At 68.0% G+C, this 112537-nt stretch carries 108 protein-coding genes and 2 tRNA genes (2 of these 110 only partly in view); 58 read left to right on the top strand and 52 right to left on the bottom strand.

Features of this window, described 5'->3' with window-relative positions:
• From nadA to J7346_RS01860, 5 genes are all read right to left on the bottom strand, one after another.
• Positions 1-153, bottom strand: the 5' end (the start) of a protein-coding gene (gene nadA / locus J7346_RS01880) for a quinolinate synthase NadA (protein ID WP_209117167.1). 927 nt of this gene lie to the left of the window's left edge; 153 of the gene's 1080 nt are visible here — the first part of the coding sequence; it begins with the start codon at positions 151-153; its stop codon lies off the left edge, out of view.
• A gap of 142 nt (positions 154-295) precedes the next feature.
• A complete protein-coding gene (locus J7346_RS01875) occupies positions 296-811 on the bottom strand; it encodes a methylated-DNA--[protein]-cysteine S-methyltransferase (RefSeq protein WP_209117165.1) in 516 nt (171 codons plus the stop codon).
• Entirely contained in the window at positions 795-1907 is a 1113-nt protein-coding gene (locus J7346_RS01870; protein ID WP_209117164.1) for an Ada metal-binding domain-containing protein, read from the bottom strand. Before J7346_RS01870 ends, J7346_RS01875 begins: the two co-directional genes overlap by 17 nt.
• A 48-nt stretch (positions 1908-1955) precedes the next feature.
• Entirely contained in the window at positions 1956-3569 is a 1614-nt protein-coding gene (locus J7346_RS01865; RefSeq protein WP_209117162.1) for a serine hydrolase, read from the bottom strand.
• Between the two features lie 52 nt (positions 3570-3621).
• Positions 3622-5511 carry a BCCT family transporter gene (locus J7346_RS01860; protein ID WP_245157550.1) on the bottom strand — a complete coding sequence of 630 codons (1890 nt, stop codon included), beginning with the start codon at positions 5509-5511 and terminating at the stop codon, positions 3622-3624.
• Positions 5512-5633: 122 nt separating this feature from the next.
• On the opposite strand from J7346_RS01860, the gene J7346_RS01855 reads away from it, so the two are divergent.
• Positions 5634-6812, top strand: a complete 1179-nt coding sequence (locus J7346_RS01855; RefSeq protein ID WP_209117158.1) for an NAD(P)/FAD-dependent oxidoreductase — start codon at positions 5634-5636, stop codon at positions 6810-6812.
• Between the two features lie 4 nt (positions 6813-6816).
• Here J7346_RS01855 and J7346_RS01850 read toward each other — a convergent pair whose 3' ends face one another.
• Positions 6817-7449, bottom strand: coding sequence for a LysE family translocator (locus J7346_RS01850; RefSeq protein ID WP_209117156.1), 633 nt, complete (start codon positions 7447-7449; stop codon positions 6817-6819).
• Between the two features lie 161 nt (positions 7450-7610).
• Between J7346_RS01850 and clpB the strand changes: the two genes are divergently transcribed.
• Positions 7611-10199, top strand: a complete 2589-nt coding sequence (clpB, locus tag J7346_RS01845; RefSeq protein WP_209117155.1) for an ATP-dependent chaperone ClpB — start codon at positions 7611-7613, stop codon at positions 10197-10199.
• A gap of 258 nt (positions 10200-10457) precedes the next feature.
• On the top strand, positions 10458-12380 hold the full coding sequence (locus J7346_RS01840; RefSeq protein ID WP_209117153.1) for a DUF87 domain-containing protein: 1923 nt from the start codon (positions 10458-10460) through the stop codon (positions 12378-12380).
• Here J7346_RS01840 and J7346_RS01835 read toward each other — a convergent pair.
• Together J7346_RS01835 and J7346_RS01830 are read right to left on the bottom strand one after the other, a co-directional pair.
• Entirely contained in the window at positions 12311-12925 is a 615-nt protein-coding gene (locus J7346_RS01835; protein WP_209117151.1) for a GrpB family protein, read from the bottom strand. The genes J7346_RS01840 and J7346_RS01835 overlap by 70 nt on opposite strands.
• A gap of 239 nt (positions 12926-13164) precedes the next feature.
• Positions 13165-13521 (bottom strand): endonuclease domain-containing protein, encoded by a 357-nt coding sequence (locus J7346_RS01830; protein ID WP_209117149.1) that lies wholly within the window; start codon positions 13519-13521, stop codon positions 13165-13167.
• A 244-nt stretch (positions 13522-13765) separates the two neighbouring features.
• Between J7346_RS01830 and J7346_RS01825 the strand changes: the two genes are divergently transcribed.
• The gene (locus J7346_RS01825) at positions 13766-14221 is read left to right on the top strand and encodes a YaiI/YqxD family protein (protein WP_209117147.1); all 456 of its coding nucleotides are present in this window, start codon (positions 13766-13768) and stop codon (positions 14219-14221) included.
• Here J7346_RS01825 and J7346_RS01820 read toward each other — a convergent pair.
• The 5 genes from J7346_RS01820 to J7346_RS01800 are packed head-to-tail and all read right to left on the bottom strand — an operon-like array spanning position 14218 to position 17747.
• Positions 14218-14703, bottom strand: a complete 486-nt coding sequence (locus J7346_RS01820; protein WP_245157549.1) for a YetF domain-containing protein — start codon at positions 14701-14703, stop codon at positions 14218-14220. The two genes, J7346_RS01825 and J7346_RS01820, sit on opposite strands and share 4 nt — an antisense overlap.
• A gap of 57 nt (positions 14704-14760) precedes the next feature.
• The gene (locus J7346_RS01815; protein WP_209117145.1) at positions 14761-15465 is read right to left on the bottom strand and encodes a lysophospholipid acyltransferase family protein; all 705 of its coding nucleotides are present in this window, start codon (positions 15463-15465) and stop codon (positions 14761-14763) included.
• Positions 15466-16107 carry a YdcF family protein gene (locus tag J7346_RS01810; RefSeq protein ID WP_209117144.1) on the bottom strand — a complete coding sequence of 214 codons (642 nt, stop codon included), beginning with the start codon at positions 16105-16107 and terminating at the stop codon, positions 15466-15468.
• A 9-nt stretch (positions 16108-16116) separates the two neighbouring features.
• Complete coding sequence (locus tag J7346_RS01805) at positions 16117-17007, bottom strand: ABC transporter permease (RefSeq protein ID WP_209117142.1); 891 nt, start codon at positions 17005-17007, stop codon at positions 16117-16119.
• A complete protein-coding gene (locus J7346_RS01800) occupies positions 17004-17747 on the bottom strand; it encodes an ATP-binding cassette domain-containing protein (protein WP_209117140.1) in 744 nt (247 codons plus the stop codon). Before J7346_RS01800 ends, J7346_RS01805 begins: the two co-directional genes overlap by 4 nt.
• A 90-nt stretch (positions 17748-17837) precedes the next feature.
• Between J7346_RS01800 and J7346_RS01795 the strand changes: the two genes are divergently transcribed.
• Both J7346_RS01795 and J7346_RS01790 read left to right on the top strand, forming a co-directional pair.
• Positions 17838-18785 carry a DUF3426 domain-containing protein gene (locus J7346_RS01795; protein ID WP_209117138.1) on the top strand — a complete coding sequence of 316 codons (948 nt, stop codon included), beginning with the start codon at positions 17838-17840 and terminating at the stop codon, positions 18783-18785.
• A gap of 16 nt (positions 18786-18801) precedes the next feature.
• Positions 18802-19344, top strand: a complete 543-nt coding sequence (locus J7346_RS01790; RefSeq protein WP_209117136.1) for a phosphoribosyltransferase family protein — start codon at positions 18802-18804, stop codon at positions 19342-19344.
• 4 nt (positions 19345-19348) lie between these two features.
• On the opposite strand, the gene lysA is transcribed toward J7346_RS01790, so the two are convergent.
• Genes lysA through argH form a run of 3 tightly spaced genes read right to left on the bottom strand, consistent with a single transcriptional unit; the run spans position 19349 to position 22334 of the window.
• Complete coding sequence (gene lysA / locus J7346_RS01785; protein WP_209117134.1) at positions 19349-20629, bottom strand: diaminopimelate decarboxylase; 1281 nt, start codon at positions 20627-20629, stop codon at positions 19349-19351.
• A 35-nt stretch (positions 20630-20664) separates the two neighbouring features.
• Positions 20665-20907, bottom strand: coding sequence for a hypothetical protein (locus J7346_RS01780; protein WP_209117132.1), 243 nt, complete (start codon positions 20905-20907; stop codon positions 20665-20667).
• Positions 20904-22334 (bottom strand): argininosuccinate lyase, encoded by a 1431-nt coding sequence (argH, locus tag J7346_RS01775; RefSeq protein ID WP_209117130.1) that lies wholly within the window; start codon positions 22332-22334, stop codon positions 20904-20906. The genes J7346_RS01780 and argH overlap by 4 nt, the downstream gene beginning before the upstream one ends.
• Here argH and J7346_RS01770 point away from each other — a divergent pair.
• The gene (locus tag J7346_RS01770; protein WP_209117128.1) at positions 22333-22980 is read left to right on the top strand and encodes a TlpA disulfide reductase family protein; all 648 of its coding nucleotides are present in this window, start codon (positions 22333-22335) and stop codon (positions 22978-22980) included. The two genes, argH and J7346_RS01770, sit on opposite strands and share 2 nt — an antisense overlap.
• 3 nt (positions 22981-22983) lie before the next feature.
• Here J7346_RS01770 and J7346_RS01765 read toward each other — a convergent pair whose 3' ends face one another.
• The 4 genes from J7346_RS01765 to J7346_RS01750 are packed head-to-tail and all read right to left on the bottom strand — an operon-like array spanning position 22984 to position 24371.
• On the bottom strand, positions 22984-23283 hold the full coding sequence (locus J7346_RS01765; protein WP_209117126.1) for a hypothetical protein: 300 nt from the start codon (positions 23281-23283) through the stop codon (positions 22984-22986).
• Positions 23284-23327: 44 nt separating this feature from the next.
• The gene (locus J7346_RS01760; protein WP_209117124.1) at positions 23328-23609 is read right to left on the bottom strand and encodes a hypothetical protein; all 282 of its coding nucleotides are present in this window, start codon (positions 23607-23609) and stop codon (positions 23328-23330) included.
• Positions 23551-24003: a hypothetical protein gene (locus J7346_RS01755; protein WP_209117123.1), complete on the bottom strand. Its 453-nt coding sequence runs from the start codon at positions 24001-24003 to the stop codon at positions 23551-23553. Before J7346_RS01755 ends, J7346_RS01760 begins: the two co-directional genes overlap by 59 nt.
• Positions 24004-24014: 11 nt before the next feature.
• Positions 24015-24371 carry a hypothetical protein gene (locus tag J7346_RS01750; protein WP_209117121.1) on the bottom strand — a complete coding sequence of 119 codons (357 nt, stop codon included), beginning with the start codon at positions 24369-24371 and terminating at the stop codon, positions 24015-24017.
• 847 nt (positions 24372-25218) lie between these two features.
• Between J7346_RS01750 and J7346_RS01740 the strand changes: the two genes are divergently transcribed.
• Positions 25219-25377, top strand: coding sequence for a hypothetical protein (locus J7346_RS01740; protein ID WP_209117117.1), 159 nt, complete (start codon positions 25219-25221; stop codon positions 25375-25377).
• A 54-nt stretch (positions 25378-25431) separates the two neighbouring features.
• Here the strand turns inward: J7346_RS01740 and J7346_RS01735 are convergent.
• A tRNA-Met gene (locus tag J7346_RS01735) sits at positions 25432-25508 on the bottom strand.
• Positions 25509-25681: 173 nt separating this feature from the next.
• On the opposite strand from J7346_RS01735, the gene J7346_RS01730 reads away from it, so the two are divergent.
• The 4 genes from J7346_RS01730 to J7346_RS01715 all read left to right on the top strand — a co-directional run bounded on the left by J7346_RS01730 (position 25682) and on the right by J7346_RS01715 (position 31934).
• The gene (locus J7346_RS01730; protein ID WP_209117115.1) at positions 25682-26947 is read left to right on the top strand and encodes a PQQ-dependent sugar dehydrogenase; all 1266 of its coding nucleotides are present in this window, start codon (positions 25682-25684) and stop codon (positions 26945-26947) included.
• Positions 26948-27101: 154 nt separating this feature from the next.
• Positions 27102-28307, top strand: coding sequence for an acetyl-CoA C-acetyltransferase (locus J7346_RS01725; protein ID WP_209117113.1), 1206 nt, complete (start codon positions 27102-27104; stop codon positions 28305-28307).
• Positions 28308-28324: 17 nt separating this feature from the next.
• Complete coding sequence (locus J7346_RS01720; RefSeq protein ID WP_209117111.1) at positions 28325-30499, top strand: 3-hydroxyacyl-CoA dehydrogenase NAD-binding domain-containing protein; 2175 nt, start codon at positions 28325-28327, stop codon at positions 30497-30499.
• A 130-nt stretch (positions 30500-30629) separates the two neighbouring features.
• Complete coding sequence (locus J7346_RS01715; RefSeq protein ID WP_209117109.1) at positions 30630-31934, top strand: UDP-glucose/GDP-mannose dehydrogenase family protein; 1305 nt, start codon at positions 30630-30632, stop codon at positions 31932-31934.
• 3 nt (positions 31935-31937) lie between these two features.
• Here the strand turns inward: J7346_RS01715 and J7346_RS01710 are convergent, their stop codons facing one another.
• Positions 31938-32111: a hypothetical protein gene (locus tag J7346_RS01710; protein ID WP_209117107.1), complete on the bottom strand. Its 174-nt coding sequence runs from the start codon at positions 32109-32111 to the stop codon at positions 31938-31940.
• Positions 32112-32246: 135 nt separating this feature from the next.
• Positions 32247-32921 carry an OmpA family protein gene (locus J7346_RS01705; protein WP_209117105.1) on the bottom strand — a complete coding sequence of 225 codons (675 nt, stop codon included), beginning with the start codon at positions 32919-32921 and terminating at the stop codon, positions 32247-32249.
• Positions 32922-33160: 239 nt separating this feature from the next.
• On the opposite strand from J7346_RS01705, the gene J7346_RS01700 reads away from it, so the two are divergent.
• Positions 33161-34072, top strand: a complete 912-nt coding sequence (locus tag J7346_RS01700) for an isopenicillin N synthase family oxygenase (RefSeq protein WP_209117342.1) — start codon at positions 33161-33163, stop codon at positions 34070-34072.
• Between the two features lie 105 nt (positions 34073-34177).
• On the opposite strand, the gene J7346_RS01695 is transcribed toward J7346_RS01700, so the two are convergent.
• The 8 genes from J7346_RS01695 to J7346_RS01660 form a co-directional block, all read right to left on the bottom strand.
• The gene (locus J7346_RS01695; protein WP_209117103.1) at positions 34178-36049 is read right to left on the bottom strand and encodes a TadE/TadG family type IV pilus assembly protein; all 1872 of its coding nucleotides are present in this window, start codon (positions 36047-36049) and stop codon (positions 34178-34180) included.
• A gap of 112 nt (positions 36050-36161) precedes the next feature.
• Entirely contained in the window at positions 36162-38072 is a 1911-nt protein-coding gene (locus tag J7346_RS01690) for a M2 family metallopeptidase (RefSeq protein ID WP_209117101.1), read from the bottom strand.
• A gap of 79 nt (positions 38073-38151) precedes the next feature.
• Entirely contained in the window at positions 38152-38895 is a 744-nt protein-coding gene (gene mtgA / locus J7346_RS01685) for a monofunctional biosynthetic peptidoglycan transglycosylase (protein ID WP_209117099.1), read from the bottom strand.
• Positions 38896-38941: 46 nt separating this feature from the next.
• Positions 38942-39907: a WD40 repeat domain-containing protein gene (locus J7346_RS01680; protein ID WP_209117097.1), complete on the bottom strand. Its 966-nt coding sequence runs from the start codon at positions 39905-39907 to the stop codon at positions 38942-38944.
• Positions 39904-40317, bottom strand: coding sequence for a DUF1330 domain-containing protein (locus J7346_RS01675; RefSeq protein ID WP_209117096.1), 414 nt, complete (start codon positions 40315-40317; stop codon positions 39904-39906). Before J7346_RS01675 ends, J7346_RS01680 begins: the two co-directional genes overlap by 4 nt.
• Complete coding sequence (locus J7346_RS01670; RefSeq protein WP_209117094.1) at positions 40317-41390, bottom strand: GTP-binding protein; 1074 nt, start codon at positions 41388-41390, stop codon at positions 40317-40319. The genes J7346_RS01675 and J7346_RS01670 overlap by 1 nt, the downstream gene beginning before the upstream one ends.
• Before the next feature lie 40 nt (positions 41391-41430).
• Positions 41431-42390: a cation diffusion facilitator family transporter gene (locus J7346_RS01665; RefSeq protein WP_209117092.1), complete on the bottom strand. Its 960-nt coding sequence runs from the start codon at positions 42388-42390 to the stop codon at positions 41431-41433.
• 9 nt (positions 42391-42399) lie between these two features.
• Positions 42400-43059, bottom strand: a complete 660-nt coding sequence (locus J7346_RS01660; protein WP_209117090.1) for a hypothetical protein — start codon at positions 43057-43059, stop codon at positions 42400-42402.
• 198 nt (positions 43060-43257) lie between these two features.
• Here J7346_RS01660 and rplU point away from each other — a divergent pair, with 198 nt between their 5' ends.
• The 3 genes from rplU (at position 43258) to J7346_RS01645 (ending at position 44924) form a co-directional block, all read left to right on the top strand.
• Positions 43258-43833 (top strand): 50S ribosomal protein L21, encoded by a 576-nt coding sequence (gene rplU / locus J7346_RS01655; RefSeq protein WP_209117089.1) that lies wholly within the window; start codon positions 43258-43260, stop codon positions 43831-43833.
• A gap of 108 nt (positions 43834-43941) precedes the next feature.
• Positions 43942-44229, top strand: a complete 288-nt coding sequence (gene rpmA, locus J7346_RS01650; RefSeq protein ID WP_209117087.1) for a 50S ribosomal protein L27 — start codon at positions 43942-43944, stop codon at positions 44227-44229.
• Positions 44230-44390: 161 nt separating this feature from the next.
• Entirely contained in the window at positions 44391-44924 is a 534-nt protein-coding gene (locus tag J7346_RS01645) for a GNAT family N-acetyltransferase (RefSeq protein ID WP_209117085.1), read from the top strand.
• A gap of 6 nt (positions 44925-44930) precedes the next feature.
• Here the strand turns inward: J7346_RS01645 and J7346_RS01640 are convergent, their stop codons facing one another.
• The 3 genes from J7346_RS01640 to J7346_RS01630 all read right to left on the bottom strand — a co-directional run bounded on the left by J7346_RS01640 (position 44931) and on the right by J7346_RS01630 (position 46441).
• Complete coding sequence (locus J7346_RS01640) at positions 44931-45125, bottom strand: hypothetical protein (RefSeq protein ID WP_209117084.1); 195 nt, start codon at positions 45123-45125, stop codon at positions 44931-44933.
• A 101-nt stretch (positions 45126-45226) separates the two neighbouring features.
• Entirely contained in the window at positions 45227-45904 is a 678-nt protein-coding gene (locus J7346_RS01635; RefSeq protein WP_209117082.1) for a hypothetical protein, read from the bottom strand.
• A gap of 15 nt (positions 45905-45919) precedes the next feature.
• Complete coding sequence (locus J7346_RS01630) at positions 45920-46441, bottom strand: hypothetical protein (RefSeq protein WP_245157546.1); 522 nt, start codon at positions 46439-46441, stop codon at positions 45920-45922.
• A 173-nt stretch (positions 46442-46614) separates the two neighbouring features.
• Between J7346_RS01630 and J7346_RS01625 the strand changes: the two genes are divergently transcribed.
• Complete coding sequence (locus J7346_RS01625) at positions 46615-47817, top strand: threonine ammonia-lyase (protein ID WP_209117080.1); 1203 nt, start codon at positions 46615-46617, stop codon at positions 47815-47817.
• Complete coding sequence (locus J7346_RS01620; protein WP_209117079.1) at positions 47798-48328, top strand: FKBP-type peptidyl-prolyl cis-trans isomerase; 531 nt, start codon at positions 47798-47800, stop codon at positions 48326-48328. The genes J7346_RS01625 and J7346_RS01620 overlap by 20 nt, the downstream gene beginning before the upstream one ends.
• Here J7346_RS01620 and queG read toward each other — a convergent pair whose 3' ends face one another.
• From queG to J7346_RS01605, 3 genes are read right to left on the bottom strand one after another with little or no spacing between them, the layout of a single operon-like run.
• Positions 48329-49381, bottom strand: a complete 1053-nt coding sequence (queG, locus tag J7346_RS01615; protein ID WP_209117077.1) for a tRNA epoxyqueuosine(34) reductase QueG — start codon at positions 49379-49381, stop codon at positions 48329-48331.
• Positions 49382-49406: 25 nt separating this feature from the next.
• A complete protein-coding gene (locus tag J7346_RS01610; RefSeq protein ID WP_209117075.1) occupies positions 49407-50078 on the bottom strand; it encodes a glutathione S-transferase family protein in 672 nt (223 codons plus the stop codon).
• 50 nt (positions 50079-50128) lie between these two features.
• The gene (locus tag J7346_RS01605; RefSeq protein ID WP_209117073.1) at positions 50129-50875 is read right to left on the bottom strand and encodes a hypothetical protein; all 747 of its coding nucleotides are present in this window, start codon (positions 50873-50875) and stop codon (positions 50129-50131) included.
• A 45-nt stretch (positions 50876-50920) separates the two neighbouring features.
• Here J7346_RS01605 and J7346_RS01600 point away from each other — a divergent pair, with 45 nt between their 5' ends.
• On the top strand, positions 50921-52084 hold the full coding sequence (locus J7346_RS01600; RefSeq protein WP_209117071.1) for a citrate/2-methylcitrate synthase: 1164 nt from the start codon (positions 50921-50923) through the stop codon (positions 52082-52084).
• Between the two features lie 39 nt (positions 52085-52123).
• Positions 52124-52924 carry an undecaprenyl-diphosphate phosphatase gene (locus J7346_RS01595; RefSeq protein WP_209117069.1) on the top strand — a complete coding sequence of 267 codons (801 nt, stop codon included), beginning with the start codon at positions 52124-52126 and terminating at the stop codon, positions 52922-52924.
• Here the strand turns inward: J7346_RS01595 and J7346_RS01590 are convergent.
• The gene (locus J7346_RS01590) at positions 52921-53904 is read right to left on the bottom strand and encodes a complex I NDUFA9 subunit family protein (RefSeq protein WP_245157545.1); all 984 of its coding nucleotides are present in this window, start codon (positions 53902-53904) and stop codon (positions 52921-52923) included. The genes J7346_RS01595 and J7346_RS01590 overlap by 4 nt on opposite strands.
• 135 nt (positions 53905-54039) lie before the next feature.
• On the opposite strand from J7346_RS01590, the gene J7346_RS01585 reads away from it, so the two are divergent.
• From J7346_RS01585 to J7346_RS01570, 4 genes are read left to right on the top strand one after another with little or no spacing between them, the layout of a single operon-like run.
• A complete protein-coding gene (locus J7346_RS01585) occupies positions 54040-55467 on the top strand; it encodes a circularly permuted type 2 ATP-grasp protein (RefSeq protein ID WP_226635207.1) in 1428 nt (475 codons plus the stop codon).
• Positions 55468-55507: 40 nt separating this feature from the next.
• Positions 55508-56449, top strand: a complete 942-nt coding sequence (locus J7346_RS01580) for an alpha-E domain-containing protein (RefSeq protein ID WP_209117067.1) — start codon at positions 55508-55510, stop codon at positions 56447-56449.
• A gap of 4 nt (positions 56450-56453) precedes the next feature.
• Positions 56454-57254, top strand: a complete 801-nt coding sequence (locus J7346_RS01575; RefSeq protein WP_209117066.1) for a transglutaminase family protein — start codon at positions 56454-56456, stop codon at positions 57252-57254.
• A 30-nt stretch (positions 57255-57284) separates the two neighbouring features.
• On the top strand, positions 57285-58022 hold the full coding sequence (locus tag J7346_RS01570; protein ID WP_209117064.1) for a proteasome-type protease: 738 nt from the start codon (positions 57285-57287) through the stop codon (positions 58020-58022).
• Between the two features lie 49 nt (positions 58023-58071).
• Here J7346_RS01570 and J7346_RS01565 read toward each other — a convergent pair.
• Positions 58072-58147 (bottom strand) — tRNA-Ala (locus tag J7346_RS01565).
• A gap of 148 nt (positions 58148-58295) precedes the next feature.
• Positions 58296-58778, bottom strand: coding sequence for a TIGR02300 family protein (locus J7346_RS01560; RefSeq protein WP_209117062.1), 483 nt, complete (start codon positions 58776-58778; stop codon positions 58296-58298).
• A gap of 136 nt (positions 58779-58914) precedes the next feature.
• Between J7346_RS01560 and aroA the strand changes: the two genes are divergently transcribed.
• From aroA to mscL, 6 genes are all read left to right on the top strand, one after another.
• On the top strand, positions 58915-60216 hold the full coding sequence (gene aroA / locus J7346_RS01555; protein ID WP_245157576.1) for a 3-phosphoshikimate 1-carboxyvinyltransferase: 1302 nt from the start codon (positions 58915-58917) through the stop codon (positions 60214-60216).
• Positions 60213-60854 carry a (d)CMP kinase gene (gene cmk, locus J7346_RS01550; protein ID WP_209117058.1) on the top strand — a complete coding sequence of 214 codons (642 nt, stop codon included), beginning with the start codon at positions 60213-60215 and terminating at the stop codon, positions 60852-60854. The genes aroA and cmk overlap by 4 nt, the downstream gene beginning before the upstream one ends.
• A gap of 158 nt (positions 60855-61012) precedes the next feature.
• Complete coding sequence (gene rpsA, locus J7346_RS01545) at positions 61013-62719, top strand: 30S ribosomal protein S1 (RefSeq protein WP_209117056.1); 1707 nt, start codon at positions 61013-61015, stop codon at positions 62717-62719.
• A 245-nt stretch (positions 62720-62964) separates the two neighbouring features.
• Positions 62965-63249: an integration host factor subunit beta gene (locus tag J7346_RS01540; protein ID WP_209117054.1), complete on the top strand. Its 285-nt coding sequence runs from the start codon at positions 62965-62967 to the stop codon at positions 63247-63249.
• Positions 63250-63256: 7 nt separating this feature from the next.
• The gene (locus J7346_RS01535; protein WP_209117052.1) at positions 63257-63733 is read left to right on the top strand and encodes a GNAT family N-acetyltransferase; all 477 of its coding nucleotides are present in this window, start codon (positions 63257-63259) and stop codon (positions 63731-63733) included.
• A 33-nt stretch (positions 63734-63766) separates the two neighbouring features.
• Complete coding sequence (gene mscL, locus J7346_RS01530; protein WP_209117050.1) at positions 63767-64186, top strand: large-conductance mechanosensitive channel protein MscL; 420 nt, start codon at positions 63767-63769, stop codon at positions 64184-64186.
• Here mscL and J7346_RS01525 read toward each other — a convergent pair.
• Positions 64183-65274 (bottom strand): N-acetyltransferase, encoded by a 1092-nt coding sequence (locus J7346_RS01525; protein WP_209117048.1) that lies wholly within the window; start codon positions 65272-65274, stop codon positions 64183-64185. The genes mscL and J7346_RS01525 overlap by 4 nt on opposite strands.
• A 158-nt stretch (positions 65275-65432) precedes the next feature.
• On the opposite strand from J7346_RS01525, the gene J7346_RS01520 reads away from it, so the two are divergent.
• Both J7346_RS01520 and J7346_RS01515 read left to right on the top strand, forming a co-directional pair.
• Positions 65433-66197: a hypothetical protein gene (locus tag J7346_RS01520; protein ID WP_209117046.1), complete on the top strand. Its 765-nt coding sequence runs from the start codon at positions 65433-65435 to the stop codon at positions 66195-66197.
• A 92-nt stretch (positions 66198-66289) separates the two neighbouring features.
• Positions 66290-67054, top strand: coding sequence for a hypothetical protein (locus J7346_RS01515; RefSeq protein ID WP_209117044.1), 765 nt, complete (start codon positions 66290-66292; stop codon positions 67052-67054).
• On the opposite strand, the gene hutH is transcribed toward J7346_RS01515, so the two are convergent.
• Both hutH and hutU read right to left on the bottom strand, forming a co-directional pair.
• Complete coding sequence (hutH, locus tag J7346_RS01510) at positions 67051-68580, bottom strand: histidine ammonia-lyase (RefSeq protein ID WP_209117042.1); 1530 nt, start codon at positions 68578-68580, stop codon at positions 67051-67053. The two genes, J7346_RS01515 and hutH, sit on opposite strands and share 4 nt — an antisense overlap.
• A gap of 2 nt (positions 68581-68582) precedes the next feature.
• Complete coding sequence (gene hutU / locus J7346_RS01505; RefSeq protein WP_209117041.1) at positions 68583-70256, bottom strand: urocanate hydratase; 1674 nt, start codon at positions 70254-70256, stop codon at positions 68583-68585.
• Positions 70257-70280: 24 nt separating this feature from the next.
• On the opposite strand from hutU, the gene J7346_RS01500 reads away from it, so the two are divergent.
• From J7346_RS01500 to J7346_RS01490, 4 genes are read left to right on the top strand one after another with little or no spacing between them, the layout of a single operon-like run.
• Entirely contained in the window at positions 70281-71174 is an 894-nt protein-coding gene (locus J7346_RS01500) for an arginase family protein (protein WP_209117039.1), read from the top strand.
• The gene (gene hutI, locus J7346_RS01495) at positions 71171-72391 is read left to right on the top strand and encodes an imidazolonepropionase (protein WP_209117037.1); all 1221 of its coding nucleotides are present in this window, start codon (positions 71171-71173) and stop codon (positions 72389-72391) included. Before J7346_RS01500 ends, hutI begins: the two co-directional genes overlap by 4 nt.
• Positions 72392-72437: 46 nt before the next feature.
• The gene (locus J7346_RS15100) at positions 72438-72572 is read left to right on the top strand and encodes a hypothetical protein (RefSeq protein ID WP_280636436.1); all 135 of its coding nucleotides are present in this window, start codon (positions 72438-72440) and stop codon (positions 72570-72572) included.
• 58 nt (positions 72573-72630) lie between these two features.
• Complete coding sequence (locus tag J7346_RS01490) at positions 72631-74220, top strand: NAD(P)/FAD-dependent oxidoreductase (RefSeq protein ID WP_209117035.1); 1590 nt, start codon at positions 72631-72633, stop codon at positions 74218-74220.
• Here J7346_RS01490 and J7346_RS01485 read toward each other — a convergent pair.
• Both J7346_RS01485 and J7346_RS01480 read right to left on the bottom strand, forming a co-directional pair.
• A complete protein-coding gene (locus J7346_RS01485) occupies positions 74207-74587 on the bottom strand; it encodes a response regulator (protein WP_209117033.1) in 381 nt (126 codons plus the stop codon). The genes J7346_RS01490 and J7346_RS01485 overlap by 14 nt on opposite strands.
• Positions 74584-76065: a PAS domain-containing protein gene (locus tag J7346_RS01480; RefSeq protein WP_245157544.1), complete on the bottom strand. Its 1482-nt coding sequence runs from the start codon at positions 76063-76065 to the stop codon at positions 74584-74586. Before J7346_RS01480 ends, J7346_RS01485 begins: the two co-directional genes overlap by 4 nt.
• A gap of 139 nt (positions 76066-76204) precedes the next feature.
• Here J7346_RS01480 and J7346_RS01475 point away from each other — a divergent pair, with 139 nt between their 5' ends.
• The 9 genes from J7346_RS01475 to J7346_RS01435 all read left to right on the top strand — a co-directional run bounded on the left by J7346_RS01475 (position 76205) and on the right by J7346_RS01435 (position 92731).
• Entirely contained in the window at positions 76205-77734 is a 1530-nt protein-coding gene (locus tag J7346_RS01475; protein ID WP_209117031.1) for a carboxylesterase family protein, read from the top strand.
• A 183-nt stretch (positions 77735-77917) separates the two neighbouring features.
• Positions 77918-79003 (top strand): LacI family DNA-binding transcriptional regulator, encoded by a 1086-nt coding sequence (locus tag J7346_RS01470; RefSeq protein WP_209117029.1) that lies wholly within the window; start codon positions 77918-77920, stop codon positions 79001-79003.
• Position 79004: 1 nt separating this feature from the next.
• A complete protein-coding gene (locus tag J7346_RS01465; protein ID WP_245157543.1) occupies positions 79005-82034 on the top strand; it encodes a carboxypeptidase regulatory-like domain-containing protein in 3030 nt (1009 codons plus the stop codon).
• Between the two features lie 93 nt (positions 82035-82127).
• Positions 82128-83567, top strand: coding sequence for a glucoamylase family protein (locus J7346_RS01460; RefSeq protein WP_209117025.1), 1440 nt, complete (start codon positions 82128-82130; stop codon positions 83565-83567).
• The gene (locus J7346_RS01455; protein WP_209117023.1) at positions 83564-84841 is read left to right on the top strand and encodes a sugar ABC transporter substrate-binding protein; all 1278 of its coding nucleotides are present in this window, start codon (positions 83564-83566) and stop codon (positions 84839-84841) included. The genes J7346_RS01460 and J7346_RS01455 overlap by 4 nt, the downstream gene beginning before the upstream one ends.
• Entirely contained in the window at positions 84838-85791 is a 954-nt protein-coding gene (locus tag J7346_RS01450; protein WP_245157542.1) for a sugar ABC transporter permease, read from the top strand. Before J7346_RS01455 ends, J7346_RS01450 begins: the two co-directional genes overlap by 4 nt.
• Entirely contained in the window at positions 85788-86609 is an 822-nt protein-coding gene (locus tag J7346_RS01445) for a carbohydrate ABC transporter permease (RefSeq protein ID WP_209117021.1), read from the top strand. The genes J7346_RS01450 and J7346_RS01445 overlap by 4 nt, the downstream gene beginning before the upstream one ends.
• Before the next feature lie 16 nt (positions 86610-86625).
• Positions 86626-89823 carry a discoidin domain-containing protein gene (locus tag J7346_RS01440; RefSeq protein ID WP_245157541.1) on the top strand — a complete coding sequence of 1066 codons (3198 nt, stop codon included), beginning with the start codon at positions 86626-86628 and terminating at the stop codon, positions 89821-89823.
• A gap of 970 nt (positions 89824-90793) precedes the next feature.
• The gene (locus tag J7346_RS01435; protein ID WP_209117019.1) at positions 90794-92731 is read left to right on the top strand and encodes an oligopeptide:H+ symporter; all 1938 of its coding nucleotides are present in this window, start codon (positions 90794-90796) and stop codon (positions 92729-92731) included.
• Between the two features lie 61 nt (positions 92732-92792).
• On the opposite strand, the gene J7346_RS01430 is transcribed toward J7346_RS01435, so the two are convergent.
• Together J7346_RS01430 and J7346_RS01425 are read right to left on the bottom strand one after the other, a co-directional pair.
• Positions 92793-94856: a TonB-dependent receptor gene (locus tag J7346_RS01430; RefSeq protein WP_209117017.1), complete on the bottom strand. Its 2064-nt coding sequence runs from the start codon at positions 94854-94856 to the stop codon at positions 92793-92795.
• Between the two features lie 84 nt (positions 94857-94940).
• The gene (locus J7346_RS01425) at positions 94941-97004 is read right to left on the bottom strand and encodes a TonB-dependent receptor (RefSeq protein WP_209117015.1); all 2064 of its coding nucleotides are present in this window, start codon (positions 97002-97004) and stop codon (positions 94941-94943) included.
• Between the two features lie 103 nt (positions 97005-97107).
• Between J7346_RS01425 and J7346_RS01420 the strand changes: the two genes are divergently transcribed.
• On the top strand, positions 97108-98100 hold the full coding sequence (locus J7346_RS01420; RefSeq protein ID WP_209117014.1) for a TraB/GumN family protein: 993 nt from the start codon (positions 97108-97110) through the stop codon (positions 98098-98100).
• Here J7346_RS01420 and tldD read toward each other — a convergent pair.
• Complete coding sequence (tldD, locus tag J7346_RS01415) at positions 98097-99536, bottom strand: metalloprotease TldD (RefSeq protein ID WP_209117012.1); 1440 nt, start codon at positions 99534-99536, stop codon at positions 98097-98099. The two genes, J7346_RS01420 and tldD, sit on opposite strands and share 4 nt — an antisense overlap.
• A gap of 171 nt (positions 99537-99707) precedes the next feature.
• Between tldD and J7346_RS01410 the strand changes: the two genes are divergently transcribed.
• Positions 99708-99971: a hypothetical protein gene (locus J7346_RS01410; protein ID WP_209117010.1), complete on the top strand. Its 264-nt coding sequence runs from the start codon at positions 99708-99710 to the stop codon at positions 99969-99971.
• 69 nt (positions 99972-100040) lie between these two features.
• Here the strand turns inward: J7346_RS01410 and J7346_RS01405 are convergent, their stop codons facing one another.
• From J7346_RS01405 to J7346_RS01395, 3 genes are read right to left on the bottom strand one after another with little or no spacing between them, the layout of a single operon-like run.
• A complete protein-coding gene (locus J7346_RS01405; protein WP_209117008.1) occupies positions 100041-100823 on the bottom strand; it encodes a head GIN domain-containing protein in 783 nt (260 codons plus the stop codon).
• 22 nt (positions 100824-100845) lie between these two features.
• Positions 100846-101415, bottom strand: a complete 570-nt coding sequence (locus J7346_RS01400) for a DUF1700 domain-containing protein (protein WP_209117006.1) — start codon at positions 101413-101415, stop codon at positions 100846-100848.
• The gene (locus J7346_RS01395; RefSeq protein ID WP_209117004.1) at positions 101415-101786 is read right to left on the bottom strand and encodes a PadR family transcriptional regulator; all 372 of its coding nucleotides are present in this window, start codon (positions 101784-101786) and stop codon (positions 101415-101417) included. The genes J7346_RS01400 and J7346_RS01395 overlap by 1 nt, the downstream gene beginning before the upstream one ends.
• Positions 101787-102102: 316 nt before the next feature.
• Here J7346_RS01395 and coxB point away from each other — a divergent pair, with 316 nt between their 5' ends.
• The 11 genes from coxB to J7346_RS01340 all read left to right on the top strand — a co-directional run bounded on the left by coxB (position 102103) and on the right by J7346_RS01340 (position 112075).
• A complete protein-coding gene (gene coxB, locus J7346_RS01390; RefSeq protein WP_245157575.1) occupies positions 102103-102996 on the top strand; it encodes a cytochrome c oxidase subunit II in 894 nt (297 codons plus the stop codon).
• 24 nt (positions 102997-103020) lie between these two features.
• The gene (gene ctaD / locus J7346_RS01385) at positions 103021-104673 is read left to right on the top strand and encodes a cytochrome c oxidase subunit I (RefSeq protein WP_209117000.1); all 1653 of its coding nucleotides are present in this window, start codon (positions 103021-103023) and stop codon (positions 104671-104673) included.
• A gap of 107 nt (positions 104674-104780) precedes the next feature.
• Positions 104781-105773 carry a heme o synthase gene (gene cyoE, locus J7346_RS01380; RefSeq protein ID WP_209116999.1) on the top strand — a complete coding sequence of 331 codons (993 nt, stop codon included), beginning with the start codon at positions 104781-104783 and terminating at the stop codon, positions 105771-105773.
• Entirely contained in the window at positions 105764-105958 is a 195-nt protein-coding gene (locus J7346_RS01375) for a hypothetical protein (protein WP_209116997.1), read from the top strand. Before cyoE ends, J7346_RS01375 begins: the two co-directional genes overlap by 10 nt.
• Complete coding sequence (locus tag J7346_RS01370; RefSeq protein WP_209116995.1) at positions 105955-106518, top strand: cytochrome c oxidase assembly protein; 564 nt, start codon at positions 105955-105957, stop codon at positions 106516-106518. The genes J7346_RS01375 and J7346_RS01370 overlap by 4 nt, the downstream gene beginning before the upstream one ends.
• 48 nt (positions 106519-106566) lie before the next feature.
• Positions 106567-107463 carry a cytochrome c oxidase subunit 3 gene (locus tag J7346_RS01365; protein WP_209116993.1) on the top strand — a complete coding sequence of 299 codons (897 nt, stop codon included), beginning with the start codon at positions 106567-106569 and terminating at the stop codon, positions 107461-107463.
• A gap of 26 nt (positions 107464-107489) precedes the next feature.
• Positions 107490-107852: a DUF983 domain-containing protein gene (locus tag J7346_RS01360; protein ID WP_245157540.1), complete on the top strand. Its 363-nt coding sequence runs from the start codon at positions 107490-107492 to the stop codon at positions 107850-107852.
• Entirely contained in the window at positions 107845-108516 is a 672-nt protein-coding gene (locus J7346_RS01355) for an SURF1 family protein (RefSeq protein ID WP_245157539.1), read from the top strand. Before J7346_RS01360 ends, J7346_RS01355 begins: the two co-directional genes overlap by 8 nt.
• Positions 108513-109778 (top strand): pitrilysin family protein, encoded by a 1266-nt coding sequence (locus J7346_RS01350; protein ID WP_209117328.1) that lies wholly within the window; start codon positions 108513-108515, stop codon positions 109776-109778. Before J7346_RS01355 ends, J7346_RS01350 begins: the two co-directional genes overlap by 4 nt.
• Before the next feature lie 9 nt (positions 109779-109787).
• Complete coding sequence (locus J7346_RS01345) at positions 109788-110411, top strand: GNAT family protein (protein ID WP_209116989.1); 624 nt, start codon at positions 109788-109790, stop codon at positions 110409-110411.
• A 35-nt stretch (positions 110412-110446) separates the two neighbouring features.
• Positions 110447-112075, top strand: a complete 1629-nt coding sequence (locus tag J7346_RS01340; RefSeq protein WP_209117327.1) for a bifunctional diguanylate cyclase/phosphodiesterase — start codon at positions 110447-110449, stop codon at positions 112073-112075.
• Between the two features lie 4 nt (positions 112076-112079).
• Here J7346_RS01340 and J7346_RS01335 read toward each other — a convergent pair whose 3' ends face one another.
• Positions 112080-112537, bottom strand: the final stretch of a protein-coding gene (locus J7346_RS01335; RefSeq protein ID WP_209116987.1) for a YihY/virulence factor BrkB family protein. The gene runs 781 nt beyond the window's last position; 458 of the gene's 1239 nt are visible here — the last part of the coding sequence; the start codon falls outside the window, past its right edge; the stop codon is at positions 112080-112082.

Below are 112537 nucleotides of genomic sequence, written 5' to 3'. Positions count from 1 at the left end.
GGCGTTTCGCTCAACCTTCAGCCGGTTGATCTCGACGATCAGCTCGGCCTGCGCCGGCCATTCCAGCGGCGTGACATGATCGCGCACCCTGCGCCAGATCGCGGCCGTCGCCCGCTCGGTTTCCGGGGACAGTCCAAAGGCGCCGTCGGCCATCTCTCTCTCCTTTTGCTCAATGTGAGCAAATATGAGGCCCGAAACAGGACGGCGGGATCGCCCCGGCCGCCCTCCTTATGCTCAATCTTAGCATAAGTCGGTATGAACATAGTCCTTCGGCCGCCGAACGCAAGTGAATCCGTCAGCGTCCGTCGCGCTCCAGCGCCAGCAGCCACTGCTTCCGCGCCAGCCCGCCGGCATAGCCGGTCAGGGTGCCGTCACGCCCGATTACCCGGTGGCAGGGCACGATCACGGCGATGGCATTGGCACCGTTCGCCAGCCCGACGGCCCGGACGGCGGTGGGGCGCCCGATGGCCTCGGCCAGCTGGCCATAGGTCCGGGTCTGGCCATGCGGAATGGCGCGCAGCGCCAGCCACACCGACCTCTGGAATTCCGTGCCGCCCGTCTCGATCGGCAGCCGGTCCAGCGCCGTGGCGTCTCCAGCGAAATAGGCCTCGAGCGCCGCCCGGACCGGTCCGGTCTCGCCACCTTCCGACAGGTCCACGGTCCCGTGACGCAGCCGCATCAGCCGGCGCATGCGCGGCTCATAGTCGGCAAAGTCCAGGGCGTGGACCACGCCCTTCGCATCCGTCACGACCAGCAGGGGGCCGAGCGGCGACTCCACCCGGTCCAGCCACAGCTCACGCGCATTTCGCATGATCGGTCTCCTCGTCCATCGTCAGATACAGCGCCGCATAGGCCCGCCAGGGGCGCCAGTTTTCAACCAGCGCCTCGGTGTCCGGATCGGGCCATCGGTCGGCGGGCGCCACGGCCCCATCGTCCAGCACCCACGGTCCTGGCAGGCGAAGACCGGGCCGCGCGGCTACCGTTGGCCCCAACACCGGATCCTCGCCCAGATCGCGCATCAGCGCCTCGGGGTCATGCCCCAGATCGAACACCCGTCGCACCCGCGCCAGCACCCGGGGCAGGGCCTCAAGCCGGTCCGCCTCGACCCGCACCCGCAGGGTGTTTCCCCGGCCTGCTCTCGCCTCGACCCGTCCCTCCGTGCCGTCGTCCTCGCGGTCCAGAGCGCGCGACCAGACGCCGCCCACCACCGTATCGCCCCGCGCGCCCAGCGCGGCCATCAGGGCGTCGAGCTCATAGGGCGGCCGCCAGCTCAGCGACAGCTCGACGCCGGCGCCGGCCTCTTCACCCGCCCCGCGTCGCAGGGCCGATGGCGGCCGGTCATAGAGTGCCTGAAAGGTCTCGTTGAAGCGCCGCACGCTGCCGAACCCCGAGGCCATGGCCACCTCGGCCATCGGCAGGCGCGTCTGGTGCAGCAGGGCCTTGGCCAGCCGTACCCGCCGGGTCTGGGCCACCGCCACGGGCGAGGCACCCAGATGCGCCCGGAACAACCGCCTCAGGTGCCGCTCGCCCACGCCCAGCCGGTCGCACAGCCGCTCCAGCCCGCCCTCGTCCAGCGCGCCTTCATCGATCATCTGCAGCGCCCGGCTGACGGTATTGGCCGTCCCCCGCCATGCGCCCCCCGTCGCGACCTCTCCGCGCCAGGCGGAATAGTCCGGCGCCGTCTCGGGCCGACAGCGCAGGCAGGGGCGATAGCCCCGGGCCTCGGCCTCCGCGGCGCTCGCGACAAACTCCACATTGGCGAACAGAGGCGTCCGCGCCGGGCACACCGGACGGCAATAGATGCCCGTCGTCGTCACACAGGTGTGGAAGCGGCCGTCGAACCGCGCATCGCGTGCGACGACGGCGCGGTAACAGGCTTCAGCCGACAGGGGGGGCGGGCTCTCCATGCCGGGACCATGCCTCGGCGCCCGTCCCCTGTCTCGCGGTTTTCGGACTCAGACCCTGGTCAACCTCAGGTCCTGATAGTCATAGCTGAAGTCGATGTCGGGGCTCACGCCCTTGACCGTCGCCCGCACCGGCTGGCCGTTCTCCAGCTCGAAGGTGACAAAGGCGTCCTCCTCGCGCTTGTCCGGGAAGCGGGTGCGGAAGGTCTCGCCGTCATAGGGCTCCAGCGGGCCCTGCAGCGCGGGGTTATGGGTGAAGCGCAGCCACAGCTGCACATCCCGCCGCTCGATGACGATGTCCCCGTACCAGGGATCGCGCCACGTCCCGGCATAGGCCGACAGCGGCAGGGACGGCGCCGCCCCCGCAGCCTGTTTCGCGTCGATCTCGACGGCGGCGGCCAGCGACCGCTGGGTCGACTGGGCCTCATAGCGTTTGCTGTCGGCGATCCAGTCAAAGCCGGTCTTGTCCATGACGATGTCGGCGATGCCGCTGCGCAGCGCCCTCAGCAGATAGCTCTCCTCGGCGTTCGAGAAGATGGCAAAGCCGGCGTTCCGGCCGGGCAGCAGCACGGTCGCCGAAATCCCGCCGGGCGAGCCGCCGCCATGGCTGATCAGCCGCTCGCCGCGATAGTCCTGTACCGCGAGGCCCATGGCATAGGTCGAGGCGATCGACCGCCCCGGCAGCTCGGCCGTCGGCCCGGGCGAAGACGAACTGATGATGTTCGGGCGATACATCTCCCGCGCCGAGGCGTCGGAAAACAGCTGCGACCCGTCGGGCAGTTTGCCATCCGCCAGTCGCACCGCGATCCATTTGGCCCAGTCATGCGGACTCGCGCACAGGCCACCCGCCGCCGCAGCGGAATCCCAGTTCCACACCTCGGCGATACTGTCGGCGATGCGGCTCATCTCGCCCTGATAGCGCAGCGGCGGTCCGACCCGCGCGTGGGGCAGGGCCGACTTCCCCGGATCCGCGCGGGTCGCCATCACGGCCGTGTCGGACATGCCCACGCGGTCCAGAATGCGCGTCTGGACAAAGTCCTCCCACGCCATGCCCGAGGCCGCAGCCAGCACCTCGCCCGCCACCACGAACATCAGGTTGCAGTAATGGTACCGCGCCCGGAACTGGTCCTCGATCGGCACATGGGGGATGGCCGCCATCACCTCGGCGCGCGTCCGGTTACTGTTCGGCCAGAATAGCAGGTCCCCGGCCCCCAGTCCGAAACCCGCCCGGTGGCTCAGTGTATCGCGCACCGTGATCCGCTCGCCGATGAACGGGTCCGACAGGGTAAAGCCGGGCAGATAGGTCCGTACCGGCTCGTCCCACTTCACCTTGCCCTCATCGACCATGATGGCGAGGGCGGCGGCCGTGACATTCTTGGTGTTCGACGCAATGGCGAACAGGGTGTGTTCGTCTGCCCGCCCCGGCCGGTCCATGGCCTTGACGCCATAGCCACGCGTCAGCGCCGCCTCGCCGTCCTTGACCAGTGCGATCCCCAGCGCCGGTTGATCCGGAAAGGCCGCCATACAGCGGATCACATAGGCATCGACCGCCGCCGCCAGCTCCGAATGGTCCCGGGCCGCTTCCTGCGCCCAGGCCTTCATCGGCACGGCCGCAGCCCCCGCACCGGCAAACAGCGCCGACCGGCGCGACAGGGACAGGCTCATGGGGCACTCCTTGGACAACCGCCCGAACGCTAGCCCCCTGCGGCCGCCTTCGCTAGCCCCGGCGCCACCGCTCCAGCTGCTCCAGGATGGCGGCCTCGATCTGGGTGCGGGTAAAGCCGGTCAGGTCATGCCGGCGCCCGTCCTGCCCGCGCCCGGTCAGCCGCCATTCGCTGGCCCGCCGGCCTTCCGGCGCGTTCAGTGCGGAAAAGGCGGGCAGGGCGCGCGACGTCGCCATCAGCGACCAGCGGAAATCGGTCCAGCCCGGATGGTGCACGACCAGATCGGCCCCGGTGTCGGATGTTACGACTTCGGCTGTCTCCATGCCCTCCGCGGTCAGGGCGGCGGCCACCGCCTCCATGGCCGGCAGGCCGTGCCGTTCGATCTGGCGGTCGATATCCTTGCGGCGCGCCGGCGACAGGATGCGTTTGACCTGTTCACCCAGGGGCGGCGTCTCGGTCTCGATCTCGCGCCCCGCAACGTCGGCGTACATCTGTCGTGATAGCCCCACACACAACAGGATCATGATCACCGCAAACGGCAGGGCCGCCACCAGGGTCGCCGCCTGCAAGGCGCCCAGACCGCCCGCCAGCAGCAACAGCGCGGCCGCCAGACCTTCCAGCGAGCACCAGTAGACCCTCTGCCAGCGCGGGGTCTCGTCCGCCCCGCCCGAGGCGATCGTGTCGATCACCAGCGAGCCTGAATCCGCACTGGTGACAAAGAAGACCGCCACCAGCAGCACCGCCAGTGTCGAGGTGATCGCCGTGCCCGGCAGATACTCCAGGAACCGGAACAGCGCCGTCGACAGGTCCGTCTGCACCGCCTGGGTGATCGCGCCCGCCGCCGTGCCCATGTCGATGGCGATGGCCGTATTGCCGAACACCGTCATCCACAAAAAGGTGAAGCCGGTCGGCACCAGCAGCACCCCGGCGGCGAACTCGCGCACCGTCCGCCCGCGCGAGATGCGGGCGATGAACATGCCGACGAACGGCGACCAGGCGATCCACCACGCCCAGTAGAACAGCGTCCAGCTGGCCATCCAGCCGCGCGGCTCATAGGCATAGAGGTTGAAGGTCCGCTCGAAGAAGTGGTCCAGATACAGGCCGAAATTCTGCACCAGCGCCTTCAGCAGAAACCCGGTCGGCCCTGCCACCAGCACGAACAGCATCAGCCCGACCGCGATCACCAGATTGAGCTCGGACAGCCGCCGCACGCCCCGGTCCAGACCGGTCAGCACCGATACGGTCGCGGCCCCCATGACCAGGGCGATCAGCCCCACCTGTACCCACGGGCTGGACGGCAGTCCGGTCAGATAGTTCAGGCCGCTGTTGATCTGGGCCACGCCCAGCCCCAGCGAGGTGGCGATGCCGAACAGGGTCCCGCAGATGGCAAAGATGTCCACCGCGTCGCCGATCGGCCCGTTGATCCGTCGCCCCAGCAAGGGGTGCAGTCCCGACCGCAACGTCAGCGGCAGGCCCTTGCGGTGGGCGAAATAGGCCAGACTCAGCCCCACGACCGCATAGATGGCCCAGGCATGCACCCCCCAGTGGATAAAGGTGATCACCATCCCCTCGCGCGCGGCGGCAAAGGTCCCGGGCGCGGCGTCCGGCGGGGCGGCATAGTGCTGCACCGGCTCGGCCACGGCGAAATACATCAGGCCGATGCCCATCCCGGCCGCAAACAACATGGCCAGCCAGGACAGATAGGGAAAGTCGGGCTCGGCGTCGTCTGGCCCCAGCTTCAGCCGGCCCGTCGGTCCCATGGCCAGCACCAGAACCACCAGCACGAACCCCGCCACCGAGGCCACATAGAACCAGCCGAAGGTGTCGATCACCCAGGCCTGGGCGTGGCTGAACGCATAGTCCGAGGCGCCGGGCGCGATCAGCGCCGCGACCAGCAATATGCCGATGATCAGGCTGGCGCCCCAGAAGACGCGCGGGTTCATTCTTGACTTGAGCATGGGGGACCAGCGTGACCGTTGGCATCCGGTTCCTCAACCCCCTGTCTTTGTGGCCCCCGCCTTTGTGGCCCATTGTCTTTGTGGCAAGGCGGGACGGGGAGGGGCCGATGACACGCACATTCGACATCGCCGTGGTGGGGGCCGGGCCGGCGGGGCTGGCGGCTGCTACCCTGCTGGCGCGCGCCGGGCACCGCGTTGTCGTCCACGAGCGCTTCGATCAGGCGGCCCCTGTGGGCGCGGGCTTCATGCTGCAGCCGACCGGTCTGGCGGTGCTGGACGCCATGGGGCTGACAGGCGAAGTCGAGGCTCTGGCCCAGCCCATAGACCGCCTGTTCGGGCGAGAGGCCCGGCGCGGCCGGATCGTCCTCGACGTCGGCTATGCGGCCCTGTCGCGCCCCCGCCGGGCGCTGGGCGTCCACCGCGCCACCCTGTTCGACGTGCTGCACCGCGCGGCCCTCGACGCCGGCGTGACGGTCGAGACGGGGCAGGAGATCGTGTCCGCGCAGGCCGGCCGCCTGACCGATACCGCAGGCCGCACCGGCCCCGCCTTCGATCTGGTCATCGACGCCTCGGGCGCGCGCTCGGCCATCGCCGCATCGCTCGGCGCCCGCCGGCACGGGCTGTCCTGGGGCGCCCTGTGGGCCACCGTCCGCTGGCCGGGCGCACCCTTCGATCCGCATGCGCTGGAGCAGGTCTATCACGGCGCGGCAAAGATGATCGGCGTCCTGCCCGTCGGTCGCCAGCCCGGCAAGGACCAGCCGCTCGCCACCTTCTTCTGGAGCCTCAAGACGGCCTCATATGACGACTGGCGCGCGGCGGGCCTCGAGGTCTGGAAGGCCGAGGTGCGGACCCTCTGGCCCGAGGTCGCGCCCGTGCTCGAAAGCCTGACCGACCCGGGCCAGCTGACCCTCGCCCGCTACGGCCATCATACGCTCGCCCGCCCGGTCGCCGACCGGCTGGCGGTGATCGGCGACGCCGCCCATTCGACCAGTCCCCAGTTGGGGCAGGGGGTGAATATGGGCCTGCTGGATGCCTTTGCCCTGTCGCAGGCGCTGGCCGTCCATACGGATCTGGATCAGGCGCTCGCCGCCTATGCCGCCGCCCGCCGCTGGCACATCCGCCTCTATCAGGCGCTCAGCCTCGGCTTCACCCCCTTCTATCAGGCCGACGGCCGGCTGCTGCCGTGGGTGCGCGACCATGTGCTGGGCAAGCTGGCCCGCCTGCCGCTGACCGACCGGCTGCTGGCCACCACCGTCTCGGGCCTGCTGCTCGACCCGCGTCCCTGACGCCTTATCGCGTTTCCCAGGCCATCCAGAGCGCGACCAGCAGGATGCCGCCGCCCATCACCGCCCGCGCGGTCCGCCCCTCCAGCCGCCGCAGGACCGGCCCCCCGGCGCCCGCTGCCGTGACCACGATCACCGCGTGGATGGTGGTCGCCACCGCCAGATGCAGCCCGCCCAGCGTCAGCGCCTGCGCCACCGTCGACCCGGCGCCCGGCCGCATGAAGGTCGGCAGCAGGGCGGTATAGAAGACCGCCGCCTTGGGATTGAGCAGATTGGCTACCAGCCCCTTCAGGAACAGGGTCCGGCGCGAGCCCTCGTCCCCGTCTGCCGGACCGCTACCGGCTCCGCGCCACGCCTCCCACGCCAGCCAGACCAGATACAGCACCCCGGCCCAGCGGATGATCTGGAACAGCCACGGCCACTGGATCACCAAGGCGCTGACCCCGGCCACCGCGGCCAGCATCCACGCCGCCAGCCCCAGCGTCACCCCGGCCACCGCCGCCAGCGCCGCCGTCCGGCCCCGTCCGGCCGCGATCAGCGCCAGCCAGCCCATGTTCGGCCCGGGCGTCAGCTCGACCAGCGCCACCGCCAGCAGAAACGGCAGGATCACGGTCGGCTCGAACAGGGACAGCAGGGGCATGGCGGGGGGTCTCCGGCCTCCTGCATAGCTTGCCCGTGCGTGTCTGCCATCCTCCTCTTGCGTTGCGGATCGGCCACACCCATGTCCGGTCCAGCCGGTTGGCGTGTCGCTTGCTACAAGGGCACCGGGCCGGATCTGCCTGATCCAGGGGATGACCACAGATGAATCTCGACCTCTACTCCGACCGCGCCAAATCCGCCGTCCAGGCCGCCCAGTCGCTGGCGCTGGCCCGCCGGCACCAGCAGTTCGCGCCCGAACACCTGCTCAAGGTGCTGCTCGAGGAGCGCGACGGCCTCGCCCGCAATCTGATCACGGCCGCAGGCGGCGATGCCGCCAGGGCCGAGCGCGCCGTCGAAACGGCCCTGTCAAAGCGTGCCCAGGTCTCCGGCGGCTCGGGCCAGCTGTACCTCGACGGCGACACCGCCCGCGTCTTCGCCACGGCCGAGGCCTCCGCCAAAAAGGCGGGCGACCAGTTCGTCACCACCGAGCGCCTGCTCAGCGCCATCGCCAAGGACGGCGGCGTGGCCGCGACCGTGCTCGGCTCGGTCGGCGTGACCCCGGACAAGCTCGAGGCCGCCATCACCGAACTGCGCAAGGGACAGACCGCCGACAGCGCCGGCGCCGAAGACGCCTATGACGCCCTGAAACGCTACGCCCGCGACCTGACCCAGGCCGCCCGCGACGGCAAGGTCGACCCGGTCATTGGTCGCGACGAGGAAATCCGTCGCACCATCCAGGTCCTCGCCCGCCGCACCAAGAATAACCCCGTCCTGATCGGCGAGCCCGGCGTCGGCAAGACCGCCATCGTCGAGGGTCTGGCGCTCCGCATCGTCAACGGCGACGTGCCGGAATCGCTCAAGGACAAGAAGGTCCTGGCGCTGGACATGGGCAGCCTGATCGCCGGCGCCAAATACCGCGGCGAGTTCGAGGAACGCCTCAAGGCCGTGCTGAACGAGGTCGGCGCCGCCGAGGGCCAGATCGTCCTCTTCATCGACGAAATGCACACCCTGGTCGGGGCCGGCAAGGGCGACGGCGCCATGGACGCCTCCAACCTGCTGAAGCCCGCCCTTGCGCGCGGCGAGCTGCACTGCGTCGGAGCCACGACGCTGGATGAGTACCGCAAGCACGTGGAGAAGGACGCGGCCCTCGCCCGCCGCTTCCAGCCCGTCTTCGTCGAGGAGCCGACGGTCGAGGACACCGTCTCCATCCTGCGCGGCCTCAAGGAGAAGTATGAGGTCCACCACGGCGTGCGCATTTCCGACAGCGCCATCGTCGCGGCCGCCACCCTGTCGAACCGCTACATCACCGACCGCTTCCTGCCGGACAAGGCCATCGACCTGGTCGACGAGGCCGCCAGCCGCGTCCGCATGGCCGTGGATTCCAAGCCCGAGGCCCTGGACGAGATCGACCGCCGTCTGGTCCAGCTCAAGATCGAGCGCGAGGCGCTCAAGAAGGAAACCGACACCGGCTCCCGCACGCGGCTGGAGAAACTGGAGTCTGAAATCGACGGACTCCAGGCCGAGTCCGATGACCTCACCAACCGCTGGAAGGCCGAAAAGGAAAAGGTCGGCCAGTCCGCCCAGCTGCGCGAGACGCTGGACCGCCTGCGCGCCGAACTGGTCACCGCCCAGCGGAACGGCGACCTCGGCCGCGCCTCCGAGATCGCCTATGGCCAGATCCCCGGGATCGAGCGCCAGCTGGAAGAGGCCGAGGCCAATGAGGCGGACAAGGCCGGCCCGCTGACCCCCGAGGTCGTCGACGCCGAACAGATCGCCGCCGTCGTCAGCCGCTGGACCGGCGTGCCCGTCGAAAAGATGCTGGAGGGCGAGCGCGAAAAACTGCTCTCCATGGAAGACGCCCTTCGCGCCCGCGTGGTCGGTCAGGAAGACGCCCTCATCGCCGTCTCCGATGCGGTGCGCCGTGCCCGCGCCGGCCTCAACGACCCCAACCGCCCGCTCGGCTCCTTCCTGTTCCTCGGGCCCACCGGCGTCGGCAAGACCGAGCTGACCAGGGCGCTCGCCGAATTCCTGTTCGATGACGAGGCCGCCATCACCCGCATCGACATGTCGGAATATATGGAGAAACACTCGGTCAGCCGCCTGATCGGGGCCCCTCCCGGCTATGTCGGCTATGACGAGGGCGGTGCCCTGACCGAGGCGGTCCGTCGCCGCCCCTATCAGGTCGTCCTGTTCGACGAGGTGGAGAAAGCCCACCCCGACGTCTTCAACGTCCTGCTCCAGGTGCTGGACGACGGTCGCCTGACCGACAGCCAGGGCCGTACCATCGATTTCAAGAACACCCTGATCATCCTCACCTCCAACCTCGGCTCGGCCGCGCTCGCCGACCAGCCCGAGGGTCAGGATGTGGAGGCCGTGCGCCCCGTGGTCATGGAGGCCGTCCGCGCCCACTTCCGGCCCGAGTTCCTGAACCGCATCGACGAGATCGTCCTGTTCCAGCGCCTCGGCCGCGAACAGATGGGCGGCATCGTCCGCATCCAGCTGCAGCGCTTCGAAAAACTGCTGGCCGACCGCCGCCTGACCCTCGCCCTCGACGACACCGCCGCCGCCTGGCTGGCCGACAAGGGCTACGACCCCGTCTACGGCGCCCGCCCCCTGAAACGCGTCATCCAGAAGGAGCTGGTCGACCCGATCGCCCGCAAACTGCTGGCCGGCGAGATCGAGGACGGGTCGGTGATCGGTGTGTCAGCGGGGACCGACGGACTGGAGATCGGCAAGGCGCGGGTGCATTAGGGGCATTCGAAGAGCACAAGGCTCTCACGATATACGCTTGGCCCACTACGTTAGCTGGTGTCCTTGCCTAACCTACGTTCGTAGGGGAAGTTGAGTAGCAACGTTATCGTCAGGGGACGGGCGTTCTGGGGGGGCAGGATGTCACTGAAGGCTCGGGTAGCGCTACTCGCTCTAGTCGCTCTTGTGGAGCTTGCACTCTTGGTGGGGCTTGGGCTGCATCGGCCTGTATCCTCAGAGGCTTGGCTTGCTATCGGATTGGTGACCGCGCTGGTCGTCACAACGTTCGTTGTGGAGCCATTCTTCTCTAAGCCTTCAGATACGCTTGCAACCTCGCTCCTCACGATCGGGGTCTGGTTCTCGTTGCGAGAGCTAGCCACGCAGAACGGATGGCTTTTCGTCCTCGTTGCGGTCGGGCTGGGTGCGTTAGCAGCGTCCTCCGCCGCGACGGTGGTGCTGAACAGTTCGGCAGCGCGTGACGGGGACTCGGACTTGGCGCGACGTATTTCTGCGGCCCTGCACGCCGTCCTCTCAAGAGCCACGCCTTCTCGCGTCATTACGTCTACCGCCCTCGTGTGCCTTCCGCTCGTTGTTGTACCAGATGAGCGCCTGACTGCGTTCTGCTTGGTCAGTTGCGCTGCAATAAACACCATGCGCCCCGATGTGGCTTCGCGGGTTGGTGGATTCTTCCGTCGGCGCCCCACAGGGCTGACGCTAGGGACGCTTGAAGCGCTTCGGTCGGATGGCCGGCATTTGGTCAGAGCGTTCCGGCGCGCCCCCACGGTTCTAAGTGCCTGCATCGCCGCGCCGACGGATGAGGGGAGAATAGTCGGGCTCGTGACGCGGACCCTCCGTGCGAATGACCAAGACCTTTTTGAGTTTGTCGAGATGCCGGGCGAGATCGTCCCCCAGTACCTCGCGGGAGGTGGTCCCAAGCGCAACGAAGTGGCTTCTCCGCCGATCGGAGTTGATATCGAGCGCGACGACGTCGTCGGGATTGTCGCACCCCACACAACGATCAGTGCGCTACGATTTCAGACTTTCCCAAGCGTCACTACGCTCTCAGCAGGGGACTTGGTCCATACCGTCGTCGGCGACCGGACCGTCGTTTACCAAGTGACAGACGCGACTCTGGTGGAAGAGCGGGTGTCGGTATTAGACCGCGACACCGAGATCTTCGTTTCCGCTCGTCAGATCGGCTTTTGGTCTGTCGAGCAAGAGCGCTTTGACGCGCACGGATGGCTGCCGGGAATCAATGGCATCATCCGAATAAGGCCATCCCTGCCAGACAACCCTGCTCGACCCGATCAGATCACGCTAGGCGTGCTGCCTGGCACTGACTTTAGCATCAACGTGAATTTCGATGACCTCATCACCCACCATTGCGCTGTTCTGGGCGTCACAGGGACCGGAAAGTCCGTATTCGTCAGAAAGTTCATCAGGGATTTGGTGGCCAAAGGCGCTCGTTGCATTTGCGTCGATCTGACCGGTGAATACGCCAAATATTTTGGCCAAGAATCCAAACCGCTTGTGAATCCGGAAACCGACGAAGCGATTGCTCGATGCATCGCTTGGCTTGTGAAAGAAGAGGCGGAGTTTGCGAACAAGAGAGACCGAGCGGGCATTGCAAAATGCAAGTCTACCATCACCGAGCATTTCAAATCGTCTATAAAAACATTCCTCGATAGCGACAAGAGGATCGCAGTTATGGGGGTTGCCGACCTTGATAGCTCATCAGAGAACGTAGAATACTTGCGTTGGTTTTCCACGACATTGTTTGGAATGGCGAAGTCCGGGGAGATTGACGGGCGATTGTCTCTCGTTTTGGAAGAGGCACATACGATCGTGCCTGAAACGGCCTTCCTGACTTCCCAAGATGGGCGGACGAAGGGCCTCGTGAACAGCATAGCGCAAATAGCGCTTCAGGGAAGAAAGTATGGCATTGGTCTTATAGTCGTAGCTCAGAGGACTGCCAATGTATCAAAAACTATACTTACTCAGTGCAACACTATTATCGCTTTTCGCCAGTTCGACCGAACGAGCTTCGATTTCTTAGGGAGTCTGCTCGGAGAGGACTCAGCCAAGGTATTGCCGACGCTTCGCGCGCGTCATGCCTATATTTCGGGGAAGGCGCTCACGTCCTCTAATCCGTTGATCTTCCAAGTCCCGGAGATTAACGACTGACGCCCTTCGGCTCTGGGGCCCACGATTCCCACCCCCCGCACCGCCTCCGCCGCCACGGCATCCGTCCAGGCCTGTTTGCAGGCGGTGTAGGCGGCGCTGTCGTCGGGGTGGAGGGCGGCGCAGCGGGCCTTTTCCTGCGCATAGGCCTCCGCCGTGGCCGGCTCGGCGCGCAGGCGGTCGCGGAAGGCGAGGTGCCAGGTGATGGCCGGGTCTCCGGACGCATAGACATGCAGGTGCGCGACGCGGGTGCCGGTCGCCGGATCGTCACGGGTGAAATAGCGCCGCCCCACAAGCCCGTTCTCGCCCCGCCAGCGCCAGCCCAGGGCGGCAAGCGACGCCTGCGCGCCCTCGACCGCCTCCAGCGCCTCGACCTCGGCCAGCAGGTCGATCACCGGCTTGGCCGGAATCCCGGGAATGGCCGTCGAGCCCATGTGGTGCACCGCCCGGAACACCCCCGCCCCCGCCGCCCGCACCCCGGCCCCCAACGCCTCCGCCTGCGCGGCCCACGCGGGATCATGGGAAACAAGCACAACGGGTCTGGGCATGGGCCATGTTCCCGACGGGGCAGGGGGCGGTCAAGCCCAGCGTGACCCTCTCCCGATGGGAGAGGGCTTGAGCGCCCGCGCGCGAAGCGGGCGGCCTTGCGCGAAAGGGTGAGGGGCGAGGGTGGCCGTCGGCGTGAGCCGCGGCACCGGCGCTACGACGGCTCACGCCGAAGGCCACCGCCGACCCTCATCCGACCGCTTCGCGGCCACCTTCTCCCAACGGGAGAAGGATCAGGAGTTTACAGCCCCAGCGCCTTCGCCTGCTCCCGGATGGCCGCGTCGATGCGCGCCGGTTCGGCCAGCGCCTGATCGTTGGTGAACCGCACGACGGTCCAGCCCAGCGCCTCGATGGCCTGCTGGCGGATGTGATCGTTCAGCACGACGTCATCGCGCCCGTGCACCCCGCCGTCGATCTCGATGACCAGCCGCAGGGGGATGCAGGCAAAGTCGACCACATAGGGCCCGACCGGATGCTGGCGCCGGACCTTCCATCCATCAATGGCCCCACCCCGCAGCCGTGCCCAGATTCGCGCCTCCGCCATGCCGCCGCGCTGGCGCAATGCCCGGCCGAGCGGGGTCAGCCGCCCGGCGGTCATCCGTGCAACTCGCCGCTCATGCCGCGCCTCTTCCTCAACGCCTCCCCCCAATCTTATCAGCACACCTTCCGGCCGTGTTAGGCTGCCGGACCTCGCTGCCCCCACCCGGACCCATCAAGACCATTCAGACGATTCAGACGGTATTTTTCACGGTCTGAATTCCCGCTCCCCCGCCGACCCGTTTCAGACGATTCAGACTATTCAGACGGTCTTTCTCGCCACTCACCACTCACCACTCAAACCCATGCACCACCTCTTCATCGACGCCGACGCCTGCCCCGTGAAGGAGGAGTGTTTCCGCGTGGCCGAGCGGGTAGGGTTCAAGGCCCTTGTCGTCTCGAACGGCTGGATCAACCTGCGCCGCGCGCCCTTTATCGAGCAGGTGGTGGTCGATGCCGGGCCCGATGTCGCCGATGACTGGATCGCCGAACGGGCGGGGCCCGGCGACATTGTGGTGACCTCCGACATTCCGCTGGCCGACCGCTGTCTCAAGGCCGGGGCCCAGGCGCTCCGGCCCAACGGCACGGCCTTCACCCCTGACTCGATCGGCTCGGCCCTGGCCGGGCGCTCGATCGGCGAGCACCTGCGCGGCATGGGGGTCGAGACCTCGGGCCCGCCGCCGTTCTCGGCGCGCGACCGCTCCAACTTCCTGCAGGCGCTGGACCGGGCCGTGGTCGTGGCCAAACGGGCGGGGGGCTAGGTGCGCGCCAGAATGGCCGTCAGCGAGCCGTCGCTTTCCAGTATGACCACCTCGGCCTCGGCCAGGGTCCGGCCGCCGGCGTCGCGGACGGCGCTGGTGGCCTCGTCCTCGGTGACGCGCTCGCGCCGCAGCACCTCGGGCAGGGGCCGGCCGTCGCGGACCAGCACTGTCGGCTCGGACCGCACGCCCTCGCGCAGCCAGCGGAAGCGCACCGACGACCAGGTCACGAGGAACTGCAGGGCGATCAGGCTGGCCAGCGCGACCAGCCCCTCGGCGAGGGCCACGTCCTTGTTCAGCAGGGTCGTCGCCAGGATCGACCCCAGCGCCACCGTGACCACCAGGTCAAAGGCGTTCAGCTTGGACAGGGTCCGCTTGCCCGAAATCCGGAGGAACAGCACCAGCCCGACATAGGCCAGCACCGCGACCACGGCCGTGCGGGCCAGCCCGCTCCAGCCCTGAAACAGCATGTCCATCCAGTTCATCGTGCTCTCCCGCAGGCGGCATCGCCCGGGGGGACAACAACCCGCAGGCCGGAGGGTTCAGTTGAGCAGGGCGGTGGAGGCGGCTTCCAGCTCGGTCTCGAGCCGCGTCATGAACTCGGCCCGCTTCAGCCCGGGCGGGATGGGGGGCAAGAACTCATAGACCACGGTGCCGGGGGTGCGGCGGAACCCGTGGGCCGGCCAGTGCTGGCCCGCATTGGTCGCCATGGGCACGCAAGGGCAGTCCAGGTCGCGGTACAGGGCGGCGATCCCGGGCTTGTAGTCCGGCGCCGCGCCGGGCGCGGTGCGGGTGCCTTCGGGGAAGATCAGCACCTGCCGGCCTTCGTCGCGGCGCTCGCGGGCCTGCCGGACCATGCCCTTCAGCGCCGCCGCATGGGCCGAGCGGTCCACCGCGATCATGTTGGTCCGGGCCGCGAACCAGCCGAAGAAGGGCAGGACCATCAGCTCCTTCTTCATGACGAAGCAGGGGTTGGACAGGAAGGTGAAGGGGGCGATCACGTCCAGCATGCCCTGATGCTTGCCCGCGATCAGGGCGGGACCGTCGGGCCGGTGCTCCAGGCCCCGCACCTCGACCCCGACCCCGCACAGGGCACGCAGGCCGAACAGCACGAACCGGGCCCAGCCCTTGATCACCCCCATCGACGCCCCCGAGCCGAACAGCAGCACCGGCGACAGCAGGAGGGCGAAGATCGCCATCGACAGGTACAGCCAGGCGACGAACAGCAGGGAGCGGACGGTGGTCACCTAGCGGGCCTTCTTCGCGGCTTCCTCGGCCACGCCCTGCACGGCATCGGCCGAGCGGTCACCGCTGATGCGCCGCACGCCCTCGCGCACCATGACCGTCAGATACTTCATGTATTCCAGCGTCATGCGCCGGGCCGTCACCGCCGCCCGCCACCAGCCGCGGTCGTCCAGCTCGGGCGTCTTGACGGCATAGGGGGTCAGCTCGACCCCCGGCAGGGCGCTGCGGATCTCCATCAGGCTGCGCGGCATGTGATAGTCCGAGGTCACCACGATCAGGCTGTCATAGCCGTGCGACCGCGCCCATCGGCCGATCTCCTGGCCGTTGCCCATGGTGTTCTCGGCCTCGAACCCCAGATCGACGCAGCAGGCGAACAGCCGGGTCGAGCCGGGGGTCACCGCCTTCAGCTCGGACTTCTGCACCTGCCGGTTGACGCCCGAGATCAGCAGCCGGTCGCCCTTGCCGTTCTCCAGCAGGCGGATGGCGGCATCGACCCGCTCCGACGACGGCCCGGTCAGGGCGACGATGGCGTCGGCGGGGGCGGGGTCCCGGGTCGGGGTATAGCTCCGCACCCGGTCGGCAAAGGCAAACAGGCCGACCAGCCACACAAGCGCGAGAATGGCGAGGAGGGCCAGATACCGCATGATGCTTAACTAGCGACCGCCCCGCGCCCTGCCAAGCCAGAGCCGGACCGACAGGCGCCCGGCCACGACAGCCAGTGTCGCCATGGCCACGGGCACGGGCAGGACCAGCGCCAGATCCTCGATCAGCAGGGGGAACACCTGCCCGATCGTCCCGCCGGGCGGAAACAGGGCCAGCGCCAGTCCGGCCAGCAGGGCCATCAGGGTCGCGGCGGCTCCCGCCAGCGCGGCGTCGCGCCCCAGATGCCACTGGGCAAGGGTGGTCAAGGCGGCGTCATCGGCCCCCGCCAGACGCAGGGCCCGCAAGGTCTCTGCCCGGCTCTCGACGGCCTGCCGGGCGATCAGCACGCCTGCCGTGGCCGTCAGCAGGACGGCGATCCCGGCGGCCAGCGCCGTCAGGATGCGCAGGGTCCGGGCCGCGGCCGTGAAACTGTTCCGCCACAGGCTGTGGTCGTCGACGGTGCCGTCCACTCCCGCCTCGGCCAGCGCCCGGTTCAGGCTGATGGCGCTGGCGGGTTCGCGCGGGTCGAGGCGCAGCCGTACCAGTTGCGGCAGGGGCAGGGTCGCCAGATCGGCTTCGCCCAGCCAGGGCCTCAGCAGGGCCTCGGCCTCGGACCGGTCAAGGGCCACGGCTTCCTCCACGCCCCGCACGCCCGAGAGGGCTTCGGCACCCCGCGCCGCCGCGGTCGCGCCGGTCTCGTCGGCGCGCGGACGGATCAGGGCCGTGGCCTCGTGCGTCACCGCGCTGGCCCAGTCGCCCGCCGCCCGGCTGGCCCCGACATGGGCCAGAATCAGCAGCGCGCTCAGCAGGCCGAGCACGGTCAGCACCACCAGACCCAGCCGGCGGGTGGTGCCCCCGTCCGGCCACAGATCCGGTCCGCTCAACAGGGCCGGCCGCTTCATGATGCGCCCTCGCCACCGGTCAGACGCCCGGCCTCGAGATGCAGGCGCCGATCCCCCTTGCGCGCCTCGCTGCCCGGGCCGTCCCCGTCGCGGGTCAGGATGACGGTGGTCCCCTGTCGGTTCAGGGTCCGCAGCAGGCCCAGCATGCGCTTCGCCGACGCGGCATCCAGCCCGGCCAGCGGCTCATCGGCCAGAATCAGGTCCGGCCCCGTCATCATGGCCCGGGCCAGCGCCACCAGACGCCGCTCGGCGCGCGACAATGTGTCTGCCCGGCGCCCGGCTTCGCTCGTCAGTCCGACGAACGCCAGCATGGCCTCAAGGTCCGCCTCGCGCCCGTCCGGCGACTGGCCCGTGACCCTCAGGGTGACGGCCAGATTGTCGGCCACGCTGAGATGGCCGACCAGCGGATCATCCTGGGCGATCAGCCCGATCCGGCGGCGCAGGGCCCGGGCCTCGCTCCGCGGCAATCGCTCGGGATCGCTGCCGAACAGCTGCGCCTGTCCGGCATCGGGCCGGACCAGTCCGGCGACCACCATCAACAGCAGTGTCTTGCCCGCCCCCGACCGCCCGGTAAGGAAGTTGAAAGAGCCCCCCGTCACAGTGAGATCGATACCCCGCAAGAGGTCGGGGTGTCCGGCATGGCCGAACGTCACCCCCTTCAGGCGCACCGGCCATTGGTCGGACCGGGCGGGGGCAGCGGTCCGGCCGGACAGGTCAGAGGCGGCGATCGTGCGGGTCACATCGAAAACGGGACTGGGAAACCTGAAGGGCCGGCGGGACGAGGGTTCGTTCCGGGAGGGCAGGGGCATGCGCGTCCTGCGTCGTCGCCCATGATACTGACCTGCCCCGCCTGCGCCACCAGCTATTTCGTTCCCGATGACGCCTTTGGCCCGCGCGGCCGGACCGTGCGCTGCCAGTCCTGTGCCCACAGCTGGCACGCCACGGCCGAGGAGCCGCTGGAATTGAAGGCCGAGGCCGTTCCGACGACACCGGCCGCCGTCGCAGCCGAGCCCGCCACCGCGTCCGCCCCTGAAAGCCTGGCCGAGACCCCGGCCCCCGAACTGCCCAAGGCCTATCGTGCCCGGGCCGAGACCGCCCGGCGTACCCGGCGCGCGGCCCTGCATGGCGCCGCCTGGGCTGGTGTCGCCAGCATCTTCCTCGGCCTGCTGGCCGGGGCGTGGCTGTTCCGGGTCGAGGTGGTGGACATGCTGCCGCGCACCGCGGTCGCCTATGCCGCCGTCGGCATGCCTGTGAATGTCACCGGCCTCGAGTTCGAGGCCGTCGGCGCCCGCGCCCTGCCCGAAACGCCCGACAAGGTCGTGGTCTCGGGCGCGCTCCGCAATATCCGCGACCGCGAGATCGTGGCCCCGCCCGTGCGTGTCGCCCTGCTGGACGACCACGGCGCCGAGATCGCCCATGCCATCGTCCACCCCGATGCCGCGCCGGTTCTGCCGGGCAAGGTCTCGGGCTTTGCCATCGTCCTGTCCGACCCGGGGGGGCGTGCCACCGGCGTCGGGGTCGACTTCGTGCTCGACGCCCCGCCGCAGATCCCGGTCGAGCGCCCGGCCCGCAAGGCGCCGGCTGCGCACCCGCCGGCCGAGGAGCATGACACTCACGCCCCGGCCGAGGATCACGCCGCGATCGAACCTGCCGCCATGAGCCATGACGCGGTGCCGGCCGAGCCTCCCGGCCTGCGCCCCGTCCGGGCCTTGTCGTCCGACACACCGGCGGAACTGGCGCCCGCCGCCGCCGTACCGCTCGACAGCCCGGCCCATTAGGCGCTATCGGCCCGTCATGGCCGATCCTGTCACCGACCGCCCCGCCCCGTCCGTCCTGCTTGACCAGGCCGGAGTGGCCGCCGTGGTCGAGGACCTGGCCGCCCGCATCGCCCCGCATGTCGATGACGAGACCGTCGCCGTGGTGCTGTTGACCGGCGGCCTGTGGTTCGCGGCCGACCTGACCCGGGCGCTGGCCCGTCAGGGACGTCATCTGCGCTTCGATGCCCTGTGGCTGGCCTCCTATGGCGACGGCACGGAGAGCAAGGGCCGGATCGAGGTCCGGGCGCCCCTGCAACGGTCGGTCGAGGGCCGCAAGGTGCTGATCCTCGACGATGTCTTCGACACCGGCCTGTCGCTGGCCGAGTCGGTCCGGCTGGTACGCGATGCCGGTGCCGCCGAGGTGCTGACCAGTGTGTTTGCGCGCAAGCCCTGGCCCCTGCCGCGCGCGCCCGAGCCCGACTTTGTCGGCTGGGACGCCCCGAACCGCTTCCTCGTCGGCTACGGTCTGGACCACGGCGGGGCCTGGCGCGGCCTGCCGGACATCTGCGCGCTGGACTGAGCCGTCAGTCGGCCAGCCAGGGCGCCCGGGATTCGCGTCCCAGCAGGGTGTCATAGTCGGGGCGAGGCCGGACGACGGCGAAGCGGTCGCCGCTCACCAGCACCTCGGGCACCAGCGGCCGGCTGTTGTATTCGCTGGCCATCGACGCGCCATAGGCCCCCGCGCCCTTGAACACGACCAGATCCCCGGCCAACAGCTCCGGCAGGGTGCGCGCGCGGGCGAAGGTGTCCCCGGTCTCGCACACGGGTCCCACGACGTCATAGGGCCCTTTGACCCCGGCCGCGTCGCGGACCGGCACCAGCGGGTGGAAGGCGTCGTAGAGGGCCGGGCGCATCAGGTCATTCATCGCCGCGTCCAGTACCAGGAAGCGTCGCCCGTCGGGCCGGACATTCACATGGATGACGCGCGCCAGCAGCACGCCGGCATTGGCGACCAGCAGGCGCCCGGGCTCGAACAGGGTGTCGACGTCCAGCCCCGCCATGGCCTCACCGACCATGGCCGCATAGGTGGCCGGATCGGGTGGGGTCAGGCCCGGCTCATAGGGCACGCCCAGACCGCCGCCGAGGTCTAGAACCCGCACCGTATGACCATCGGCCCGCAGGCGGCGGGTCATGTCGGCCAGCACGGCAAAGGCGTCCCTGAGCGGGCCGAGGTCCAGGATCTGGCTGCCGATATGGCAGGCCAGCCCCACCGGACGCACATGGCCGGCGCGTGCGGCACGGGCATAGAGGTCCAGCGCTTCCTCGACCGGCACGCCGAACTTGTCGCCCCCGCCGCCGGTGGTGATCTTGGCATGGCCGCCCGCACCGACGCCCGGGTTCACGCGAATGGCGATGTCGGGACGAATGCCGGTGGCTTCGGCCACACGCTCGAGGCGGTCCAGCTCGGGGCCGGACTCGACATTGATCTGGCGCACGCCGGTCTGGAGGGCAAAGGTCAGCTCCGCATCGGTCTTGCCGACGCCCGAGAAGATGATGCGGTCCGCCGGGATGCCGGCCGCCAGCGCCCGGCGGATTTCCCCTTCGGACACAGTATCGGCCCCGGCGCCCAGCCGGCCGAGGGTGGCGAGCACGGACAGATTGCTGTTGGCCTTTACCGCAAAGGCGATCAGCGCCCGCCCGGCCAGCGGCGCCTGGGCGTCAAGCGCCTCCGCCAGCACCCGGTAGTGCCGCGTCAGGGTGGCGGTCGAATAGACATAGGCCGGCGTGCCGACGGTGTCGGCAATGTCGGCCAGCGGCACGCCCTCGGCATGGAGGGCGCCGTCGATGTGCTGGAAATGGTCCACGTCGTCTCGGGGAGGAGGGGGCGACCTTCCGGTCGTCAGGAAAGCGGGCTGCCGCCGCCCGAATAGGGATTGCTGGGGCCGCCGTCGATCGGCTGCTGGGTCGAGGACCGGTTGACCGTCGCCGGTTCCTCCAGATCGGGGGCCTGGGCACTGCGCATGCTGCGCTCGGTCCGGCGCTCGGGCGGAGCCTCCAGGTCGGCCATGCGGCCACAGGCGGCCACGCCCGCCAGCATCAGTCCGGAAAGGCCCACGGCGGCAATGCGTTTCGAAAGGGTCATGACAGGCGTGTCTTCCATTCGGCGATGCGCGCGCGGACCTGTTCCGGCGCCGTGCCGCCAAAGCTCTGACGACTGTCACAGGAAGCCTCAGGCGACAGCACCTTGTAAACCTCGGAGGTGATTCCGGGCTCGATTGCCGTCAGTTCGTCGAGCGGCAGTTGCGCCAGGTCCACGCCCAGCGCCTCGGCCCGTTTGACCGCCGCGCCCGTCACATGGTGCGCCCGCCGGAAGGGCAGATCCAGTTCCCGCACCAGCCAGTCGGCCAGATCCGTGGCGGTCGAGAAGCCCGAGCCCGCCGCCGCCCGCATCCGCCCGGTGTCCGGCTGCAGGGCCGCGACCATGGCGGTCATGGCCGTCAGCGCCAGATCCAGGGCGTCAAAGGCCTCGAACACCGGCGGCTTGTCCTCCTGCATGTCCTTGGAATAGGCGAGCGGCAGTCCCTTCATGACCGTCGACAGGGCGACCAGCGAGCCCATGATCCGGCCCGTCTTGGCGCGCACCAGTTCGGCGGCGTCCGGGTTGCGCTTCTGCGGCATGATCGACGAGCCGGTGGTCAGATGATCCGGCAGGGTGACGAAGCCGAACTGGGGCGTCATCCAGATGACGATCTCTTCCGCCAGCCGCGACAGGTGCCCGGCCGTGATGCTGGCGGCGGCCAGGCTCTCCAGCGCAAAGTCCCGGTCCGACACCGCATCCAGCGAATTGGCCATCGGCCGCTCGAAGCCCAGCGCCGAGGCCGTCATCCGGCGATCAATGGGGAAGGGGGAACCCGCCAGCGCCGCCGCCCCCAGCGGGCATTCGTTCATCCGGTCGCGCGCGTCGGAAAACCGCCCGGCGTCGCGGCCGAACATCTCGACATAGGCCATCAGATGGTGGCCGAAGGTCACCGGCTGGGCCGGCTGCAGATGGGTGAAGCCGGGCATCAGGTGCGACGCATGGGCCTCGGCCTTGCCCAGCAGGGCGCCTTGCAGCGCCTGCAGCTGCGCAACCGTGCGGTCGCAGGCGTCGCGCACCCACAGGCGGAAGTCGGTCGCCACCTGGTCGTTACGGCTGCGCGCGGTGTGCAGCCGTCCCGAGGGCTCGCCGATCAGCTCGGCCAGCCGTGCCTCGACATTCATGTGAATGTCCTCATGCGCTTCACGGAAGGGGAAGCGCCCGTCGCGGATCTCGGCCTCGATGGTGTCCAGTCCGCCCAGAATGGCCTCGGCGTCCTCGGCCCGCAGAATCCCGGTCGCGGCCAGCATGCGACAATGGGCGCGCGACCCCGCCAGATCCTGCGGCCACAGGCGCTGGTCCACGCCGATCGACACATTGATGGCCTGCATCACTGCATCAGGCTTGGCGGAAAAGCGTCCACCCCATAGGGTCTTGTCCGAAGTCGCTCCGCCATCGGATGCAGGAGCGTCAGGAGGTGTGGGCCGGGACATGGCGTTGGGCTCGGATATCAAGGGTTCGGTAAAGACGGCTCTGGCCATCGGCGCGGCGGTTCTGGTCGCCCTGATCGCCGGTGGCGTGCTGCTATATCCGCATATCATGCCCGGGTCCAAAGGCGATGCCGCGGCCAACGGCACTGAAGCCCCTCAAAGTGCCCTGTCGGCCTATGCGAAGGGTTCGCTCACCCGGCTGTCAGCGCCGGTCGATCTGGTGCCGGCACCCGATCAGGCGTTCGTGGACCGCGACGGCAAGGCGGTTACCTTCGCCGACTTCCGCGGCAAGGTCGTGGTGGTGAACCTGTGGGCCATGTGGTGCGCGCCCTGTCGCACCGAAATGCCGACGCTGGCGACGCTCGCCGCAGCCTATGAAGGCACGGACCTGCTGGTCCTGCCGGTGAATGTGGACTCAGAGGACGGCGCCATCGCCGATGCAAAGAGCTTCATCGACGTGCACGAGCCGCTGCCCTTCTACTCCGAGAAGACCTTCCGCCTGCCGTTCCTGTTTCCGGAGTCGGGCAAGATGCCCCAGACGATCCTGCTGGACCGTCAGGGGCGTATCCGTGCGACCTTTGCCGGAGAGGCCGACTGGGCCAGCGCCGAGGCGCGGGCTCTGGTCGACGCCCTCCTGGCGGAGTCCTGAGGCCTATTCGACGCGTTCGCCGGTCGCCGGATTGACCGCACCCTCGCGGCCCTGGGCGGCAGCCTCGGCCTGATTCTCCTCGAGTTCTTCGGACAGATTGCCCGCACCTTCCTCGACGGCATTGGCCGCGGCCATGGCACCGGACTCGATCACCTCGCCCGCTTCCGCGGCGGCGTCACCGATCGCCTCGCCGGCCTGTTCAGCATTGGCCTCGGTCTGTTCCTGCTCGGCCTCGGTACAGGCGGCCATGCCCAGGGCGAGCGCCGAGGTGGCGGCAACGATCGTCAGCGTGCGTTTGATCATGGTCAGGTCCCTTCCTGCTGAATGATGCGCTGGAAACGCCACCCCTACGGCAGGGGTTGCAAAGGACGCAAATCGGAGCCCTGGTCGTTCGTCCGCAGCATCTGCGAAACCGATTGGAGGGCCTTGGCATCCAGGCCGTCCGAGCGTTCGCCGGCAGTGATACCGGCCGCCACGACATCGATTATGGCAATGGCGTCCTGGGTACTGGAGGGACGGCCCTTGAGGATGGTCCGCTCGATGTCATCGAGTTCATCAAGACTGTCCTCGCTAAGGCTGGCTCTGAGTTCGGCCCAGCGGCGGGCGGCGATTTGGATCCTGGATTTCATAGGGCTCGAAAGCTCCGATCAGGGCCACGATCATCAGCTGTCCCCAAAGGACCCGTCGAAAGGCCACACCAGACCAGAGCATCAGGTCGGGCTGTAGCCAGGCGACGGCGTAGCTGGCCGTGGCGGCAAGTTGAATGCCGGCGGCGACGAGCAACCACCAGCGATCGAAACGAAGGGACAGGAAGACCAGGCCGGCCGAGAAGGCCACCGATACCAGGGCGAGGGCCCAGCGCCCGTTGGCATACTCCAGATGCTGGAGCGGCAGGGGCGCCAGTGTGGTGATCGCGATCGCAACCGCCGCCCAGCGTTCTGCCAGACGTCCACGTGCTGCCAGCGCCACCACGGCGGCGAGGGTCAGGGCGAGGATGGTGAATAGGGCGACGATCGGGGCCATGGTCGGCCATCCTAGGCCGCCTGAGCGTCCTGGGTAGTCTCAGCCTGCGGTTTGAATTCGAGCGGCCCCTCTGCCGTCCAGCGGATGCTGTGTTCGTCGGCCGTCCGCTTCAGGAGGTCATGGGCGGCGACCAGTTCCGCGCGGGTGGTGACGGCCGAGCTGATAGACCGGGTGATGGCCTCAAGGGCGTCCTGGCCGACGCCGGCCGCCAGATTGTTCTTGAGGCGACCGTCGATCATCGACTGACCCAGCTGCATTATGGCCATCAGGGTCTGGTCGATGCTGTGCTCACTGGTCCGCAGATCGAGGGCGATGCGGGTTCCCGACCGGTCCGGACGGGTAGGCAGAGTTTTGATTTGGGCGTTCATGACGCGCTCCCGGCAAGTTGACCTTGCTGTCAGCGTGCCGTCGCGGGCGCTGTGGTCTGAAGGGAAGACATTCCCCCCGCCAGAATGGCCGAGAAACCAAGCGCCAGGACGGCGGACAGGATCATGAAGACCAGGATCAGAGCGAGGCGCAGGATGGCCCCTCGCGGTGGAGGGCGATACCCGGCCCGCCAGGTCCCGGAGGCCACGCTCCCGTCACTGTCAGCCCGGTCAAGGGGCGGGAGTTCGGCCGCCGCGTCACTAGGCAGTGATTGCCCCGGGTAAAGTTCACCCAGGAGGCGGGCGGCCTGCAAACGATCGCTCACACCCAGCTTCCGGTAGGCCGAAGCGAGAGTGTTGGCCACAGTCTTGGGCGAGATGCCCAGCTTTGCAGCGATTTCCTTGTCTCGCAGGCGTTGGCCGGCCAGCTGCACACACTCAAATTCTCGCGCTGTCAGCCCGACCATAGACCCTCCGTAATTCACCATACCGGCGATGACGAAACCCGCCAGCCCCTGAATTCATGGATGTTCACAGAGGCCGTCGCGTCGGGCTACTCTAATCCCGGATGTACGCCTGAAAACCGGGACCGCACGATGGCTTCACGACAGACCCGCTCGGCCGACGACATCGATACTCTCGTCGGTCAGCGACTGATGGCCTTTCGGGAGGGCGCCGGGTTGACACGCGCTGAGGTGGCCAAGGCTGTCGGCGTGACTTTCCAGCAGATCAGAAATACGAGAAGGGCACGAATCGCGTGGCGGCCTCGCGCCTCTATCGTTTTGCCAGGCTCTTTGGATGCTCCATCGAGGCCTTCTTTCCCGTCCAGCACGAGGGGGCGCCGGCCGGGATGTCCACTCTCAACGAGATGGGGCAATCCAGGGCCGGGCGGAGGGTGGCCGAGTTGTTTGCGGGGCTGAGTGACCCGAAGCGCGCGGCGCTGCTGGCGGTCGCGGAGGCGCTGGCGGCACCCACCGGGGATGAGTCCCCGGGCGCCGCTACGACCTGAACCGGACACCATCCACGGCCTGCGGACCCAAGCTGTCAAGAAACGAAGAGAAGGTGGTGGCTGGAGGCGGACTTGAACCGCCGACCTGTGGGTTATGAATCCACCGCTCTAACCAGCTGAGCTATCCAGCCCCGGGTCACCGGGTCGCAGGAGCCGGATCGGGGGCCCGCGCGAGACGCGTCGCTATATAGGGCCGCGCACGGCGATTCAAGCGTCCCGTCTTCAGGCTGCTGCGTTTCCGGAACGGCACGCCGTCGAGAAGCGTATAGGAGGGGCGCTCTCCTTCAGCCTGCCGGGATTCTCCATGCCCTTTTTCGCCGCCCGCCCCCTGTCCCGCCGCACGCCCCGGGGGCGGCTGGTCCTTGCCGCCTCTCTCGCGACCCTGCTGGCCGCCTGCAATATGACGGGCAGCGCCGGTGCGGCCCAGTCCGAGCCCGGCGACCCGGTCGAGACCCGGCCCCCCAATGCGCCCAACCAGACCCCGGCCTTCGAAGGCCAGACGCGCGCGCCCGGCGTGACGACCGAAGCCACCCTCAGCCACACGGTGGTGGCCGAGGGGCTCAGCCACCCCTGGGGGCTGGCCCTGCTGCCCGACGGCAACTGGCTGGTGACCGAACGGCCGGGCCGACTGCGCATCATCACGGCCGACGGACAGGTGGGCGAGCCGATCGCCGGCCTTCCGGAGGTGGATGCCCGCGGACAGGGGGGCCTGCTGGACGTCATCCTCGGTCCGGACTTTTCCTCGGATCGCCGTATCTACTGGAGCTATGCCGAGCCGCGCGAGGGCGGCAATGCCACATCGGTCGCGCGGGGCGTGCTGTCGGACGACGGCACCCGGGTGGACGATGTCGAGGTGATCTTCCGCGCCTTGCCCACCTATGACGGCGACAAGCATTTCGGCTCATCCCTCGCCTTTGCCCCCGACGGCACCCTGTTTATCACCCTTGGCGAGCGCTCTGACACGCAGATGCGTCCGCAGGCCCAGGACCTGGGCTCGCACATGGGCAAGACCATCCGGATCAACGCCGACGGCTCGGTGCCCGACGACAACCCCTTCGTCGGCCGGGAGGGCGCCCTGCCGGAGATCTGGTCGCTCGGCCACCGCAATGTGCAGGGGATCGCCGTCGCGCCCGACGGCCAGGTCTGGACCGTCGAGCACGGCACCCGCGGCGGGGACGAGATCAATCTGGACCGGGCGGGCCTCAACTATGGCTGGCCCGAGGTCGCCTACGGCATCGAATACCGGGGCGGCGAGATCAATGAGGGCATCACCCAAAAGGAAGGCACCGAGCAGCCGGTCTACTACTGGGATCCGGTGATCGCGCCCGGCGGCATGACCTTCTATGACGGGGCCATGTTCCCGGGCTGGCAGGGCAATCTGCTGGTGGCCGGTCTGAAGGAGCGCCACATCGCCCGGCTGGTGATCGAGGGTGACCGCGTCGTCGGCGAGGAGCGCCTGCTGACGGGCCTCGGCGACCGCATCCGCGACGTGGCCGTGGGCCCGGACGGCGCGGTCTGGGCTATCACCGACGAGGATAATGGCAAGCTGGTGCGGCTGTTCACGCCCTAGGGCTTGAGGCCGGTCGCCCGCTTTCATACTTGACGTTGACGTAAACGTAGGGTTTCTGACCCCCACGTTTCGATTCCGAACTTGCCCTCACCCTGCGAGGCGCCAACAGACGCTTTGGGGGCCGAGCGGCAGGGCCAGCAAAAGAGGACCGCCCATGACCGAGGCCTATATCTTTGATGCCGTCCGCACCCCGCGCGGCAAGGGGAAGAAGGACGGCTCCCTTCACGAGATCACCGCCCTCAGCCTGGCGACCCAGGTGCTGGAAGCCCTGCGCGACCGGAACGGCCTTGATACCTCCAAGGTCGATGACGTCATCCTCGGCTGCGTCTCGCCAGTGGGTGAACAGGGCGCCGATATCGCCCGCACCGCCGTGATGAACGCCGGCTGGGCCGAGACCACGGCGGGCGTGCAGGTCAACCGCTTCTGTGCCTCGGGGCTGGAAGCCGTCAATATCGCGGCCGCCAAGGTCAAGTCGGGCGAGGCCGAGTTCGCCGTCGGTGGCGGCATCGAGGCCATGAGCCGCGTGCCCATGGGCTCGGACGGCGGCGCCTGGCCGGTCGACCCGACCAGCGCCTTCAAGACCTATTTCGTGCCCCAGGGCGTCTCGGCTGACATGATCGCCTCCAAGTGGGGCTTCTCGCGCGCCGACGTCGATGCCTATTCGGTCGAAAGCCACAAACGCGCCGCCCAATCCTGGGCCGAGGGCCGGTTCTCGAAGTCGATCGTGCCGGTCAAGGACCAGTTGGGCCTCACCATCCTCGATCACGATGAGACCATCCGTCCCAACACCGACATGCAGACGCTGGGCGGCCTCAACCCGTCCTTCGCCATGATGGGTGAGATGGCGTTCGACGCCGTGATCAACCAGCGCTACCCCGAGGTCGCCCGCGTCAATCACGTGCACACGCCGGGCAACTCCTCGGGCATCGTCGACGGTTCGGCCGGTGTGCTGATCGGCACGCTCGCCGCCGGTCGCGCCCTGGGCCTTGAGCCGCGCGCGCGCATCAAGGGCGCCGCCTCGATCGGGTCCGAGCCCTCCATCATGCTGACCGGCCCCGAGTTCGTGACCAACAAGCTGCTGGGCAAGCTGGGCATGGAGCCGACCGATATCGACCTCTACGAACTCAACGAGGCCTTTGCCGCCGTCGTGCTGCGCTACATGCAGGCGCTCAACATCCCGCACGACAAGATCAACGTCTGCGGCGGCGCCATCGCCATGGGCCACCCGCTGGGCGCCACCGGGGCCATGATCCTCGGCACCGTGCTGGACGAGCTGGAACGCTCGGACAAGACCACGGCGCTGGCCACCCTCTGCATCGGCGGCGGCATGGGCACCGCCACCGTCATCGAACGCGTCTGATCCGGGAGAAATTGACCATGGAAAACTTCAAGATCGACGTCGACTCCGACGGCATCGCCCTGATCACCTTCGACGTCCCCGGGCGTTCGATGAACACCCTGACCGGCAAGGTCATGCAGGAAATCCCCGAATGGGTCGAACGGGTGAAGACCGATGACGCCATCAAGGGCGCGGTCCTGACCTCCGGCAAGAGCTCGGGCTTCTGCGCCGGCGCCGACCTCGGCGACATGGCTGCCGGCATGCTGGGTGGATCCGACCTGCAGGCGGCCTTTGACGCCGGCTGGCGTCTCAATGGCGCCCTGCGCGCGCTGGAAACCTGCGGCAAGCCGGTGGCGGCGGCCATCAACGGCCTGGCGCTGGGCGGCGGTCTGGAACTGACCCTGGCCTGCCACTACCGCGTGGTCGGCGACAATCCGAAGATCCAGCTGGGCCTGCCCGAGATCAAGGTCGGTCTGTTCCCCGGCGGCGGCGGCACCCAGCGCCTGACGCGCCTGATCGGCGTGCAGGCCGCCATGATGGCGATGACCGAGGGCAAGTCCTTCCGTCCGAATGACGCCAGGGGCGCCGGCATCGTACATGAGGTCGTCACGGCCGGCGCCGAGGTCGAGGCCGCCAGGGCCTGGGTCAAGGGCGGCGGCAAGGCGACCCAGCCATGGGACGACAAGGGCTTCAAACTGCCCGGCGGCGGCCCCTATCACCCGGCCGGCATCCAGAACTTCCTGGTCGGCAATGCCATGCTGCGCAAGCAGACCTACGGCAACTATCCCGCGGCCATGAACCTGATGAAGGCGGTCTATGAGGGCGTGCAGCTGCCCATGGACGCCGCCCTGCGCGTCGAGACCCGCTATTTCATCAAGACCCTGATGACGCCCCAGGCCCAGGGCATGATCCGCAGCCTGTTCCTGTCGAAGCAGGAGCTGGACAAGGGCGCGCTGCGTCCCGCCGATGTGCCCAAGTCCGACCCGAAGAAGGTCACGGTGCTGGGCGCTGGCATGATGGGCGCGGGCATCGCCTATGTGAACGCCATGGCCGGCATCGAGACCATCCTGATCGACCGCGATCAGGAAAGCGCCGACAAGGGCAAGGCCCATGTCGAGGAGCTTCTGAAGAAGCGCCTGTCGCGCGGCCAGCTGACCCAGGACAAGTATGACGCCCTGCTGGCCTCGGTTACCGCCACGACCGACTATGACCTGATCAAGGGCTCGGACCTGGTCATCGAGGCCGTGTTCGAGAACCGCGAGATCAAGGCGGACGTGACCAAGCGCGCCGAGGCCCAGCTGGAGCCGGGTGCCATCTTCGGCTCCAACACCTCGACCCTGCCGATCACCGGCCTGGCCGAGGCGTCGGTGCGCCCCGAAGACTTCATCGGCATCCACTTCTTCTCGCCGGTCGACAAGATGATGCTGGTCGAGATCATCCTCGGCGAGAAGACCGGCAAGGCGGCCATCGCCAAATCGCTCGACTATGTGATGAAGATCAGGAAGACCCCGATCGTCGTCAACGACGGTCGCGGCTTCTACACCTCGCGCTGCTTCGGCACCTATGTGGCCGAGGGCATGGCCATGCTGGAAGAGGGCATCTCACCCGTGCTGATCGACAACATCGGCCGCTCGACCGGCATGCCGCGCGGGCCGCTGGAGATGCACGACGACGTCGCGCTCGACCTGTCGGTCAAGATCGCCAAACAGACCGCCGAGGACCTGGGCGCCGCCTATCAGCCGCTGCCGGGCTCCGAAATCGTCCGCAAGATGGTCGAGGATCTGGGCCGCTACGGCCGCAAGAACGGCAAGGGCTTCTATGACTATGACCAGAAGCCCAAGGTCATCTGGTCGGGTCTGGCCGACCTGGCGCCGGTCAAGGTCGACGAACTGTCCATGGCCGATGTCGAGGACCAGCGTCGCCGCCTGCTGTTCCGGCAGGCCGTTGAGGTGGCCCGCTGCTGGGAAGAGGGCGTGATCGACGACCCGCGCGAGGCCGATGTCGGCGCCATCCTGGCCTGGGGCTTCGCGCCCTGGACCGGCGGTCCGATCACCTACATCGACCAGTACGGGCTGAAGGCTTTCGTGGAGCAGGCCGACGCCTATGCCGCGAAGTACGGCGACCGGTTCAGCCCGCCGCAGCTGCTGCGCGACATGGCGTCGAAGGGTGAGACCTTCTACGGCAAGTTCGCCCCACAAAAGGCCGCCGCCTGATCCCCTGAAGCGCGGGGGTGCCCCACCGGTGCCCCCGCTGCCTCCGGCATGAGCCAACCCCCTGTTCTTTGCGGGACAGGCGGGCTATGCGGGCGACCGTAAATCTCCGGACAGCGAAAAGGGGCACCTCATGCGCGTGGCGATGATCGGAACCGGCTATGTGGGCCTGGTCTCGGGGGCCTGCTTTGCGGACTTCGGCCATGTGGTGACCTGCGTCGACAAGGACGCCTCCAAGATCGAGCGGCTGGAGCAGGGCATCATGCCCATCTATGAGCCCGGTCTCGATACCCTGGTCGCCAAGAATGTCGAGGAAGGCCGCCTGTTCTTCGCCGTCGACGGAGCCAAGGCCATCCGCGAGGCGGACGCGGTCTTCATCGCCGTGGGCACGCCCTCGCGCCGCGGCGACGGCCACGCGGACCTGTCCTACGTCTATTCGGCGGCCGAGGAGATCGCCGACCTGATCGACGGCTTTACCGTGGTCGTCACCAAGTCGACCGTGCCGGTCGGCACCGGCGACGAGATTGAGCGCATCATCCGCGAACGTCGTCCCGACGCCGAGTTCGCCGTTGTCTCCAATCCCGAGTTCCTGCGCGAAGGCGCCGCCATCGGCGACTTCAAACGCCCCGACCGCGTCGTCGTCGGCACCGAGAACGAGCAGGCCCGCGCGGTGATGAGCGAGCTCTATCGCCCGCTGAACCTCAATGAATCGCCGCTGCTGTTCGTGGGGCGCCGCACGTCCGAGCTGATCAAATACGCCGCCAACGCCTTCCTCGCGATGAAGATCACCTTCATCAACGAGATGGCAGACCTGTGCGAGGCGGTGGGCGCCGATGTGCAGCAGGTCGCCCGCGGCATCGGCCTGGACAACCGCATCGGATCCAAATTCCTGCACGCCGGCCCGGGCTATGGCGGCTCGTGCTTTCCCAAGGACACCCTGGCGCTCGTCCGCACGGCCGTTGACGCCGGCAGCCCGGTGCGGCTGGTCGAGACGACAGTCGAGGTCAATGACGCGCGCAAGAAGGCCATGGCCGGTCGCGTCGAGAAGGCGCTGGACGGCGACCTGTCGGGCAAGACGGTCACGATCCTCGGCCTGACGTTCAAGCCCAACACCGATGACATGCGCGACTCGCCCGCGCTCGATCTGGTGCCGGCGCTGATTGCGGCGGGCGCCACGGTGCGGGCCTTCGACCCCGAGGGCATGCATGAGGCCAGGGCCCTGCTGAAGGGTGTCGATTTCCGCGAGGGCCCCTATGACGCGGTCGAGGGCGCCGATGTGGTGGTCATCGTCACGGAATGGGACCCGTTCCGCGCGCTGGATCTGGATCGTCTGAAGTCGCTGGTGAAGCAGCCGGTCATCGTCGACCTGCGCAACATCTATCGTCCGGAAGACATGCGGGCCCGGGGCTTCCGCTACACCTCGATCGGCCGCGCCTGATCCCTAGCGGGTCGAGGCGGGGATCAGGATCTCGGCGCGCGCGACGGGCGGATCAGCCTTGTCGGTCAGGATGGCACGGCCCAGGCTGATGATCAGTCCGGCCGAGACGACGGCGCTGACCACGCCGATCGAGACCAGCCTGGCCCCTTCCATCCATTCCCGATTGTCCGGCCCCACGGCGTCCCCCGGTTAACCCTGTGACCAGCCAAAGCACGACGGGCGGGGGCAGGGCAAGCCTTGCCGAACGGGAGTCGTCAAAAAAGGCGGACCCCGCGAGGGATCCGCCTTGTTGTGTCAGGTCGGGTCGACCGATCAGCCGCGGAACGGACGGATCAGGATTTCGACGCGACGGTTCTGGGCGCGGCCCTGGGTGGTGTCATTCGACGCCACCGGCTGGCTCGAGCTGCGGCCTTCGATGTACAGGCGCTCGGGCATCACGCCGTTGCGGATCAGGGCGTTGGCGACCGACAGGGCGCGACGCTCGGACAGCGGCTGGTTGATGGCGTCGCCACCGGTCGAGTCGGTGTGGCCGATGATGTCGACGGTGCTGCGGTCATACTGTTGCAGCACAGCGGCCACGTCCTGCAGCACGGCATCGAACTGCGGCTCGATGTTCGACTGGTTGGTGGCGAAGGTCACGTCCGACGGCATGCGCAGGACCAGGTTGTCGCCCTGACGGACAACGCCCACGCCTGTGCCGGACAGTTGCTCTTCCATGGCGCGCTGCTGGCGGTCCATGTACTGGCCGACGGCCGCACCGGCCAGGGCGCCGACGCCCGCGCCGATCAGGGCGTTCTTGCGGCCCTGTTCGCCATCCGAGGTGTTGGTCAGATAGCCGAGCACGGCGCCGCCGAGCGCGCCGGCAATGGCACCGGTGCCGGTGTTGTTGCGACGCGGGGTCGAGCTGTACGGGTCCATGGTCGTGCAGGCCGCACCCCCCAGCAGAATGCCGATGGCGGCGCCGGTCATGAGAATCTTGTTGCGCATATGTCTCGTCCTGTTCCTTGGGCGTTAGGCCCGGTTAACGCGAGGCTTACGGTGAAGGTTCCGGCCTGTACCATGGATGAACGGAAAGGGCATAAGCGCGACAGTCGGTCGTTTGCCATCCGGGGGGCTCCGGGCGTATCAGCCTGTCCAGACCCTTCCTCGCCCGACGGACCCCTGCCGTGACCGCTCAGACCTCCTCCGCCTCATCGCTTTCCGATCGGGGCATCACCCCCGTCTCGATGACCCTGTACGACCAGGACTTCCAGGCCTTCGCCGATGCGCTCGGTGGATCGTTCGAGCGCTACGGCTTTGCCGTCATCGCCGACCACGGGCTGGAGCCGGCGGTGATCGACGGCGCCCTCAACGACGCCAAGACCTTCTTTGCCCTGCCCGAGGATGTGAAGCGGGCCTATCATGTGCCCGGCACGGGCGGCGCGCGGGGCCTGACGCCGTTCGGGGTCGAGGCGGCCAAGGGGGCGGCGGCGGTCGATCTCAAGGAGTTCTGGCACGTCGGCCGGGAGCTTCCGGAAGGCCATCCCTACCGCACCTTTATGCGCGACAACCTGTGGCCGACCGAGGTCGAGGGCTTCCGCCGGCATGTCTATGGTCTGTTCGAGGCCATGGACGCCCTGGGCGCGCGCATCCTGCGCGCCATCGCCCGGCACCTGGGCCTCGCGGACAGCTATTTCGAGGACAAGGTCGAGATGGGCAACAGCATCCTGCGCCTGCTGCACTATCCGCCGGTCGAGGGTGAACCCGCCGGTGTCCGCGCCGGGGCCCACGAGGACATCAATGTCATCACCCTGCTGCTGGGCGCCGAGGAAGCCGGCCTGCAGCTCAAGGAGAAGGACGGCAGCTGGCTGGACGTCGCTCCGCCGCCCGGCGCCCTGGTGGTCAATATCGGCGACATGCTGCAGCGGCTGACCAACCACGTCCTGCCGTCGACCAGCCACCGGGTGATCAATCCGTCACCCGAGCGCAGCCGCTATGCCCGCTATTCGATGCCGTTCTTCCTGCACTTCAATCCGGATTTCGTCATCGAGACCCTGCCGTCGACGGTCACGCCTGACAATCCGGACCGCTATGCGGACAAGTCCATCATGGCCGAGGACTTCCTGACCGAACGCCTCAGGGAAATCCGGCTGATCTGACCCGCGCTCAGGCAGCGAGCCGCCGCGCGGCGAGCGTTAGCGCGCCAACCCCGCGCTCAGGCAGCGAGCCGCCGCGCGGCGAGCGTTAGCGCGCCTGCGCCTACTCTATTTCGAGATCCTCAGTCGGGTGATGTCCCGTCCGATGGCCTTGAAGGCTTCCGACAGGTCCGCACCGCTGGCGGGCAGGAAGGCGGCCCCGGAGCTGGCACAGGCGTTCAGCACCTGGGCGCCGCGACCGCGTGAATCCAGCTGGAAGCCGACGGTGTAGACGATCACGCCCTGGGCCTTCATGGCCGTGCACAGGGCCACCGTCTGCTCGTATGGATCGCCATTGGTAGCATCACAGGCGATCTTGTCAGTCGCCGAGCCCGAGCCGGAGCCCGCGTCCTGGGCGATTACACCGGAGCAGTAGGGAGTGTTGAACTCGCCGTCGGTCATGATCACCACGGCCTTCAGCAGGTCCGGGTCGCGATAGGCGCCGGCCGCACTGCTCGGCCACAGCGAGTTGAAGTTCGGCGACACCGTATACCAGCCCCAGGCCGTGCCGATCTGGGCGGCCGTCGATCCGTCGGTGGAGAAGTCGTCAATGGCCGCCTTCAGGCCTGCACGATCACTGGACAGGGGGATGATTTGCGAGGACGGGCAGGAGTTCCCCGAGGTGCCGGAATAGTTGAACTGCACCCGGTTCGATCCGTTCGGCGTCACGTCCGTATACCGGTTGGCGCCCGTGCGTTCGGCCACGCAGTTCGAGCTGCGGAACCACTTCAGGCTGCCATAGGGGTTACGGAACACGCGCCACTCACAGCCGTACTGTCCGCACCACGACCGGCCGCCGTGGGTGAAGCTGCCGACCTGCGGGCCCGGAACGCCGATGGCGTATTTGGCCGGGTTCACGACCTGGACCTCATAGCCCGCGTTGTTGATCTGGGTCGCGCCACCGACATTGTCGATATAGACGGTGTCGCCGTCACTGAAGCCATGGTTGCCCGTGGTCGAGATCACGACCGAGCAGTCCCACTGCAGGCATTTGCGCACCCGGCCGTTCCGGCTGTAGCGGCTGTAGCCATCCGACGAACGGGTCCGCAGCGTGCTCCAGCCGTTGCCGTTCCAGTACTGCAGGGTGAAGGTATCGCTGCCCGTGCGAACGACGCGATATGGCTTGTCGTTGATCTGGTACATGCCGTCGACGTCGTCGATCCAGACATAGTCCCCCGTCGACAGGCCATGGCCCGAGGTCGTGCGCACCTCGCCCGTGCTCGAGCGCGTGATGTTCTCGATGTAGCTGGGCTGGCCCACCTGCCATTCGACATTGCTGATGCCCAGGTAGGAGGTCGGCGATCCGGTCGCCGAGTTATGGATGTCGCCCAGGTTCACACCCATCGAATAGGGCACCAGCGCGACCTTGGAATAATAGGGCGTCTGCATGTCCTGGACGACCATGGTGACCAGCTCCTTGGCCGCCACCTTCAGGTCGGCAATCCGGCTGCCGCTCATCGAGCCGGTCAGGTCCAGCACCAGCGAGACTTCGAGGTTCTTGGACGAGCGGTTGACCTCGGAATGGGCGCCGACCGGCAGATAGTCATCCATGAACTGGCCGTAGGGGGGCAGGAAGACATTGGCGACCAGCGTCTTCACATCGACCGAGCCCTTGGCCACCACCACCTGGTCCTCGTTCAGAACAAAGGTGGTCTTGTCCTCGCGCAGGACGACGTTGGGATAGTTGGACAGATTGGCGCGCAGGGCGTTCATGCCCACGCGCTGGATGTCGGCCGGCTGGGTGTAGGGCGACCGGGCCGCGGCCAGCGCCGAGGCGTCCAGCGCGTCCTGCAGGTTCACCCGCACGGTCGAGGCCCGGTGGATGTCCACGCCGCCGACCGTCATCAGCACCATGACGGGCAGGCTCAGCCCGAAGATCAGCGCCACATTCCCGCGGCGATCCCCGAAAAAGCCCTTCAGCCTGTCAACAATCCTGCGCATGCCGCTATCCCGACCTTGACCATAACGTGTGCGGGCACGGGCCCACACCTGCGGCGATCATGCCGCAGGCGGGGTTAAGGGAACGCCCAAGACGGACGGTTAACGGCGGCGCTTACCAGCCGCAGTCCTTGCCCTTGTTCTGCTCGGTCAGCCAGGCATCCAGTGGCGCGAAGTAGTCGGCAATGGCCGAGGCATCGCCCGTGCGCTGGCCGGTAAAGGCATACATGGCCTCGGGCCAGGGGCGGGACTGGCCCATCTCCATCATGGCGTTGAAGCGCTGGCCGACGGCCTCGTTGCCGTAGATCGAACAGCGGTGCAGCGGTCCGGTCCAGCCGATCTGCTCGCACGCCGCCCGGTGGAACTGGAACTGGTAGATGTGCGCCAGAAAGTAGCGCGTATACGGCGTATTCCCCGGGATATGGTATTTGGCGCCCGGGTCGAAGGCGTTGGCCGGACGGTCGCCCGGCGGCACCAGACCCTGGTACTTCAGCATATTGGCCGACCAGGCCTCGTTGTATTCGGCCGGCGAGGTCTCGCCCGAGAACACGTCCCAGCGCCACCGGTCGACCATCAGGCCGAACGGCAGGAAGGCGATCTTGTCCAGCGCCATCTTGAGCAGGAAGGGGATGTCCTCGTCCGTGCCCGGCACCTCGTCCAGCAGGCCGATCTGGTTCAGATAGGTCGGCGTCAGGGCCGACAGGCCGATGAAGTCACCGATCGCCTCGTGGAAGCCATCGTTCGCCCCGTTCTTGAACAGGAACGGCTGATCCTTGTAGGCGCGCTGATAGAAGTTGTGCCCCAGCTCGTGGTGCACGGTGTAAAAGTCCTCGGCATTGACCTGGGTGCACATCTTGATGCGCACGTCCTCGAGGTTGTCGATGTCCCAGGCCGAGGCGTGGCAGACAACCTCGCGGTCGCGCGGGCGGGTGATCTGGCTGCGTTCCCAGAAGGTCTCCGGCAGCGGCGCCATGCCCAGCGAGGTGTAGAAGCCCTCGCCGGTGCGCACCATCTTCTCGGCGTCGTAGCCTGCATCGACCAGCAGTTCGGTCATGTCATAGCTGGAGGTGCCGCCGGTCTTCGGCGCCACGACGTCATAGATATTGCCCCACTGCTGCGACCACATATTGCCCAGCAGGTCCGCGCGGATCGGCCCTTTGTCGGGCTGCACCAGATCGCCATAGCGCTCGTTCAGCCGCGAGCGCACATAGCAGTGCAGGTTCTCGTAGAAGGGCTTCACCTGATCCCACAGCCGGTCGGTCTCGGCGGCGAAGGCGTCCGGTTCCATGTCATAGCCCGAGCGCCACATGGCCCCGACGTCGTCAAAGCCCAGCTCGCGGGCCCCTTCGTTGGCGATGTTGACCATGCGCGTGTAGTCGTCGGCCATCACCGGCGAAATGGTCCGCCAGCCTTCGTACAGCGCCTTGGTCTCGGCCGGATCGCGGCTTTCGGCCAGAAGCTGGCTGGCCTCGTCCAGGGTGATCATCCGGCCCTGATATTCGAACTTGCCCGTTGCATAGGTGGAGTCCAGCCGTGTCGTGATCTCGGCCAGCTCGGTCGCGGCCCCCGGCTTGTTCGGCGCCGGCAGGACGATGCCCTGGGTCAGGATGTTCAGCTTCCGGCGGACGTCGAAGGGCACCTGGACATCGTTGAAGCGGGCCGCCTCATTAGCCAGCTTGACCGACAGCTCGGTGTACTGGGCGTTCGCCTGCGCCTCGAGCAACATGGTGTCGTGGGTGATGTTGGTCGCCCGAACCCAGGCCACGCGGCCCGCATATTCACTGGCTTCGGCCAGCTGCTTTTCGGCGTCGGCGACAAATGCTGTGGCCTCTGCGGCGGTCGGCGCCTGACCCGTCAGATTGGCCTCGGTCAGGGCGGGGGTGGATGCGCCGGCGCGGGCCGGCGAGTTGGTGACCTGCGGGGTGCCGCCGTCGCCTTCGGCCATGAAGCCCGGCATGCCGGCACAACCCGCCGCGCCTGCCATCAGGGCACACAGGGCTGCGGTCATCGTCAGGGTGCGTTTCATGGGGTCCTCCGCCTTGCACAAACCGGCTTGTTAACTGTCGCGCATCCGACGCTTCCGCGCCGCGCGCGTCAAGTCCGGCTCAGTCCAGCACGCAGCTCGCCAACCCGTCATTGCGGACCGTTCCCATGGCCGCCTGAACCCGCCGGGCGCGACCGCGCACATAGGGGCCGGGGCTGGAGGCATTGTAGCGGCGCGGGCTGGGCAGGACCGCCGCCAGACGCGCGGCCTCGCGCGCCGACAGGTCCCTGGCCGACTTGCCGAACCAGTGCTGGGCCGCCGCCTCCGCGCCATAGACGCCCGGCGCCCACTCGGCCACGTTCAGATAGACCTCGACGATGCGGCGCTTGGACCAGAAGGTCTCGATCAGCACCGTATAGCCGGCCTCCAGTCCCTTCCGGACCCAGCCACGCCCGGGCCAGAGAAACACGTTCTTGGCGGTCTGCTGGCTGAGGGTCGAGGCGCCGCGTACCTTGCCGCTGCCCCGCCGTTTTGCGCGCTCATTGGCCTTCATCGCCTCGTCGATGGCCTCGAAGTCAAAGCCGTCGTGGCTGCAGAAGCGCGCATCCTCCGAGGCGATCACCGCCTCAACCAGACGCGGCGAGATGTCGTTGAGACCGCGCCAGCGATAGTCGGCCGGATCGCCGGCGAACCCGCGCTCGACCATCAGCAGGGTCGTCAGCGGCGGCACCACCGCATGGGTCAGAACCGACCCGACCGGCAACAGGATGGCCAGGCCCAGCGCGATCAGCGTCACACCCAGACAGCCGATCCGCCGCTTTGGCTTTCCGGCTTTCAGATCGGGATCGGGCGGGGCTTCGGCCATACCGCATCATGAACAGCGCCGCTGGCTCAAGGCAAGCGGGCGAGGGCTACAGCTCGGCGATCCCGGCCTGACCGTCCTCGTCACCCCAGGCCAGGCGTTGGCCGTCGTCGCTCATCGCCAGCGCACAGATCGGCGCCCCGCGCTCGGCCTTGACGAAGGCCAGTCCCTGACCGGCCGGATCGGCCCACCAGACGCGCCCGTCGGCCAGACCGGCGGCCAACCGCCCCTGCTTCACGGCCGCCGCCACATGGACGACCACGGCGCCTTCTTCAAAGCCGATCTCGGAGGCTTCCTTGCCCATCGGCCCCTCCGACCCGACGAACGGCCACAGCACCACGCCCGCCGCGCCGGCCGTGGCCAGCAGCTTGCCGTTCGACAGGAAGGCCATGGACCGGATCTTGGCCGGATAGCCGCCCATGCGCAGGTTCCGCTGGTCCTTCAGCCGCCAGCCGTGCAGCTGGTTGTCCTGCATGGTCGTGATGACAAAGGCGCCGTCGGGCGACACCGCCACCCCCGTATGCGACCCGGCCCATTTCAGCAGGGCGGGCTGCTGCTCGGCGATCCGCGCATACCACAGGGCCACCCCGCCATAGGTCGAGGCGACCAGTCGCCGGCCCTTGGGATCGAACGCCAGCCCCGACACGGTCCGCTCATGGGTGAAGGTGCGTTTGAACGCGGCGTCCGACGGGTCGAGCACCGTCGCCACCTTGCCCGACGACCAGGCCACCAGACCGCTTTCAGGAGACGCCGCCACCGCATCGATCCAGCGGCCCTTCGCATCGGCCAGCGGTACCACCTCGTCCGGGCGCGACCAGACCAGCTTGCCGTCGTCTCCGCCGGTGATGACCCCCTGTCCGGACGGATGTCGCACGGCGCACAGAACGGCGCCGTCGTGCGCCTCGACGACCGTCCCGTCCTCGAACCGGATCGATCCGTCCCCCAGGGCAAACACGGCGCCCGAGGCGTCAAACAGGGCCGCCGTCGGCTGGGCGTCAAACGAGAGCTGGGTCACGCCTGCACCTCGCCGCAGCGGATCAGGCGCGAATTGCTGACGGCGGCCTGCCGGTGGACGACGGCCTCGCGGTATTCGGGATCGCGCAGCATTTCGAGGAAGGCGGCGCCGGTCGGATAGCGGGCGATGAAGGCGATGTCCCAGGCCTCGTCGCGCGGGCCGATCAGGGTCAGTTCGGGCACACCCGTCCAGATCTGTTTGCCGCCGGCCCGGGAAAAGGGCGCAGCCGCCTCGCGCCGGTATAGCTTGTAGGCCTCGGCGCCGGTGATCGTCTTGCCGGTCATGGCATGGGCGGCCGGATAAAGGGCCTGCGGGCGGAAGCGCACCAGATTGATCATCATCACCGGCCGGTCGTCCGGCAGGTCGCGGAAGGCGGCAATGGCGTCGCGGGCGGGGTCGACGTGTTCCATCACGCCGCGCAGGCCTCAAAGCCCTTGCGCAGGGCGGCCTCGTCCAGATCGCGGCCGATGAAGACCGCGCGGCTCCAGCGACGCTCGGCCTCGCCCCAGGGCTTCTGCAGCTCGCCCTCCAGGATCATGTGCACGGCCTGGAAGACCAGCCGCCGGTCCTCGCCCGCCACATCGATGATGCCCTTGGCCCGCAGGATGTTCTGACCCTGGGTCGCCAGCAGCTGGTCCAGCCACTGGGTGAAGACCTGGCCGTTCACCGGCCGGTCCAGCGACAGGGCGATGCCCTTGATGTCGTCCTCGTGCGCATGGCCCCGGGGGCCATGGTCGTGGTCGTGGTCGTGGTCGTGGCCGTGATGGTCGTGGCTGTGGTCATGGCCACAGTCCGCGTCGTGCACATGGCCCTCGGCGCCGTGCGGCGGATTGAGGAAGTCGGGCCGCACCTCATTGATCCGGCCCAGATCGAAGCCGTGCCGGTTCAGAATCTTGTCCAGCGGCACATCCGCCCGTTCGGCCCGGATGATCGGCGCCAGCGGGTTGAGGCCCCGCAGCCGCGCCTCGACGGTGGCCAGTTCGTCGGCACTCACCAGATCGGTCTTGTTCAGGATGATCTGATCGGCGAAGGCCACCTGCTCGCGCGCCTCCTTCGAGTCGTCGAGGCGGGCCATCACATGTTTGGCGTCGACCAGGGCGGTCACGCTGTCCAGCACGGTCTTTTCGCGCACATCGTCGTCGACGAAGAAGGTCTGGGCCACCGGGCCGGGGTCGGCCAGACCCGTGGTCTCGACGATGATGGCGTCGAACGCCGGCTTGCCGGGGCGCTGGCGCTTCATCAGCCCCTGCACCACGCGGATCAGGTCGCCGCGCACCGTGCAGCAGACGCAGCCGTTGTTCATCTCGAACACGTCCTCGTCGGCGCCGACGACCAGGTCGTTGTCGATGCCGATCTCGCCGAACTCGTTGACGATCACGGCATAGCGCTTGCCGTGGTCCCCGGTCAGGATGCGGTTCAGAAGCGTGGTCTTGCCGGCGCCGAGGTAGCCGGTCAGCACGGTCACGGGTGTCTTGTCGGTCATGGGCGCTAGATGGAGCGTCCGGCACGGAAAGAAAAGGCCCTCAGCACTGCGGACAGTCGTGCAGGGGCTCGCTCTCCAGCTGGATGGTCACGTGGTCGATGTTGAAGGTGTGGCGGGCCAGCGCCTGTACCTCGGCCAGCAGGGCCGCGGCGTCCGCCCGCTCGTGCACCAGATGGGCGGTCAGCGCCGCGTCGGTGGTCGACATGCCCCAGATGTGCAGGTCGTGCACGGCGGTCACTCCGGGCACCGCCAGCAGGCCTTCGCGCACCCGGTCGACGACAATCCCGGCGGGTGCCCCGTCCAGTGCAAGATTGACCGAGTCCTTCAGCAGCCCCCAGGTCGACCACAGGATCACCGCCACAATCACCAGGCTGAAGATCGGATCGACGACCGACCAGCCCGTCATCCAGATCAGACCGCCGGCCAGCACGACCCCGATCGACACCGCAGCATCGGCCATCATGTGCAGATAGGCGCCGCGCACATTCAGGTCCTTGTGCTGGTCCTTCAGGAACAGCAGCGCCGTGCCCAGATTGATCACGAAGCCGATGCCCGCCACCGCCATGATGATCCCCGAGGCGACGGGCTGGGGTTCCACGAACCGCTGCACGGCTTCCCAGCCGATCCAGCCGCAGGCCAGGATCAGCAGCAGGGCATTGGCCAGGGCGGCCAGCACCGTCCCCTTGCGATAGCCATAGGTCAGCGAGCCGCGCGCACTGCGTCGCGACAGCCAGGCCGCGCCGCCCGCCATCGCCAGGCCCAGCACATCCGACAGGTTGTGCCCCGCGTCGGCCATGAGGGCCGTCGAGCCGGCAAAGGCCCCCGCGCCGAACTCGATGATGACGAACAGCAGATTGACGCTGAGCCCCACGGCATAGCGCCAGTCACCGGTGTCGACCGGGCCGTGGTCGTGGCCATGCCGGTGCCCATGGCTGTGCCCGTGCCCATGCCCATGCGCGTGCTGGGGCTTTTCGGTGGAATCGTGCGCGTCGTGGGCCATCGCCAAACCCTAGTGCTGGTGCAGCACGACGAGAAGCCCCAGACCGATCAGGGCCAGACCCAGGATCGCGCCTTCATAGCGCGCCCAGCGCTCCAGCCGCAGGATCGAGGCTCCCGCACGGGCCAGCGTCGTGAACACCGCCATGCCCAGAACCGTCCCGACCGCCAGCACCAGGGTCAGCAGGCCCAGCACCATCAGCCCTTCCTCGGCCGACGACAGATAGAGCGGTAACAGCACCTCGCCGGGCGAGGCGGCCATCACCGCCACCAGTCCCCAGAAGGCCGCCGCCTGCGACACCGTCTGCTCGGGGGTCTCCAATTCCGGCCCCTGGGCGGGCAGGGGTTTTCGCACCGTGGCGCGCGCCAGATAGAACAGACCCATCACGAACAGCAGCCCGGCGGACAGCCAGGGCAGCAAGCCGGTCACCCACTGGTCCAGCGCCAGCCCGGCCATCACGATCAGGCCGCCGACGACCGCGGTCACCGCAATATGGGCCAGCCCTGCCGCCGTCACCGACGCCAGGGTGGTGCCGAGGTTCCAGCGTTGCGCCCGGCCGACCAGCACGAACGGCAGCCAGTGGGTGGGCAGGGCGGCATGCAGGAATGCCGTCACAAACCCGCCGACCAGCAGCGAGACGAGCAGGGAGGGTTGAAGGTCGGACGGCGCCATCGACACGTCCATAGCCTGTTACTTTATAACGGTCGAGAGGGGTTGTATCGATTCTGTCCCGGCGCGTACGCAGAGGGTCCGGAAAACGCATATGTCCGTTGACTCGCGCTCGCCCTTCCGTATATGTCGCCGCTCTTCGCCTGCGGGGGTCCCTCGCGGGCGCTTATCTTTATGCGTTCAGGCTTTGAGGCTTTCGATATGTACGCGGTAATCAAGACCGGCGGAAAACAATACCGGGTCCAACCGGGCGACGTGCTGGTCGTCGAAAAGCTGGACGGCGACGCCGGTTCGGACATCAGCTTCGGCGAAGTGCTGATGCTGGGCGGTGACAAGGGCGTGACCGTCGGGGCCCCGCTGATCGACGGTGCGACCGTCGCCGCGACCCTGATCGAGACCCGCAAGGGCGAGAAGGTCAAGATCTTCAAGAAGATCCGTCGTCAGGGCTACCGCCGTACCCGCGGTCACCGCCAGATGGAATCGGTCCTGCGCATCACCGGCATCGAAGGCGCCGGCGAGAAGGCCAGGTGGGACGGCGAAACCTCGCTGATGACCAAGGCCGAAATGAACCTGCGCGCCCGGGGCCTGGCCTCGCGCGATGCGGCTCCGGCCCAGGACGAGGCCCCCAGGGCCAAGGCCGCCCCGGCGAAGAAGGCTCCGGCCAGGAAGGCCGCCGCCCCCAAGGCTGAGGCCACGACGGACGAGGCTCCCAAGGCCAAGGCTCCGGCCAAGAAGGCCCCCGCCAAGAAGGCCGCGCCCAAGGCCGACAAGGAATAACGCTTTAGGTGCACCGCCCGGCGGTGTGCTAGAATGACAATCACGCGCTCAAGCAGTGAGGCTCCGCGAGCCGAGCGATAGCGCATCGAGGAAGTACGGAGCAGTCTCATGGCTCACAAAAAGTCCGGTGGTTCGTCGCGTAACGGTCGCGACTCCGAGTCCAAACGCCTCGGCGTGAAGAAATTTGGCGGCGAGCGCGTGCTGGCCGGCAACATCATCATTCGTCAGCGCGGGACCAAGTGGCACCCGGGCGACAACGTGGGCATGGGCCGTGACCACACCCTCTTCGCCCTTACCCAGGGCGCGGTGAAGTTCACCACCAAGGCCGGCGGCCGTTGTTACGTGTCCGTCCTTGCGGCCAACGACGACCAGGCAGTCGCCGCCGCCGCCGAGTAACACGACGCCCGACCCCGGATCGTGTTGCTCCTCCAGCAGCCGATCCGGACCAAGGGAAATATTCCGCGGGGAGTCTGGATCACCAGGCTCCCCGTTTTCGTTCCCCGCCTCGTGCCGCCCGAGCCCTCTCAAGGGGGCGGCAGAAAGACCGAGGCCTCGCCATGTGCGGAATCGAACCCCAGCCCGTCATAGAAACGCGGCGTCTGGCGCTGAGAGCGCCCCGTCCCGAGGACATCTCGCGCCTCGTCGCCCTGGCGAACGACCCCGACATCGCGCGCATGACCCTGCGCATGCCCACGCCCTACACGGCCCGGGACGCCGAGGCGTTCGTGGCGAGCGTCGCCGCGCAGGACCCGCGCACGGGCAGCACCTTCCTGATCGAGCATGAGGACCACGGCCCGGTGGGCGTGATCGGCCTGTTCGATGACGCGGATCCGGTGCCCGAGACGGGCTACTGGATCGGTCGGCCCTTCTGGGGGCGGGGCTACGCCACCGAGGCCCTGCAGGGCGCGCTCAGCTGGGCGCGCAGCCGCTGGCGCAAGCGGGCGCTGGTCGCGGGTCACTTCGTCGACAATCCGGCGTCGGGCCGGGTGCTGGAAAAGGCGGGCTTTCTGTACACGGGCGAGGTTCGTCCCGGCCTCAGTCGCGCGCGGGGCGGTCCGGTTGAGACGCGGCGGATGGTCTGGCTGGCCTGACGCCCGTCAGACCATCGGCGGCGGCATGAAGACCATCAGCAGCGCTACGGTGACCGCAGCGAGGGCCACGATAATGCCCAGCACAAAGGCCAGGGCCATGCGCGCGCGCCTGCGCCGCAGTCCGCCGCTCGGCACCGAGCGGACGATCACGAACGGGCGCCGGTCAAAGGCTTCCGAACCGGTGATATTGTGTCGGGACATGAACGCGCTCCCCTGACCGAACCAGGCACCCGGACGGGTACCAGGGCCCACAGACCTGTCGGCTGGGGCCAAAGGATGGCGAACGGCGGTTTATCTCGGGATCAGCCGCAGTAGACCAGGCGCCCGGAGTAGGCGCGGTAGTAGCCGCTGCGCGGATCATAGGACCGGTAGGTCCGGCTGCACCAGTCGATCCGGCGCGGATCGCGCCCCTGGCCATAGGCCGGTCCTCCCCCGCCATAGACCACGTCGGGCCGGCCATAGGCGCCGTAATAGGTGGTGGTGTCGCGGGAGTCGTAGCGGCCTCGGTACGACCGGTGCTCCGACCCGTAATAGGGCTGCGGACCCGCATAGCCGTAGCCATAGCCGTAATTGTAGCCGTAGCCGTAGCCATAGCCATAGCCGTCGTCATACCGGCGATGATCGCGCCGGTCATAGCTGCCATAGGAGCTGCGCCCCCGCTGGTCGCGCCACCGCGCGTCGCAGTCGCTGCGGTTGGCGTCCCAGAAGGCATCGCATCGATAGTCGCCCGGCCGGTCGCGCTGGGCCGCCACGCTCCAGTCCGAGCTGTACCGGGTCGTGTCCGAGCGGTAGCGCCGCTCGTAGCGGTAGGACGAGTCGCGGTCGTAGCGGTCCCGCCCATAGCTGTCCTGATAGCCATAGGGCGTCTGATAGCCATAGCCGTCGTAATAGCTGCTCTGGGCCATGGCGGCCGGAGCCGACAGGGCGACGAGGGCGCCCGCGGCGACCAGCATTCCCGGGAATTTCGACAGGCCGGCCATGGCGGGCTCCATTCGCTAGAGGGTGACGTCCACGCGCGCGCCGGCACGGGTACGGACACGCTGCATCATGACCACGCGCTCCTCGCCGCCGGCGCTGACCGGGGCAATGATGAACCACTCCCCGGCGGGCAGGGCGCTGAACTGGAAGCGGTTGTCGCTGCAGGTCGAGGACCGGACATAGGACCGGTAGTCGGCATTCGGGTCGGCCACGGTCCGGGCACGGACCACCGATTCCGGCAGGGCCGCGCGCTCGGTCGAGCCGTACAGATTGCGGAAGCGGGCGCGGGTGTAGGGGGTGACCGGCGTCAGGGCGACCGAGCCGGTGCAAGTGTAGCGGGTGCCGTTCTGGGCATAGGTGATGCGGCCATCGACGCCGGCGGTGCCGTTTCCGGCCGACCAGGCGAAGTCGGCGGCATTGAACGCGGTCGATTCGGTGACCGGCCCGGGCGTCGGGCCCATGGTGGGCGCGCAGGCTGCCGTTGCGGCCAGGGCAGCAACGGACAGGGCGAGGGCGGTGGGGCGCATCGACAGGGGCATTCTCAAGTCTTCCTTCCAGGCTCGGGCGATCGATCATACGACCGGATCGGCGTCACTGCCATGACGCCTAACGCACGCCCCAAGGTCAAGGTTGCGGGCGCCCGGCCTCTGGTCCAAAAGCGGCGACACAAGACCGCGATCCAAGCGGCCGGAGCGTCAGGGGCAAACCACGGATGACCGTCACCTTTCAGGATATCGAGGCCGCCCGCGACCGGATCCGCGGCCAGGTCGACCACACCCCCACGCGGCACTCCAGGCGCCTGTCCGAGCTGACCGGGGCCGAGGTCTGGGTCAAGTTCGACAATCTGCACTTCACCGGCAGCTTCAAGGAGCGCGGGGCGCTCAACCGGCTGATGCTGCTGGATGCGGATGAGCGGAAGCGCGGCGTCGTCGCCGCCTCGGCCGGAAACCATGCCCAGGCGCTGGCCTACCACGGGGGCCGGCTGGGCATCCCCGTGACCATCGTCGTGCCCGAAGGCACGCCCTTCGTGAAGATCGACGGCACCCGGCGCCACGGCGCCCGCGTGGTGATCGAGGGGGCCGACTTCACCGGCTCGACCGCCGAGGCCCACCGGCTACGCGACGAGGAAGGCTTCGTTTTCATCTCGGCCTTCGACGATGAGGGCATCGTCGCCGGACAGGGCGTCTGCGCCATGGAGTTCCTCGAGGACGCGCCGGACCTCGAGGAGATGATCATCCCGATCGGCGGCGGTGGCCTGATCGCCGGCTGTTCGATCGCGGCCGAGGCGATCCGGCCCGAGCTTCAGGTCCATGGCGTCGAGGCGGCCATGTACCCGTCCTTCACCGCCCGTCGGCGCGGCGAGACCCCGAAGTGCGGCGGGGCCACCATTGCCGAGGGCATCGCCATCAAGGCCGTCGGCGACATCCCCTTCGCCCTGGCTGATCCGCGGGTGAAGGAGGTCTTCGTCTGTCAGGAGGCCGAGTTCGAGAAGGCCGTCGCCTTCTATGCGACACTGGAAAAGACCGTGGCCGAGGGCGCGGGCGCGGGGGGCCTCGCCGCCCTGCTGGCCAATCCGGACCGCTTCAAGGGCCGCAAGGTCGGTCTGGTGCTGTGCGGGGGCAATATCGACGCGCGGATGCTGGCCGTGGTCCTGAACCGCGAAATGGTCCGCGAGCGGCGCCTGATCGTCTATCGCATCCTTGGCGACGACCGCCCCGGCATGCTGTCGGCCATGGCGGCGGTGATCGGGGGTCTGGGCGGCAATATCATCGACGTGGTCCACAACCGTCTGGCGCTCGACGTGCCGGCCAAGGGGGCCGAGTTCGACATCATGGTGGAAACCCGCGACTCGGCGCATGCCGATGACATCGCCAGCGCTTTGAAGGACAAGGGTTATGAACTTCGCATGGGTTAGGGTCGGGGCGCTGGCCGCCGCCCTTCTGGCGGTCGCCGCGTGCGGCAACGGGAATGCCGACGCTTCGGCGGATGCCGAGGCGCGGGCCGAGGCCGCCGCCTATTTCTTGAAATCGAATGCACGGGCCGAGGGCGTGAAAACGACCGAGAGCGGCCTGCAGTACAAGGTGCTCCAGTCCGGTCCGGCCGACGGCGTCCAGCCCGACTCCAATGACCTTATTCGCCTCGAATATGAGGGCAGCCTGACCAATGGCGATGTGTTCGACAGCTCGTTCGAACGCGGCATGCCGGTCGTCATGTCGCCCCAGAATCTGGTCCCCGGCTGGATCGAGGCCCTGCAGATGATGCGTCCGGGCGACGAGTGGATGCTCTATGTCCCGCCCGAGCTCGGCTATGGCGAGGAAGGCCGCCCCGGCATCCCGCCGAACTCTGTCCTGGTCTTCCGGGTCAAGATGCTGGCCGTCGCCCCGGCGCCGGGTGGTCACCGCGGTGTGGGCGAAGCCAACGGCTGATCAGGGCGCGTCTGGCGACAGACGCCCTACCGCCCAGCGGGCGGCGTCCGCAACCACCGGGTCCGGGTCCGAGGCAAGGTCGCGGGCCACGGGCAGCAGCTCCGGATCGCCGCTGTTGCCGATGGCGTAAAGCACATTACGGACGAACCGGTCGCGCCCGATCCGCTTGACCGGGCTCTTGCGAAAGCGCGCGCGGAACGTCGCGTCGTCCAGGGCCGCCAGCTCGGCCAGCGGCGGCGCGACCGCCTCGTCCCGCGCCGCCAGCCGGGCCTCGTTCGAGGCCCGGGCGAACTTGTTCCACGGACACACGGCCAGACAGTCGTCACAGCCATAGATGCGGCTGCCGGTCGCCTCCCGGAATTCCTCCGGCCAGGGCCCGGCGAACTCGATGGTCAGGTAGGACAGGCACCGCCGGGCATCCAGCTGGAAGGGCGCGGGAAAGGCCTGCGTCGGACAGGCATCCAGGCAGGCGGTGCAGGTACCGCAGTGCTCGCCCTCGGCCTCATCGACCGGCAGTTCGGCCGCCGACAGGATCACCCCCAGGAACAGCCAGTTGCCGTGCTGGCGTGACAGCAGATTGGTGTGCTTGCCCTGCCAGCCCAGACCCGCGCGCTGGGCCAGCGGCTTTTCCATCAGGGGGGCGGTGTCCACGAACACCTTCACGTCCTCGCCGGTCTGCGCCGCCACATAGCCGGCCAGGGTCTTCAGCCGCCCCTTGATCAGCTCGTGATAGTCGTCACCGCGCGCATAGACCGAGATATAACCCCGCGACCCGTCCTCCATCTCGATCAGGGGATTATGGTCGGGCCCATAGTTGAGGCCCAGCACGATGGCGGTCCGCGCCTGGTCCCACATGCCGGTAGGGTGCCGGCGGCGCTCCAGCGTCGTCTCCATCCAGCCCATCTCGCCGTGGCGACCGGCCTCGACGAAGCGGGCCAGCCGGTCTCCGGCCTCCCACGGCGCGTCCGCCGGGGCCAGTCGGCAGGCATCGAACCCCAGCGCCGAGGCGCGGGCGCGGATCTCCTCGACCAGGGTGTCGGATCGGGCGGCCATGGCCCCCGCCTTGCCGTGAATGGCTCTAGAAGTCGAGGTCGTCGTAGTGGGCGACCGGCGGCTGTCCCGGCAGGCGATCGGACAGCAGCGGCCGGAAGCACGGCCGGCACTTCATCCGCATGTACCAGTCCTTCAGCCCCGGCCAGGTCGCCCAGGCGATTTCGCCGAAATAGTCCAGCACTGACAGATGCGCTGCGGCGACCAGATCGGCCTGGCCCAGTCGGCGCCCCGCCAGCCAGTCGCGGGCCTGACACAGGGCCTCCAGCTCGACCAGATGGGCCTTCAGCGTCTCCCGCCCGGCCCGCAGCGCCCGCGCCTCGGGCGGGCCCAGTCGCAGCAGCGGCTTTTCCATCCGCTCGTGCAGCAGGATGGCCTGGACCTCATCGGTGAACTTTCGCTCGAACCAGCCGGTCAGGCGACGCGTCTCGGCCCGTTCGGCCGCATCCCGCGTGAACAGCAGCTTGCCCTCGGTCTGGTCGTCGACCCAGCCGAGGATGGCCGCGCTCTCGCACAGCACCAGATCATCGACCTTCAGCACCGGCGGCATGCCCGAGGGGTTGAGACCATGCAGCGGACAGTCGTCCTCCCACGGCTTTACCGGGGTCTCGCGCACGGCGATCTTTGCCTCGCCCAGCGCCAGACGCGCGCACCGCGATCCCGGATCGAAGGCGAAATGATACAGGACGGACTCGGCCATAGGGCCTCCATGCCCCAGCGGTCGTTAAGCGCGCGTTTACCGCAAGCGGTTCAGCCCCAGGGACCACGCCGTGCCGGAGGCATGCCGGGGGTCAGCGCCGGCCCCACCCCGGCCTCGTGCCCCGAGGCGGTGCGGATCAGGGCCCATCCGCCCCAGCCCATCCAGATCGCCAGAATCAGTCCTGCGGCGGCATCGAGGGCGGGTACGCCCAGCAGCACGCCGGCCACCAGCCCCAGCAACAGCACACCCGCGGCCGCCGTCTCGGCGATCGACTGGTCCCGGGCGGCGCCGCGCGTCTCCGGCGCGCCGTCGGCCACCTCCCGCGCCCGCAGGCGGGCCAGCACCAGGGTCAGGCCCAGCACCCCCAGCGCCGCCGTCGGCGCCCACAGTCCGCCGGACAGCCCCTGCGGATGGCCGATCCGCCACAGGCAGATCAGGCCCATGAAGACACCGGCCGCCACCGCCATACTGCCCTTGATGCGGCGCAGCCCGGCCTCGCCCTCCAGCGTCCGGGAGCGCCCGGCCCCGGCGATCAGGGCCAGCGCCATCAGATCGATCAGACTGTCGGTCAGGGCCGTCAGTGCCCCCACCGAGCCCGAGGCCCGCGCGGCAAACACCTTGAGCGCGACTATGCCCATGATCAGTCCCCAGACGGCCCAGCGCGCGGCCGGCGTCGTCGCAGGACCGGAAACGGACGGAGGAGGGGGCGGGGTCATGCCGGGCTTGTCGCTGATCCCGGCGCTCTTGCCAATGGCCCCGATCGGTCCATCGACCGGCGTGTCATGAAATCGTCCCATATCGGCGCTTGATTGAACAACTCGGAGTTTCTGCACGGGGCGGGCATGGACGCAGAACACGGCTGGATCGGGCGCGCCGAGGCGCTGCGGCGTCTGGGGGTCAAGACCCAGACGCTCTATGCCTATGTCAGCCGGGGCCGGATCGCGGCCCGCCCGGACCCCGCCGATCCCCGCCGCAGCCTCTATGCCGAAAGCGACATCGCCCGCCTCGGCGCCGGCGACCGCGACACGACCCCGACGGCCCTGACCCGGGGCGCGGCCGGTCGCGGCGAGGCGGAAATCTTCTCGACCCTGTCCACCCGCATCGACGGACGCCTTTGCTATTCCGGCCTCGACGTGGCCCAGCTGTCGGCCCAGGCCACGCTCGAGGATGTCGCCCGACGCCTGTGGGGCCTGCGCTCGCCCCAGCCGCTGATGGGGCTGAAGCCGCGCGTGGATGCGGTCACCGGCGCCTCCATTCGGCTGCGCACCTTTGCCTGTCTGGCCCGGCGCGCGGCCGAGGACCCGGCCCTGACCGGGCGCGATGCCGCCAGCCTGCGCACCGAAGCCGCCGAAATCCTCAATGAGGTCATTGATGCGGCGGCCGGCTCGGGCCCCCGCCTGCTGTTCCACCAGCGTCTGGCCCGCGGCTGGAAGATGATCGAGCGCGACGCCGATCTGGTGCGCCGGGCTCTGGTTCTGTGTGCGGATGATTTGGCCCGCCCGCCGATGCTGGCGACGCGCGCGACGGCCCAGGCGGGTGCGCCGCTGGCCGGGGCGGCCCTGGCAGGCCTGACCGCCCTGATGGGATCGCCGGTCATGGCCCGCACCCAGTCCGCCTCCACCTGGGTGGTGCAGGCGCGTCGGGATCCGGCCGGGACGATCGCCGCCACCTTCGCGGCGAGCGGCGACCTGCCCGGCTTCATCGACCCGGCCTCTCCGGAGACGGACGAAGCCCGCGCCCGCGCCCTGATCGAGGCCGCGTGCCTGCCCGCCGATCTGGACTCCATCTGGCGCGAAGGCGAGGCGCAAACCGGTCTGGTGCCGGGCCTGCCGCTGGCGCTGGCCCTGCTGGCCCGGCGTCTGGACCTGCCGCGGGACGGGGCCGTCGACCTGTTGTTGCTGGCCCGCGTCGTGGGCCTGATCGGTCATGCGCTGGATCAGGCGATTGGTGGCTCGCCTATTCGCACCCGACTACGCTATGTGGGGCCGACGCCGGGGGCCAACTGATCCGCGCCCGCCGACCGCGCATGCGAACAAGGGGACCTCATGGCCGACTGGCTGCTGGCGATCATCCTGGGCCTGATCGAGGGCCTGACCGAGTTCATCCCCGTCTCCTCTACCGGCCACCTGCTTCTGCTGGGCCACTTCCTCGGCTTCGAAAGCACCGGCAAGACCTTCGAGATCGTCATCCAGCTGGGCGCCCTGCTGGCCATCATCAGCGTCTATTTCAAACGTCTGTGGACGCTGGCGACGCGCTGGCCGTTCGAGGTCGAGGCCCGCCGCTTCCTGATCGGCCTGCTGGTCGCCTTCGCCCCGGCCGTGGTCATCGGCGTCTTCGCCTATGACTTCATCAAACTGGTGCTGTTCGAGACGCCCATGGTGATCTGCGTGGCGCTGATCGTTGGCGGGGTCCTGCTGCTGCTGCTCGACCGGATGAAGAAGGTGCCCGTCTATCTGCAGGCCGACCAGTATCCCCTGCGCGTCTATCTTTTGATCGGCCTGTTCCAGTGCCTGGCCATGATCCCGGGTGTGTCGCGGTCGGGGGCCACTATCGCCGGCGGCCTGCTGCTGGGCACGGACAAGCGCTCGGCGGCCGAGTTCAGCTTCTTCCTCGCCCTGCCGACCATGGGGGCGGCGGTCGCCTATGACCTGCTGCAGAACTGGGAGCGCCTCGACTTCAGCGATGCCGGCCTGATCGCCATCGGCTTCATCACGGCCTTCCTCACCGCGCTGGCGGTGGTCAAGCTGCTGCTCGACTTCGTCTCCCGGCACGGCTTTGCGCCCTTCGCCTGGTGGCGGATCGGGGTCGGCGTGGCCGGGATGATCCTGCTGGGTCTGGGCTTCTAGAAGGCTTCGGCCATCGGCTGTTCGGCGAACTGGCCGCCCCGGCGATAGCGCCACAGATAGTCGGGCACCACGGCCGCCATGCCGGTCGGCTCGATGCCCAGATCCGTCAGGCCGGTGGCGCCCTCGGACACGACATTGTCGGTCTGCATCATCACCACCTGATCGCGGGTCAGCACCGGCGGCAGGCCGACCAGCGTCGTCAGCTGGGCCAGCGAGCCGATCGCCCGCGCGACCGGGAAGGGCAGGGGCAGCAGCATGCGATGACGGCCTGTCTCGTGGGCGATCATCTTCAGCACCTCCTCAAAGGTCACGATCGCCGGACCGCCCAGCTCGACCGTCTGGCCGGCCCAGGCGTCTTCGGTCGCGACGCGCGCCACGGCCTCGGCCACGTCGCCGACGAACACCGGCTGGAAGCGCGACTGCCCGCCCCCGATCAGCGGCAGGGCCGGCGTCAGGCCCGACAGGGCGGCGAACCGGTTGAAGAAGCCGTCCCCCGGACCGAACACGATCGACGGGCGCACGATGGACGCGCCGGGGAAGGCGTCCTTCACGGCCGCCTCGCCCCGGGCCTTGGAGCGCGCATAGGCCGATCCGCTGTCGGCATCGGCGCCGATGGCCGACATCTGCACGAAGTGGCGGGCCCCGGCCTCGCGGGCGGCCTCGGCCACGGTGCGCGCGCCGTCGACATGGATGTGCTCGAAGGCCTTCGAGCCCGGACGCTCGTACAGAATACCGACCAGATTGATGACGATGTCAGCGCCGGCCACGGCGCTCTTCACGGTCGCGGGGTCGGTGATGTCGCCATAGATGGGCATCACCTGCCCGACATCGCCCAGCGGCTTCAGGTCATGGGCCAGATTGGGGTTGCGCACCGCCACCCGGATTCTCAGGCCCCGCCGCGCCAGCGACCGAACGACCTGGGTCCCGACAAAGCCGGAGCCTCCGAACACAGTGACCAGACCCGAACCGGACGGCATCATCAGCCATGCTCCCTGAAAGGCCCTCACCTTCGGGCCACGTGCGTCGGGGGATAGACGATGCGCCCGCGCCGGGCAATGCGGTCGGACGCCCCGGGGTCATTGAAGCGCCCCCGTGCCTGTGCGACACATGTTGCAATGGCGAACAGACCCGACGTCTTCGACGAGATGCACGGCTCCGGCGAGGCCTGTCGGTCCCCGTACAGCGGCTATGCTGACTGGTTTCAACGTCAGGGCGCCCAGAGCCTGCGCAAGAAGTCCCGCGATGCCGAGGTCTTCTTCCGCCGCACCGGCATCACCTTCAACGTGTACGGCCAGCAGGAAGCCGAGGAGCGGCTGATCCCGTTCGACATCGTGCCGCGCATCATCTCGGGCCGCGAGTGGAGCCGGCTGACCCGGGGCATCGAACAGCGGGTGCGCGCCATCAATGCCTTCCTGCACGACATGTATCACCGCCAGGAAATCCTGCGCTCGGGCCGCATCCCGGTCGATGTGATCGCCGCCAACGCCGCCTTCCTGCCCCAGATGATCGGCGTCGAGCCGCCCGGCGGCATCTACACCCATATCGTCGGCATCGACATCGTACGCACCGGCGAGGACGAGTTCTTCGTGCTCGAGGACAACGCCCGCACCCCGTCCGGCGTCTCCTACATGCTGGAAAACCGCGAGACGATGCTGCGGATGTTCCCCGAGCTGTTCTCGCGGGTCGCGGTGCGCGAGGTCAGCAACTATCCCAAGCTGCTCCGCCGGTCGCTGGCGGCCTGCGCGCCGCCGGGATGCTCCGGCTCGCCGGTCGTGGCCGTGCTGACACCCGGCATCCACAACTCGGCCTATTTCGAGCATGCCTTCCTGGCCGACCAGATGGGCGTCGAACTGGTCGAGGGACAGGACCTGCAGCTGGTCGATGGCCGCATCGCCATGCGGACGACCCGCGGCTACACCCCGATCGACGTCCTCTACCGCCGGGTCGACGACGACTTCCTCGATCCGATGAGCTTCAACCCGGACTCCCAGCTGGGCGTGCCGGGGCTGATGGACGTCTATCGCGCGGGCGGCATCACCGTCGCCAATGCGCCCGGCACCGGCATCGCCGACGACAAGGCGATCTACAGCTACATGCCGGACATCATCCAGTTCTACACGGGCGAGAGCGCCATTCTGAAGAATGTGCCGACCTGGCGCTGTGCCGAGCCCGACGCCCTGGCCTATGTGCTCGAACATCTGGACGAGCTGGTGGTCAAGGAAGTGCACGGCTCGGGTGGCTACGGCATGCTGGTGGGTCCGGCGGCCAGCAAGCGCGAGATCTCGGCCTTTGCCGACAAGCTGAAGTCCCGTCCCGGCAACTACATTGCCCAGCCCACCCTGGCGCTGTCGACCGTCCCGGTCTTGACCAAGGCCGGCCTGGCGCCCCGCCACGTCGACCTGCGGCCCTTCGTGCTGGTCTCCCCGGGCAAGATCGAGATCACCCCGGGTGGCCTGACCCGCGTGGCGATGAAGGCCGGCTCCCTGGTGGTCAATTCCAGCCAGGGCGGCGGCACCAAGGACACCTGGGTGCTCGAGGAATGAGGATGGCCAAGGGCACCCTTTCGGCGGAGGACTCCCGCCCATGCTAGGCAAGACCGCCGCCGGCCTGTTCTGGATGTTCCGCTTCCTCGAGCGCAGCGAGAATACCGCGCGACTGGTCGATGCGGGCTTTCGTATCGCCCTGACCCGGTCGGCGGCCGCCGAGGCGGAGTGGGCCTCGATCATCAACACCGCCGGGGTGCGTCAGGGATTCCTCGAACGCTACGAGGCGTTCAACGCGGCCAATGTGATCGACTATCTGCTGCGCGACCGGGACAATCCCTCCAGCGTCATGTCGGTCATCGGCAATGCCCGCACCAATGCCCGCATGGTCCGCACGGCTCTGACGCGCGAGGTGTGGGAGGCCACCAACGAAGGCTGGATGACCATCCGCTACCTGCTCAAGCGCCCGGTCTCGGAAAACGGCCTGCCCGACATCCTGGCCACCATCCGCCGCCAGAACGCCCTGGTCCGCGGTGCCCTGACCGGCACCATGATGCAGAACGACGTCTACAATTTTGCCCATCTGGGCATTTTCATAGAGCGGGCCGACAACACCGCGCGCATCCTCGACGTCAAATATTATGTGCTGCTGCCGTCGGTCTCCTATGTCGGCTCCTCGCTCGACAATGTGCAGTGGGAGACCATCCTGCGCTCGGTGTCGGCCCAGCGCGCCTATCGCTGGCTCAGCGACGGCACCGCCAACCCGCGCCAGATCGCCGACCTGATCATCCTCGACAAGCGCATGCCGCGCTCGCTGGCCTTCTGCGCCGGACAGATTTCGGAGCACCTCGGCTTCCTTGCCCAGGCCTACGGCAAGGAAATGCCCAGCCACGACCTGGCCCGCGCTCATGTGAAGCGGCTGGCCGATCACTCCATCGAGTCGATCTTCGAGTCCGGCCTGCACGGGGTGCTCAGCGACTTCATCGGCCGCAACAACGCCCTCGGCCAGCAGATCGAGCGGGACTACAGGTTCTACGGATGATCCCATGCGCGTGAAGGTCCGGCACAGCACTGAATACACCTATGACCAGGCCGTCAGCCGTGGCCTGCAGAAGATTCGCCTGACGCCCAAGAATTCCGGCGGCCAGACCGTCGTCTCCTGGCACACCGGGGTCGAGGGCGGCACCAAGGAGCTGTCCTATACCGACCAGCACAACAATCTGGTCGAGCTGCTGTCGATCGCGCCCGGCACCCGCACGGTGACCATCGTCTGCGAGGGCGAGGTCGACACCTCGGACACGGCGGGCATCATCGGCCAGCACGGCGGCTATGCCCCGCTGTGGTATTTCCGCCGGTCCACGCCCCAGACCCGCGCCGGCCCCCGCGTGCGCCAGCTGGTGCGCGATCTGGGCAAGGACTTCGACGACGATCCGTCGCGCCTGCACGCCCTGTCGGCCCTGATCCTGGACTCGGTCACCTACAGCACGGGCACGACCGACTTTGCCACCACGGCGGAACAGGCCATCGAGGCCGGGCAGGGGGTCTGTCAGGACCACGCCCACATCCTGATCGCGGCGGCGCGGCTGATGGGCTATCCGGCCCGCTACGTCAGCGGCTACCTGATGATGGATGACCGGGTCGATCAGGACGCCGGCCACGCCTGGGCCGAGGTCCACGTCGACGGCCTGGGCTGGGTCGGGTTCGACGTCTCGAACGGCGTATCGCCCGATCCCCGCTACGTCCGGGTCGCCACCGGCCTCGATTATGGTGAAGCGGCGCCGATCTCGGGTATCGTCTACGGGGGCCGCAATGAGTCGATGGTGGTCCAGCTGCAGGTTCAGCAATAGCCAGGCCATGCCGGGGGCAATGACGATCGAATGACCTATTGCGTGGGCATGCGCCTGAACCGGGGACTGGTGTTCATGTCGGACACCCGCACCAATGCCGGCGTCGACAATGTGGCCACGGTCCGCAAGATGTTCACCTGGCACAAGCCGGGCGAGCGGATGATCACCCTGATGACCGCCGGCAATCTGGCGACGACCCAGTCGGTGGTCAGCATTCTCGACGAACGCACCAAGGTCCCGGCCGAGCGCAATCCCTCCCTGCTGGAGACTCCGACCATGTTCCAGGCCGCCCGCCTGGTCGGCGAGGCCCTGCGGGAGACCATCCAGAACAATGTGCAGAGCGGCCAGTCGGCCGAGGCGATGTTCGGCGCCACCCTGATCCTGGGCGGTCAGATCAAGGGCACACCGCCGCGCCTGTTCCTGATCTATCCGCAGGGCAATTTCATCGAGGCGACCGACGACAATCCCTACTTCCAGATCGGCGAGACCAAGTATGGCCGGCCCATTCTGGTGCGGGGCTATGACCCCGACATGAGCTTTGAACAGGCCGTCAAACTGCTGGTGGTGTCGTTCGACTCGACGCTCAAGGCCAATCTGTCGGTCGGCCTGCCCATCGACTACCAGACCTATACCACCGACACCTGGCAGCCGACCCACGAGCGGCGCATGGAGCGCGACGATCCCTATATGCGGACGATCGCCGAGGAATGGGGCGTGGCACTCCGGGCCGCCTTCCTCTCCCTGCCGGATCCCGTGCTGGAAGACTAGCGCCCGGCCCAATTGGAAAACCCCCCGCCGTGGTCCGGCGAGGGGTTTATGGTGGAGCTAAGCGGAGTCGAACCGCTGACCTCTTGAATGCCATTCAAGCGCTCTACCAACTGAGCTATAGCCCCGAACCTTTGTCCCCGTGCGGGGCCTCCGGTCTGGTCCGCCGGTCCCGGTCAGGGGGCCAGCGAGGCGGCGGAACCTATGTCAGGGCTCGATCCCGATCAAGCCCGATTCCGCCAATTATTTTCACCCTGTGAAAGACGACCTTCGGGGTCAGTCGTCGTCCTTCGACGGCTTGACGATGTCGGCGTCGAAATCGTCGTCGTCGTCCTCGTCATCGTCGATGAAGGCGGCCGAGTCATCGTCGTCGTCATCGTCGAGGACGTCGTCGTCGTCATCGTTCATGCCGGCGTCGTCCTTGGACGAATCCTCATCGTCGTCGTCGTCCGGCGTCAGGATGCGCTCGTGGCCTTCCTGGTCGATTTCCGGCGTGGGAGGCGTATCGTCCTCTTCCTCGTCGTCATCGGAGGCCTTCTTGTCCTTGACCTTGTCCTCGGTGTCGTCCGTATCGTCCTCGGCCTCTTCGGGCTCGGGCACGTCAGCGGGACGACCGCGGCGGTTGCGCAGGCGCAGCGCCTCTTCGGGGTCGAACTCGGTGTCGCACTTGGGGCAGTGCGCCGGGCGGCGGTTCAGGTCGTAGAATTTGGCCTGGCAGTTCGGGCAGACCTGCTTGGCGCCAAGTTCAGCTTTGCTCACGGATCGTGACCTTCGCGACGGGTGGATTTCGGGCGGCTCCCTTGCCACCCGAATGGCCCGCTGTCAAAAGCGATCTTCGCCTCTGGCCCTGTTTTCCCGCACGATCGAAAGGCCGTCCGTGGCCGCCGCCGCCTTCCTGACCGCCCGTCCGGCCTCGCGCCTGGCCGGTACCGTGACCGCTCCCGGTGACAAATCCGTCTCCCACCGCGCCCTGATCCTGGGCGGGATGGCGCAGGGCGTGACCGACATCGAGGGCCTGCTCGAGGGCGAGGACATCCTCGCCACCGCCCGGGCCGTCGCGGCCTTCGGGGCCGAGGTGGAGCGCCTCGGGCCGGGCCGCTGGCGCGTCACCGGCCATGGCGGCTTTCGTCAGCCGGAGGGCGTCATCGACTGCGGCAATGCCGGCACCGGGGTGCGCCTGCTGATGGGGGCGGCCGCCGGCTATCCGATCATCGTGACCTTTGATGGCGATGTGTCTCTGCGCAAACGTCCGATGAAGCGCGTCACCACCCCGCTCGGCGAGATGGGCGCGCGGTTCGAGTGGTCGGGCGAAGAAGATCGTCTGCCGCTTCGCCTGACCGGCGGCGACCTGCGGGGGCTGTCCTTCACCCAGTCGGTCGCCTCGGCCCAGGTCAAGTCCGCCCTGCTGCTGGCCGGGCTGAACGCCCGGGGCCTCACCGAAGTCATCGAGCCCGAGCGCAGTCGCGACCACACCGAGCGCATGCTCCGCGCCTTCGGGGCCGAGGTTCAGGTCACGGAGCAGGGGGCCGGCTGGCGTATCCGTCTCGAGGGCGGGCAAGGGCTCACCGGCACCCCCGTCGCCGTTCCGGGCGATCCGTCGTCTGCGGCCTTCCCGCTGGCGGCCGGCCTGATCGTGCCGGGTTCGGAGGTCACGGTCGAAAACGTCATGCTCAACCCGCTGCGGACCGGCCTGTTCGACACCTGGCGCGAGATGGGCGCGGACCTGACCGTCTCGAACCGGCGGGAAAGCGGGGGCGAGATCGTCGGCGACATCACGGCCCGCCATTCCGCGCTCAAGGGGGTGGTCGTGCCCGAGGCCCGCGCGGCCTCGATGATCGACGAATATCCGATCCTGGCCGCCACGGCCGCCCTTGCCTCGGGCCGGACGGTCATGCGGGGCATCGGCGAGATGCGCGTCAAGGAGAGCGACCGCATCGCCCTGATGGCGCGGGGTCTTGCCGCCTGCGGGGTTGCGATTGAGGAAGAGCCCGAGGGCCTGATCGTCACTGGTGGTCCCGTGGCGGGCGGGTCCACCGTCGAGACCGCCCACGATCACCGCATCGCCATGAGCCATCTGGTGCTGGGCCTCGCCGCCCGTGCGCCGGTCAGCGTCCGCGACCCCGAAATGATCGCCACCAGCTTTCCGGGGTTCGTCGCCTTGATGCAGGGGCTGGGCGCCGATATCGAGGCGGGATGACGACCCCCCTCATCATCGCCGTCGACGGGCCGGCCGCGTCGGGCAAGGGCACCATCGCCCAGCGGCTGGCGCAGCACTATGGCCTGCCGCATCTGGATACCGGACTGCTGTATCGCGCGGTGGGGCTGGGCGTGCTGGACCGCGGCGGGGATTTCGGTGATGCGGACCTTGCCGAACAGGTCGCCCGCGCGCTCGAGCCGGAGGACCTGTTCGACACCACCCGCCTGACCGATCGCGGGGCGGGCGAGGCCGCCAGCCGGGTGGCGGGACACACCGGGGTGCGCGCGGCCCTGCTGGACCTCCAGACCCGTTTCGCGCGCCAGCCGGGCGGCGCCGTGCTGGACGGGCGCGACATCGGCACGGTCATCGTGCCCGACGCTCCGGTCAAACTGTTCGTCACCGCCAGCCCCGAGGTCCGCGCCCGCCGTCGCTGGCTGCAACTGACCGCCCGCGGCGAGACCCTGTCGTTCGAGGACATGCTGGCCGATATCGTCCGCCGCGATGCCCGTGACGCCGGTCGCGGGGCCGCGCCCATGGTCCAGGCGGCCGACGCGGCCTTGCTGGATACGACCGATATGGATATAGAGGCCGCCTTCGATGCGGCCCGCCGTATCGTCGAGACATCGCGAGCGCGCTGACCGGCGGGCAAATCCAACGCGATGATCCTCGGCCACCGCGGGCGTTCGGGCAGCCCTGTCGCCGCCCCGGATCGACCTTCTACCCAAACTGAACCGACGTCCGCGAGGACTCCGTCCGGAGCCGCGCGGCCTACCTCTTTCTCCAACCCCAGAGTTTCATGACCGACACCCTCACCCCTACCCGCGACGATTTCGCCGCTCTTCTCGACGAGACCCTGCAGGGTCGTGACCTTGGCGAAGGCCAGGTCGTCCACGGCCGCGTCGTCGGCGTGGAAAAGGACATCATCATCATCGACGTCGGTCTGAAGACCGAAGGCCGTATCTCCGCCCGTGAATTCGGTCAGGGCGAAGGCGCCTCGATCCCGAAGGTCGGCGATGACGTCGAAGTCTATCTCGAGCGCGTCGAGAACGCCCTGGGTGAGGCCGTCATCAGCCGCGACAAGGCTCGCCGCGAGGAAGCCTGGACCCGTCTGGAAGCCGTCTTCGCCGAAGAGCAGCCGGTCATGGGCGCCATCGTCGGCCGCGTGAAGGGTGGCTTCACGGTCGATCTGGGCGGTGCCTCGGCCTTCCTGCCGGGCTCGCAGGTCGACATCCGTCCGGTCCGCGACGTCGGCCCGCTGATGGGCAAGGAACAGCCCTTCGCCATCCTCAAGATGGACCGTCCGCGCGGCAACATCGTCGTCTCGCGTCGCGCCATCCTGGAAGAAGCCCGCGCCGAGCAGCGCACCGAACTGGTCGGCCAGCTGGCCGAGGGTGAAGTCCGCGAAGGCGTCGTCAAGAACATCACCGACTACGGTGCGTTCGTGGATCTGGGCGGCATCGACGGCCTGCTGCACGTCACCGACATGTCGTGGAAGCGCGTCTCGCACCCGTCGCAGGTGCTGGCCGTCGGCGACACCGTCAAGGTGCAGATCGTCAAGATCAACCCGGACACCCAGCGCATCAGCCTGGGCATGAAGCAGCTCCAGGCCGATCCGTGGGACGGCGTGGAAGCCAAGTATCCGGTCGGCGCCAAGATGACCGGTCGCATCACCAACATCACCGACTACGGCGCCTTCGTGGAGCTGGAAGCCGGTGTCGAGGGCCTGGTCCACGTCTCGGAAATGAGCTGGACCAAGAAGAACGTCCACCCCGGCAAGATCGTCTCCACCTCGCAGGAAGTAGATGTGGTCGTGCTGGACGTCGACTCGGCCAAGCGCCGCATCTCGCTGGGTCTGAAGCAGGCCCAGGACAATCCGTGGGATGCCTTCGTCGCCAACCACCCGATCGGCTCGACCGTCGAGGGCGAGGTCAAGAACGCCACCGAATTCGGTCTGTTCATCGGCCTGGACAACGACATCGACGGCATGGTCCACCTGTCGGACCTCGACTGGAACGTCTCGGGCGAGGAAGCCATCCAGCGCTACCGCAAGGGCGAGATGGTCAAGGCCAAGGTGCTGGACGTCGACGTCGAGAAGGAACGCGTCTCGCTCGGCATCAAGCAGCTGGGCGGCGATCCGATCGGCGACGGCGACACCTTCCGGAAGGGTCAGCAGATCACCGTCACCGTGACCGCCATCGAGACCGGCGGCATCGAGGTCAAGTTCGGCGAGGATGAAGCTCCGGTCACCGCCTTCATCCGCAAGTCGGACCTGTCGCGCGACCGCGCCGAACAGCGCCCCGAGCGCTTCGCCGTCGGCGATCGCGTCGACGCCATGATCACCGGCATCGACAAGGCCTCGCGCCGCGTCTCCGTCTCGGTCAAGGCGCTCGAGATGAAGGACGAACAGGAAGCCATCGAACAGTTCGGGTCCTCGGACTCGGGCGCTTCGCTCGGCGACATCCTGGGTGCGGCCCTGCGCGAAAAGGGCGCCGCCAAGGAGTAAAAGCATCGATTTCGATGCAAATCGGGGCGGTCGGAGCGGTCCGGCCGCCCTTTTTTGCGGTTCGAGACCGCAATTTGTGTCCGGAAGCGTACATTACGGCTGTTAATGATGCTTAATGTCCGTCTTTCCCCTTTATTCCCTCACCGCGCGAGGTCTAGGGTGGACGCCGTCGCCGGGGGGCCGGTAAGGCAGGGGCGACATGGGGCGCACCGGTGTACGCCTCCGTCGCACGGGAAGGGGCTGGAATGATCAAGTCCGAACTGATCGACAAGCTGGCGGCCGAGAATCCGCACCTCACCCAGGCTGAGGTCGAGCGCCTGGTCAATGTCATCCTCGGCCAGATGGTCGAGACCCTGTCCGAAGGCGGACGGGTGGAAATCCGCGGCTTCGGCGCCTTTTCCGTGCGCCATCGTCCCGCGCGCCAGGGCCGCAATCCGCGGACCGGCGAAACCGTCGATGTGCCCGCCAAGGCCGTGCCCTTCTTCAAGAGCGGCAAGGAATTGCGCGAGCGGCTGAACGCCTCCGACTGAGCCGGCCATGGCGCCCGACTGGCGGATCGTTCCGGCCGATTTCGAGGATGCCCGGCTGCGGGCCCTTCTGGCCCTGCACCTTGAGGGCATGCACCGCTACACGCCTGCCTGTGGCGTCCACGCCCTCGACCTGACCGGTCTGCAGGCACCCGGCGTCACCCTGTACACCCTGTGGGACGGTGAGGCTCTGCTCGGCATGGGCGCCCTGCGCCTGCATCCCGACGGCGTGGGCGAGATCAAGTCCATGCGCACCCATCCCGACCATCTGGGCCGGGGCGTGGGCCGCACCCTGCTGGAGCATCTGATCGCCGAGGCCCGCGCGGCTGGCTGTCGCCGGATCAGCCTCGAGACCGGCTCGGGCCCCGCGTTCGAGGCTGCCCTGAACCTTTACGCCGCCCGGGGATTCCTCAAGGGTGAGCCGTTCGGGGGCTATACGCCCAGCGACTTCAACCACTTCTACCATCTGGATCTGCAGGCGGCCTGAGCGCCCGGTCGCGATCCCAAACGGAGGGCACCCATGGGCCTGTTTCAGGAATTCCGCGAGTTCGCCGTGCGCGGCAATGTCGTCGATCTGGCCGTCGGCGTCATCATCGGCGCGGCCTTCAACGGCATCGTCAAAAGCCTGGTCGACCAGATCATCATGCCGCCCATCGGCCTGCTGACCGGCGGCGTGGACTTCGCCGAGCTCCAATGGGTGCTCCGTCCCGAAGACCCCTCGACCGAGGCCGTCGAACAGGTCGCCATCCAGTACGGCGCCTTCGCCAACACCCTCGTCCAGTTCCTGATCGTCGCCTTCGTCGTCTTCCTGCTGGTCAAGGGCATCAACAATATGCGCCGCAAACAGGCCGAGGATCCCCAGCCGGCCGCCCCGCCCGCCCCGACGCCCAGCGAGGCCCTGCTGACCGAGATCCGGGACCTGCTGAAGTCGAAGGCCTAGGGCGCGGGCCTCAGACAGAAGCCATAGTCCCCGTCGTAGGGCGTGGGCTGCCACAGGTCGGGGTCCGGCGCGCCCGCCTCGAACCGGGCATGGGCGTGGCCCCAGCCGCCTTCGCGCCGCGCCCGTTCGGCCCACGGTCCCAGCCGGGCCCGCAGCCGGGGGCTGACCAGATGCAGCCGCAGCTTGGCGGCATCCAGCCGCCGGGCCGCCGTCATCAGGCCGGTCATCAGCTGGTCGATGGCCTCCGGCGCGTGCTCCAGCGCCACCAGATCCACGATCTCAAGCACCGGCGGGTCGATCACACTGGGCTTGGCCAGTTCGGCCCAGGCATGGCCGACGAGGGTGTCCCCCTCCATGACCGCCAGCAGCACCGGCGGGCGCACCCGGTCCGGATCGCCCAGCCGGTGGCGCATCACCTCTGCCGACCGGTCGGCGACCAGACCGCCTTCATCGACCAGCGCCTGCCAATAGGCGTCCCAGTCCCCAGGCAGGTCCGCCGACATCAGGGCGACCCCGGCCGGCATTTCCTCCTGCCGGACCGGGCGGGGCCTCGGCGTCAGCGGTTCGGGAATCCGCTTCAGCACCTCGGCCAGCAGGGCCGGCTGCCGGTGATCCATCTCGCGCAGCGCCCGGCTCACCCCGCGGGGCCAGCGTTTCAGGGGCCAGGCCAGCTTCAGATCGTGGGTCGCATCCGGCCAGGGCACCAGCCGGTGTCGCCTGTACAGCGGTGCCGCCCGCGCATTGGCGTTGAAGGTGTAGAAGCCGGCCATGCCCGTCTGACCCATCAGCGTCCGGATCAGCTGTGGCGCCATGCCCCGGCCTCCGGGGCTGACGATGATCGAATGGCCAGTCGCGGCATGAAGCGTTCGCTCCCCGTGCCGGAAGGTCTGGATGAAGTTACCCAGACAGGCCACGGGCCGTCCCGCCTCGTCCTCGGCCAGCCAGCCCAGCGGCGCATCCAGTCGCGTTCGCGCCGGGTCCCGCGCCAGCCACCGCCACCCGGCCGCCGACCGCTCCGGCCAGCCGACGGACCGGTGCAGGGCCGCCAGGGCTTCGGCGTCGTCCGGTGTGAAGGCACGAATGGGCATGCGGCGGTGGGGTCCTCCCTGGCGCCATCCTCCCGAAAAACCCTCTACAATCCGTGAGGCCTTCTGAACCGGTTCACGGAACACTGTCCTGTCAGACTCCGTCAGGCCCGGCGGTGACCGCCGTCCGCTAATGTCCCGCCACCACTGGAGGGACACCCATGCTTGCTCGCGTCATCGCCACCTCGGTCGCCGCCCTTGCGCTCGCGGCCGCCGCCCAGCCCGCCGCCGCCCAGACCCGCATCGAAGTCGGCGGAGAGTCCGGCGCCACCCTCAACGAGCAGTCGCCCAAATTGGCGGACGGCAGCTACTATCAGTGCTGGGTGGTCGAGGCGCGCGGCCAGCCGATCACCATCGATCTGATGAGCGGCTTCTTCGACACCTTCCTCGTCGTCGGTACGGGAAGTGACTGCGGCGACAGCATGACCGCCATCGCCGCCGACGACGACAGCGGCAACAACACCAATGCCCAGATCAGCGGCACCTTCGATGTGCCGCGCCTGCTGATCCGCGCCAATGCCTTCAACGCGGGCGAGGGCGGCAACTACTGGATCAAGGTCACCGCCGGCCTGCCGGAGGTCGAGGAGCGCCTCGGCTCGATGGACGCCCTGCCGCAGGTCACCAGCGAATGGGGCACGGAAACCTATGTGTGTGCCGGCGCCTATCGGGCGATGGGTGAGCTGAAGCAGTATGTCGGCCGCTACGGCAATGTCGCCTCGATCGACTATGCGGCCCGGGACCGTCAGGTCTCCGGCCGGTTGAGCGCCGGTGAGGCCGGCTCGGCCGACTTCATGTCGAGCGCTCTTGCCCTGGAGGCCCTGAACGGCTTCATTGATGACAAGCCGCAGAACGTCGCCAGCTATCTCGAAACCGTGGCCGCCTGTGATCGCGCCTACGGCTTCAACCCGGTTACCCGCTATCGCTGACACCGTCAGGGCTCGTCAGTTACAGTCACGCTGACTTTGGCTAGGGTCGTTTCAGGAAGGGCGCGTCGGGCGCCCGGGCGGGAGCGACCCTCATGCGTATCGGAACCCTGATTTCAACCGGCCTGGCCACCCTGTTGGCCGCCTCTGCGCTTGCGGGCGCGGCCTCGGCCCAGAGCGCGATCCGCGTCGGCGAGCCCGTCAGGGGCACGCTGAGCGCCAGCGACCCCGTCATCGAGATCGATGGCAGCAGCTATGACTGCTACATCCTGTCGACCCGTGCGGGGCAATCCTACACCATCGATCTGACGTCCAGCGACTTCGACACCTTCATCGGCATGGGGCGGGGTCGGGCCTGCCAGCCGCCGGTCGAACAGACCAATGACGACATCAGCGAAGACAACGTCAATTCACGCCTGACTTTCACCTCCACGGGCGGCGATTACTTCATCCTCGCCAACAGCTATGAGGCCGGCGAAACCGGCGCCTATCGCCTGATCGTGACGGAAGGCCCCGCCTCTGGCGGGTCGTCGGGAGCCGCCTACGAAAACCTCACGCGCCCGACAGATCCGGAGGGGCGCTACGATTTTGACGTCACCTGCGCGGCCTTCGGGACGCTCGGCATGCTCGAACTCATGGAGAGCGAGATGAACGATGGCGAGCTCCAGCGGGTGCTCGAGGAGAACTACACCCTGCTGACGAATGCCGAGGCGTCCGGTGCCGCCCGCGGCAAGTCGGCCGAGGACGTCTCGAACGAGGTCGCGGACCTGGCGGCCGAAATCCTCATGGATCCCGACCTGGTCGCGGAACTTCCGCCTGTGGAGCTGCGGGCCGCCTGCCTGCGCGCCGCCGCAGCCTAGGCCGAGGGCAGCAGGCCCGGCACGAAATCGCGATAGCGGCCGGCGGTCACCCCGTCGGTCGCCCGCGCGATATCCGGCGCGAAATAGTGATCGGACGCATATTCCGGCGCCGCCTCGCGCACGAGGGCCCACGCCCGTTCCAGCGCGGGCGAGGACGTGAGCGGGCGGTGGAAGTCCAACCCTTGCGCGCCCGCCAGCAGCTCGATCCCGACCACGGTCGCCGTGTTCTGCGCCATGTCCAGCAGCCGCCGGGCCCCATGGGTCGCCATCGACACATGGTCCTCCTGATTGGCGCTGGTCGGCACGGTGTCGACGCTGGCCGGATGGGCGACCATGCGGTTCTCGGCCACCAGCGCCGCCGCCGTCACCTGGGCGATCATGAAGCCCGAGTTCAGCCCCGACTCCCGCACCAGAAAGGCGGGCAGGCCACTCATCTTGGGGTCGACGAGGACCGAGGTCCGCCGCTCCGACAGATTGCCGATCTCGCACAGGGCCATGGCCAGCTGGTCGGCGGCAAAGGCCACCGGCTCGGCGTGGAAGTTTCCGCCCGAGATCACGTCGCCATCCTCGACGAACACCAGCGGATTGTCGGTCACCGCATTGGCCTCGCGCTCCAGCGTCGTGGCCGAGGACCGCATCAGGTCCAGGATCGCGCCCATCACCTGCGGCTGGCAGCGCAGCGAATAGGGGTCCTGCACCTTGGAGCAGTCGGTCCGGTGGCTGTCCCGGATCGCCGACCCCGCCATCAGGTCGCGCAGCGTCTCCGCCACCGCCATCTGTCCCGGCTGGCCGCGCAGGGCGTGAATGCGGCCGTCGAACGGCGCATCCGACCCCTTCAGCGCATCGACCGACATGGCCCCGGCCACGAGGGCGGCGGCAAAGGCATCCTCGGTGGCGAACAGGCCGGTCAGGGCCAGCGCGGTCGAACACTGGGTTCCGTTCAGCAGGGCCAGACCCTCCTTGGGCCCCAGAGTCAGGGGCTGGAGCCCCGCCGTCGCCAGCGCCTCGGTCGCGGCCATCCGCTGGCCCTTCACCCGCGCCTCGCCGACGCCGAGCAGCAGGCAGCTCATATGGGCCAGCGGTGCCAGGTCCCCCGACGCCCCGACCGATCCCTTGGACGGCACGCACGGCAGCACATCGGCGGCCAGCAGGGCGATCAGCATCTCCAGCGTCTCGCGCCGGATGCCCGAGGCCCCGCGCGACAGGCTGGCGACCTTGAGCACGATCATCAGCCGCACGACCCGGTCTTCCAGATCCGGCCCCACGCCACAGGCGTGGCTCAGCACCAGATTGCGCTGCAGCGTCTCCAGGTCCTCCGACTTGATCGAGGTGTTGGCCAGAAGGCCGAAGCCGGTGTTCACGCCATAGACCGTGCGTCCCTCGGCCACGATGGCGGCCACTGTGGCGGCACCCCGGTCGACCGCATTCCATGCGGCGTCGGTCAGCGACAGGGTGACGGGTCCGTCCAGCACGGCGCGCAGTTGCGCGAGGGTGAGAGGGGATTGTCCAAGAGTGATCGACACCATGGTCAGCCCTCCAGCGACGGCAGGTTCAGGCCGTGTTCGCGGGCCGCGTCCTTCGCAATTTCATAGCCCGCATCGGCGTGGCGCATGACGCCGGTGGCCGGGTCATTCCACAGCACGCGTTCGAGGCGTCGGGCGGCGTCGGGCGTGCCGTCGGCGACGATCACCACGCCCGAGTGCTGGGAATAGCCCATGCCGACCCCGCCGCCGTGGTGCAGAGACACCCAGCTGGCGCCCGAGGCCGTGTTCAGCAGGGCGTTCAGCAGGGGCCAGTCGGACACGGCGTCCGACCCGTCCTTCATGGCCTCGGTCTCGCGGTTGGGGCTGGCGACCGAGCCCGAGTCCAGATGGTCCCGGCCGATCACGATGGGCGCGCTCAGCTCGCCCGAGGCCACCATCTCGTTGAACATCAGGCCGGCCCTGTGCCGGTCGCCCAGCCCGATCCAGCAGATGCGCGCCGGCAGGCCCTGGAAGGCAATGCGCTCGCCAGCCATGTCCAGCCAGCGGTGCAGGCCCGCATTGTCCGGGAACAGCCGCTTCATCGCCGCGTCCGTCTTGCGGATATCCTCGGGGTCCCCCGACAGGGCTGCCCAGCGGAACGGGCCGATGCCGCGACAGAACAGCGGGCGGATATAGGCGGGCACAAAGCCGGGGAAGGCAAAGGCGTCCTCGACCCCTTCGTCAAAGGCCACCTGGCGGATGTTGTTGCCGTAGTCGGTGGTCGGCACGCCCATGCGGTGAAAGTCCAGCATGGCCTTCACATGGGTGGCCATGGAGGCCCGGGCCGCCGTCTCGACCGCAGCCGGATCGCTGACCCGCTTCGTCTCCCAGTCGCCGACCGTCCAGCCCGAGGGCAGATAGCCGTTGACCGGGTCGTGGGCGCTGGTCTGGTCCGTCACCAGATCCGGGCGCACTCCGCGACGCACCATCTCCGGCAGCAGGTCGGCGGCATTGCCCACGAGGCCGATCGAGGTCGGCTTGCCGTCCTTCAGCGACTGCTCCAGCAGGGCCAGCGCCTCGTCCAGCGTCTCGGCCATGACGTCGAGGTAGCGGGTGCGCAGGCGGAACTCGATCCGGCTGCGCTGGCATTCGATAGCGATGCAGGAGGCGCCCGCCATGGTCGCGGCCAGCGGCTGGGCCCCGCCCATGCCCCCCAGTCCGGCGGTCAGGATCCATTTGCCGGACCAGTCGCCGTCATGGTGCTGGCGCCCGGCCTCCATGAAGGTCTCATAGGTACCCTGCACGATGCCCTGGGTGCCGATGTAGATCCACGAGCCGGCGGTCATCTGGCCGTACATGGCCAGCCCCTTGCGATCCAGTTCGTTGAAATGCTCCCAGGTCGCCCATTTGGGCACGAGGTTCGAGTTGGCGATCAGCACGCGAGGCGCATCGGCATGGGTGCGGAACACCCCGACCGGCTTGCCCGACTGGACCAGCAGGGTCTCGTCCTCGGCCAGGGTCTTCAGTTCGGCGACGATCCGGTCGAACGACGGCCAGTCACGCGCGGCCTTGCCGATCCCGCCATAGACGACCAGGTCCTCCGGCCGCTCGGCGACGTCGGGGTCCACATTGTTCATCAGCATGCGCAGGGCGGCTTCCGCGGCCCAGGTCCGGGCGGTGCGTTCGGGGCCGCGCGGACTGCGGATCGTGCGGGTGTTCGAGATCGGTTGAGTCGTCATGGTCCCGTCTCTACGGTCCCGTCCATGACGATGGAAGACTCAGAGGCCCTTGGCTGGCGGTCGGTCGCCGACCTGATCGGCGATCACCCTGATGCGGCGGTCGCCTTGATCGGGGCGCCCCTCAACGAGCGCTCGCTGACGCCGGGCCGGTGCGATCTGGGACCGCGCGCCTTCCGCGCCGTCCTGCCGCGCTTCTCGACCTATGATGTCGAGACAGGCCATGTCCTCGAAACCCCTGTCCACGACGCGGGCGATGTCGCGCTCAAGGCCCTGGCCCCGGATGCCGCTTTTGCTCCGTTGCGCGATGCGGTGCAGGCCGAGGCGCATCGGCGGCTGATCGTCATCGTCGGCGGCAATAATGCGGTCACCCGGCCGGGCGTGCGGGGGCTGGGCCTTCCCGGCACGGCGCTCCTGACCCTCGATGCCCATTTCGACCTGCGCGACACCGATCAGGGGCTGACCAACGGCAATCCGGTTCAGGCCCTGCTCGACGACGGCATGGACGGCAGCCTCATCAGCCAGGTCGGCCTCGCCCCCTTCGCCAATACCAAGAAGGCCCATGACAAGGCGATGGCCGCCGGCATTTCGGTGCGCACGGCGGGCGACTGCCACCGCCAGGGCCTTGTCGCCGTCGTGGCCGAGGAACTGGAGCGCCTCGCCGCCCGCGCGGACCGCATCTATGTCGATGTCGACATCGACGTCATCGACCGCAGCCAGTGGCCCGCCAGCCCCGGGGCGCGGCCCGGTGGGGTGGGCGTTCACGCCTTCTTCGAGGCCACCCGCCTGATCGGATCGCACCCGAAGGTCCGCGCCGTCGACCTCACCGAATACGACCCCTCGCTCGAGGTCGGTGATCTGGGCTCGCTCACCGTGGGGCGCTGGTTCTGCGAACTGCTGGCCGGGTTCGAGGCCCGATGAAGGTCGATTGCCTGATCACCGACTGCCGCCTCGCCACCATGGTCCCGGGCGGGGAGCCCTATGGCGCCATCGACGACGGCGCCATCCTGATCCGCGACGGCCAGATCGTCTGGGTCGGGCCCCGCGCCGACCTGCCGGAGCATGAGGCCGCGCACACCGACCGACTGGGCGGTCGCTGGGTCACGCCGGGCCTGATCGACTGTCACACCCATCTGGTCTTTGCCGGCGACCGCTCGGCCGAATACGAGCGGCGCCTGACCGGCGTGCCCTATGCCCAGATCGCGCGCGAGGGCGGCGGCATCGCCTCGACCGTCCGGGCCACGCGCGCGGCCGATGCGGCCACCCTGACCACCCACGCCCTCGACCGGCTGAAGGCCCTGACCGCCAGCGGCGTCACGACCGTCGAGATCAAATCGGGCTATGGCCTCGATGCCGAGAGCGAGCTGCGCATGCTGCGCGTCGCCCGGGGTCTGGAGCAGGCGGGCGGGGTCCGCGTCCGCACCACCTTCCTCGGCCTTCACGCCATTCCGCCCGAGTTTGCCGATCGCCGCGCGGCCTATGTCGATCTGATGGTCGATCAGGTCCTGCCCGCCGCCCATGCCGAGGGTCTGGTCGATGCCGTCGACGCCTATCTGGAACCCATAGCCTTCACGGGGGAGGAGGTCTCCCGCCTGTTCGACAAGGCGCGCGCCCTCGGCCTGCCGGTCAAGCTGCACGCCGACCAGCTCGGCGACGGGGGAGGGGCCGCACTCGCCGCCCGCCACCACGCCCTGTCGGCCGACCATGTCGAATATGTTTCGGACGAGGGCGTTCAGGCCATGGCCGAGGCCGGCGTCGTGGCTGTCCTGCTGCCCGGCGCCTTCGTCATGCTGGACGAGACGCAGCTGCCGCCGGTCCAGGCCTTCCGCGACGCCGGGGTGGCCATGGCTGTCGCCACCGACTGCAATCCGGGTACCTCGCCGATGGCGTCGCTGACGCTCGGCATGGCGCTGGCCTGCATGAAGTTCCGCCTGACGCCCGAGGAGGCGCTCGCCGGCACCACCCGCCATGCCGCCCGCGCGCTCGGCATCGCCGATCAGGTCGGCACGCTCGAAACCGGCAAGGCCGCCGATCTGGCGGTATGGGACATCAACGGTCCCGGTGAGCTGTCCTACTGGCTGGGCAAGCCCCTGCTCAACCGCCGCTACCTCGGCGGGAAACTTGCAACGCGAGATTGATAGGGTTGGTTGAATCGCGCTAAGGTTCTTCTTCAGGAGAGCCTCCGTGTGCCAGCCGTCCGACCCGACCGATCTTCCCGCCTCAGCCCCGCCGCGCCGTCATGAGGGCGTGCTCATCGGCCTGCTGGCCGTCCTCATCCTGCTGCAGGCCGTCGTCCTGCTCACGACCCTGACCGGCTGAGGCCCTTCTGTCCGCCGCCGTTTCGCCCTAGGTCAGGACGTCAGCGGACGGAGGCGGCATGGCGCGCGACACATGGGATGCAGTGGTGCTGGGCGGCGGCCACAATGGTCTGGTGTGCGCCTTCTATATGGCCCGCGCCGGGCTCAAGGTCCGCGTGCTGGAGCGGCGCTCGGTCGTGGGCGGGGCGGCGGTCACCGAGGAATTCCATCCCGGCTATCGCAACTCGACGGCCAGCTACACCGTCAGCCTGCTCAATCCCCGGGTCATCGCCGATATGCAGCTGTCGCGCCACGGCCTCCGCGTCGTCGAGCGGCGCATGTCGAACTTCCTGCCCCTGCCGGACGGCCACAGCCTGTCGGCGGGCGAGGGCGGTCTGACGGCGCGCGAGGTGGCCCGCTTTTCACAGCGCGACGCGGCCCGCCTCGACGACTACGGCCGCCGTCTGGACGCCGTGGCCGATGTGCTGCGCGACCAGATCCTGAAGGCCCCGCCCAACCTCACCCCCGGTCTGGATCAGGCCAGTCTCGGCCCGGCGCTGGCGGCAGGCGCCCTCGGCCTGCGCGTCAAGCAGCTGGACCAGACCACCCAGCGCGACCTGATCGACCTGTTCACCCGCTCGGCCGGGGAATGGCTGGACGGCTGGTTCGAGAGCGACCCGATCAAGGCCCTGTTCGGCTTCGACAGCGTCGTCGGCGCCTACGGCAGCCCCTGGACACCGGGTTCGGCCTATGTGCTGCTGCACCACGTCTTCGGCGAGGTGAACGGCAAGCGCGGCGCCTGGGGTCATGCGATCGGCGGCATGGGCACGATCACCCAGGCCATGGCGGCCGCCTGCGCCGAGGCCGGGGTCGACATCACCCTCGATGCCCCGGTGGCCGAGGTCCTGATCGAAAAGGGCCGGGCCGTCGGCGCCGTCACCGAAGCGGGAGAGGTCGTCCGCGCCCGGACCGTGGTGTCCAACCTCCATCCCCGGCTGTTGTTCGACCGGCTGGTGGACCCCGCCGTCGTGCCGGCGGATTTCCGCGAGCGCATGGACCGCCACGTCTCGGGCTCGGGCACCTTCCGGATGAATCTGGCGCTGGATCGCCTGCCGCGCTTCACCGCCCGGCCAGAGCCCGGCGATCACCTGACGGCGGGCATCATCATCGCCCCCAGCCTCGCCTATATGGACCGCGCCTGGCTGGACGCGCGCCAGCACGGCTGGTCCCGGCAGCCCATCGTCGAAATGCTGATCCCCTCGACCCTCGACGACAGTCTGGCGCCCGAAGGCCATCACGTCGCCAGCCTGTTCTGCCAGCATGTCGCTCCGGATCTGGCCGACGACCACAGGGATACGGTCGCCGACCTGATGATCGACACGGTGGACGCCCATGCCCCCGGCTTCCGTCAGTCCGTGGTCGGACGCCTGGCCCTTGGGCCGCGCGATCTGGAGCGGCGCTTCGGTCTGATCGGCGGCGACATCTTCCATGGCCGGCTTAGCCTCGACCAGCTGTTCAGCGCCCGGCCGGTCCTCGGCCATGCCGACTATCGCATGCCGGTGCCGGGCCTCTATCTATGCGGGTCGGGGGCGCACCCCGGTGGCGGTGTGACGGGGGCGCCCGGCCACAACGCGGCCCGCGCGGTCATCCGGGATATCAGGCGGTCGTGACGCCCAGCGCCTGCATCAGGGCCTGCTGGATCATCGGCTCGGTATAGGGCTTTTGCAGACTGGGATGGGTCTCCCATCCCTCCGCCAGGCCGCCCTGGCCATAGCCGGTGGAAAAGACCATCGGAATGCCCTTGGCCTTCAACAGCTCGGCGACGGGATAGACCGTCTGGCCGGCGACATTCACGTCCAGCAGGGCGGCGTCGGGCAGGTCATCCCCCGACAGCATCTCGACCGCTTCCGGTACGCGCGAGGCGGTTCCGAACAGGACGCAGCCCATGTCTTCCAGCATGGTCTCCAGCAGCATGGCGACCAGCGACTCGTCCTCGACGATCAGGATCCTGCGTCCTGCCAGACCGGGGATACTCATGACGCGCGGCGCTCCAGCGGAAAGGTGAGACGGAAAACCAGTCCGCCATCGGAATAGTCCAGGCTGCATTGTCCCGCCAGATCATGACGCACATTGCGCTCGATCAGGCGACTGCCGAAGCCGCGATGTTCGGGGGTCGTGACCTTCGGGCCGTCCAGCTCCTGCCAGACCAGGGTCACCTCGTCGTTTTCCAGGGCCCAGTCGACCAGCACCCGCCCGTCGCCGGACGTCAGGGCGCCATGCTTGGCCGCATTGGTGGCCAGCTCATGGAAGATCATGCCCAGCGACAGGGCCTGGGCCGGCTCAAGGGCCACGGACGGACCGTTGGGCAGGATCCGGGTCAGCCCGTGGGCCTCGGTCTCGTGCCTCAGCACCTCGGCCAGGTCCGCCCCCTCCCAGTGACTGCGGGTCAGCAGATTGTGCGTATGCGACAGGGCCATCAGCCTGGCCTGGAATCCCTCGGCGAAGGCGCGCGGCTCGCCATGGGAGCGCGCGGTCTGCATGGCGATCGACTGGACCGTGGCCAGGGTGTTCTTCACCCGGTGGTTCAGCTCGTCGATCATCAGCTTCTGCCGGTTGCCCGCCAGAACGACATCGGTGACGTCGTGGCCCTGCACGAACACGCCGGCCACCTCGCCGTCGCTGTCCTTCAGGGGTTGATAGACAAAGTCGAGATAGTGGGTCCGCAGGGATCCCCCCGGGCCGCTGCTCAACTGCACCGGCATGGCCCGGCCCTCAAAGGCCGTGCCCGTCTCCCGCACCTGCTTCAGCAGGTCGAGAAAGCCCTGCGAGGGAATCTCGGGCAGGGCCTCGACCAGCGGCCTGCCGGTCAGGTCGCGACGTCCCACGAGGGCGGCATAGGCCTCATTGTGCATCTGGAAGACGAAATCCGGCCCGGTCAGCACGGCGATGAACCCGGGCGCCTGCATGAAGATATCCAGCAGGCGGTTGCGCTCGGATTGCAGGCGCAGGTTGTCACTCTGCAGATGTTCGGCGCGGGCCAGCACATTGCTGCTCAGCAGGTCGGCGACGGCGACCGAGTCCCTGGCGCCCGACACGCGCTTGCGCAGGTTCTGCAGTTCCGTGATGTCGGTGGTGTGCTGAAGGATGTAGACGATCTCGCCCGCCCCGTCGCGGATGGGCGTGTGGGTGGCACTCCAGTAGCGGTCCTCGATGCGCGGTTGGCCGTCCGGCCCCTTGATCTCGATCGGATAGTGGATCAGTGCCAGGTGGTCGGGTTCCCCCGTCTGGAGCACCCGTTCGAACGAGTTCTTGAGTTGGCGAACGTTTTCCCGCGCCTGCTCCGACTGGCCGCCGGCATCGAAAATCTCGAAAAGATTGTTGCCGATCAGCTCCGAACGGCTGCGCCCGACAGCGTCGAGATACGCCTGGTTCATACCGGCGTAGCGGAAATCGGTGGTCAGCATGGTGTAGGGGTTGGGCGAGGCATCAAAGGCCCGGGCCATGTCCCGTGCCATCCCTTCCCCTAAATCCAGATGCCTCAAATTCCGGCTCCCCCCTCGACGAGCCGTCGAAACGCACCATAAAGACACCGGTTCCCGACGTCTGTGAAGGGACGAATTTGCGGCACCCCGCGCGCCCCGCCATGGTGAGCTCATGTTGATTTCCGCTCTGATGTCTCTCGCCATGGTGCTCACCCCCATGCCCGATCCCACCGGTACCGTTCAGCTGGAGCAGGGCCAGGTCCGCGGCGTGGTCGAGGATCAGGTCGTGGCCTTCAAGGGCCTGCCCTATGCGGCGCCCCCGGTCGGCGACAGGCGCTGGCGTCCCCCCGCTGCCCCGGCGTCGTGGGACGGCGTCCGCGACGCCTCGGACTATGGCGCCATCTGCATCCAGCCGCCGTCCAACGGCGACCCAGGCGTCGGCCCCCTGCCGATGAGCGAGAATTGCCTGACCCTCAATGTCTGGACCCCGGTCGAGCGCGCCGGACCGCTGCCGGTCATGGTCTGGATCCACGGCGGCGGCTACAACAACGGCTCGGGCACGGCCGCCCTCTATGACGGCACGGCGCTGGCGCAACGGGGCGTCGTGGTCGTCACGATCAATTACCGGCTGGGGCGACTGGGATTCTTCGACCATCCGGCGCTGGCCGAGGGCCGCGCCGCCGACGAGCCCGCGGGCAACTATGGCGTCATGGACCAGATCGCGGCGCTGGAATGGGTGCGCGACAATATCGCGGCCCTGGGCGGTGATCCCGACAATGTGACGATCTTCGGCGAGTCGGCGGGCGGGGCGGCGGTCACCCAGCTGATGATCGCGCCGTCGGCACGCGGCCTGTTCCACAAGGCGGTGGTGCAGTCGGGTCTGGGCCGCCAGCGGTCGGCCCTGCTGGACCTCGACCGCCCGGGCCGTCCGTCGGCCCGGTCGCTCGGCCAGACCTTTGCGCGCAGCGCCGGTCTTGATGGACCGGTGACCGCCGACCAGCTCCGGGCCCTCCCGTCTGAAGCATTCCTCAAGCCGATGCCCGCCTTCTATTCCGACAATCTGATCGTCGACGGCATCGTCCTGACCGAGGATGTCATCCAGGCCTTCACTGCCGGCCGACAGGCGCCGGTCCCGCTCATGATGGGCACCAACAGCGCCGAATTCTGGTGGATCCGGCCGACCGACGCCGGGGCCTATGGTCGCACCGACGATGCCCTCACCGATGGCGAGCACGACGCCCTGCTGGCTGCCTACGACGGTCCGGACGGCTATGACGCCCACGTCGTCAGCGACCTGATCTTCAACGAGCCGGTCCGCCAGCTGGCACGCCTCCATGCGGCAGCGGGCCATCCGACCTACCTCTACCGGTTCGACGTCGTGCCGGACTCCAACCCCGAGCCCAGCGGCGGCGCGACCCACGCGTCCGAGCGCCCCTACGTCTTCCAGACCCTGTCCACCGTGGGCCGCCCCCTCGGCCGGCGGGACTATGATGCCTCCGACGCCATGGCCGGCTACTGGACCCGATTTGCCGGGTCCGGGGACCCGAACGGCGCGGGCGCGCCGGCCTGGCCTGACTATCGCGCGGAACCCGATCACCTGCTGGAGTTCACCAATGACGGACCCGTGGCGCGGCCTGTGCCCCACGCCGACCGGCTGGACCTGATCGAGGCCTTCTACGCCCGGGTGCGCCCGCTTCCCTGACCGCCGCCCCGGCGCTGTGGCAAAAAAGGGGCACTTGCGCGGCTTATGTTTGCTGTGCCATGTAACCGATTACACGATTTGACCGACGAACCTCGGCAAGGGGTCGGCACGGCTGGATCGTCCAGGGAGCCCTGAAACCGTGACGTTCAATCGATGTCCATCGCTGACCCGCGAGGCCGGAAAATGAAACCGGCTACAATTCGCGATGTCGCCCGTCATGCCCAGGTGTCCGTCGCCTCCGTCTCGCGCGCCCTGAACGGCTCGGACACGGTCACGGAACAGACCCGCAAGCGAATCCTGATGTCGGCCGAGGCCCTGCAATACGTGCCCCACAGTGGCGCCCGCAGCCTGTCGACCAGCAAGACCAACACCCTCGGCATCATCCTGCCGGATCTGTACGGCGAGTTCTTCTCCGAGCTGATCCGCGGCATGGACCTGGCCGCGCGCGAGCACGGCTATCACCTGATCGTCTCGGGCTCGCACGACGACGCCGACGGGGCGGCCACCGCCATTCGCTCGATGCGCGGTCGCGTCGACGGGCTGGTGGTCCTGTCGCCCCAGATCGACTCGGCCAATCTGGCCACGGCCATGACCGGCCGCCTGCCCGTGGTGCTTATGAACGGCGGCGCGGCCGATGCGACCCGTCCCTCGATCGTCGTCGACAACCACGGCGGCGCCCGCACGGCGGTGCAGCACCTGCTGGACGGCGGCTGCCGCGACATCGCCCATATCGCCGGTCCGGCCGGCAACCTCGAGGCCGAGGCCCGTCTGGCCGGCTATCTCGAGGCCATGGCCGGGGCGGGGCTGGAGCCGCATGTGGTCGAGGGCGACTTCAACCAGGGCTCGGGCCATGAATCGGCCCAGGCGCTGATGAAGGCCGAGCGCCGCTTCGACGGTGTGTTCTGCGGCAATGACATGATGGCCATCGGCGCCCTGCTGGCCTTCCAGGAGGCGGGCGTCCGCTGTCCCGAGGACGTCGCCGTCGTCGGCTTCGACGATGTGCCGATCGCCGCCCTCGTCAGGCCCGGCCTGACCACCCTTCGCATTCGTATCGCCGAGACCGGTCGCCGCGCCCTGCAGCGGCTGGTCTCGCAGATCCAGGCTGCCCACGCCGGTCGCGTGTCCGATCCGGACCCGACCTGCGAGGTCGTGCGGCCTGAGCTCGTAATCCGTTCGTCCACCCGGGCGACGGCCTCAACCACGCGCGCGACGGACGGGCGGCCGTCGGGCGTGACCGCTTCCGCTCAGGGGGAAAACCAGGATGGCTAAAATGAACATTCGATATCTGGGGGCGGCCTCCGTCCTCGCCATGGCCGTGTCGCTGGGCATGGCCGGAACGGCGTCGGCCCAGGTGGCCACGTCCACGATCCGCGGTGAAGTGACCGACAGCGGGGCCGGCGAAGCCGGCGCCACGGTTGTCGCCCGCGATGTGGCCTCGGGCTTCACCAGCCGCACCACGGCCAATGCCAACGGCGGCTACGTGCTGTCGGGCCTGCGCCCCGGCACCTATGAGATCACCGTCACCACCGCCGAGGGCGAGACCGCCAGCGACGTGGTCACCATCGGCGTCGGCCAGGTCGGCGATCTGGATCTGGACGTCGGCGGCACCGTCACGGCGGCCGGCACCAGCGTCGACGACATCGTGGTCGTCGGTCGTCGCCTGCCCGAGGTCCGCACGCCGGAGAACGCGACCAACGTCACGACCCAGCAGATCGAGACCCTGCCCCAGATCAACCGCAACTTCCTGAACTTCGCCGCCCTGGCCCCGGGCGTGCGGGTCTCGGTCAACGAGCAGGAGCAGACCATCACCGCCGGCGGTCAGCGCGCCGAGTCGGTCAACGCCTTCATCGACGGCGCCAGCCTCAAGTCGAACGTCATCGCCGGCGGCATCATCGGCCAGGACGACAGCCGCGGTAACCCGTTCCCGCAGGCCGGCATCCAGGAGTTCCGCGTCGTCAGCCAGAACTTCAAGGCGGAATACGAACAGGCCTCCTCGGCCATTATCACGGCCGTCACCCGGTCGGGGACCAATGAGTTCGAAGGCGAGATCTTCGGCCTGTACCGGGATGAGAGCATGATCGAGCGCGGCGCGTTCGACAATCCGTCCAACCCGAAACCCGACCTCAGCGTCGAGCAGTGGGGTGTGGCCTTTGGCGGGCCGATCATCCGGGATCGCCTGCACTTCTTCGGCACCTATGAGCGCAAGGACGAGAACCGCGCGGCCAACGTCACCCTCGGTCGCCGTGACCCCCGCTTCCTCGCCCAGTTCGGCCAGTACGAAGGCACCTTCGCCGCGCCGTTCGAGGAAGACCTGTTCTTCGGCAAGCTGAGCTGGCAGCCGACGGAGGGCCACCTCGTGGACTGGAGCGTCACCTATCGGGACGAGGTCGACATCCGCGATTTCGGCGAAGCCAACACCTATGACCGGGCCATCAACCTCGCCCAGAGCACCCTGACCAGCAACCTGCGCTGGCAATGGCAGGGCTCGGGCTTCCTGAACGAGTTTGCGGTCGATTACCGGGATTACAATTACAACCCGGGCGCCCTGAACTTTTCGGACGTCGGCGAGACCTACCGCCTGTTCGAGAACGACACCAACCCGAACCTGCCCGGCTTCCAGCCCGACTATTTCGGCGGTACCACCATCGTCAACCTGGGGGGTCGCGACAGCACCCAGGACATCCACGACCGGGCCTTCACCATCCGCAATGACCTGACCTTCGATCAGCTGGAACTCAACGGCTTCCATACGGTCAAGGTGGGCGCCAAGGTGTCACTCCAGAACTACGAGGTCCTGAAGCAGTTCGGCCGCAACCCTCAGTTCTACTATGACGTCGACGGTCTCCCCGAGCTCAGCGGCTCGACCACCGTTCCGTACCGCGTTGAACTGGGCCGCGCCTTCCCGAACGTGGATCTCGATAACACGGTCGTCGGCCTGTATGTCCAGGACGACTGGCGGATCACTGACCAGCTGGAAATCAACCTCGGCCTGCGCTGGGACTATGAATCCAACTCGAACAACAAGGACTATGTCACCCCGGCCGGCGTGATCGCGGGTCTGGACCAGTGGATCGCCTCGACGGATGGCGGCAAGCCGGCGGGATATGCACCCAGCTGGTTCGACCGCAGCGAGTACATCTCGACCGGTGACAATCGTGATCCGTTCACGGGCGCCTTCCAGCCGCGTATCGGCTTCTCTTACGATGTGTTCGGGGACCGTGGCACGGTCATCTTCGGCGGCGTCGGCCGGTACTATGACCGGATAAACTTCAACTTCTCGTACGACGAGATCGTCAAGCCGTTCGACATCCGCCAGAACGTGTTCTTCAGCACGACGGGCGGTGCGCTGGGCGTGGCCACCGGTTCGGCCGGCGACCCGATCCTGTGGCAGGAATCCTACCGCACGGCGGCCGGCCTGGACCCCGTGTTCCAGACCATTCAGGGCAAGGGTGAGGTCTTCCTGCTCAAGAACGACTGGGAGCCGCCGCGGACCGACCAGTTCAACCTGGGTATCCGCCAGCGCGTCGGCGACTGGCAGACCGAGTTCACCCTGGCCTACGGCAAGACCGAGAACGAGTTCACCTGGCAGTACCTGACCCGCTGCCGCGAACCCGCGTTCGGCAATGACGACGGCGGCTACGGGGACAACGGCGGCTTCTGTGGACCGGGTGCAGCCAACCCCTATCGCGGCTACTTCGTCTCGGATCACAACAAGGAGCGCGAGTTCACCGCCCTCTACGTCAAGCTGGACAAGCCCTACACGCGGGACTCCGGCTGGGGTGTGAACCTGGCCTACACCTGGTCTGACGCGACCCAGAACGGCGGCAATGATGCCTTCTGCTTCGATTGCTTCAGCGTCGAGACCTCGCCGACCCGACCCTCGGCCAACGACGAGGAACATCGCATTGTCGCCAACGGCATCGTCGACCTGCCGTGGGACTTCCAGCTGTCGGGCATCCTGACGCTGGGATCGGGCACGCCCTTCAACGTGTACGACAGCTCGGGCTCGCGCTTCTACTTCCGCCCGTATGGCGGCCGTCCGGAGAAGTACAGCTTCATCATTCCGAACGCCTTCGCCTACCGGAACCTGGACCTGCGCCTGACGCGGGACTTCGGCCTCCCCAACGGTTCGGAGCTGTCGGTGTTCGTGGACGCCATCAACGTCTTCAACTTCGACAACTTCACGAACTTCGACGGGGGCACGGGTTCGGCGACCAACCCCAATCCGAACTTTGGACAGCCGGGCGCAGTTCTGTTCCCGACCCGGACCTTCCAGTTCGGCGCGCGCTACAAGTTCTGATCTCCTGAGCCTGGGGCCGCCTTCACATGCGTGGAGGCGGCCCCTCTTTTTTGTGTTTTCGGGTTTGACCCGACAGTCGCGTAAGGTGTGATCATGGATCGCAGACGGTTTCTTCTGGCTTCGGTGGCGGGTGCGGGTCTTGTGGGCCTTGCCGCCTGTGGGCGCGGTCAGGACGAAGCGGTCGCCACGCCGGTCACTCTGGATGCCGATGTCGAGGAGCTGCAAAAGCGCACCTTCGACTGGTTCCGCCACGTCACCGATCCGCGCACCGGCCTGACGCCGGATCGCTGGCCCACCCCTTCATTTTCCTCGGTCGCGGCCGTCGGCTTTGCCCTGACCTGCTGGCCGGTCGGGGTCGAGCGCGGCTGGATGACGCGCGAGGAAGCCCGCGACATCACGCTTACGACCCTCCGCTTTTTCCACGACGCCCCCCAGGGGCCCGCGGCGACCGGCGTGACCGGCTACAAGGGCTTCTTCTACCACTTCCTCGACATGGAGACCGGCCACCGCTTCGGCACGACCGAGCTGTCGACCGTCGACACCGCCCTGCTGCTGGGCGGCATGCTGTTCGCCGCCCGCTATTTCGACGGCTCCGACGCGGGCGAGACTGAAATCCGCGAGAAGGCCCAGGCCATCTACGACCGCGTCGAATGGGACTGGGTCGAGGTCCGCCCCCGTCGCATCAGCATGGGCTGGCACCCCGAGACCGGCTTCATCGAGGCCGACTGGCATGTCTACAACGAGGGCATGATCGTCCTGCTGATGGCGCTGGGCAGCCAGACCCACCCTGTCGGCCCCGAGGTCTGGCAGGAATGGTGCTCGGTCTATGACCGCAGCTGGACCGAGGATTACGGCCCCGCCCACCTGCACTTCCCGCCCATGTTCGGGCACCAGTACAGCCACATGTTCATCGACTTCCGCGGCATCCGCGACGCCTGGATGCGCGACAAGTCGGCCGAGATCGGCGATTTCGACTATTTCCAGAACAGCGTCCGGGCCGCCGAGGGCCAGCAGTTCTACGCCCGCACCAACCCCATGGGCTGGGTCGGCTATGACGACGAGGTCTGGGGCCTGACCGCCTGCGACGGACCGGGCGACTTCAAACAGGCCATCGACGGCCGCGAACGCGAGTTCTTCAGCTATTCGGCGCGCGGTCCGGGCGACCGCGACGACGGCACCATCGCCCCCACGGCGGCCATGGCCTCCATGCCCTTCGCCCCGGATGCCGTGACGACCTGCCTCAAGGCGATGAAGGCCCGCTATGGCGATGCCCTCTATACCCAGTGGGGCTTCCTCGACTCGTTCAACCCGACCCTGACCACGCGTGACGGCGACCTGCTGCACGGCAAGATCGTGCCGGATGTGGGCTGGGTCGACGGCGACTATCTGGGCATCGACCAGGGACCGATCGTCATCATGATCGAGAACCATCGCACCCAGCTGGTCTGGAACCACATGCACGGTGAGCCGAACCTGATCCGGGGCCTGCAGCGCGCCGGCTTCCAGGGCGGCTGGCTGGACCGCACCGCATGACGCCTTTCCGGCCCGACCGCAGGACGGCACTGGGCTGGCTGGCCGGATCGACCGCAGCACTGGCAACCGGTGCCTGCAGCGGGCGCAACGACGGTCGCGTTCACCTGACCTTCTGGGCCATGGGCGCCGAGGGCACCGCCGTACCCCAGCTGGTGCCCGAGTTCGAGCGCCGCAATCCGGGCATTTCTGTCGAGGTGCAGGCCGTGCCCTGGACCGCCGCCCACCAGAAGCTGCTGACCGCCTATGCGGGCGACTCGCTTCCGGACATCAGCCAGATCGGCAACACCTGGGTGTCGGAAATGGCGGCCATCGGGGCCCTGTCCGCCACGCCGGATTTCGCGTCCGACCTGCTGGACGACCAGTTCCAGGCCGTGCTCGAGACCAACCGCATCGACGGCCAGGCCATGGCCACGCCCTGGTATGTCGACACCCGGCTGCTGTTCTGCCGCACCGACCTGCTGGGACAGGCGGGCTATGACGCCGTGCCGGACACCTGGGCCGAATGGAAGCGCGCCATGCACGGCATCAAGCGCGTGGCGGGCGAGGGCAACTACGCCATCCTGCTTCCGGTCAACGAGTTCGAGCAGCTGCTGACCTTCGGGCTGCAGGCGGATGAACCCCTGCTGCGCGACCAGGCGACCCGCGGAAACTTCTCCAGCCCCGGATTCATCGCCGCGCTGGCCTTCTACAAGAGCCTGTTCGATGAAGGCCTGGCCCCGCTGGTGTCCGCGACCCAGATCTCGAACGTCTGGACCGAATTCCAGCGCGGCTATTTCAGCTTCTACTTCTCGGGACCGTGGTCGATCGGCGACTTCCGTCGGCGACTGCCGCCCGAGACCCAGTGGGCCACGGCCGGCATTCCCGGGCCGGACGGTCCGGGGGCCTCGGCGCCGGGCGGATCGTCGCTGGCCGTCTTCCGCTCCAGCCGCAATCCGGACGCCGCCTGGGCCTGGGTGCGCTACCTGCTCGAGCCCGACACCCAGGTCAGGTTCAATCAGATTACAGGCAGCCTGCCGGCGCGGCAGAGTGCCTGGGACGCGCCGAAACTGGCCTCGGATCCGATGATCCAGCCCTTCAAGGCCCAGCTGGCGCGCGCCGAGGCCGTGCCCAAGGCCCCTGAGTGGGAGCGGATCGTGACCGAGATGCAGATCGTCGCCGAACGCATGGTGCGCGGGGAGTTCACGCCCGAAACCGCCGCCGCCGAGATCGACCGCCGCGCCGACCGCCTGCTCGAGAAGCGCCGCTGGATGCTGGACCGGGGAGGGGTCTCATGACCATGCAGACCGTCACCGCGCCCGCCGCCTCGCGTGAGGCTGCCCGCGCGCCCCGCCGTTCGGACCAGCGCCGTCGCACCCGCGCGGCCTGGGGCTTTGTCGCCCCGTCGCTGATCGCCATCGGCCTGTTCTTCGTCATTCCGATGGTCTCGGCCCTGCTGCTCAGCCTGACCGACTTCGACATCTATGCCTTGGCCGATCTGGGCAATCTGCGCTTCGTCGGGCTAGACAACTACCAGAACCTGCTGGGCAATCCCCTGTTCTGGGGCGCCATGAAGAACACCGTCTGGTTCAGCGTGCTGGGGGTGCCGCTGACGCTGGCCGTGTCGCTGGCGGCCGCCGTCATCCTGAACGCCCGGATGGTGCTGTGGCGCCCGATCTGGCGGGTGATGTTCTTTGCCCCCTATGTCACCACCCTGGTCGCCACGGCGGTGCTCTGGAACTATCTGCTGCACACCCGCTACGGCGTGATCAACTGGGGTCTGACCTCGGTCGGCCTGCCGGCCGTCGACTGGCTGGGCCAGCCCTCGACCTCCATCCCGGCCATCCTGATGTTCGTGGTGTGGAAGACCTTCGGCTACAACATGCTGATCTTCCTGGCCGTGCTCCAGACCGTCCCGGACGAGCTCTACGAGGCCGCCCGCATCGACGGCGCCGGCCCGTGGAAACAGTTCCGGCACGTCACCCTGCCGGCCATCGGCCCGACCCTGCTGCTGGTCAGCATCATCTCGGTCGCCGCCTTCTTCCAGCTGTTCGCCGAGCCCTATGTGATGACGCAAGGGGGCCCCGCCCAGTCGACCGTGACCGTCCTCTACTTCATGTACGAGGAAGGCTTCAAATGGTGGAACCTCGGCTCCGCCTCGGCCGTCGCCTTCATCCTGTTCCTGTGCATCTTCGCCATCACCCTGATCCAGCTGTGGGTGTCGAAGCGTCTGGGGGCCAACGAATGAAGTTCAAGCCCCGCGTCATCGCCCTGAACCTGGCCGTCGCCTTCATCGCCCTGATGGTGCTGTTCCCGCTGGCCTGGATGGTCTCGGTCAGCTTCATGCAGACGGGCGAGGCCGCCAACTTCCCGCCGCCGCTCCTGCCCGAGAGCTGGACTCTCGAACACTACCGCACCCTGTTCGTGACCCAGGGCATGGGCCGCTATCTGTGGAACAGCTTTGCGCTGGCGACCCTCGCCACCCTCCTCGCGCTCGGCTTCACCGTGCCGGCCGGCTATGCCTTCGCCAAGCTGAAGTTCGCCGGCCGCGACCGCCTGTTCCAGCTGCTGATCGGCGCCCTGGTCATCCCGGCCCAGATCGGCACCCTGCCGCTGTTCCTGATGCTCAAGGGGATGGGGCTGGTGAACACCTATGCCGGTGCGCTGGTGCCCTGGCTGGCCTCCATCTTCGGTCTCTTCCTCGTGCGCCAGTACGCCCTGTCGATCCCCGACGAAATGCTCGAGGCCGCCCGCGTCGACGGCGCGACCGAGGGCCAGATCTTCCGCCGCGTGGTCCTGCCGACCATGCAGCCGATCATCGTCACGCTCGGCCTGTTCGTCTTCCTCGGCAGCTGGAACGACTTCCTCTGGCCGCTGATCATCCTGACCGACCAGTCCAACTACACCCTGCCCGTCGCGCTGGCCGCCATGTCGCGCGAGCATGTGCAGGACATCGAAATGATGATGGCCGGATCGGTCATCACCGTCGCCCCCGTGCTGATCCTCTTCCTCGCGCTCCAGCGCTACTACATCCGGGGAATGCTGGCCGGCAGCGTCAAGGGCTGAGACAACAGGAGTGCCCATGTCCATGATCCGGAACACCCTGCTGGGCCTTGCCGCCTGCTTCGCCCTGGCCACCCCCGCAGTGGCGCAGGACACCCGCGTGCTCGACGCCTTCGAGACCACCGGCGCCTGGCAGGCCGACGCCTCGACCGACGTCTCTTCCGCGATCCGCACCGTGCCGGGCCGCGAGGGTCAGGCGCTGCGCCTCGACTTCGATTTCAACGGCCGCGCCGGCTATGCGTTTGCCGCGCGCGAGATCGATTTCTCCCTGCCTGAAAACTACGAGATCAGCTTCTGGGTGCGCGGCGTCGGCCCGCTCAACACCTTCGAGGTCAAGTTCACCGACGCGGAGAACGAGAACGTCTGGTGGCGCCAGACCACCCGCTATGACTTCCCCGACGACTGGACCCTGTTCACCATCAAGCGCCGTCAGGTGACCAAGGCCTGGGGCCCGGGCGAGGATCCGGTCCTGCGTCAGGCGGAGCGGATGGAGTTCGTGGTGGTGGCCGCCGAGGGCGGGTCCGGCCATATCGAGATCGACCAGCTGACCCTGCGCGAACTGCCGCCCGAGCCCGCCGTGCCGCCGCGCCCGCTGGCGTCGGCGACGTCCGAGGCCGAGGGCTTTTCCGCCGCCAACGCCGTCGACGGCGATCCCTCCACCGTCTGGCGCACCGTCGACGGCGGCTTCCAGAACCTGACCCTCGACCTCGGCTATGAGCGCGAGTTCGGCGGCCTGACCCTGCGCTGGCAGGAGGACGGCTGGGCCGACCGCTATCGTATCGACATCTCCAACGACGGGACCGACTGGACCTTCCTGACCCAGGTCGACTACGGCGACGGCGGCACCGACTGGCTGCGCCTGCCCGAGACCTCGGCCCGCTACATCCAGCTGCAGCTGCTCGACGGCATGCCGACCTATGGCCTCGCCGAGGTCGAGATCGAGCCGCTCGCTTTCGGCGCAGACCAGACCGCCTTCATCACGGCCGTGGCCTCGGAATCGCGGCGCGGCCTCTACCCCCGCGGCTTCCATGGCGAACAGCCGTACTGGACCCTCGTCGGGGTCGACGGCGGCGGCGAGAGCGGCCTGATGGGCGAGGACGGCGCCATCGAGCTGCGCCGCGGCGGCCCCTCGATCGAACCCTTCCTGCTGGAAGACGGCCGCCTGACCACCTGGGCCGACGTTAACATCACCCAGGGGCTGCGCGACGACGACCTGCCCATGCCCTGGGTCCAGTGGCAGGCCGACGGCCTGACGCTCAAGATCGAGGCCTTCGCCGACGGCACGCCCGAGGCCTCCCGCCTGTTCGGCCGCTACCATCTGACCAACACCTCGGACCGTGCGCGGACCGTCACCCTGGCCCTGATGGCGCGCCCCTATCAGGTCAATGGTCCGAAGCAGTTCCTCGCCGTCCCCGGCGGCGTCGGCCCCATCGTCCAGATCGACTGGACCGGGGGCGAACTGGTGCTGAATGACGAAACCCGCGTGCGTCCGCTGGTGATGCCCGACGCGGTCGCCGCCTCCCTCTTCGCGTCGGGTGCCGATCCCCACAGCCTGCTGACCGAACCGGATCGTCGCCAGCCGGTGGACGAGCGTCTGGTGGAATCCGATGACGGCCTGATGGCCGGCGCCCTGTTCTACGAGGTCACCCTCCAGCCCGGCGAAACCCGCCAGTTCGGCTGGATGCTGCCCATGGCCGGTGTCCCCGATCCCCTGCCGGTCACCGGCTCGGTCGAGGCCGCTCTGGATGCCGTCCAGGACCGCGTCGCCGCCGACTGGCGCGCGAAGATCGACCGCGTCGACCTGATCCTGCCGCCCCAGGCCCAGCAGGTCGAGGATGTGCTGAAATCCTCGCTGGCCCACATACTGATGTCGCGCCAGGGGCCGATCCTCCAGCCCGGCACCCGCTCCTACAACCGGTCCTGGATCCGCGACGGCGCCATGATCGCCGAAGGGCTGAACCGCCTCGGCCATGCCGACATCTCGGCCGACTATCTGCGCTGGTTCGCCCCCTATGTGTTCGACAACGGCAAGGTGCCGTGCTGCGTCGACGCACGCGGCGCCGACCCGGTGCCCGAGAATGACAGCCACGGCGAGTTCGTCTTCCTCGCCGCCGAAGTCTATCGCTACACCGGCGACCGCGCCCTGCTGCGCGACGTCTGGCCCCAGGTCGAGGGCGCCATCGCCTATATGGACGAACTGCGCGCCGCGACCCGCACCGCGGAGTACCAGACCGCCGAGACGCGCCACCTCTACGGCCTGCTGCCGCCGACCATCAGCCACGAGGGCTATTCCGACAAACCGGCCTATTCCTACTGGGACGACTTCTGGGGTCTGGTCGGCTACCGCGATGCCGTCTTCATCGCCGATGTGCTGGGCGAAGACGCGGCCGAGGCCCGCTTCGCCGCCGGCCGCGACCAGTTCAGCGCCGACATCGCCAAGGCCATCGTCGCCACCGCTGCCTTCCATGACATCGACTGGATCGCGGGCGCGGCCGACCGGGGCGATTTCGACGCCACCTCGACCACCATCGGCCTGTCGCCCGGCGGGCTGATCGACGTCCTGCCGCAGGACCTGCTGCGCCGGACCTTCGATCTCTACTGGCTGAATTTCGAGGCGCGTCGCACCGGCGACTGGACCCCCCTGATGGCCGAGGACTGGGAGCCCCGGCCCGGTTGGGGCGATTACACCCCCTATGAGCTGCGCTCGGTCGGCGCCTTCGTGCGGCTGGGCCAGCGCGACCGCGCCATCTCCGCCCTCGACTACTTCTTCGGCGACCTGCGCCCGCAGGCCTGGAACGGCTGGGCCGAGGTGGTCGGTCGCGACAAGCGTGAGCCGCGCTTCATCGGCGACATGCCCCACGCCTGGATCAGCTCCGACTACATCCGTTCGGCGCTGGACCTGTTCGTCCACGAGCGCGACCGCGACCACGCCCTGGTGCTGGCCGCCGGCATCCCGCTGGACTGGATCAACACGGAGGAGGGCGTCGGCATCCGCAATCTGCGCACCCCCTGGGGGCCCGTCAGCTGGCACCTGCGGCAGGCGGGCAGGGGCTATGTCCTCGACCTCGACACAACGGCCACGCCGCCCGGCGGCTTCGTCCTCGCCTGGCCCGAAGGCAGCCCGGTCCGCTCCGCCCGCATCGACGGCCGCCCCGTCGACTGGTCCGGCGGCCCGCTCCCCATCCCCCCCGGCACCCGCCGCGTGGAACTGCGGTAGGGCGACACCCGTCTCCTCCCCATCGGTGATGGGGAGGGGGACCCTGCGAAGCCTTGGCGAAGCAGGGTGGAGGGGCTCTTCACCGCACCCCAACCCTCAAGAACCCCTCCGTCACGTCGGCTTCGCCGCCGCGCCACCTCCCCAACTTCGTCAGGGAGGAGACGGGTGTTGCGATGACCGCCCCCGAATTCCCCCGCCCTTTCAACACCCTTTCCGTTTCCCGACCCGACTTTCCCGCCTCAGGCCGGGACCGTGCAAACCTCTCCCCGTCTCCGTCGCAGGAGAGGCGCCTCGGGACCCAGGCACTGAAGCGGCGGCGGGGGCCGGTCGAGCGGGATTGCCCGGGGCGAAACCCCGGGGTCCGGGGCGTTTCTGGACGCTCCGCCCGTCGCGGGCCGAGAGACTGGGGCCTGCTGTCGAACCGGGACAGGCGAGGTCGGGACCGCAAGCTTTTCGGCGCCCCGACTCCCGGCTGAAGAGACAGTCCCCCCAGGCGCTCGCGTGAACCGACCGGGGCGGCGCCAGGCTTGGGGCCGAAAATCACACACGCTCCCTGCGGCGAAAGCACGGGAGCACACGGTTCCGGGCCCCCGGCCCACGCGCCGCCCGCCTCTCCATACCCTCTGCCTGCCGGGCGAGAGGCGCTTTCGCTCATCTCCTCCCCCATCGTGATGGGGAGGGGACCGCCGACCCGAAGGGCAGCGCGAAGCCTGAAGGTGGTGGAGGGGGCAGCGCCGCCGTCAGAACCGGGGAGCGCACCCTCATCATCTACCCCGCCGACGTCCCCTGCCTTGTCATCGTTCAGTAACCTTAGGCCTTGTCCGGTTTTCCGTATCGTGGTCGAACTGCGACCAGGCGCGTCAGGTGGGGCGCGGAAGATTGGGAGTAAGCCGTTGAGTAGAACGGATGGAGGGAACGCCCTTGGCGTTTCGGCCGGGCTTCAGGCCCGACGCACACGGGGAGACAAGGCATGAGTCTCAACATCGTAATCATGGCGGGGCTGGTCATTACCCTGCTGACGGCCGTGCCGGTGATGACCCAGATCCTGCGGCATCACCCCAAGGGTCTGATCATCCTGTTCTTCGCCGAGATGTGGGAGCGTTTCTCCTACTACGGCATGCGCGGCATCCTGATCTTCTACCTGACCCAGCATTTCCTGTTCGACGACGCGACGGCGGGCGCCACATACGGCTCCTACACCTCGCTGGTCTATCTGCTGCCGCTGGTCGGCGGCATTCTGGCGGACCGCTACATCGGCACCCGCAAGGCTATCGTCTTCGGTGCCGTCCTGCTGGTCGCCGGTCACGGCCTTATGGGCTACGAAGGCCGCGCCGCGACCGAAACCCTCACCTATGCCGGCGCCGAATATCAGGTCGTCGGTGAAGGCCGTGGCGCCGCCCGCGAGGTCGGCATCATGGTCGACGGACAGCGCTATGCCTTCGGCCCGGCCGAAGGCGGAGGACTGGCCCTCGCCGAGCTTCCGGCCGGCTCCAGCCTGCCGGCGGTGCTCGAACCCGGCAGCTATGAGATGACGGCCGACCAGGACCCGATCGGCAAGAATGTCTTCTTCCTCGCCCTGTCGCTGATCATCATGGGCGTCGGCTTCCTCAAGCCGAACATCTCGACCATCGTGGGCCAGCTGTATCCGCAGGGCGATCCCCGGCGCGATTCCGGCTTCACCCTCTACTACTACGGCATCAACCTCGGTGCCTTCTGGGCCGCGGTCCTCTGCGGCCTGCTGGGACAGACCGTCGGCTGGTGGGCGGGCTTCGGCCTGGCCGGGGTCGGCATGCTGGCCGGCCTGATCGTCTTCGTGCTCGGCAAGCCCCTGCTGCAGGGCAATGGTGAGCCGCCGAACCCGGCCCTCATCAAGCGCCCGGTTCTGGGACCGATCAACCGCGAGTGGCTGATCTATATCTGCGGCTTCCTCGGCGTCGCGGTGGTCTGGTTCATGGTCCAGCGGAACGCCCTGGTCGGTACGGTGCTCAGCATCTCGACCCTGCTGTCTCTGGTGGCGATCATCTGGATCATCGCCTTCGTCTGCAAAACCTGGGTCCAGCGTCAGCGCATGATGCTGGCGCTCGTCCTGATCTTCGGCGCGGTGGTCTTCTTCACCCTGTTCGAACAGGCCGGTACCTCGCTGAACCTGTTCGCTGACCGGAACGTCGATCTGACGATCACCCCGGTCGCCATGCAGTTCCTCGGGATCACCATCGGCACACCGGACCAGCTGGCCGCTGCGGGCATCACGCCAACGGGCTTCTGGATCGATGCGACCATCACGGCCGCCCAGGTCCAGTCGTTCAACGCCGGCTTCATCCTGATCTTCGCCCCGATCTTCGCGGCGATGTGGGCCTTCCTGGCCAGCAAGAACCTCGACCCCAACCCGACCATGAAGTTCGGTCTGGGTCTGGTCCAGGTGGGCCTCGGCTTCCTGGTCGTCGTGTGGGCCGCCGGTTCCGGCATGGTCAGCAGCGCCTTCCAGATGCCGCTGATCATCCTGGCGCTGCTCTACATGCTGCACACCACGGGTGAGCTGTTCCTGTCCCCGGTCGGCCTGTCCGAGATCACCAAGCTGTCGCTGCCCTCCGTGGTCAGCTTCATGATGGCGGTGTGGTTCCTGGCCAGCTCGATCGCCCAGTTCGTCGGCGGTCAGATCGCCGGCCTGATGGGCACCGAGACCGTCGGCGGCCAGGTCCTGGACCCGCAGGGCGCGCTCGAGACCTCGCTGGACGGCTTTGCCAAGCTCGGCTGGTGGGGCTTCGGCATCGGTGTGGCCTTCATCCTGATCAGCTTCCTGATCAAGGGCTGGTCGCATGGCGCCAATGACGCCGGAAACCACCCCGGTCCCGATCTGACGGATCGAGGCCAGCAGGATGCCAACGTCGCCAGGCCCGAACAGGTCTGACGACCGGCATCGATGAAAAGAGGGGGCGGGGCCGGTCGGCTCCGCCCCTTTTTTTGCGGGCTTACAGGGTCTTGCGGATCTGCAGGAACAGCCACGACCCGCGCGTCTGGCTGTAGGTCTCGCGATACGCCAGCGGCGCCGTGTTGCGCGGCCCGGAATAGATGTCGCGCTGCCGCCACTGCTCCATGTCCGTCAGGTTCATGGCGTCCAGCCGCAGGGTCAGGTCGGGGGTCGGCTTCCACTGGACGAACAGGTTGAACTGGGGCTCGTTGTCGGTGAAGCGCACCTCGCGGATGCGATAGCTGGTGCCGGCGTCCATGTCGCAGCCGTGGTTGCCGCCCCACGACCAGCGTCCGCCGTCCAGGTCCTGGGTGAAGGTCACCCCGCAGCCGAAGCCGTCATCCCCGGAAAAGCGGTGGGTCTCGCCGGTCAGCGGGTCCTCGATCTCGGTCTCGCGGTGGGCCACCCGTGCGATCAGCCGCCCGCCGGGCACGCCCAGCCGGTCCAGCGGCAGGGTCGTGCGCACCTCGAACTCGGTCTGGGTGCCGGTGCCGATATTGCCCAGCGCCTCGAACCCTCCGACCAGCGGAATGATGTCGATGTAGTCCTCGATCACTGCATGGGTCAGCCGCGCCGTGACCGAGCCTTCCTCCCAGAACCGCCGCTCGTAGATCGCCTCGTAGTAGGTCGTCTTTTCCGGCTCCAGATCGGCGTTGCCCGCTTCGACCTGGCCCAGGTCCACCTCGGCCGAGGCGGCAAAGTCGTCGAAGTCCAGCTGGCCGACCTCCCGCTCGATGCGGAAGCGGAACTGGTGGTTCGGGGCGGGTGTCCAGGTCACCAGAACCCTCGGCTTGGGATAGACCAGCGTCTTGGACGTATCGGTGTCGCCCGACTGCCGGATCTCCGACGCCTCGACCCGCAGGCCCCCCTCGACCGTCAGCCGGGGATCGGGCCGCCAGGTCGTCTGGCCAAACACCTCACCGCGCAGTTCCTCGACCAGCACCGATGCTCCCGGCAGGGCCACCGGCATGCCGTTCTCCTCATAGGCACTGTCGGTATCGAGGAAGTTGTAGGCCACCTCACCGCCGCTCTCCCACGACCAGCGGTCGTTGCGGCGGTGGCGGATCACGACCCGGCCGATGCTCTCGCCCTCGGTCGAGTCGCCACTGAACACCCCGGTCCGGCCCGTGCGGATGAAGCCCGACTGGTATTCGGACTGCTCCAGCCGCTGCAGCGCTGTCAGCTCCAGCTCGGAGGCGTCGCCCAGCGGCCGCGTCCAGCGCGCGCCCAGTTCGCCCGAGACGCTCTCGTTCGATTCCTGGCTGACATCGTCGTCGCCCGCGCCCGACAGGATGAAGACGTCCTGCTCCCGGTCACTGTCGTGCAGCGACACCAGGGCGTTGACGCGCAACAGGCCGCCCGCCTGCGGTCTCTGGATCGCGCCCGAGGCCCGGAGGTTGCGGTACCGGTCCCAGGAGTCGACTTCGGCATCCTGGATCAGCACGCCGGAGGGACTGAACCGCTGGCGCCGTCCCTGGCTGGTGCCCGATGTCCGGTCGGTGGTCGCGCTGATGGCGCCCTCGATCAGATTGTCGCCGGCCCGGCGGGAGTACTGCGCACTCAGGATCGGCCCCAGATAGCCGTCGTCATAGATGTAGGTGTCGAGACCCACGACCCGCTCGACCGTCACCGTGGCCTTCAGCACCACATTGGCCACGACCGCCCGGCCCTGCATGTCGATGCCGGGCGCGCCGCCGGTGATCACCTCGATATAGTCGACGCTCTCGGCGGGGATCCGCTCCAGCAGGGTGTCGACACCCTCGCTCTTGTTCGACGGATGCCGTCCGTTGATCAGCACATTGCCCGAGGTGCCGGCCAGTCCGCGCGTGTTGGAGCTGCCATTGCTGATCCCGAAGGCGGGCAGGCGCTCGACCATGTCCAGCGCGGTGCGCGGCTGGATATCGGCGAAGAAGACCGGGTCATAGATCAGCACCCCCGGGCGGGTGGCATCCGACCGCGCCTCGGCCACGCCGGCCAGGCCCGCGTCCTGCGCCAGGGCCGGACCGGCCAGTGCCAGCAGCAGGGCGCCCGTTGCCGCGCCGGTGAGCCAGGTGCTCGAAGTCATGTCGCCTCCCGATTTTGCGGCCACCCATACCGCCTGAACCGTCAATCGCCAGTTACAAGCGGGAAAGGTGGCCGCGATCGGAGATCAGAACGTCTTGCGCACGCGCAGCGAGACAAAGGTCCGCGGATCGATCTCGCGCCGCTCGATGAAGGCGATGGGCCGGGGCGAGGTGCGATCGGAATAGACCGTCCGCTCGACGTCGAAATTGTCCCACAGGTTCAGCTGGGCGCGGATCGACAGGCTGGGCGTCGGCTTGTACTCGGCCGCCAGTTCGAAATAGTCGCCGCCCTTCCAGCCGACCGTCTGGTCGGGGTCATAGGTGGTCTGGCCCAGCACCGTGATCCAGGCGACGCTCCAGTTGACCTTCCAGCTGGTGATGTCCTGGCTGAAGGACACCACGGGCTGCCGGGCCCGCACACCGGAGATGGCGCGCGCTTCGCCGGTCGTGGGGTCGGTGACCTCGGTCTTGTTCCAGTCGTTGCGGAAGCCGAACTGCCCGCCGGAGATGCCCAGCTTGTCGGTGGGCACGGTGATGTTCAGCGACAGCTGGTCCAGCGTTCCGTCGCCGATGTTGCCGACCGCGGACAGGCCGCCCTGCAGGGGGATCAGGTCAATCACATTGCCGATCTCGTCGTGGCGCAGGCCGATGCTGACAATGCCGTCGCCCCAGAAGCGGCGCTCGAAGGTCAGTTCGCTGATCCAGCGGTCCTCGGGTTCCAGATCGGCATTGCCGCCCAGCACATTCTGGCTGTCCAGTTCGGCACTGGCGGCAAAGTCCCCGAACGACAGCTGGCCGACCTCGCGCTCGAAACGGGCCCGGACCTGGGTGTTCGCCATCGGGGTCCAGCTGACCTGCACGCGGGGCTTGGCGAAGAAGAAGGACTTCTCGGTGTCGGTATCGCCCGACTGGCTGATGGTCGAATGTTCCAGACGCAGGCCGCTTTCCAGCGACAGGGTCGGCGAGATGCGCCAGCTGCTCTTGCCGAACACCTCGGCCCGGGTCTCCTCGACGAGCACCGTGGCGGAGGGCAGGACCACGGGAGTCCCGCCGATCGAGAAAGCCTGGTCGGTGTCCAGACGATTGTAGGCGACCTCGCCGCCGCCCTCGAAGGTCAGGGCGTCCGAGCGCTCGAAGCGCAGCAGTCCCCGGGCGATCGTCTCGGACGCCTCGCCGACCGACTCGAACAGCTGCTCCGGATCCGGGCCCCCGCCCAGATCGGCGTTGTAGGTCGAGACCGAGTCAAAGTCCGAGAACTCATGGATGAAGCGCGTCTCCATCGACACACGGTCGCTGAGCGGACGCGTATAGACCACGCCCACCTCGCCCGAGGTGCCGTCCTCATCATAGCGGCTCTGGCGGAAGGTTCCGGCCCCGGTGAACTGGTCATAGCTGTGCCAGTCGTTGGTGCCGTAGCGGGCCGTCAGGTCGATCTTGCCGCCGAAGGCCGGGGCCGCATAGTTGCCGCGCAGTGACTGACCCCCGCCGTAACCGTCGTTCTCGAAGGCCTCTTCCCGCAGGATCGTCCCGTCTGCCGCGCGCCGGATTGAGGGTCCGGTGCCGTTGGAATCGCTCATGCCCATGCCGTCCGACAGGGTGAAGCCCCAGGACCGTTCCCCGTCGCGTGCGGTGAACTGGTATGAGCCACCGAAGATGTCCGTGCCGCCGTCGAACAGGGTCGCATTGCCGGTGAGGACAGTCTGGCGGCTGCTTTCGCGCTTCAGGATCACATTCACGACGACGGAATAGCCCTGCATGTCGATGCCGGGCGCGCCGCCGCGGATCAGCTCGATGCGCTCCACCTGGGATACCAGCGTGCGGGACAAAACGGACGATCCGGTGTCATTCTTGGAGGCCGGGCGCGCGCCGTTGATCAGGATGTTGCCGACGGCTCCCTCGAAGCCGCGGCCGCCATCGCCGTTGCTGACGGAGAAGCCGGGCACCCGCTGAACCATGTCGAGGGCCGTGTTCGGGTTCTGGTCGGCGAAGAAGTCGGGTGTGAAGACCAGGATGCCCTGATCCCTGTTGTTGGCGCTCGCGCCGGGGCTGGCCGTGCCATCGCCGCGAGCCTCCTGGGCCAGCGCCTGGGGGGCCAGCGCCATGGCAATGGCGGCAGCGGCAGTCGTGATCAGAAGTTTGTTACGCGTCATGAATATTCCCCTCGTCGATGACGAGAGGTGTGGTCTTTCAAGTTGACGCGAACCAGTTACAAGTTCGATAGGTAGGTTAAATGATCTTCATGACGAGATATACATGATATTACTTGGCAGTAATGTGTGGGGCGGGGGCGTGGCGCGCGGCGTCGCGGCCCTGCTGGCAGCGACCCTGCTGACGCTGGGCGGCAGCGTCCCGGTGCAGGCCCAGGAGGCCGAGACCTCCGTCGACGAGATCGTGGTCATGGCCCGGCGGTCCGGCGCGCCCATGTGGGAGATCACGCGGGGCGACTCGACCGTCCTGCTGGTCGGGGCCATCCAGGCCGTGCCCGCCGGCGTCGAGTGGCGCCCGGATGCCCTTGAGCAGGCCACCCGGCGCTCACAGAGGGTCTACTTTCCCCAGAAGGCGAATGTCTCACCGGCTGACATCTTCCGCCTCATCTGGCGGTCGCGCACCCTGACCCGTATGCCGGAGGGGCGGACCAGCGCCGACTATCTGTCGGCCGAATGGCAGGGGCGGCTGGATGCGCTGGAACTGCGCTATGGCGAGGACTGGTCGCAGGACAGCTTCCTGATCGTTTCCAGCGAGCTGCTGTCCGACAAGCTGGGGCTGCGGGATCGCGGCAATCAGGAAGTCGGCGAGGTCGTCCGTCGGGCCGCGCGCCGGGCCCGGGTGCCGGTCACCTCCATCGGCAGCGTGCGCGGCGATGCCCTGATCGACGATTTGCTGACGCGTCCGCCCGAAACCTGGGTGCCGTGCATGGAAGCCTCGATCGCCGCTGTGGAGGCCGGTCCGGACGAGGTCCAGGCGCGCGGCCTGGCCTGGACGCGCTTTGATGTGCCGGCCGTCATGGAGTCGCCGATCGAGGGTGCCCTGTCGCAATGCTGGCCGTGGGGTGACCCCGCCCTCGGGACACTTCTGCGCGGCCAGTGGATCAGCGCCGTCGAGGGCGCGCTGCGCGAGCCCGGCGTGACGCTGGCGGTCGCGCCGTTGCGCGTGCTGGCCGAGACGGGCGGCGTGCTGGACGATCTGGAACGCCGGGGTTTCGACATCGCCGGCCCCGAATGGCGGGACGATCAGCGGGGCGACTAGAGCGCCGTCCCGCCGACGGTCAGACCGCCGATTTTCAGGCTGGGCTGGCCGATGCCGACGGGCACGCCCTGTCCGCCCTTGCCGCATACACCCACGCCCGGGTCGAACGCGAAGTCGTCACCGATCATGGTGATGTTGGTCAGCGCCGTCGCCCCGTCCCCGATCAGGGTCGCGCCCCGGACGGGTGCCGTGATCTTGCCGTCCTCGATCAGATAGGCCTCGGTGCACTGGAAGACGAATTTGCCGTTGGTGATGTCGACCTGACCCCCGCCGAAATTGGCGGCGTACAGCCCACGCTTGGTCGAGGCGATCATGTCGGCCCGGCTGTCCTTGCCGCCCTCCATGAAGGTGTTCGTCATGCGCGGCATGGGCGGGTGGGCAAAGGACTGGCGGCGGGCGTTGCCCGTGGCCCGGGCGCCGAGCTTCCGCGCGCTCAGCCGGTCGTGCATCAGGCCGACCATGATGCCGTCCTCGATCAGTACGGTGCGCGAGGTCGGCGTGCCCTCGTCATCGACGGTCAGCGATCCCCGCCGACCCGCGATCGAGCCATCGTCGACGACGGTCACGCCGGGGGCGGCCACCCGCTTGCCCATCATGCCGGAGAAGACCGAACTGCCCTTGCGATGAAAGTCGCCCTCGAAGCCGTGCCCGACGGCCTCGTGCAGCAGCACGCCGGGCCAGCCCGCGCCCAGCACCACATCCATCTCGCCGGCCGGGCAATCGACGGCCTCGAGATTGACCAGCGCCTGACGCAGGGCCTCGTCGACCTGGGCCTGCCAGCGGTCGGGTGCGATCCAGGCTTCGAAGCCCGCCCGGCCCCCGGCCCCGGATGAGGCACTCTCGCGTCGACCGTTTTGTTCGACGGTCACGGATACGTTCAGACGGACCAGCGGGCGGATGTCGCGGACGCCACGCCCGTCGGCGCGAAGAATCTCGATGTCCCGATGCTCGCCGGCCAGCGAGACCGACACCTGAACCACGCGGGGGTCGCGCGCCCGCGCCCAGGCGTCGATTTCGGACAGCAGGGCAATCTTGTCTGAGAAGGCCGGGGAGGTGAGCGGGTCGACGGGCGCATAGAGCTGCTGGTTGGTCGCGCGGGGTGGCTCGGCCGGCGTGCTGTTCCGTCCGCCCGTCGCGAGGGCGGCCGTCTCTGCCGAGCGCCGGATCGAGGCGGCGTCGACGACGCTGGAATGGGCATAGCCGGCGGTCTCGTCGGACACGACCCGAAGGCCGAAGCCCTCATGGGCGTCATAGGCGGCCGCCTTCAGCCGGCCGTCGTCGAACACCAGCGATTCGCTTTCGGCCTTTTCAAGGAACAGCTCCCCGTCATCGGCCCCGGTCATGGCCTCGGCCAGAATGGCGCGCGCCGACTCGGGTGACAGATCGGCGGCCTCCAGCAGGGAGGGCGTCGGAGCGGGGGAGGGGGACTGGGTCATGTCGCTGAAATAGGAGGTGGAGGCGGCGAAGTCACGGGTCTCGCCTGACAGGCGCCCAGGCCTGCGCGCCGTTATCGAAATGTGGCGGAACCTTGGTCAAGCGCAGCGGTTGAATTGCCCACACCGGCCGCACGCGGATGTCCCGCCCTGCGGCTGCGGAGGAGATACACCATGAAAAAGATCCTGCTGACGTCCGCGACCGTGGCTGCCGCTGCCCTGGCCCTGTCGGCCTGTGGCGACAATGAACGCACGGCTGAAGCGGACACCTCGGTTGCCGAGGCGGAAGTCACGACCGAAATGCCGGAATCCGCTGTGAGCGACGCGCAGCTGGAGGCGACCGCCAATCGCGCCGCCGCCGAAGCCAGCCAGCCCCAGCCGGGCTCGCTGACGACCGATGGCCAGGCCCCCGCGTCGGAGACTGCGCCCGTCCAGTAGGCGGAACGGGTTCAGGCGGCGGAACCGGTGTCCCGGTTCGCGCCGCCTGAGTCGCTGATCGTCTGAGGATCAGGGCTGATGCACGTCGCCCGCCCCCGAGATGCGGCTGTCCACGCTCTCCGGGCGGCGGGTCAGGGTGACGTCGCCCGATCCCGAGATGGCGATGGTCGCCCGACCGGTCGGCGCCACCGTCGCATCGCCCGATCCCGAGATGCTCACAGTGGCATCCCGCGTCTCCAGGCGATCCAGTTCCACATCGCCGGAGCCGTTGATGTCGAGTTCAACGGCGTCAGTGCGGCCCTGCGCGGTGATCTCGCCCGAGCCGGAGAGATCCAGGTCGATGCGCGGCTGGTCGTAGTCGCGGATATCGAGGTCCCCGGACCCCTCCAGGCTGAACCGCGTCACCGACGGGGCGGTAACGGTAATCTGGAGGTGGTCGACCGACTCCCAGCTGCGGATACGGCCCCCGCGCCAGAGGATGTAGACGTCCTCGTCGCCGTCCGTCAGGTCGATGCGCCCGCCCTCGATACGGACCCGCTCGACGACGGACTCCGGACCGGTGATCGTGACCTCGGCCTTGTCGCCCTGGACGTAGCGGACGTTGCCGCTGAAGGCGACCGTCAGGGCATCGCCACCATCCCAGTTGAGGGTACGGGTGACCCCGGGCCCCGGGTCGGGGGCATCGGCGCCGGAAACACGCTCGAAGCGGACGGGTTCGCCGTCGTCGCCGATGACCGTCCAGCTCCAGCCGTTGGCCGCCAGTTCGCGACCGCCGAGGGCGAACGCCCCGGCCAGACAGACGACGGACAGGACCAGGGCTGCCACGGCGATGATCAGAAAGTTGCGGATCATGATGATTCTCCGGGACAGGGATTCAGGAAGCCTGGGGCTCAAGCGCGGGCTTGAGCAGGCGATAGTGGAGACGGGCGAACCAGACGACGCCGTTGACCAGCCAGATCGAGAAGACGGTCAGGATGGCGGCGATCGTCACCGAGGCGGCCATGAAGCCCAGGCCGGCGAGGATGGCCGCGAAGGCGCCGCCAGGCGGGGACGCAAAGGGGCCGGCCACCATGATTCCCAGGCCCGCGGCAAAGAAGCCGAGTGCCGCCGCGTAGCCGCCAAGGATCACGCCGATCACACTCATCAGCAGCGGCAGCAGGAACAGGATGTCGAGGGCGCCCAGCCCCAGCACGGCGAGGATCGCAGCCGTGGCGGAGGAGGGGTTCTGCTCCTGATGCCAGCGACGAATGCCCGCCTCGGCCTTCAGTTCGCGCGCCAGCCGGTCCGGGTCGCCGAGCGCCTCGGCCACCTCGGATTCGCTGCGCCCCTCGGCCAGGCCGTCCTCGAAATGCGATTCGTAGTCGTTGAGAATGTCCGCGGCGGCGCTGGTCGGCATGCCGACCAGACCGGTCTTGAGCCGGGACATGAATTCGGCGCGGGTCATCAGGCGTCTCCCCCCTCTTGGGTGTCGGGTGTTTCGGGTGCGGTGGTCGCGTCGCCGGCGACCAGGCTGTCGACCGCGTCGGCGAACCGGCGCCACTCGCGGCCCTGACCCTGCAGGGCCTGATGCCCCGCCTTGGTCAGGCGATAGTATTTGCGGGACGGGCCGGCGGGCGATTCGACCAGATAGGTCTCGACCCACCCGTCGCTCTGCATGCGGCGCATGAGCGGGTAGATGGTGCCTTCGCCCATGTCGATCGCGTCCGACAGGCGGCTGGCGATCTCATAGGCATAGCTGTCTTCCCGCGCGAGCAGCGCCAGGACGCACAGTCCCAGCACTCCCTTCTTAAGCTGGATTTCAATCGGCTCGGGCAAATGGGCCTCCTTTAATGGCCCATTGGCTATCGCAAGCTATTGGTCACTGCAAGGTAGCTTGCAAAACATGAAGGCGATTTAATTTCCGGGTGCGGCGTCATGGAGTGGCTTTGATGCGTCTCCGTCGCTTGGCAATCGCGAAACAGGGGGATAAGGACCGCCCATCACACTACGCCCGAGGGGCCGGGTGCGTCTGCGATCCGTTCGCAGATCGCTCGTAGGAAAGTTTGAGATGAGGACGTCTGCGATGGCATCGGGCATTCGCGCCCTTAAGGCAGCCACGGCGGCAGTGACCGCTTCGATCGGCGCCACGATCATGGTGGGGGCTTCGGCCATGCCCGCCTTCGCCCAGGACCTGCTGGGTCAGCCCACGCCCGGCGGCATCGACCTGCAGCCCGCAGCGTCGCCGCTGAAGCACGACGCCATCTGGTTCCACAATGTGATCCTGCTGCCGGTAATCACCGCCATCGTCCTGCTGGTGCTGGGCCTGCTGATCTGGGTCGTGGTTCGCTACAACAAGAAGTCCAACCCGGTGCCGGCTCGCTGGAGCCACAACACCCTGGTCGAGGTGATCTGGACGGTCCTTCCGGTCGTGATCCTGCTGGTGATCGCCCTGTTCTCGTTCCGCCTGCTCTATGACTACGAGGACATGCCCGATCCCGACCTGACCGTGAAGGTGACCGGCAACCAGTGGAACTGGGCCTATGAATATCCGGATCAGGCCGTGTCGGAGTACATCTCCAACATGCTGCCGGAAGAGGACGCCCTCGCCCGCAACGTGCCCTACCGTCTGGCAGCCGATGAGCCGATGGTGGTTCCGGTCGGCAAGACCGTGCGTCTGCTGGTCACCGCCTCGGACGTGATCCACTCGGTCGCCCTGCCGGCCTTCGGCCTGAAGACCGACGCCGTGCCCGGCCGCACCAACGAGACCTGGTTCCGCGCCGAGCGCACCGGTGTCTATTACGGCCAGTGCTCGGAGCTGTGCGGTGTCGATCACGCCTTCATGCCGATCGAGATCCGCGTGGTGACCGAGGCCGAGTTCGCCGCCTGGGTCGCCTCGAAGGGTGGATCCATGACGGCTGCTGCCGATGCGGAGGCTGCGGCCGCCGCTGAAGCCGCCGCTGCCGAAGAGGCGCCGGCTGCCGAGGCGCCCGCCGCCGAGGCCCCCTCCACCGAAGATACGGCGGCCACCCCCGCCGCCGCTCAATAAGTTACGCGAGAGCCCGAAACGACCATGGCCACCGCACACGCCGCCCACGCCGATCACGACCACAAGCCCGGGTTCTTCACCCGCTGGTTCCTGTCGACCAACCACAAGGACATCGGCACCCTGTATCTGCTGTTCGCCATCATGGCGGGCATCGTCGGCGGCGCCCTGTCGGGCCTGATCCGCTGGGAACTGGCCGAGCCGGGCATGCAGGTGTTCGTGCCGGGCGGTCTGGTCGACCAGCTGGGCCTGATCGAGGCGTCCAAGCACGGCTATAACGTCACCGTCACGGCCCACGCCCTGATCATGATCTTCTTCATGGTCATGCCCGCCATGATCGGCGGCTTCGGCAACTGGTTCGTGCCGATCATGATCGGCGCGCCCGACATGGCCTTCCCGCGGATGAACAACATCTCGTTCTGGCTGCTGGTCGCGGCCTGGGTGCTGCTGTGCCTGTCGATGTTCGTCGATGGCGGCCCGGGCACGGGCTTCGGCGGGGGCTGGACCATCTATCCGCCGCTCTCGACCGCCGGCCACACCGGCCCGGCCATGGACCTGGCGATCTTCTCGCTGCACGTCGCGGGTGCCAGCTCGATCCTCGGCGCCATCAACTTCATCACCACCATCTTCAACATGCGCGCCCCGGGCATGACCCTGCACCGGATGCCGCTGTTCGCCTGGTCGGTGCTGATCACCGCCTTCCTGCTGCTGCTGTCGCTGCCGGTTCTGGCCGGCGCCATCACCATGTTGCTGACCGACCGCAACTTCGGCACCAGCTTCTTCGATCCCGCCGGCGGTGGTGATCCGGTGATGTTCCAGCACCTGTTCTGGTTCTTCGGCCACCCCGAGGTGTACATCCTGATCCTGCCGGGCTTCGGCATCATCAGCCACATCGTCTCGACCTTCTCGAAGAAGCCTGTGTTCGGTTATCTGGCCATGGCCTACGCCATGGTGGCGATCGGCTTCATCGGCTTCGTCGTGTGGGCGCACCACATGTACACCGTCGGCATGACCGTGAACCTGCGCGCCTATTTCGTGGCGGCCACCATGGTCATCGCGGTGCCGACAGGGGTGAAGATCTTCAGCTGGATCGCGACCATGTGGGGCGGTTCGCTGGACTTCAAGACGCCCATGCTGTGGGCGATCGGCTTCATCTTCCTGTTCACCGTCGGCGGCGTGACCGGCGTGGTGCTGGCCAATGCGGGCATCGATTACAGCCTGCACGACACCTATTACGTGGTGGCGCACTTCCACTATGTGCTGTCGCTGGGCGCCGTGTTCGCCATCTTCGCGGGCTTCTACTACTGGTTCGAGAAGATGTTCGGCGTGAAGTACAACGAGTTCCTCGGCGCGCTGCACTTCTGGACCATGTTCGTCGGCGTGAACGTGATCTTCTTCCCGCAGCACTTCCTCGGCCTGCAGGGCATGCCGCGCCGCTACATCGACTACCCCGAGGCCTACACCTTCTGGAACCAGGTCTCGTCGTGGGGCTATGTCATCACGGTCGTGGGCGTGGTGGTCTTCCTGATCATGCTGATCGAAGCCGCCATCCGTCGCCGTCCGGGCGTCGCCAATCCCTGGGGTGAAGGCGCCACGACCCTCGAATGGACCCTCTCGTCGCCGCCGCCGCATCACCAGTTCAACGAACTGCCGGTGGTCAAGGACGAGGATCACCACTGATCGACCGGGCATCGGCCCTGACGATCTGAAGTCGACGTCCCGGGGCCGTCCCTTCCTTGCGAGGGGGCGGTCCCGGCCTTTCAAGGGACCCCTAGGTCTTTTTCCCCATGAGCGACGCCCGGCCCAAATTGTCGACTGCCCAGCCGGGAGACTATTTCCAGCTGCTGAAGCCGCGCGTGATGTCGCTGGTGATCTTCACCGCGGTCACCGGACTGCTGGTCGCGCCGGGATCAATCAACCCGCTGGTCGCCGCCATCGCCGTACTGTGCATTGCCGTAGGGGCAGGGGCCGCCGGTGCCCTCAACATGGGGCTGGAGGGCGAAACCGATGCCCTGATGAAGCGCACCCGGGGCCGCCCCGTCGCCGCCGGCCGGGTCAACAAGAATGACGCCCTCGCCTTCGGGGTCATCCTGTCGCTGTTCTCGGTCATGCTGCTGGGCATGAACACGAACTGGGTCGCAGCGGGTCTGCTGGCCCTGACCATCGTCTATTACGCCGGCTTCTACACCCTGATGCTCAAGCGGCGGACGCCGCAGAACATCGTCATCGGCGGGGCCGCGGGCGCCTTTCCGCCGGTGATCGGCTGGGCCGCCGTGACGGGGGACGCGCCCTGGCAGGCCTGGTTGCTGTTCCTGATCATCTTCCTGTGGACCCCGCCGCACTCCTGGGCGCTGGCGCTCTATTCGGCAGGCGACTATGCGCGGGCCGGCATTCCGATGATGCCGGTGGTCAAGGGCGCGCGCTCCACCCGCCTGCAGATCCTGATCTACAGCCTGGTTCTGGTGCCGGTGGCCATCGTGCCGGGCCTGACCGATCTGGGCGGGCCGCTCTATCTGGGTGTGTCGGTCGTGGGCGGGCTTCTGTTCCTGCTGCTGGCGTTTCGCCTGTGGCGCAGTCGGGCGGGGGACCAGCCCGAGGCCGACCGCGTCCACGGAGGCCCGGCCGTGGGACGAGAGGCCGCATTGTATGATGTGCGGATTGACGCCAAACCGGCGCGAAACCTGTTCGCCTATTCGATCCTGTATCTGATGCTGCTATTTTTGGCCCTTCTGGTCGAGAATCTGCCCGCATCCCCGCTGGTGTGCCCCTCATGCGCCTGACCGACGAAGAACTGACCGCCCGCAAACGCCGCAATCTCTGGATTGCGCTGGGACTGGTGGCCTTCATCGTGCTGGTCTTCCTGACCACCTTCCTGCGGCTGAAGCAGAACATCGAGGCCCGCAAGGCGCTGGAGACGACCGCCGTCGCCGAAGCCCCGGCGGCGCTGCCGATGGACCGGTCATGAACCGCTCGAACCTGATTGCCCTGATCTGTGGCGGCGTGGTCATGCTGATGACCGGCGCGGCCTTTGCGGCCGTGCCCCTCTACCAGCTGTTCTGCCAGGTGACGGGCTTCGACGGCACGGTCCGCAAGGCCGAGGCCGCCCCCGATGTGATTCTCGACGAGACGGTGCTGGTGCGCTTCGACACCAACGTCCGCGACCTGCCCATGACCTTCAAGGCCGAGCAGCTGCAGCAGCGCGTGCGCATCGGTGAGACCGGCATGGCCTATTTCGAGGTGACCAACACCTCGGACCAGCCGATCGGGGCGACGGCCGCCTACAACGTCGTGCCCGAGCGGGCCGGCGCCTATTTCCAGAAGCTGCAGTGCTTCTGCTTCGACGGCCAGGTCATCCCGGCGGGGGAGACCATGCGCTTCCCCGTCCAGTATTTCGTGGCCCCCGAACTGGCCACCGATCCCGAGGGCCGGGGCGTGACCCAGATCACCCTCAGCTACACCTTCTACCCGACCAAGGGATTTGATCCCTCATCTGTTGCGTCAGAGTCTGGCGTGACGGGATCGTGACCGCTATAGGGCCAGTCACGAGTCTATCCGAGAGCAAGAGACCCCAGAATGGCTGACGCGCACGCCGCTCCTCATCACGACTATCATCTGGTCAATCCCAGCCCCTGGCCGCTGGTCTCGTCAATCGCCGTCACCGTCATGATGGTCGGCGCCGTGGCCTGGATGAAGGGCGTGTTCGGCCTTGAGGCCGGCACCATGTGGCTGTTCTTCGCCGGTCTGGCGGGCGTGCTCTATTCGATGTTCGGCTGGTGGAGCGACATCATCAAGGAAAGCCGCCAGGGCGACCACACCCCGGTCGTGTCGATCGGCCTGCGCTACGGCATGGTGCTGTTCATCGCCTCGGAAGTGATGTTCTTCGCCGCCTTCTTCTGGATGTTCTTCGAAATGTCCGTGTTCAACGAGGCGCGCGCCCACATCCCGGCAATCAGCTTCTGGACCGACACGGCCGCGGCCTGGACCAACCCGGACGGCACGACCCTGTGGCCGCCCAAGGGCATCGAGACCCTCGATGCCTGGCAACTGCCGCTGCTGAACACCGTCATCCTGCTGCTCAGCGGCACGACGGTCACCTGGGCGCACCACGCCCTGCAGGTCGGCGACCGCAAGGGCGCCAAGCTGGGCCTGCTGATCACCGTGCTGCTCGGCGTGCTGTTCACGGGCGTGCAGGCCTATGAGTACAACCACATCATCCACGAGAACCTGTTCTTCAACGAGGCGGCCGCCAACTCGGGCCTGTACGGGTCGATCTTCTTCATGGCGACCGGTTTCCACGGCTTCCACGTGCTGATCGGCACCCTGTTCCTGACCGTCTGCCTGCTGCGCCTGATGGCCGGCCAGATGTCGCCCGAGAAGCATTTCGGCTTCGAGGCCGCGGCCTGGTACTGGCACTTCGTCGACGTCGTCTGGCTGTTCCTGTTCGCCTTCGTCTACGTCATCTTCGGGTGACGGAGCGGCGTCAGCCGGATTCTTCCTTGCCGGCGCGGGTCGATTCGATCCGCGCCGGTTTGCTTTGTCGCTGCCCGCGTTGCGGGCAGGGCAAGCTGTTCGCCGGCTTTCTGAAGGTGGTCGAGCGGTGCGCCGTCTGCGGCACGGACTTCACCCGGCTGAACACGGGGGACGGCGCCGCCGTCTTCATCATGCAGATCTCGGGCGGCATCTCGACCTTCCTGGCCCTGGCGATCCAGATCGCCTTCCAGCCGCCCCTGTGGGTGTTGCTGGGGCTGGCCGTTCCGCTGGTGCTGGCCCTGTCCTTCGGGCTGATGCGCCCGGGCAAGGGGCTGATGATCGCACTCCAGATGCGACACGCGCGGACTGCGGAGGGACCCCATGTCTGAACCCGTCATGCGCCGGATCCCCTGGGGGCTGACGATTGCCGCCGGGCTGGCCCTCGTCCTGCTGCTCTCGCTCGGCATCTGGCAGGTGCAGCGGTTGCAGTGGAAAGAGGACCTCATCGCGCGTGCCGAGGCGGCGGCCTCCGCCGACCCGCGCCCCCTGGCGCAGGGCGCCCCGGTGCCGTTCGAGCGCGTGAGCCTGACCTGTCCTGCCACGGCGGGCCGGCGGTCGGTGGAGTTGCAGTCCATCCATGACGGCACGCCCGGGGTCCGGCTGATTACGGCCTGCGTCGGCTACATCCTCGATCTCGGCTTTGTCGCAGAGACCATCAGCGCGCGACCGAGGCTGGACGGCCCCCTGATCGTTACCGCAGTGGCACGAGAGGCCCACGCGCCGGGCCCCATGGCCCTGCCGCCCAGAGACGGCCGGTTCTATGCGCGCGACAATGAGGCGATCGGCGCGGCGCTCGACGTGCCGGCCGTTCACCGCGACCTGACCCTCTATGCCGAGACCCGGGCGGTCGACGGCTTTGAGGCGCTTCAGCCCACGCCGCCGCCGGCTGCCTTCTCGAACAACCATCTGGGCTATGCGATGACCTGGTTCGGACTGGCAATCGCCCTGGTGGCTTTCTATCTCGTCCTTCTTCGCCGGAAGCTGACGTCCTGACCCTTCGCCTTCACACCCTCGCCAATGGCGTCCGCGTCGTCTGTGATCCCATCCCCGGGCTCCAGACCGTGGCGGTCTGTGTGGCCGTTGCCGCAGGGGCGCGTCACGAAAGCGCGGAACAGTCGGGCTGGTCCCACTTCCTCGAGCATATGGTGTTCAAGGGGGCGGGCGAGATGTCGGCGCGCGAGATCGTCGAGCGCATCGAGGGCGGCGGCGGCTCGATCAATGCCTCGACCGGCTATGAGCGCACCGTGTTCGAGGTCCGTGCCATGGCGGATGGCCTCGAAACTGCCCTGCAGGTCATCGCCGATCTGATCTTCCATCCGGTCTTCGAGCCCGGCGAGATCGAGCGCGAAAAGGACGTGGTCGCCCAGGAAATCGCCGAGGCCTTCGACACGCCCGACGACCATGTGTTCGAAATGGCCCAGGCCCGGGCCTTTGCCGACCAGTCGCTGGGACGGCCCATCCTCGGACAGGTCGAGACCCTGGCTCCCATTGACCGGGAACGCCTGAAACGCTTCCGCCGCGAGCAGTATCGCCCCGATCGCATCGTCGTGTCGGTCTCGGGCGCGGTGGAGGAAGACGGGCTGCTCGCTCTGGTCGAGCGGGCTTTTGGCGAGGGCGTGCCGCTGTCGGAGACCCCCATGCCCCCCGCCCGCTTCGAGGGAGGAGAGGCCCGGTTGGCCCGTCGGATCGAGCAGTCGAATCTGGTCTTCCTGCTCCCCTCGCTCGGCAATGCGGATTCGCGTCGACCGGCCCTGCGGCTGGGGGTCGAGATCCTGGGGGGCGGGATGGCCTCGCGCCTGTTCCAGACCGCGCGGGAAGAGCGCGGCCTGGCCTATGCCGTCGACGCCTGGCACGAGGGCTATGCGGACGGTGGCGTGCTGGGCATCTATGCGGGCGCGGCCGCCGATCGCGCCGGCGAGCTGGCCCAGGTCTGTGGCGAGACCCTGCTGGCGCTGGCAACCGATGGACCGACGGAGACGGAGCTGAACCGGGCCCGCGCCGTTGCTGTGGCCAGCATCCGGATGTCCGACGAAAGCCCGGCGGCCCGCGCCGGGCGCTGGGCCGGCCAGATTTGCGTGCTCGGCCATACGCTCGACAGCGACGCCATGGTCGAGGAGGTCCAGGCCCAGGATGCCGCCGCCGTGCGGGTCGCCCTCGCCGCCTGTCTGGAGCCCCGGCGCGCGGCCACCGCCGTACTGGGTCCGAGGGTCGGGCTGTCGGCGGGCCTGCTGTTCGAGCGCGCCATCACAGGCTAGGTCTGTCCCATGGCCCTTCTCGACTGGATCAGCGAGTCGTCCGGCCCCACCGTTCAGGCGGAGGGGGTCGTGCTGCGCCTGCCACGGCCCGGAGACTATGAGGCGTGGTCGGCGCTCAGGGCGGCTTCGCGCGAATATCTGGTGCCGTTCGAGCCGACCTGGCCCGAGGACGACCTGACCCGGGCCGCCTTCCGGCGGCGTCTGTCCCTCTATGGTCGGGAGCGGGAGCAGGGCCACGCCTGGCCCTTCTTCGTGTTCGAGGCGGCGGAGGGGCGATTGGTGGGGGCGGTCACCCTGTCCAACATTCGCCGGGGTGTGACCGAGACGGCCACGCTCGGCTACTGGATCGGCGAGGCCTTCGCCGGACGCGGCTATTGCACAGCCGCTGTGCGGGCAGCCGTCGCCTTTGCCTTTGACGATCTGCGGCTGCACCGGGTCGAGGCCGCATGTGTTCCGTGGAACATTGCCTCACGGAAAGTGCTGGAAAAATCAGGCTTCGAGCACGAGGGAAGGGCCCGAGCTTATCTCAAAATTAACGGCGCCTGGGCAGATCATCTTCTGTTCGGACGTGTCGATGATCGACACGGGGATGGCGCCACCACCGCGCCGGATGGGGACACATCGGGCGCGTGAGCACACGGCAGTCAGTTCTGGCCTGGGATGCCTCGATGGCCATCGAGGCGCTGGCGGCGGCTGACTCGGCGCTCTGGGTCTGGACCCCGTCCGAGGACAGTCTGCGCGTCACGGGCGCCAGCCGCCCGCTGGGACTGGGGCCGCTTGCCCCGGAATGTTCGGGGGCCGCCTTTGCCGCCGTCGCCATGCCGCAGGACCGGGCGCTGGCCGAGGCCCTGCTGAAGCCCCAGGCCGAAGGCACCGAGATCGCCGTCCGGCTGCGCATGCGCGATCACCCGACCTGCCTGTGGCGGGGTGTATGGCTGGAAGACGGTCTGCGGGCCGCCGGCGTCGTCGCCCTGGAAACTACCTTTGCCGGGGCGGAGCGCGATCCGCTGACCGGCCTGCTGGACCGCCGCTCCTTCATCGCCCGCGTGGGCGAGGCGCTGACCGTGGCGGGGGACTATGAGCTGGTCGTCGCCGACGTTGACCGCCTGCGCCGCCTGAACGAGGCGCTCGGCCACGACCGGGCGGACCGGGTGCTGTCGGCGCTGGGATCGCGACTGGCGGCCGCCTTCTCGGCCGAGGACCTGCCTGCGCGGATCGGCGAGGACGAGTTCGCCGTTCTGGTCCGCCGGGGTGAGCGCCATGTGCCAGGCCGCCTGCGCGAGGCGCTGGAGCAGCCGCTGCGTGTCGCAGGCTTCGACATCTATCCGACCGTCTCGATCGGGGCCGTCACCGCCGAGGGCGGGCCGGATGCCTCTGACGCCGGGGAATTGCTGCGCCGGGTCGAGCTGGCGGTCGAACAGGCCAAGTCGGCGGGGCGCGGCGGGGCGGCGGCCTATGGCCGGGCGCTGGAGTCCGACAGCCTGTCGCGTCTGGCGCTGGAGTCGGACCTGCGAAACGCCTTCGTGCGCGGCGAGATCGAGCCCTTCTACCAGCCGATCGTCAATCTCAAGACCGGCGCCGTCGCCGGGTTCGAGGCCCTGTGCCGCTGGCGCCACCCCAAGCGCGGACTGGTCCCGCCGGACGAGTTCCTGACGCTCACCGACGAAATGGGGCTGATGAACGAACTGGGTCTGCTAATGATGACCCAGGCCGCCCGCCAGCTGGCCGAGTGGCTGAAGCGGCACCCGCTGGCCGGCAAGCTGTTCTGCAGCGTGAACCTGTCGGTCGGCGAGATCGAACGCCCCAATCTGGTCGAGGACGTCGCCCGGATCATCGAGGAGACCGGCCTGCCGCGCGGGGCGCTCAAGCTTGAGGTCACCGAGGGCGACATCATGCGCGATACCGCCAGCGCGGCGGTCATCCTGTCGAAGCTCAAGGAGGTGGGGGCCTCGCTGGCGCTCGACGACTTCGGCACCGGGTTCTCGTCGCTCAGCTATCTGGCCCGCCTGCCGTTCGATACGCTCAAGATCGACCGCTATTTCGTGCTGACCATGGATCGCGACGAGGGCTCGGCCAAGATCGTCCGGTCGGTCGTCAACCTGGGTCGCGACCTGTCACTCGAGGTGGTGGCCGAAGGGGTCGAGAATGCCGAGCTGGCGGCCCTGCTGCTGCAGGACAACTGCCACTACGGACAGGGCTTCGGCTATGCCCAGGCCCTGCCGGCGCAGGAGGCCGAGGTCTATCTGAACGAGTCCCTGTCCGACGGGGCCGCCCCCATTCGCGCCCGCTCGGCCTGACGCCTCAGCGCTTGCGGGGCCGTTTGCGGTTCCGGCGACGGAGCAGGCGGTCGGAAATGGCCTCGGCGTGCTTCAGGGTGAAGCTGAGGGCCGCAGGGCTGCCGCGCTTGGCCCCCACACTGTCGGCCACCACAGCCCCCCGCTCACCGATGGGCTCGGGCGCGCCGACCGTCGTGTCGACCGCCGTCTGGTGCTCGATCTCGGCATTCAGCTCGGCGCCCATCAGGATGATCTGCACCGTCAGCCACGTCCACAGCAGGAAACCCATCATGGCCGCCAGCGGGCCATAGCTGTCGGTGCGCACAAAGGTCTGCAGATACCAGCTGAACACGGCGGACAGGCCGAGGCTGAGCGTCGCCGCGACAAAGGCCCCGGGCGTCAGCCAGCGCCAGCGCGCCCGCGCCCGGCACGGGCCATGGCGATAGATGACGGTCAGGGCGCCGATGTAGAGGACGTAGAGAA

The sequence above is a fragment of the Brevundimonas sp. A19_0 genome, from assembly GCF_017744255.1.
Lineage (GTDB): Bacteria > Pseudomonadota > Alphaproteobacteria > Caulobacterales > Caulobacteraceae > Brevundimonas.
This window is presented reverse-complemented; position numbering and strand designations above follow the sequence as displayed.

Excerpts from the sequence above, each read along its gene's own strand:
- J7346_RS01875 (WP_209117165.1), bottom strand. The coding sequence starts at position 811 with ATGCGAAATGCGCGTGAGCTGTGGCTGGACCGGGTGGAGTCGCCGCTC.
- J7346_RS01870 (WP_209117164.1), bottom strand. The coding sequence starts at position 1,907 with ATGGAGAGCCCGCCCCCCCTGTCGGCTGAAGCCTGTTACCGCGCCGTC.
- J7346_RS01865 (WP_209117162.1), bottom strand. The coding sequence starts at position 3,569 with ATGAGCCTGTCCCTGTCGCGCCGGTCGGCGCTGTTTGCCGGTGCGGGG.
- J7346_RS01860 (WP_245157550.1), bottom strand. The coding sequence starts at position 5,511 with ATGAACCCGCGCGTCTTCTGGGGCGCCAGCCTGATCATCGGCATATTG.
- J7346_RS01855 (WP_209117158.1), top strand. The coding sequence starts at position 5,634 with ATGACACGCACATTCGACATCGCCGTGGTGGGGGCCGGGCCGGCGGGG.
- J7346_RS01850 (WP_209117156.1), bottom strand. The coding sequence starts at position 7,449 with ATGCCCCTGCTGTCCCTGTTCGAGCCGACCGTGATCCTGCCGTTTCTG.
- clpB (WP_209117155.1), top strand. The coding sequence starts at position 7,611 with ATGAATCTCGACCTCTACTCCGACCGCGCCAAATCCGCCGTCCAGGCC.
- J7346_RS01835 (WP_209117151.1), bottom strand. The coding sequence starts at position 12,925 with ATGCCCAGACCCGTTGTGCTTGTTTCCCATGATCCCGCGTGGGCCGCG.
- J7346_RS01830 (WP_209117149.1), bottom strand. The coding sequence starts at position 13,521 with ATGACCGCCGGGCGGCTGACCCCGCTCGGCCGGGCATTGCGCCAGCGC.
- J7346_RS01825 (WP_209117147.1), top strand. The coding sequence starts at position 13,766 with ATGCACCACCTCTTCATCGACGCCGACGCCTGCCCCGTGAAGGAGGAG.
- J7346_RS01820 (WP_245157549.1), bottom strand. The coding sequence starts at position 14,703 with ATGAACTGGATGGACATGCTGTTTCAGGGCTGGAGCGGGCTGGCCCGC.
- J7346_RS01810 (WP_209117144.1), bottom strand. The coding sequence starts at position 16,107 with ATGCGGTATCTGGCCCTCCTCGCCATTCTCGCGCTTGTGTGGCTGGTC.
- J7346_RS01805 (WP_209117142.1), bottom strand. The coding sequence starts at position 17,007 with ATGAAGCGGCCGGCCCTGTTGAGCGGACCGGATCTGTGGCCGGACGGG.
- J7346_RS01795 (WP_209117138.1), top strand. The coding sequence starts at position 17,838 with ATGATACTGACCTGCCCCGCCTGCGCCACCAGCTATTTCGTTCCCGAT.
- J7346_RS01790 (WP_209117136.1), top strand. The coding sequence starts at position 18,802 with ATGGCCGATCCTGTCACCGACCGCCCCGCCCCGTCCGTCCTGCTTGAC.
- J7346_RS01780 (WP_209117132.1), bottom strand. The coding sequence starts at position 20,907 with ATGACCCTTTCGAAACGCATTGCCGCCGTGGGCCTTTCCGGACTGATG.
- J7346_RS01770 (WP_209117128.1), top strand. The coding sequence starts at position 22,333 with ATGGCGTTGGGCTCGGATATCAAGGGTTCGGTAAAGACGGCTCTGGCC.
- argH (WP_209117130.1), bottom strand. The coding sequence starts at position 22,334 with ATGTCCCGGCCCACACCTCCTGACGCTCCTGCATCCGATGGCGGAGCG.
- J7346_RS01765 (WP_209117126.1), bottom strand. The coding sequence starts at position 23,283 with ATGATCAAACGCACGCTGACGATCGTTGCCGCCACCTCGGCGCTCGCC.
- J7346_RS01760 (WP_209117124.1), bottom strand. The coding sequence starts at position 23,609 with ATGAAATCCAGGATCCAAATCGCCGCCCGCCGCTGGGCCGAACTCAGA.
- J7346_RS01755 (WP_209117123.1), bottom strand. The coding sequence starts at position 24,003 with ATGGCCCCGATCGTCGCCCTATTCACCATCCTCGCCCTGACCCTCGCC.
- J7346_RS01750 (WP_209117121.1), bottom strand. The coding sequence starts at position 24,371 with ATGAACGCCCAAATCAAAACTCTGCCTACCCGTCCGGACCGGTCGGGA.
- J7346_RS01740 (WP_209117117.1), top strand. The coding sequence starts at position 25,219 with ATGTCCACTCTCAACGAGATGGGGCAATCCAGGGCCGGGCGGAGGGTG.
- J7346_RS01730 (WP_209117115.1), top strand. The coding sequence starts at position 25,682 with ATGCCCTTTTTCGCCGCCCGCCCCCTGTCCCGCCGCACGCCCCGGGGG.
- J7346_RS01725 (WP_209117113.1), top strand. The coding sequence starts at position 27,102 with ATGACCGAGGCCTATATCTTTGATGCCGTCCGCACCCCGCGCGGCAAG.
- J7346_RS01720 (WP_209117111.1), top strand. The coding sequence starts at position 28,325 with ATGGAAAACTTCAAGATCGACGTCGACTCCGACGGCATCGCCCTGATC.
- J7346_RS01715 (WP_209117109.1), top strand. The coding sequence starts at position 30,630 with ATGCGCGTGGCGATGATCGGAACCGGCTATGTGGGCCTGGTCTCGGGG.
- J7346_RS01705 (WP_209117105.1), bottom strand. The coding sequence starts at position 32,921 with ATGCGCAACAAGATTCTCATGACCGGCGCCGCCATCGGCATTCTGCTG.
- J7346_RS01700 (WP_209117342.1), top strand. The coding sequence starts at position 33,161 with ATGACCCTGTACGACCAGGACTTCCAGGCCTTCGCCGATGCGCTCGGT.
- J7346_RS01695 (WP_209117103.1), bottom strand. The coding sequence starts at position 36,049 with ATGCGCAGGATTGTTGACAGGCTGAAGGGCTTTTTCGGGGATCGCCGC.
- J7346_RS01690 (WP_209117101.1), bottom strand. The coding sequence starts at position 38,072 with ATGAAACGCACCCTGACGATGACCGCAGCCCTGTGTGCCCTGATGGCA.
- mtgA (WP_209117099.1), bottom strand. The coding sequence starts at position 38,895 with ATGGCCGAAGCCCCGCCCGATCCCGATCTGAAAGCCGGAAAGCCAAAG.
- J7346_RS01675 (WP_209117096.1), bottom strand. The coding sequence starts at position 40,317 with ATGGAACACGTCGACCCCGCCCGCGACGCCATTGCCGCCTTCCGCGAC.
- J7346_RS01670 (WP_209117094.1), bottom strand. The coding sequence starts at position 41,390 with ATGACCGACAAGACACCCGTGACCGTGCTGACCGGCTACCTCGGCGCC.
- J7346_RS01665 (WP_209117092.1), bottom strand. The coding sequence starts at position 42,390 with ATGGCCCACGACGCGCACGATTCCACCGAAAAGCCCCAGCACGCGCAT.
- J7346_RS01660 (WP_209117090.1), bottom strand. The coding sequence starts at position 43,059 with ATGGCGCCGTCCGACCTTCAACCCTCCCTGCTCGTCTCGCTGCTGGTC.
- rplU (WP_209117089.1), top strand. The coding sequence starts at position 43,258 with ATGTACGCGGTAATCAAGACCGGCGGAAAACAATACCGGGTCCAACCG.
- rpmA (WP_209117087.1), top strand. The coding sequence starts at position 43,942 with ATGGCTCACAAAAAGTCCGGTGGTTCGTCGCGTAACGGTCGCGACTCC.
- J7346_RS01645 (WP_209117085.1), top strand. The coding sequence starts at position 44,391 with ATGTGCGGAATCGAACCCCAGCCCGTCATAGAAACGCGGCGTCTGGCG.
- J7346_RS01640 (WP_209117084.1), bottom strand. The coding sequence starts at position 45,125 with ATGTCCCGACACAATATCACCGGTTCGGAAGCCTTTGACCGGCGCCCG.
- J7346_RS01635 (WP_209117082.1), bottom strand. The coding sequence starts at position 45,904 with ATGGCCGGCCTGTCGAAATTCCCGGGAATGCTGGTCGCCGCGGGCGCC.
- J7346_RS01630 (WP_245157546.1), bottom strand. The coding sequence starts at position 46,441 with ATGCCCCTGTCGATGCGCCCCACCGCCCTCGCCCTGTCCGTTGCTGCC.
- J7346_RS01625 (WP_209117080.1), top strand. The coding sequence starts at position 46,615 with ATGACCGTCACCTTTCAGGATATCGAGGCCGCCCGCGACCGGATCCGC.
- J7346_RS01620 (WP_209117079.1), top strand. The coding sequence starts at position 47,798 with ATGAACTTCGCATGGGTTAGGGTCGGGGCGCTGGCCGCCGCCCTTCTG.
- queG (WP_209117077.1), bottom strand. The coding sequence starts at position 49,381 with ATGGCCGCCCGATCCGACACCCTGGTCGAGGAGATCCGCGCCCGCGCC.
- J7346_RS01610 (WP_209117075.1), bottom strand. The coding sequence starts at position 50,078 with ATGGCCGAGTCCGTCCTGTATCATTTCGCCTTCGATCCGGGATCGCGG.
- J7346_RS01605 (WP_209117073.1), bottom strand. The coding sequence starts at position 50,875 with ATGGGACGATTTCATGACACGCCGGTCGATGGACCGATCGGGGCCATT.
- J7346_RS01600 (WP_209117071.1), top strand. The coding sequence starts at position 50,921 with ATGGACGCAGAACACGGCTGGATCGGGCGCGCCGAGGCGCTGCGGCGT.
- J7346_RS01595 (WP_209117069.1), top strand. The coding sequence starts at position 52,124 with ATGGCCGACTGGCTGCTGGCGATCATCCTGGGCCTGATCGAGGGCCTG.
- J7346_RS01590 (WP_245157545.1), bottom strand. The coding sequence starts at position 53,904 with ATGATGCCGTCCGGTTCGGGTCTGGTCACTGTGTTCGGAGGCTCCGGC.
- J7346_RS01585 (WP_226635207.1), top strand. The coding sequence starts at position 54,040 with ATGGCGAACAGACCCGACGTCTTCGACGAGATGCACGGCTCCGGCGAG.
- J7346_RS01580 (WP_209117067.1), top strand. The coding sequence starts at position 55,508 with ATGCTAGGCAAGACCGCCGCCGGCCTGTTCTGGATGTTCCGCTTCCTC.
- J7346_RS01575 (WP_209117066.1), top strand. The coding sequence starts at position 56,454 with ATGCGCGTGAAGGTCCGGCACAGCACTGAATACACCTATGACCAGGCC.
- J7346_RS01570 (WP_209117064.1), top strand. The coding sequence starts at position 57,285 with ATGACCTATTGCGTGGGCATGCGCCTGAACCGGGGACTGGTGTTCATG.
- cmk (WP_209117058.1), top strand. The coding sequence starts at position 60,213 with ATGACGACCCCCCTCATCATCGCCGTCGACGGGCCGGCCGCGTCGGGC.
- rpsA (WP_209117056.1), top strand. The coding sequence starts at position 61,013 with ATGACCGACACCCTCACCCCTACCCGCGACGATTTCGCCGCTCTTCTC.
- J7346_RS01540 (WP_209117054.1), top strand. The coding sequence starts at position 62,965 with ATGATCAAGTCCGAACTGATCGACAAGCTGGCGGCCGAGAATCCGCAC.
- J7346_RS01535 (WP_209117052.1), top strand. The coding sequence starts at position 63,257 with ATGGCGCCCGACTGGCGGATCGTTCCGGCCGATTTCGAGGATGCCCGG.
- mscL (WP_209117050.1), top strand. The coding sequence starts at position 63,767 with ATGGGCCTGTTTCAGGAATTCCGCGAGTTCGCCGTGCGCGGCAATGTC.
- J7346_RS01525 (WP_209117048.1), bottom strand. The coding sequence starts at position 65,274 with ATGCCCATTCGTGCCTTCACACCGGACGACGCCGAAGCCCTGGCGGCC.
- J7346_RS01520 (WP_209117046.1), top strand. The coding sequence starts at position 65,433 with ATGCTTGCTCGCGTCATCGCCACCTCGGTCGCCGCCCTTGCGCTCGCG.
- J7346_RS01515 (WP_209117044.1), top strand. The coding sequence starts at position 66,290 with ATGCGTATCGGAACCCTGATTTCAACCGGCCTGGCCACCCTGTTGGCC.
- hutH (WP_209117042.1), bottom strand. The coding sequence starts at position 68,580 with ATGGTGTCGATCACTCTTGGACAATCCCCTCTCACCCTCGCGCAACTG.
- hutU (WP_209117041.1), bottom strand. The coding sequence starts at position 70,256 with ATGACGACTCAACCGATCTCGAACACCCGCACGATCCGCAGTCCGCGC.
- J7346_RS01500 (WP_209117039.1), top strand. The coding sequence starts at position 70,281 with ATGACGATGGAAGACTCAGAGGCCCTTGGCTGGCGGTCGGTCGCCGAC.
- hutI (WP_209117037.1), top strand. The coding sequence starts at position 71,171 with ATGAAGGTCGATTGCCTGATCACCGACTGCCGCCTCGCCACCATGGTC.
- J7346_RS01490 (WP_209117035.1), top strand. The coding sequence starts at position 72,631 with ATGGCGCGCGACACATGGGATGCAGTGGTGCTGGGCGGCGGCCACAAT.
- J7346_RS01485 (WP_209117033.1), bottom strand. The coding sequence starts at position 74,587 with ATGAGTATCCCCGGTCTGGCAGGACGCAGGATCCTGATCGTCGAGGAC.
- J7346_RS01480 (WP_245157544.1), bottom strand. The coding sequence starts at position 76,065 with ATGGCACGGGACATGGCCCGGGCCTTTGATGCCTCGCCCAACCCCTAC.
- J7346_RS01475 (WP_209117031.1), top strand. The coding sequence starts at position 76,205 with ATGTTGATTTCCGCTCTGATGTCTCTCGCCATGGTGCTCACCCCCATG.
- J7346_RS01470 (WP_209117029.1), top strand. The coding sequence starts at position 77,918 with ATGAAACCGGCTACAATTCGCGATGTCGCCCGTCATGCCCAGGTGTCC.
- J7346_RS01465 (WP_245157543.1), top strand. The coding sequence starts at position 79,005 with ATGAACATTCGATATCTGGGGGCGGCCTCCGTCCTCGCCATGGCCGTG.
- J7346_RS01460 (WP_209117025.1), top strand. The coding sequence starts at position 82,128 with ATGGATCGCAGACGGTTTCTTCTGGCTTCGGTGGCGGGTGCGGGTCTT.
- J7346_RS01455 (WP_209117023.1), top strand. The coding sequence starts at position 83,564 with ATGACGCCTTTCCGGCCCGACCGCAGGACGGCACTGGGCTGGCTGGCC.
- J7346_RS01450 (WP_245157542.1), top strand. The coding sequence starts at position 84,838 with ATGACCATGCAGACCGTCACCGCGCCCGCCGCCTCGCGTGAGGCTGCC.
- J7346_RS01445 (WP_209117021.1), top strand. The coding sequence starts at position 85,788 with ATGAAGTTCAAGCCCCGCGTCATCGCCCTGAACCTGGCCGTCGCCTTC.
- J7346_RS01440 (WP_245157541.1), top strand. The coding sequence starts at position 86,626 with ATGTCCATGATCCGGAACACCCTGCTGGGCCTTGCCGCCTGCTTCGCC.
- J7346_RS01435 (WP_209117019.1), top strand. The coding sequence starts at position 90,794 with ATGAGTCTCAACATCGTAATCATGGCGGGGCTGGTCATTACCCTGCTG.
- J7346_RS01430 (WP_209117017.1), bottom strand. The coding sequence starts at position 94,856 with ATGACTTCGAGCACCTGGCTCACCGGCGCGGCAACGGGCGCCCTGCTG.
- J7346_RS01425 (WP_209117015.1), bottom strand. The coding sequence starts at position 97,004 with ATGACGCGTAACAAACTTCTGATCACGACTGCCGCTGCCGCCATTGCC.
- J7346_RS01420 (WP_209117014.1), top strand. The coding sequence starts at position 97,108 with ATGATATTACTTGGCAGTAATGTGTGGGGCGGGGGCGTGGCGCGCGGC.
- tldD (WP_209117012.1), bottom strand. The coding sequence starts at position 99,536 with ATGACCCAGTCCCCCTCCCCCGCTCCGACGCCCTCCCTGCTGGAGGCC.
- J7346_RS01410 (WP_209117010.1), top strand. The coding sequence starts at position 99,708 with ATGAAAAAGATCCTGCTGACGTCCGCGACCGTGGCTGCCGCTGCCCTG.
- J7346_RS01405 (WP_209117008.1), bottom strand. The coding sequence starts at position 100,823 with ATGATCCGCAACTTTCTGATCATCGCCGTGGCAGCCCTGGTCCTGTCC.
- J7346_RS01400 (WP_209117006.1), bottom strand. The coding sequence starts at position 101,415 with ATGACCCGCGCCGAATTCATGTCCCGGCTCAAGACCGGTCTGGTCGGC.
- coxB (WP_245157575.1), top strand. The coding sequence starts at position 102,103 with ATGGTGGGGGCTTCGGCCATGCCCGCCTTCGCCCAGGACCTGCTGGGT.
- ctaD (WP_209117000.1), top strand. The coding sequence starts at position 103,021 with ATGGCCACCGCACACGCCGCCCACGCCGATCACGACCACAAGCCCGGG.
- cyoE (WP_209116999.1), top strand. The coding sequence starts at position 104,781 with ATGAGCGACGCCCGGCCCAAATTGTCGACTGCCCAGCCGGGAGACTAT.
- J7346_RS01375 (WP_209116997.1), top strand. The coding sequence starts at position 105,764 with ATGCGCCTGACCGACGAAGAACTGACCGCCCGCAAACGCCGCAATCTC.
- J7346_RS01370 (WP_209116995.1), top strand. The coding sequence starts at position 105,955 with ATGAACCGCTCGAACCTGATTGCCCTGATCTGTGGCGGCGTGGTCATG.
- J7346_RS01365 (WP_209116993.1), top strand. The coding sequence starts at position 106,567 with ATGGCTGACGCGCACGCCGCTCCTCATCACGACTATCATCTGGTCAAT.
- J7346_RS01355 (WP_245157539.1), top strand. The coding sequence starts at position 107,845 with ATGTCTGAACCCGTCATGCGCCGGATCCCCTGGGGGCTGACGATTGCC.
- J7346_RS01345 (WP_209116989.1), top strand. The coding sequence starts at position 109,788 with ATGGCCCTTCTCGACTGGATCAGCGAGTCGTCCGGCCCCACCGTTCAG.
- J7346_RS01340 (WP_209117327.1), top strand. The coding sequence starts at position 110,447 with ATGGCCATCGAGGCGCTGGCGGCGGCTGACTCGGCGCTCTGGGTCTGG.